Origin of the sequence: Francisella salina (assembly GCF_000219045.1) — a bacterium.
Classification (GTDB): domain Bacteria; phylum Pseudomonadota; class Gammaproteobacteria; order Francisellales; family Francisellaceae; genus Francisella; species Francisella salimarina.
Window position 1 is genome coordinate 115,344 of record NC_015696.1, and the last position, 115,343, is coordinate 230,686.

Here is a 115,343-nt window from a genome sequence, read left to right on the forward strand (position 1 = left end):
AGTTGTTGTTAGTAATTTCCAGTTTGTTGGTGGTGGTAATTCTCAGGGTAGTTCAAACTACCAAAACAACCCTAATCCCAACTTTAATCAACAGCCTAATAATAGTTTTGCTCAAAATAATCAGCAACCAGCACCAAAACAGGATAAAATGCCTGATTTTGCTGAGATTAATTCATCAAACTTTGATGATGATATACCATTTTAATCATATATAGAATCATATTGAAATATAGTGTACTAACTGCCACTACTCACAAGATTGTTATATAATATAGTTACTTCTTATTTTATTCTTCAATTCATTTATGTCATACATATTAGTCTTAAATTGTGGGAGCTCATCAGTTAAATTTGCGCTTATGAATCCCCAAACATCAGAGTCACTTGTTACAGGTCTTGCCGAGAATATCGGAGCTAGTAATTGTAAGATAACTTTTAAAGCTCAGCAGAAAGTTCATAAGCTTATAGAAAATGGTAGGTACAAAGATATTTTTGAGCTTTTAAAAGATTTTTTGGTAGAGAACAATTATTTAGAAAAAATTTCTGCGATTGGTCATAGAGTAGTTCATGGGGGTCAGTATTTTTCAAAATCTGTAATTATAGACAAAGATTCATTACAGAAGATAAAAGATTGTATACCTTTAGCACCTCTACATAATCCAGCGCATATTGAAGGTATCACATTTTGTCAGCAGATTTTTCCGAATCTACCTCAAGTAGCAGTATTTGATACAGCATTTCACCAAACTATGCCTGAGTATGTTGCAGAGTATGCGATACCTAGAGAGCTAACGTGTGAGCATAATATACGTAAATATGGCGCCCATGGAACTTCACATAAATACGTTTCTCAACAAGCTGCAAAAATATTAAATCAAGATGCTGCTAATGTGATAGTTGCTCACTTAGGCAATGGTTGCAGTATTACAGCTGTTGTTAATGGTAAAAGCATCGATACAAGTATGGGGCTTACTCCATTAGATGGGCTTGTCATGGGAACTCGTTCTGGCTGTATAGATCCTAGTGTTTTTGCATATATCTCAGATAATCTTGGCTGGAGTATTGCAGATATCACAAATATGCTAAACAAAAAAAGTGGTCTATTAGGAATCTGTGGTCATAGTGATATGCGAGAGGTTTCTGAGCTTGCTGATAGAGGTGATAAACTAGCTAAGCTAGCTATTGAAATATTTTGTCATAGGATTGCCAAATTTGTTGGTAGCTATATGATCTATTTTAAAGACTTTGATGGTTTGGTTTTCACAGGGGGGATTGGTGAGAATGCCATTAATATTCGCGAAAGTGTAGTTTCTAAGTTAGCGAATATAGGTTTTGAGATAGATGATGCTAAAAATGTGAAATCAGAAACATTTATAAGTACAGGAAATAGTCATAATATAATGGTTATTGCAACTAATGAAGAGCTTATGATAGCTCAAGAAACACAAAGTTTGATATAAGAGTTTGCTATGAAAAAATCAATATTTATCCTTCCTACATCAAAACATACGGGTCTTAGAATTTTGGCAAGTAGTGTGGTATATGCACTACAGCAGAAAGGATTAAAAGTTGGCTCATTTCATCCTATTTACGATATGGGTATGAGCATTGAACAGATAGAATCGTATTTGCTTAATAATCGTGTAAAAGACTATGTTGAAATAGTCATAAGTAAGTTTTATGAGAAGTGTCAAGATTCGGATTTTGCTGTAATATCGGGCCTATTTAGGCAAGGTAATAACTACCATAGATTATATCCAATCAATGCGGTTGTTGATGAGTTGAATATAGAGATTATAAAAGCTCTTGGTTTGGAAGTGATAATAGCTTCATACCATGGTAATAAGCCTATAGATGATATCAATGATGAGCTTGATTATGTTATGCGAAGCCTACCCAAGCAAGTTAACATTATGGGTGCTGTAATTACAAAGTTAAATGCACCTTATGATGATGATGGAAGAGTTAGTTTTAGTTTGACTGAAGAAGATATTACCTATGACAAACAACAGCATGTAAGTATAGAGGAGCTCAAAGAGTTATCAGTATTTAAACAAAAAGGGTTAGCTCTTTTGGGTGTGGTTGAGTGGGATAAAGAAAGAACTTCGCCAAGAGTATTAGACATCAAAAGTATTCTTAAACTGAAGCACATATCAGAAGTTGGCTTAGAGGCTCGAGTTGAAAGGGTAATGATGTGTTCGAGAGGAGTTGATAACTTTATAAGTGATTTGACTCCAAATTCTCTGGTTATAACTGCTGCTGATAGATCTGATATTTTAGTTACAATTTGCTTAGCTGCGAAAAATGGTATGAAAATAACAGGAATTATCTTAACAGCTGAAGAATATCTTAATGATAAAGTCAGGGAGTTATGTGTAGAAACTGCTAAAAAAGCAGGTTTAGCAATTCTGACAACAAAAAATAAAAGTGTAAATACAATTTTAAAACTTGCAAATATAGACCTAATGGGAATACCTATTGATGATAAAGAGCGTATTCAAAAAGTTAAAGAAGTAATATCTTCATCTCTAGATAGAGATGCGATAGTTAATTGTATTACTTCAGATGTCACTGAGCATCAGGTGATGTCGCCTCCAGCATTTAGATATCATCTTTTGAAGATGGCGCGAAAAGCTAAAAAGAGAATCATTTTACCAGAGAGTTATGAGCCAAGAACTTTGCAGGCAGCCAAAAACTGTCATGAACAAGGCTTAGCGGAGTGTGTACTTATCGGTGATAGAGAGAAAATCTTTAAAGTTGCTGAGATGAATGGATTTAGTTTACCTGAGAGTATCGAAGTTGTAACTGTTGTTGATGAAGCTGAAACAAAATACCTAAAAACATTGATGGAGCTTAGAAAGCATAAAGGTTTGTCTGAAAGTATGGCTCGAGATGCTCTAAAAGATCCAATAGTTGTAGCAACACTTATGCTTTATTTGGGTGAAGTTGATGGATTAGTGTCTGGTGCTGAGCATACTACTGCAGCTGTTCTTAGACCAGCATTACAATTGGTGAAAACTAAGCCAAACTCATCATTAGTATCATCGGTGTTTTTTATGTGTATGCCTGATGAAGTTATAGTATTCGGAGATTGCGCTGTTAATCAAGATCCTACAGCAGAGCAGTTAGTTGACATCGCGATACAAAGTGCTGAATCCGCTAAGAAGTTTGGCATTGAGCCTCGTGTTGCGATGATTAGTTATAGTACAGGTTCATCAGGTTCTGGGGTTCAAGTTGAAAAGGTGCGTAAAGCAACAGAGCTGCTTAAACAAAGTGCTCCTGATTTATTGGTGGATGGACCACTTCAGTATGATGCTGCTATGATCGAGAGTGTAGCGAAGAAAAAAGCTCCAAATAGTCCAGTTGCAGGTAAAGCTACTGTACTAATATTCCCTGATTTAAACACAGGTAACACTGTCTATAAAGCAGTCCAACGAAGTGCAAATGTATTAAGTATTGGCCCTGTGCTACAAGGTATAAATAAGCCTGTTAATGATCTATCTAGAGGTGCAACTGTAGATGATATAACTTATACAATTGCGATAACAGCTATTCAAGCAATATAAACCTAGGAGGCAAATATGTCTAACAAGCTTCTAAAAAAAGTGATAGATAAATACTCTTTTTCTGGTGCAAAAAGTTTTGATGTAGTTAATCCTGCTACAAATAAGTCAATTTGTCGTTTAGAAGAGAAATCCTCAGAGTATGTTGAGGATAGTATTCTAGTAGCTAAACATGCGCAAAATATATTTAAAAATACTCCTTCAAGTGAAAAATCGAAGTTATTAGAAAAATGGTTTGATTTGATAATAGAAAATTCTGATGATTTAGCAGAGATTATCACACTAGAGAGCGGTAAGCCTCTGGCTGAAGCAAAAATAGAAGTTCGATATGGAGCTAGCTTTATCAAATGGTATGCAGAAAAGGCAAAAAGAATAGATTCACGTGTTTTTGATCCAAATATTAGTAATTCTGAGGGAAGGGTAGATTATTATCCTGTTGGTGTGGTTGCTGCAATTACACCCTGGAATTTTCCTCTTGCGATGATTACTCGTAAGGCAGCCCCTGCAATAGCTGCTGGATGTAGTGTCATTGTTAAACCTTCTGAGTTAACGCCTCTGACAGCTTTTGCTGCACGCGAACTTTTTGTTGAGGCTGGGGCTGATGAGAATCTTCTGCAGATAGTATGTGGGGATTCAAAGGTCATAGGTTATGAATTTCAGAAGAGTAATTTAGTCAGAAAAATCACTTTCACAGGATCAACAAGAGTTGGCAAACTCCTAATGCAGCAAGCAGCGGATACTGTTAAGAAAGTTTCTCTGGAGCTGGGAGGTAATGCACCATTTATAGTCTTCAAAAGCGCTAATATCGAAAAGGCTATCGAAGGTTTGCTAGCATCGAAAATAAGAAATGCTGGTCAAGTATGTGTAGCTCCAAATCGTGTTTTTGTTCATCAGTCTATAAAAGAAGATTTTATTACTAGATTGAAGTCAGCTGTCCTTGATCTTAGGCAAGGTAATGGGTTAGATGAAGGTATTAAAGTAGGACCTTTGATTAATGCCGCAGCTGTCGATAAAGTACAGTCTCATGTTGATAATGCTTTAGATAACGGAGCAAAGCTAGTTTGTGGTGGTAGGATAAATCCAGAGCTAGGAGGCAACTTTTATGAGCCTACTATTCTAGAAAATATGCAAGATAGTATGGTTATCAGTTGCGAAGAGACCTTCGGACCAGTTATAGCTATTTTTAGTTTTGAGTCTGAAGATGAAGTTATCCAAAGAGCTAATAACACCAAGTATGGTTTAGCAAGCTATTTCTTCAGTAGTGATATGAACCAGATTAGAAGAGTGAGAAATGCTTTAGCTTATGGAATGGTAGGTATAAATTCAGGAGCTATCTCAAACGAGAAAGCACCATTTGGTGGGGTTAAGCAATCAGGTCTTGGTAGAGAAGGGTCTGATGATGGTATTTATGAGTTTTTGGAGGCTAAATATAGCTTACAAAATTTTATCTAATTATTTTATTATCTGTTCTTATTTTCCTAAATATAAGTGTTTTTTTACTGTAAAATGTTGTTCTTGTATTTAGAATCATGTAATTTAGTTTCATAGCGCTGATTTATTTCAACTTGCGAGCGCTTTATAAGTCCTGCTAAAACGAACATTTCTTTTAAGTTTTGTACCCCCATCGTTTTAGTAGGAGACTTTTTGCAAATAATCAAAAAGTTTGTTTATTAACTAAAAACATGGAGATTTCCAAAAATGAAAAAAGAAAATCTACTTGAGAGGCTAGATAAAGGTCCTGTAATCTGTGCAGAAGGTTTCCTATTTGAGATTGAGCGTCGTGGCTATATGTCATCAGGCGAGTTTGTACCTATGGTGTCATTGGAACATCCAGAGGTTTTAGAAAATTTACATAGAGATTTCCAGCATGCTGGATCAGATATAGTAGAAGCTTTTACCTACAATGGTCATCGAGAGAAGCTCAGGGTTATAGGTAAAGAGCATTTGCTTGAGAAGCTAAATAGAGAGGCGCTTAGAATCGCTAAAAAAGTTGCCGATACAACGCCTGAGGGAGTTCAGCCGAATCTATTGGCAGGTAATATCTCTAACTCAAATATTTGGAAGCAAGGTGATCAAGAGTCTCAAAAAGAAGTAACTAGAATGTTTGATGAGATGATTACTTGGGCTACCGAAGAAGGTGCTGATATTCTGATTGGAGAAACATTCTATTATGCAGAGGAAGCTTTTAGAGCTCTAGAGATCATGAAAAAGGCAAACCTCCCAACGGTATTAACTATAGCACCAATGGCTCAAAATACTATGCGTGATGGTTGGAGTATTGTAGATACTTGTAAAGAGTTGGAGCAATTAGGAGCTGATGTTGTTGGTCTAAATTGTTTTAGAGGTCCGCAAACAATGCTTCCTGATCTAAAGAAAATTCGTGAGGCTGTTAAGTGTCATGTCGCAGGGCTTCCTATCCCATATAGAACAACCGATAGTCATCCTACATTTTTTAATTTGCCAGATAATAATGGTTGTGGTTGTCCAGCACCTCATGGAAGAACTTTTCCAACGGCACTAGATCCTTTGTATTGTAATCGCTATGAGATTAGAGATTTCGCCAAAGAAGCTTATGACTTTGGTGCTAACTATTTAGGAGTTTGTTGTGGAGCAAGCCCTATGTTAATTAGAGAAGTTGCAGACGCTGTTGGCTTAACTGTTCCAGGTAGCAAATATAAAGAAAAAATGGAAAACCACTTTATGTATGGTACTAATAAACGTATTGCAAAACATATGCAAGAGTATGGGAGTAAGGCTTAGTTTTATATTAAATCAATTTTTACAAATCAATAACACAATTTAGGACAAATATTAAAGCTGTCCCCTCTTAAACATTCTCATCCATTTATAACTTAATGCAATACCTTCCTGAATATAACATCTATTAGGAATTGATAGTACCTATCAAAAAATGGATATTGCATGTAGTAGATTAAATTTTTATACTGCTTTTCTAATTGAAAAGTGATGTTGACTGTGAAGCTGTACTGATAGATGCGACTGAAATACCAATTGAACGACTCAAAAAAACAAAAAAAATGGTTTAAGGTTTGATTTGATCGCTGGAATTTATAGTTGTGAGCTCTAGATTAGTTAAGTAAGAGGTCTACTACATTCAATTGTTGACTATTAAAAAAATACAGTTAAAACGTAGAACTACTAGAGAAACTATAGTTTTTATTAAATTAAAAGGAAAATAATATGATATCTAAAAAATTACTTTTATCCGCTAGCTTACTTACAACATCAGTATTTTCAACGGGTTCGCTTTTTGCTTTAGATCAAGGAACATCTAAAACAGCTTTTATAACGACATCTTGTCCAGCTCATGATTTGCAATGCTTAGAGAAAGCAAAGGATTATAATATTTCAAGTACTAATTACGGCATGTTGTTTTTAAATGGAAACAATAAAGATGATAACAAGGTAGTTTGTAAATTTGAGAATCTAGATGATAATCTTGCGGAAGAAATGATTGGTGGTGAGCTGAATCCTGCTATGAACCCTATTTCTAGAGATATATATGTAGATGGTGAGCATGAGACTACAGCAAATATTTTAAAAAAGTATCAAAATACTGGCAATTCTGTGGGTTTGGTATTTGGTGGTGATACAGGCAGTACAAGAGTTGTAGATCCTTTTGACCCTGGTATTTGTCAGAATCCTGGTGATTTTGGTTACTTGGTATTAGATACTGTGAAGTATTTAACTGACAGAGGTGTTAAAGTTGATAGAGTCGCTTTTGATATTGAAAGTTCAGCATTTAGAGAAGGAAGATATACAGTAGAAGATTATGAAAAAATTAAAGATGCAATTAGTAGGCTTAAAAAACAGGATAAAAATATAGTTATATCTATAATTTTGCCTCAATATGCTGAAGGAGGTTACTGGGCTAAAGGGTTTAATGCAGAATTAGTAGACTTTATCCAGAGTAATGAAAGTATGATTGATAATATTACATTTATGTTGGGGCAAGGAATGACATGTTTTAATAAGGATTCAAATTGTATAGTTAATCAAATGAATATTAATGCTTTACGCTTCCCAAGTTTTCCAGTAAATAAAGTCACTGCATTATATAACCATAAAAGAACAATACAAGAGAAATTCCTTGACAGTAATGGAAATGTAATACCAGAAGGATCGATAAGACTTATAACTGAGGCTAATAAATTATATTCTAACCATTTTGCAGGTGTTCAATTTTGGGGTATGACAAATGCAAGTACTGCAGCGATAGATTCTAACTTCCTGGAATTATATAGGGTTGTAAATAATGAAACAAATTATGCTAATTAATGGTTAGATAGGCACTGCCAAGTTAACTAACTGTGATGTAGAAGGTTCTATCATTGCTTTAATCCATTTATAGGTTATTAACCTATATTACACATGAATTATAAAATATGTCAGTTTTACATATATCGTCACTGTTCTGGTACAGTGACGATATATTGGAATAACCCCATATCTGTTTGAATATATAGTGAGAAAGTAAACTGTCCCAGGTTTGACGGGGTAGATCATGTTTATTTTACCCGTCTCGCTTGTATCAGAGGGGTATTCAAAAGGTCTTGCTCCCATTATACGAGCAGTATTATTGATATAATAAATTTCTCTAATAATATGTTTTTTACTGTTCAAGAAATAGACGTTGAATATTCGTTTTCTATTGTTAATAAAATTAGAGCCTTTGAATTTAAAACTGTAATACCACCTCTTCATGCAGCAAAGGTTATGGAAACTTTAATTAATAAAGATTTTGAAGCAGATGGTGGTTGTTGGAAAAATGGCTTGGCGTCATGAAATAGAGCATATTGGATATAATGGTGACTTTGTAACAAAACATTTTTCAAATAAATATTTACTAAATTATATTGAGGTCTTAATTTAATAGATAGATCAACATTGTTTTTGGTAAATAGATCTAAATTAAAACTAAATGACCTAGCTTATGAGAGGTGTGGTGCCTTTATAGTTTAATTTTTTCTAACTTCTTCGATTAAGAGTATACAAGTCTTTACGTCTATCTCTTAGATTCTTGACACTACCAAACTGATTCAGCTCACGAAGTAGATTGATATCAACATCTGCAATTAGGATCATCTCAGTATTTGGAGTGGTTTCGGCTTTGATACCTGTAGCTGGGAAAGCAAAGTCACAAGGTGTAAATACCATTGATTGAGCATATTGGATGTCCATATTGTGAACATTAGGCAGGTTACCCACGCTACCTGCTATAGCAACATAACACTCATTTTCAATAGCTCTTGCTTGTGCACAGTTTCTGACTCTTGAGAAACCATTTTGAGTATCTGTCAAAAATGGTACAAAGAGTATATCCATACCATCTTCAGCAAGTATTCTACTTAATTCGGGGAACTCTGAATCATAGCATATCAATATACCGATTTTACCACAATCAGTATCAAACACCTCTAGTTTGTCTCCACCTTGTAGACCCCAAACCATTGCTTCATCTGGTGTTACATGCAATTTTTCATATTTCTCAACAGTACCATCTCTTCGACATAAATAGCCAACGTTGTACAGTCGCTCGTCTTTCATCTCAGGCATGCTTCCTGTGATAATGTTGATATTATAAGTTACAGCAAATTCTGAAAATTTATCAGTAATGGTTTGTGTATGTTTTGCTAATTCTCTGATAGCTTCAGGCTCTGATAAATGGTTGTTTTCAGCCATAAGCGGAGCATTGAAAAATTCAGGGAACAATGCGAAATCAGATCTATAGTTTGATACGGCATTTACAAAGTATTCGGCATGTTGCATCAGCTCATCTAGATTTTTGTAAGATCGCATTTGCCACTGAATTAGTCCAAGGCGTACATCTTTTTTGATTGGAGCTGCTTCTTTTGCCTCCTCTTCATAGTAGATATTTGTCCATTTTAATAGTACTGCATAGTCATTAGACTCTATATCACCTTCCAAATATGATTTAACAACTCTGACAGGTTGAAAATCATTACTCATCTGAAAGCGTAAAACAGGATCGTGTAGCTCTTGTCTTTTTAGTTTGTTGATGTATTGCTGAGGAGTCATCTTATCTGCATACTCATGGTATCCAGGTATTCTGCCCCCAATAATAATGCTTTTTAAGTTTAGTCTCTCGCACAGGTCTTTTCTATAATCGTAAAGCCTACGGCCTAGACGCATACTCCTAAATTCAGGTTTAACAAATAGATCAATGCCATATAGAACATCTCCCTCATCATTATGAGTATTAAAAGTATCATTACCTGTAATTTCTTTATAAGTATGCTTATGACCAAATTTTTTATAGTCAACTATGATCGACAAAGCACAGCCAGCTAGTTGATCATTAACTTTTATGACGACTTGCCCTTCAGGGAACTTCTTTATTAGAGTATCGATTTGGTGGTCTTCCCAATAAGGATTTCTAATATTGTAAACCTCTATCATAGCCTCTTTGAGTTCTTGATAGTCATCGGAGCTTAGGTAGTCAAGTTTGATATTTTCTACGTTTATCATTTTTTAGTTGTTTGAGTTTTAAAAGATAGTTAATACAAAGTATATACTAGTCAGATTATAAAAGTATTAAGCATAATACATTTCAATAAAATTTTTATTTTTCTATTTTCTTGATTAATAGTAGGATTATTAACAGGAGGTGTTATTTTGGATATATATTGATAGATCGAATCATTTGGTAGAATAAAACATTCTATGCGAAAAAATGTAGTAAATGAAATTCTTATGCTAAAAATTGAGAGAGTTTATTCATCTGAAAAAATTATTTCAGCAATTAATGTTGCATGTGATGATTATATTAATTATCGACGTATATGTAATCAAAAGAGCGATGTTCTTCAAGTCTTTAATCGTGGAATGATAATGTCTGATGCTAATGAAAATGCATTGGCAGAGAATATAAAGCGTGAATTATCACATAATCAAAAAGGTCAAGTAAATAGAAGAGAAAAAATCAAATTTATTTTAAAGATTTTCGCTAAGAAGTATCCTGTAATAGCTGAAAGCAATGCGAGAGATAATTTAAAGATAGAGCAGGGAAGCCTTTTTGCATTTATTATATATAATATTTATTACACAGCTTGTGTATATGATCTAAAGACTATAGAACGCCATTATAATGAGTGTTTGTCCGGCGTTAGACCTGGAGAATGTTCTTTTTTGCCTAATGCTTCAGACTTGAAAGATACATCGTATATGGATCCCTTATTTGCTTTTCGAGTATATGCTAGTATTTACAATTATGTCCATGCAACTACTACATTTGAAGAATCTTTACAAGAGAATAAGTCAAATGATGCAGATAAGATAGATATTAATAGTAATAAATTATTAGGAAGTTCTGATCAAAGTAAGATAATAGCTCTTATGTGTTCTTTTATTAATCTAATACCTGGTAATACTGAAAAAATAAAAATATATCTAAATCATGCTCTAGGTCTGGACGAAGATCAGATAAAAGAATATATAGATATTTTTAATTATATTGCTAGTGGTAAATATAGTGAAAATGATTCCAAAAAAAATTTGATACAATTAAGAAATGTTGTTTCATTTGTCAACTTTAATACTTCTATTGCTTTATTACAAGGAGGTATTACGGAATATCAAAAGAAATATGAGAGAAAAGCAAATTCAAATTTATTAAATACAGGTGTAGAAGGACTATCTGGAGTTGTTGTGCAATCTATATGTGATCAGTTAGTGACTCTAGCACAATCTGGAATAAATCTTGGGTTAAGTTATTCTGGCCTTAGTATTATTGCAAAACATAATGTCTTGAAAATAATGGAGACAGGTGTTGTAGACGGCTTGTCAGGAACATTGGTAGATAATATATTAGGTCCTGTTAATCTAGGTTCAGGATATGGTTATCGTAGTGCACATGACGGTAAGAGTTTAGCTGAAGTTGATTATAACGCCTATTTAAAACAGGTGGAACTACAAAATATCCAGTCTTTTTTGAAAAATGCTATTACAACTCCTATCTATGCTATTACATCTAAAGCCACTAGCATTAAATCTAAAGGATATGGTTTAAAAAATCGTCATGGAGTTACAGGTCAACGTAGAGCTTTTTTGTTTGATATTTATTTTAGGAATATTGGAACAGCAGTGTCGAATATCTTTGATGTTTTAGCTTATGGTAGAAAAGATGATAATAAATTTAATTTTGCAGAGAGAGTAATACAAAAAGAGTATGAGAATTTACTCACCACTTTGGATACTTTACCTAATAGAGAAGAGACGAATATCGGAAGTTTATACTTTTGTTTTAAATTACACTATCCATGGCAAATAGGAGGTAATCCTATGGATTTTGATGTTAAAAGTAAAGACTTTAAGGGTAGAGTGTCTAACTGGAGAAAAAGTAAGTTTGGCATTGCATAAGACTTCTAGCTTTATCTTTTTAAAGGAAGGTTTTTTTAGAGTGCTCTTTTTATATCTAAAATCATATATTTTCATAATTATCTAACTTTTTATTTGCATCAACTTAGTCTTCTTTATTATTTCTTGCTATAATATCGTGATTAAATTTTGTCTATTTATTTTTTAAAAACTTTTAAAGGGTTGATTTAAATGAGAACACATTATAGTTCAGATGTTAATGAGAAGTTACAAAATCAAAAAGTAACAATTTGTGGTTGGGTGCATAGACGTCGCGATCATGGTGGAGTTATTTTTCTAGATATTAGAGATAGAACTGGGTTGGTTCAGCTAGTTTTTAATCCTGAAAGCAAGGCTTTTAAAATAGCGGATAGCTTGAGAGGCGAGTTTGTAATTAAAGCTACTGGTACTGTCAATCTACGTCCAGAAGGTCAAGAGAACAAAAATCTTGCTAGTGGTAAAGTAGAAATCATTGGTGAAGACTTAGAGATAGTAAACAAGTCTAAAACAATTCCATTCCAGTTAGATGATTTCCAAGCAACAGGTGAAGATGTCAAACTTAAGTATCGCTATATTGATTTACGCCGACCAGAGATGCAAAACAAACTAATTACACGTTCTAAAGCTATTAGATATGTGCGTAATTTCTTAGACGATAATGGTTTCTTAGATATCGAGACACCATTTTTGACAAAGGCTACACCAGAGGGCGCTAGAGATTATCTTGTACCGAGTCGTAATTTTAATGGTAAGTTTTATGCTCTTCCTCAGTCTCCTCAGTTGTTCAAGCAGCTACTGATGGTTTCTGGATTTGATAGATATTATCAAATTGTTAAGTGTTTTCGCGATGAAGACTTGAGAGCGGATAGACAACCAGAATTTACACAGATAGATATTGAGGCTTCATTTATAGATGAAGCTTTCATTATGTCAACTATGGAAAAAATGATTGCTGGATTATTCAAAGAAACTATTGGTGTTGAGTTTAAGACTCCTTTCCAAGTTATGAGTTTTGCTGATGCTATAGATAAGTATGGCTCAGATAAACCAGATCTTAGAATCCCACTTGAGTTTGTTAATATCAAAGAAGATATGAAGAACGAAGAGTTCAAAGTATTCTCTGGCCCAGCAAATGATCCAGAAGCTCGTGTTATTGCAATGAGAATACCAGGCGGAAACGATAAACTTAGCCGTAAGAAAATTGATGAGTATACTAAGTTTGTTGGTATTTATGGAGCAAGAGGACTTGCTTATATTAAGATTAACTCACTATCTGAAGGTAAAGAGGGATTACAGTCTCCGATCGTGAAAAATATTTCTGAAGAGACACTATTCAATGTAATTGAAAAAACTGGTGCCCAAGTTGGTGATGTATTATTCTTTGGTGCAGCTAAAGCTAAGATTGTTAATGACTCAATGGGTGCTTTGAGAGCTAAAATTGGTGAAGACCTTGGCTTGTTTGATAAAGAGTGGGCACCATTATGGGTTGTTGATTTTCCTATGTTTGAGAAAGATGAGAATCGTTTATATGCTATGCACCATCCATTTACAGCTCCCAAAGTTGAGTCTGTAGAAGAGCTGTCAAATATTAATCCTGAAGACTTAAGCTCAAGAGCATATGATATGGTTATTAATGGTTATGAAGTTGGTGGGGGATCTATCCGTATTCATAAAGAAGATATCCAAGCAAAAGTATTTAGTTTACTAGGTATCGCTGATGAAGAAGCTCGTGAGAAATTTGGCTTTATGCTTGATGCTTTATCGTATGGTACTCCTGTTCATGGAGGTATTGCATTTGGTGTTGATAGGTTGATTATGTTACTTACTAATACTACAAACATTCGTGATGTTATCGCATTCCCTAAAACTCAGACAGCTAGTTGTTTGATGACAGAAGCGCCATCTAATGTTTCTCTTGAGCAATTAAATGAGCTTGGTATAGCTGTTAAGAAAGAAGATAAATAATTTCTAAGCTAATTTTATTTTTCTCAAAGCCAGAATTATTCATTTTTGCTAGTTATCTACTAAGATAAAGTTATTAAGTAATTTAAGGTTCTAAAATATCTTTATTGTCGGTTTTTGTCCAGTGAGCATTTGGTTTGTCTATATATTGAAAGTAATCACTAGTGAAAGCTCCCTGTATACAAGTTTCTCTACTATGTCTAAAAGTAGTATTCTCATTATTCATGATTGCTTCCATCACACCAGGACCTGTTAAATACCAAACACCTAAATCAGATCTGTTAGCTTCGATATTTTTAAGAATAATATCAATATATTCTTTGATTTTTGAGTTATTAGGAGCGGCTGCAAAAAAATAGTTAGTTGCGTAGTACTTTTTAGACTCATCTGTTTCTTTTCTATGCTTAGCTTTTATAAACATTTCGTTATTTTCTTTCAAAAACTTCTCAGGTCTAGCAACAAGACAGCCATCCATATCTATATATAGACCACCATTTTTGTAGATAGCCAATAGCCTCCATAAGTCTGCTTTAGCTGCTCCGACTGTTAGTTTTTTATACGCGCTTAGAGCTTCTGGATGATTTTCGGCAATATATTTATCTGCAGCATCATTATCCATGAATCTATACTCATAGCGTGGAGCCATAAAACGATTAAACAGATAGTTTACATATAGCGGTAGCGTTACCTTATTAGTGAAATTTGTTTGCCAAATAATTCTAGGAACATTTGACTCTTTGTTTGTTTTTATAAGTGGTTTGCTGTAGCTTGGAAGAGTAAATCTTTTTTTTGGGAAGATCTTATGAAAAAGCTTGGATACCAGTTTGACTATATTTCCTATAATTCTGATAAATCTACTGCGTATAATATCGACATTTAGCATAAAAATATAAACTATTGAATGTTATAATCTCATCATTATAGCATCCGAACTTTTTTTATGTTACTTGAAAATCAGAGCATTAAAAATGCCTTAGTAATTTTTAAATCAAAACCTGCAAAGGTTGTAGAGATATTAGATAAAAAAATAGAAATAGAAATTTTAGATAGTAAGAATATAAAATTACCTGCAAAAAATGTTCAAATACTTACAGTTGTAGACCATGATTTCGATTTGGATAAGCTTGAGAGATTAGAAATTCCTGAGTTAGAGTTAACATGGGAATTATTGCAAGAACAGCAACAAACGTCTATTGATGAATTAAGTGAGCTTCTTTTTGAATCCGTAGGAGCTAATCAAGCTTATACTGTATGGCTTTTGGTTTCAGAGGGAGAGTATTTTAGCTTTAATGATGACTTTACTATCAATATTCATACACAAGAGCAAAAAGATCAAGTAGTCAGGAATAAACATGAGAAGCTCAAAAAAGAGCAAGAACTAAATGATTTTATAGAACGTCTAAATAATAAGACTTTTAATGTCGAAGACACAAAGTTCCTTAAAGAGATAGAGGCTTTAGCAACACTTAAAAGTACAAAATGTCGTTTCTTTAAATATTTAAATATGGAAGAGTCTGAGAATAGTGCGTATAAGCTACTCTTGGATATTGGTTATTGGGATGAATTCTTTAACCCTTATCTATATCGATATGGTGTGGAATTAGAAAGTAATACTACTGATTTTAAGTATAATTCTGAGTCAGATAGTCAGCGTGCTGATCTAACACATCTGACTGCCTATGCTATAGATGATGAGGGTAGTAATGATCCTGATGATGCAATTAGTTGGGATGCTCAACAAAATAAAATGTGGGTTCATATCGCTGACCCTTCTTCTAGCATTAGTTTTGGAGATGAAGTAGATCTTGAGGCTAGAGCACGAGGTTCTAACTTATATGTGCCAGAGCATATAATTACGATGTTGCCACCTCAGGCAACACAAAAGTTAGGTTTGGGTCTACAAGAAGTTTCTCCAGCTTTGTCAGTAGGGTTTAGAATTGATGAGTCGGGTGATATTCATGATATTGAGATATGTTTTAGTAATATAAAAGTTACTAGATATTCTTATGAGTTCGTTGAAGAAAATATCTCTAATCTAGAACTCGGAGAAATAGAGATTTATGCTAAATATTTCACTGATAAGCGTTTGGCAAAAGGAGCGGTAGAACTTGATTTTCCTGAGATAAAAATATTATTAGATAATGATAAGAATGTCAAACTAACTGACTTACCACGCTTAAACTCAAGAACATTGGTGCGTGATACTATGCTGATGGCTGGAGTTGCGATTGGACAGTTTTGTAAAGAAAATAATATTTGTGTACCTTTTTCGACACAGCCAGAGCATGATCTTAAACAAGACGATTTAGAGAATATTGACTCAATAGCTGATATGTTTGCAACACGTAAAAAGCTCCAAAGAGGTAAGTACTCTACAGAACCTGATGTTCACGCAGGTATGGGTTTAGATTCTTATGTACAAGTGACAAGCCCTCTAAGAAGATATTTAGATTTACTTGTTCATTATCAATTACGTAATTTCTTAGAAAATAAGCAAATGATTAGTGTTGATGATGTTGATAATATAATTGCTCAAGTAGATATTCCTATTAAGTCAAATAGACAAACGGAGCGTTTTTCTAATTCTCATTGGAAATTAGTCTATCTAATGCAGAATCCTAATTTAGAGTTCCAAGCAGCAGTTATTGAAAAATTAGATAAAGGTCGTTTAATGGTTTCTATCGCAGATTTAGCGATGACTAAAAAACTTGCTGTTAGTGGTAAGTACGATTTAAATGATCAAATAAAATTACAAAATACCTCTGTAAACCTTGTTACACAAGAGGCTTTCTTTAAGGTTATTGAAGAGAATTAACCGAGTTCTAACAATAAATCAACAGTTTTATCCACAGGGTGTGAGAAATAGCTGTAAATAAAAGAGCGATTACTTCTTAAGTTGTTTAGCCCTTGTATATCAATGGTTTTATGCCTGTATCAAATCTTTACTAATTTAGTAAATTAACATTTTTAACAAAAGTTTCATATAGATATGAACAAACTTATCCACAGTTAGTGTTGATATTATTCTTTCACAGCTTGAATTACTTAACGTGTAATGCTTTGAGGATTGTTTAACTTTTTAGATATTAATAAATTTTTCAAATTAATGTATCATTCTAACTAATATTAGAAGAATTAGAATTTTTATGAATTACGAACTTATTGAGTCACCAAAGCAGTCTAAATTTTGCGTTATTTGGTTACATGGTCTGGGTGCAGATGGGCATGATTTTGTTGATGTTATCAATTATTTTGATGTTTCATTAGATGAAATTAAATTTGTTTTTCCTCATGCTGATGTTATGCCTGTAACTATAAACATGGGGATGCAGATGCGTGCTTGGTATGATATCAAGTCACTTGATGCTAATAGTCTAAATAGAGTGGTTGATGTTGAAGGTATAAATAAATCAATTGCAAAAGTTAATGAACTAATAGATAGTCAAATCAATCAAGATATTGCTAGTGAAAATATTATCTTAGCAGGCTTTTCTCAAGGGGGGGTGATCGCGACTTATACAGCTATTACGTCTCAAAGAAAGCTTGGAGGTATTATGGCTTTATCTACATATTTGCCAGCATGGGATGATTTTAAAGATAAGATTACATCTGTAAATAAAGGACTACCTATACTAGTTGGTCATGGTACAGATGATCAGGTATTGCCCGAAGTTCTTGGCCGTGATTTATCAGATAAGCTAAAAGCCAGTGGTTTTGCTAATGAGTATAAACACTATGTGGGTATGCAACACTCTGTATGTATGGAAGAAATAAAAGATATCTCAAACTTTATCGCAAAGACATTTAAAATATGAAACAAATAGTTGTAGCTAGTCGTGAAAGTAAACTAGCATTATGGCAGACAAATTTTGTCAAAGATCGTATCCAAAATGAGCTAAGTATTCCTTGTCAAATAAGCACTATGAAAACGCAGGGCGATATTATTCTGGATAAACCACTTAATAAAATTGGTGGTAAAGCACTGTTCATGAAAGAGCTAGAAATAGCTATGCTTAATGGTAAGGCTGATATTGCTGTTCATTCTCTTAAAGATGTACCTTATCAATTACCAGATGGTTTTTGCTTAGCCAGCTTTATGCCCAGGGAAGACCCTAGAGATGCCTTTGTATCTAATAAATATAGTTCTATAGATGATTTACCGAAAGGTGCAATCGTTGGTACATCAAGTTTACGCCGTAAGGCTCAGCTTTTGAATTATAGAGATGATCTTATAATTAGAGATTTAAGAGGAAATGTTGTAACAAGGCTATCGAAACTTGATGGTGATGAATATGATGCAATTATCCTAGCGAGTGCTGGACTTATTCGTTTAGAGCTTAATGATAGAATAACACAGTATATTCCGGTAGAAATATCTTTACCAGCTGTAGGTCAGGGTATAGTAGTTGTAGAAGCTTTGAGTGAAAATAGTGAGCTTTTAGAAAAATTACAAAATCTAAACTGTAGTGATAGCTTTTGTGTTGCTACTGCTGAAAGAGCATTCAACCAAGAGCTAAAAGGTGGTTGCCATGTTGCAATTGGTGCATATGCAGAGTTACAAGGTAATCAGATAACTCTCACAGCAATGGTTGCAAGTAGTGATGGTAAGAACATCTTAAAAAGAAAACTTATAGGAGAGGATCCTATTAAACTTGGTAAATCACTAGCTCAAGAAATGATAGAGCTAGGAGCATATACAATATTGGAGAAATAAGAAATGGGACTTTTATTAGTATTGGTTGGTATCGGTGGTGGCCTTGGTGCCATGTCAAGATTTGCGTTGACTCAAGCAACAGCAAATATTTCTAAGCAAATTCCTTTGGGTATATTACTATGTAACGTTATTGGTTCTCTAATTATTGGAATGATGGCAGCTTTTTTGATAGAGACTAAGCTCTTTAATGAAGATATTTCGACATACGTTCGATCTCTTTTTGTTACAGGTTTTCTTGGGGGGTTTACTACCTTTTCTAGCTTTAGTTTAGATATCCTCAATTTACTACAACGTGGAGAGGTATTATTAGCTATTGGATATATCCTTGTTAGTGTAATTGTATCTTTAATAGCCGTTATTTTAGGCTTTTATTTTATAATGGGAGTATATAGATGAAAAGGCTAGTATCTTTGGTTTTAGTAACTTTGCTTATCGCTAGTTGTATACCTTTCCTTGGTGGTGATATGGTAGTTCAAGATAATAGATTTGAATCTGATGGCGGTCGATATGGTCTTGAAATGCAACAAGGAATTTCTGTTAAACAGGTATATGCTGCAATCAAAAAGACTATAAAACAGCACCCTAAACAGTTTGAGGTAAAGGGTGATGATTATAGTGAACAAAAATCTACAGTATGGACCTATTCTAATAAATATAAAGAACTTGTTACATTTGAAGCAACCCAAAGAAATGACAGAGTATACTTAGAAGTCAGTATGGGCGAACAAGGTCAGTCTAAGCAGGATATGCAAGCTATATATCATATTCAAGATTTGGTACTAAATAATTTACAACAGACAAAATAGTTAGAGCTATTTTTTCAGTATTTTCCAATATCTTATAGTCATATTTAATCTTATTTTTAATCAGCAATAGTAACTTTTTGTCATATATGTATCAGTAAAACTTATATATTAAATAAGAAATATAAATTTGTTTTTAAATTAATTATGGATTTAAATATGTCAAAATTCATGGCCATTTCAGTATTTTATAAAGTAAAAATGATATAGGGGTAATTATGGAATTTATAAAAAAAGTTTTTGTATCAATACTCATAGTATTTATAGCATCTTGCGCAACTACAGCAGATAATTCAAATACTAAAACAGGAGCTGAGATTGGAGCTGGATCAGGAGCCACAGCTGGTGCTGTAGGAGGTTTAGGAGTAGGTGCTGTTGCTGGAGGGTTGGTAGGTGCAGCTCTAGGATTTGTCTGTACTCTTATGACATTAGGGTTGGGAGTAGTTCCATGTATGTCGATAGGTGTTGGAGGCGGTGTTGCCTTAGGTGCTGGAAGTGGTGCAGTGGTAGGTGGTGCCAGCGGTGCAGTAGTAGGTGGCGCTAGTGGTGCTGGAGTTGGGGCTGTTATGGATCACGATAAGTAGAGACTGGTATGAAAAAGTATTTAGTAATAATTTTGTCAATATTGTTAATAGGATGTTCAAGTAATCCAAAAATTACAGAAGTAGGACCTGGAGTAATCGTTTCTGAGAAGCAGCTATTGACTAAAGAGCAAATAAAAAAACAAGACACTAAGGATGATGTTCTTACAGGTAGCGGTGTTGGCGCTGGGTCTGGCGCCGTTATTGGAGCAGGAACAGGAGGATTGGTAGGTGCGGGCGGTAGCTACATCTACGCATCTACTAAAGATGTAGATAAAATAAAAGGTAAATATCAGTTTGAGGTTTTAGAGGATGGTAAATCTTCACCGATAACATTTGAGCAATTTACTGATTTTGAATATGCTTCCGGAGATAAGGTAGATATTTATCAAAGTGAGTATAAGGATGTAAAGATATACTTTATAAAGCAGTTAGATCAAGATAGCAATGAAGATGCAAAGATAGAAAAAGATTAATTATTTTTCTACTTTAAAAACGGTGCCACAGTATGGACAAGTATTAGTTTTCTTATCTTGAAGGTCAATATAAACTCTTGGGTGTAAATTCCAATTCTCATGATATTTTGTTGGACAAGATACTCTTTCGCCAGGTTTTACTTTTATAATTTTTTGTTCTTTTTTCATTTTTGCAATTTAATAATGCCTATAGTTACCTTGATTCTAGCAAAATATTATCAAATTTATAATACAAAAACAAAGCTAAATAGCATATACTAAAAGCGTTGTTGAAAAAAACCAAAGGGTTTTGACATATGAAAAGATTATATAATTCTAATATGTCAGCAAAGGTTTCTCGCACTAAGTGGGATATTTTAGCGTTATCAATTATACTTTTAGTATTAAGTATATTTGTGTGGTCAACCTCAGGTTTAGGTGGGAATATAGACTATACAAATCAAACAAGTGTTCAACAGTATTCGGAAGTTTCTTTAAACCTTTGGCTTTTGCCCTACTATACAGCAGAAACAGTTATGCGGATGTTTATTGGTTTAGGTATTTCTTTATTGATTACATTTATATTTGGAGCATTAGCAGCAAAAAGTAAAAGAGCAGAGAGTATAATTATTCCTGCTGTAGATATTTTACAGTCTATTCCTATTTTGGGCTTCTTTGCTATTACAGTTACTGGATTTTTAGTTTTATTCCCAAGCTCACTATGGGGAGCTCAATCCGCTGTGATATTTGGGATTATAACAGCTCAAGTATGGAATATGATATTAAGTTTTTATCAGTCTCTTAAAACTGTACCTAAAGAATTGGCTGAAGCGGCTGATATGTATCAGCTTTCGGCATGGCAAAGATTCTGGAAAGTTGAGGTTCCCTTCTCAATGCCAGGACTTGTTTGGAACACTATGATGTCAATGTCAGCTTGTTGGTTTATGATAGTTGCATCAGAGACAATAATTGTTAATTTCAGTGCTTCACAGTCAATACCTATTAACTTACCAGGTATAGGATCATTTATAGATGCAGCGAACAATGCTCAAGATTTTGGAGCAGTTGGTGCAGCAATAGTGATGATGTTAGTCACTATTATCTTGTATGATCAGCTACTCTTTAGACCTCTGGTTGTGTGGTCAGAGAAGTTTGTTTTGGGTGAGAATCAATCAGAAGTCTATAGTAAATCATGGTTTTTGAAGATATTGCAAAAGTCTGCAATAACAAAGCTTTTTTCGAATATGTTTGGAAGTATAACTTCAACTTTGGTAAATATAAGATTTTTTAAGAAAAATTTAAATAAAGTCTATAATCAACCAAGACACAGAAAGCAAGAAAGACAAGAAACATTGCTACAGAAAATATTGTGGACAGTATTTACCTTGATGATAGTTATTGGATTGTTCTACTTTGCTTATCAAGCTGTGTATGGTAACAATTCTGATATTGGTCTATCAGAGACTTTTAAGGTTTTTGGGTATGGTTTACTCACAGGCTTTAGAGTTGTTGTGCTTATTATAATTACATCAATAATCTGGGTGCCGATAGGCGTATGGGTTGGTATGCGACCTAGGATTGCTCAAAAAGTACAGCCTTATGCACAGATGGCTGCAGCATTCCCAGTTAACGTTCTATATGGTATCTTTGGGACTTTAGTGATAACTCTGGGTCTTAACTTTAATATATGGTGTATTTTATTGATGGCTCTTGGGACACAGTGGTACATATTGTTTAATGTGATTGCTGGTGCTTCAGCAATTCCGGACGAGCTAAAACTAGCTGCTAAGAATATGCAACTAAAAGGTTTTATGAAATGGCGTAAGTACTTGTTCCCAGCAGTTATGCCATACTATGTTACAGGCGCAATTACCGCAGCTGGTGGAGCATGGAATGCAAGTATCGTTTGCGAATATATCAACTGGGGGACTGGAGATCAGTCAATAATTCAAGCATCAGGTCTTGGAGATTATATTACTTATTATACAAACCTACAGGGCGATCATACAGCAAATGTATTGCTAGGTGTGATAGTAATGTGTGTATTGGTTGTAGCATCTAATAAACTGTTCTGGCGCAGATTATATAACTATGCAGAAAATCGCTTTAGTATGAATATGTAAGCATAGGAGATTTTTAGAAAATGAGTTCAAAAAAAATTTTTACAGTAGAAAAAGTTAATAAGCAATTTAACATTAAAGGTGGTCATACACTTAAAGTATTAGATAGTATTGATTTTACTTTACATGAAGGTGAGATTGTCGCACTACTTGGTAAATCTGGATCTGGTAAGTCAACATTACTTAGAATTATCGCAGGTTTGTTAAGTCCAAGTTCAGGTGAAGTAATGTATAGAGGTAAAAAAGTCTCCGCACCCGTTCCAGATATTTCTATGGTTTTTCAAAGCTTTGCGCTTATGCCATGGCTTACAGTCTTGCAAAATGTTGAGTTAGGTCTTGAAGCGCGCAATATTCCGGCTAGAGAGCGTAAAAAAAGAGCATTAAAAGCGATTGATATGGTAGGTCTTGATGGATTTGAGAATGCTTATCCGAAAGAGCTCTCTGGTGGTATGAAGCAGCGTGTTGGTTTTGCTAGAGCCCTTGTATTAGAACCAGATGTTTTGTTAATGGATGAGCCTTTTTCTGCCCTTGATATTCTTACTGCTGAGAACCTTAGAGAGGATTTACTTGATCTTTGGGAAAATAATGAAGCGATGAAAGGTATTCTGTATGTTACTCATAGTATTGAAGAAGCAGTTTTAACAGCAAATAGAATTATTATATTTGGTAGTAATCCAGGATTCATACGTGGTGAATTAAAAATAGATATTCCTCATCCAAGAAGCTCTCAAGATCCTGTAGTAGCAGATTTGGTTGATCAGGTTTATCGTATGATGACTACTGCTCAAACTAAAGAGTTGTCTGAGCGTATGAACAAAAAGACTGCTATAACTATTGGGTATCGCCTACCAGATGTGGATATTTCAGAGATGAATGGTCTTTTAGATGAGATGGCTGAGATCAAGGATGTTGAAGCAGTAGATCTACCTCAATTAGCGGATGACTTGCATCTTGATATTGATGATCTATTTCCTATTATCGAGATTTTATCAATTTTGCGATTTGCAGAAGTGTCTGATGGTGATATCAAAATGACTGCGATGGGGCGTAAGTTTATTGATTCAAATATTGATGAAAGAAAGTTTATTTTTGGAAGATTATTCTTAAAGTATATTCCATTAGCTCGTCATGTTGTCAAAGTTTTGAGTGAAAGAGAGAGCCAATCTGCTCCTAGAAGTAGGTTCTTGGCAGAGTTGGACGATTATTATCCAATGGAAATCGCAGAGCGTGTATTTGATACTTTTATTGATTGGGCTCGTTATGCTGAGCTTATCTATTATGATGCAAATACTGGTATTATTTCTTTGGATGACAATGCCGCAGAATATATCAAAAAAATGTAAGAGTAAATTCTTTTTCCAATCAATAATTAATATCTGCCATTAAATATTAATATTTAGCGTCCATTAGAAATAAAGTAATCTATCTCAACTTTTATTCAAAGATTTGATTATGTGAAACTATTTTCTAAATGGATATTTATATTATTTCTTTTTACCACAGTAAAAGTATATGCTGGCGAGTCTGCTGAGCAAGCAAGCCTGTCAAAACAGGAAATGCAAATAATCTCTGATCTTCAAAAGCAAATATCTATACTTAAGCAAGAAATAGGTAAGGTGCAGTCTCAAAATACAGGTGTTAATAATAAGTCACAGTTTAGTACGTATCGCCAGAAAATAGCTAATGAAAATTTCAATCAACTTGGGCTAGATGGAGTAACTCCACAAGATATTGCTTCTAATATAGCAAGCGATGGTAAATCACTAGGTGATAGTACAGGTTCTCAAGGAGTCTTTGTATCAAATGGTAGAATTGATGTCGGTGGGACACCTGCAATTACGACTCAAGGTCAGATAACTTATTTGGGATCATATTCGGGTAACAACAGTATTCCGATAGGAATGATTTCAAGTAATCTTTTTGCATCGACAATATTGGGACAAAGAGATACTTTTGATGATTACTCAGTATTTTTTGGTGGGTACATAGAAGCAGATGCTCAAACATGGTTTGGGAGTCAGATAAGTAGAGCAGGTGGAGCCCCAAATTTTCCAGCTAATGGACAAAATATTTATTTAACTAATTCAAAGTTATATTTTTTATCTAACTTAGGTCATTATGTAACAGCCCAATTTGATTTTGATACAGATGAGACAGGAGGTTTTGGCTTAGGGAATGCATTTGTTATCTTCGGTAATTTAGATACATCACCATTTTTTGTTACTGCTGGTAGAAGTAAGCTTTCGGTAGGGTCTTATGGTGGCGGTGGACCATGGACTAGTGGTATTATCGATGAGTTTTTATCGCCTGATAAGGTTACTAATGTTTCGTTAAACTATAAGAATGATATTATAAACACTAATATAACAGTTTTTGGCTCTGATGATAAAAGAGCCAATTTTTCTGCTGGATTTTTCTATACGGATTCTTGGACTCAAGACTTATCTGTTGGTTTTAATGCTGGATATGTTTTTAATATTGCTGGTGCTGGTAATGATAGTATCTCTCAATTTTTGGATAATATAGGAGAGAGTGAAAAGAATATTGGTGTGTTAAATTTTGATGGTACTTTGGCATATTCAATGCTTGGGGGTATCTGGCAATTACAGGGTGGATGGTCAGCTACAACCAATAAGCAGGATTTCCACCAAAATGGTTCTAGCGTAAATACTGGAGCATGGTATTTAGGTGTGGCTTATGCTCTTACCTTAGGTGGGAGAGATACGAACTTTAACGTTACTTATGGGCAGTCATATAATGCTGAAAATATACCTATGCCAACATCAAATGCATCTCCAACATTTGGTCTTACATCTTCAGGAATTAAGAATCAAATTATTGCCTCTGCACAGAGAGCATACTTTGATGATAATGTTTTATTTGGTCCGGAATATTCATATCAGCGACTATATAATGGAGAGCATATGAATACATTAACGTTGGATTTATCTGTATATATATAGACTAAAAACTATAAAGTGTTTTAGCCTGTCAAGATCATAGTGTGTTTATGATAGAATACTGTTAATGTATGTTTCATTATTTTTATTTTCCAAAGAGATTTATTCGATGTGTACTAAGAATTATTTAATCACAGGCGCTAGCTCAGGTATAGGTAGAACTGTTTTAAAGCAGTTAGTATCGCAAGGCTATACTGTTTACAATATTGATATTGTTACTCCAGAAGAAGTTCTTGAAAAAGAGATATTTATTAAGTTTGATTTGTCTAACTATAAGGATATTGATGTTATTTTGCCAAGCGGTATAGACTTTGATGGGGTATTCTTTAATGCTGGAATTCATCAAAGTGGGTCGATATTTTCTCAGTCTTTGGATGAAATAAATAAGTGTATATCAATTAACTTAATGTCTAGTGTGGTCATTTTGAAATCTTTGGCTGAGAGTATTAAATCAGGAGCGTCTATAGTTTTTAATGGTTCAGATCAGTGCTTTGTTGGTAAAACGAATAATTTCGCGTATGGTTTGACTAAGGGGGCAATTGCTCAGATGACAAAATCATTGGCACTAGATTTAGCACCTAAAAATATAAGAGTAAATACTGTTTGTCCTAGTACTACAGATACTCCACTGTATAGAAAGGCAATAGAAAAACACTCTTTAGTAAGTGGAACTGATTTATCCGATATTGAGAAAAGTGAGGCAAAAGAAATACCTATTAACAGAGTAGCCACTGCAGAAGAGGTTGCTAATGTTGTGATTTTTCTTCTGAGTGACAAAAGTTCATTTATGACTGGATCTTTAGTTCCGGTAGATGGGGGCTATACGGCGAGGTAAACTTTATGCAAAAAATAATAGACTCACACATTCATTTTTGGGATATTGATAATGGTTACAATAGATGGGTCAAGGATACCGATTTGCCTACAAAGGTATTACCGTCTGATTTTAAAATAGATAACTTTGTACATATAGAAGCTCATACTGAAGATATTGATCATTTATGTGAATATAAGTGGTTAGTTGCTAATTTTAGCAACAAAAATATAAAAGTTATTGCATTTGTGGACTTTACACAGAATGTGCAATCATTCGAACAAAAAATAATTGAATTATCCTCTTGTAAAGATATAGTAGGTGTTCGACAAATAATGTCTAAGGATTCTGGTGCTAAATATAGCCCTTTTGATAAAGAAATTCCATCAGACTTGTTTGAAAAATTAGTCATCTTAAAAAAATATAATATGATATTTGAATGTCAGATGTATCCTCAACAGTTTGTTAGTGCTGTGTCAGATATTCTTAGATCAAATGTGACTTGTTGTGTTGAGCATTTTGGGCTACCTATAAAAACAAGAAATGATAACCTTCTGTATTGGAGAGATTTGCTTAGGTATGTTGATAATAATCAAAATCTATATCTAAAGCTGTCAGGAGGAGATCTAAATAATGACGAGGACGATATTAAAGAGATCTTAAATGAGGTAAAAGATTGTGTTGCTACATCAAAACTTTGTTATGGTTCTAATTACCCTGTATCAAATAAAGATAATTATAATAAATGGTTTAATATAGTTTATAGCACATTTGCAGATGCTAAATCACAGCAAGATATATTCTTTAATACCGCTAATAAGTTGTATAGATTTAACCTTTAGTAGAGACTTTTGTTGAAGTATAGATATTTTTGAAGAAGATTAGATATATGCTTGTATAAGCTGTTATAAATATCATATTAATCGTGAAGTTTGACCAATACATAGTCCATAGAACACTTTTGTCTTTTATCATAATTGGGAGCATTACTATATTGTTTATTAGGATAACTATCGCAACACTTATTATAGTTGAGAAGAAGATATTATTTTTTAAGAGTTTCTTATAAATCCAACTAAAAATAGAAACTTCTGCTAGATTTGTCACAAAGGTGCTTAACATTCCTGATAAAAATAACAGTATTGTCGGCTCAGCGATTTGGTGTATAGCGCTTGATCTTATGTGATTATTATCTCCGATTATAGATATATCAGCCAAATGAAAAAATGATGATGAATAAACGCCAAAAGAGTATATGCCATCCATTACCATAGCTAGAATTATTAATTTATAAGTGTTTTTTAGGCCATAAATTATTGAACAAACATCTAACACGACAAAAATTCCCGCATATACCAAAGATGATTGTGTTATTACTAGGTGAATACCTAAAAAATTAATATTTATAGTGTTAAGAAAAAGTGGGTCACATAATATTTTCAATGTGATAAAAAGAGCAGCAGGAGTGATATATTTTATAAATTTATTTGACTCTAAATTATTAAGGTTAGCAACTTCCATAGTAATGATATTTGTGTTAAAACGCTATAAATTGTATATTTTTTGCATAAGAAATACGACAAAAATATTTGGTGTTTATATTTTAGAGTTGGGCATAGTGTGTTATCACATTGATAAAAAAACTAATATGGATATAATGTTTAAAACTATATTATTAAATATTCAATTAAGGCTATATTTTGGATAATAGTTTGGAGCTATTTCTGCATTCATCTAATTATATTTTATTAGCGTCTGGCTTAATATTGTTTTTTGCGATTGTATCTCAGTTTTTATCATGGAGGCTAAAACTTCCTTCAATACTATTTTTGATCCTTAGTGGTATTATTCTAGGACCTTTATCTGAGGTAATATTTCAAGAGGGATTTAAGCTCGTAGATGGTACTATTATTTTTGGTGAAGCATTGTCTCCATTTGTATCAATTTGTGTGGCTATTATTCTATTTGAAGGTAGTTTATCTCTTAACTTTAGTAAAATTAAGAGTGTTAGTAGTGTTGTGATACTTTTGACTACTGTAGGGTTGGGAATTACTGTAATACTTACGGCAATGTTCTGTTATTATGTCATTGGTTTAAATTTAGAATTGTCTATGCTTATAGGCGGTATTACATGCGTAAGTGGGCCAACTGTTGTACCACCACTAATGAGAACTGTTAGACCCAAAAGACATATTGCCAGTATTCTAAAATGGGAATCTATACTTGTAGATCCGATAGGTGCATTAGTAGTTGTTTTCATGTTGGCATGGTTTGTTATTGGTGGTAACTATGCGAGTCAGCCTAATGGAACAAGTATATTTATAGCATATATAATTTTTGTATGTATTTTAGGTATAACTTCAGGTTTTGTTTTTGGTTATCTTATAGGCTTGAGCTTTAGAAGACATTATATTCCTGAGTATCTAAAAAGCTTTTTTGTATTAGCCGTAATAGTGGTAGGTTTTATAATAACTGATGCTATGATGCACGGTGCAGGATTGTTGATGGTAACAGTTGCTGGTCTTGTGATGGCTAATATGAAAGATATAAAAATGTCTGATATTTTGTCATTTAAAGAAAATCTAAGTATTGTTATTATCTCGGTTCTTTTCATTGTATTAGGAGCAGAGATAGACTTTAGTTTATTCAAGGATTATTGGTTAGACTTAATAGAGGTTTTCTTATTTTTGCAGTTTATTTTGCGCCCAATTGTAGTTCTATTATGCTCTATTAAATCTAAAACAACTTTCGCAGAAAGAATTGTCATGGGGATTATATATCCTCGAGGTATTGTAGCGGCATCGGTAGCAGCATTAGTTGCTGTAAGAATTACTAAATCACATCCTGAGCTATATAGTGAAGCAAATACTTTAGTATTTTTTGTCTTTATGATAATTGTTTTTACTGTGGTTTTTCAGAGTATATTTACTCCATATATTTCAAAATTACTTAAGGTTACAGAGCCTGAAGGTAAAGGATTTTTGATAATAGGTGGAAATAGGTTTGCACGTGAATTAGCAGAGGTGTTGGTCAAGAATGATATTGAGGTTGTAATTACTGATTCATCATGGGCAAATGTCCAGAAGTGTCGTCAGCTGGGTTTAAATACTTATTATGGTAGTCCTGTATCAGCTCATGCTGATTGGAGTATTAATTTGGTAGGTATCGGGGCGATGCTAGGATTATCTACAAGCGAGTATGTAAATGCTGTGTCCGCAATGAAGTATAAATATGAGTTCGGGTCAAATAATGTTTTTGTATTAAGAGCATCTCAGAAAGAAAGCTACAAAGGTATAGGATCGATAGAAACCAATCTAGCAAATCTGCTATTTGATGAAGGAGTCGATTTTAATACCTTGATAGATAGGCTAAATCAAGGAGCTTCGATTAGAAGTACAAATATTACTCCTAACTATCCACTAGAGAAGTTCTTTAAAGATAATCCTAATGCTATAGCACTCTTTATTATTGATGATAATGGTCACGCTCAACCATTTGATAAAGATAAAAGACTAAGATTTGATAGCTATAGTTTGGTATCATTAAGGGATGATGTTAATAAGGCTAGAGATCAGTTATGTCTAGATGTATAAGAAGTTTTAATGGTAAAGTACCTAAAATTGATGAGTCTGCTTATGTTGATGAATCAGCAGCTGTAATTGGTGATGTTATTTTAAAAGAGAATGCATCAGTATGGCCACAAGTTAGTGTTAGAGGAGATCTTTTGACAATAACTATTGGAAAGGGGACTAATATTCAAGATTGTAGTACACTACACACTACAGAATATCCAAAAGATTCAGGTCAAGGATATCCACTAACCATTGGAGATGATGTAACAGTAGGTCATGGTGTGATATTGCATGGTTGTGAGATCAAAAATAATTGTCTAATAGGCATGGGATCTATAATTCTTGACGGAGCTGTTGTTGAACCTTGGGTCTTCTTAGGTGCTGGAAGTTTGGTTCCTCCAGGTAAAGTTCTAGAGTCTGGTTATATGTATTTAGGGTCGCCGGTCAAAAAGATTAGGCCAATCAGTGATCATGAAAGACAAATTATTAAAGAAAATGCTGAGCATTATGTTAAAGTCAAAAATAGATATAAAGCAAAAAATTAGATTAGTATTAACTCTGATTTTCGTATTGTTATTAGTATCGTGCACTAGCGTGCAATCTAGTATTGCTCCAATAAATGATAATATGAAATTTGATCAAAAATTGACATCTGAAGAGCTTTTGCAATTAAATAAGTGGCAGGCAAAAGGAGTTATTGGGATTATTTATAATAATCAGGCGGAGTCTGCTAATTATGTATATGCTCAAGATGGTGATAATTTCAGTATTAGCCTGTATGGTCCTTTGGGTATAGGAAGTGTTGAAATAAAAGGAGATGCTGATGAGGTATCGCTTGAAAATAGCAAAGGTCAGAAGATAACGGCTAAAGATGCTAAAACTTTAATGCTGGAGCAATTAGGCTGGTATGTTCCTGTTGATGGACTTAAGTACTGGATCAAAGCTATAGCTATACCAAATATTAAACATAATACAGAGCTAAACTCAAAAGGGTTGCTAAGTAAATTATCTCAAAATGGCTGGGATATTTCTTATCAAAATTATGAGTTAGTTGATTCTAAGTATCCGTTACCGGCTAAAATTAGAATGTCTAGAGAGAATATAACGTCAAAGATTGTTATAAAGTCATGGCAAATATAGAACCCAAAAACTATCAAAGTTATGCAAAAATTAATTTGTTTTTGCATATATTAAATAAGCGAGATGATGGATATCATAATTTACAAAGCTGGTTTACATTTTTGGATCTAAAAGATCATCTTAGCTTTAGGTTTAATAATTATAGTAAGATTGAAATTACAAGTAATATACAAATAGCTTCCCAAGAAGATAATTTGATTTATAAAGCTGTTAAAGAGTTTCAAGAGGCTTATAATATTGAGAATATCGGAGTTGATATTGATATTATCAAAAATATACCAATGGGTGCTGGTCTCGGTGGTGGAAGCTCAAATGCAGCAACCACTTTAATAGCATTACGAGATTATTACTTACCTGAGCTATCAAATGAGGAGATGATACCTTTAGCTAAAAAGCTTGGAGCAGATGTGCCGATATTTCTGTATGGCAGATCAGCATGGGCTGAAGGGATTGGGGATATTTTATACTCTAAGGAATTTGAGCAACAATATGCACTATTAATTAAGCCTAATATTCATATTAGTACCAAAGAGTTTTTTGAAAGTGAGAATTTAGCTAAGACGAAGGATATATTATCAAAAGATCTGAGCTTTGATACTAACACTATGCATAATGCTTTTGAAAATATATTCTTTACAAAGCATCCTGAGTTTAAGCAATATTTGTATAGTATTGATGATGGTTTTAGAATGACAGGAACTGGATCATGCTTTTATCTACTTTCTAATAATATTAATAAACTACAGCAACTTGCAAGAAAATTTGATAAACCTCTTGACAAATGGGTGGTCAAAACATTAAACTATGCCTACTAACTTTCGTTAGTGCTTATGTTGGGCTATCGCCAAGCGGTAAGGCAACGGGTTTTGATCCCGTCATGCGCAGGTTCGAATCCTGCTAGCCCAGCCATAAAAATTCAATATTGTATACTTTAATTGTTCTGGTCAAAAATATCAGTACTATATATTGATCGAATAAATAATATATAAAAATTTTGCAGAGATGGCCTATTAATCGTTATACTATTTGCATAGATAAAATTATTATACGGAATTAATATGTCTACACAGTATCATATCGGAACGCCTGGTAGAAAATGGGGCTCTGAAGAAAAAAAACAATGGTTATCTGAGCAAAGCAAAAAAAGATCGTATCAAGAAGAAGTTGAAAAAAAGATTTTAGCATTATCAAATGATTTTGATATCGATGTCTATGGAGAATTAGATTATTTAGTAGGCAGCTATAAGTTGTATGCACTTAAAACTAAAAACTGGGATGCTAGTAAGCCTTATGTTTTAGTTACAGGTGGAGTGCATGGCTATGAAACAAGTGGTGTACAAGGAGCTATTAGTTTTGCTGCAAATAGAGCTAGAGAGTTTGCAAGTGATTATAATATCTTGATCCTGCCTTGCTTAAGTCCTTGGGGATATGAAACAATTAACCGCTGGAATCCTAATGCTATGGATCCTAATAGATCATTCTATCTGGAGAGTGGTTGTGATGAGTCGGTTCTTGCAATGAAATATATTAACTCATTGAATATTGAACTTCTGATGCATATAGATTTGCATGAGACAACAGATACTGATGATAGTGAATTTAGACCAGCATTAGCAGCTCGTGAGGGTATAACTATAGATAAGTGGGGTATTCCAGATGGATTTTATTTAGTTGCTAATAATAGAAATCCACACTATGATTTCCAGAAATATATAATTGATGCAGTAGCTAAAGTTACTCATATTGCTCCTACTGATCCTAGCATAAATATATTAGGTGATGATATTATCAGAGATGGGATTATGGCTTGTGATTCAGACAAAGAAAAATTATGCATGTCTTTATCAAAAGCTGAGTATACAACTACGACTGAGGTTTATCCAGATAGCCCAAGAACAAATCCTCAAGAATGTATACTTGCTCAAGTAGAGGCGATAGTTGCAGGTTTGAACTTTATTAGCCAGCAAAGATAAAAGGAAAATATAAATGTTAAATGGTTTGATTAATGTAGCGACTTTTTTGATAGATATTGTCTTTGGCATTTATGCTTTTATACTACTGTTTAGATTTTTCTTACAGTGGGTAAAAGCAGATTTTTATAATCCAATTTGTCAGATGATTATGCGTGCGACAAATGCTGCTATATTACCTCTCAGAAAATTTATACCAGGATTTTTGAATCTAGATTGGTCATGTATAGTAGCTGTGTATATTGTTTTTGTGGTGCAGGACTTACTTGTAGGCTTATTAAATGGTATTGGTCTTAGTTTGATGTTTATTTTCTTTAAACCGCTGATTGATATAGTTTTTGCAGTTATTAATATGTATGTATATTTGATAATAATAAGAGCAATATCTAGTTGGTTTGTTCAAGGAGGCTATAATCCAATTATTATGGTTATATATCAAGTTACGGAGCCATTATTATCAAGAGCTAGAAATATAATCAAACCAACTAATTCAGGATTTGATTTTTCTCCAATTATTGTATTAATTGGTCTATTTTGTATTCAGATATTCATACAAAGCATTATTGCACAGTTTTTTCATTACTGATTAATAGCATGTAGAGTCGAGCTAATATCTTTAATAACTATTCTAGTTGAATCACATTCGAGATCACGAGGATAGTTAAGTTCTATAGTTTTTTCTGATGCTATACGTCCTGGATTACTATCGAGAATTATTACTCTATCTGCCATATTTACAGCTTCTTCAATATTGTGTGTAACAAGAACAATGGCTTTTGTCTTAGCCTGACCAGTATGCCATAGACGCATAATGTCATCTCTTAAAGTTTTGGCAGTGACTATATCAAGTGATGAGAAAGGCTCATCAAGAAATAGAATCTCTGGCTCAATCATTAGTGCTCTAGCAAATCCCACGCGTTGTTTCATGCCACCAGAGAGTTCGCTTACATAGGCATCCTCAAAATCATTTAAGCCAATCTTTTTGATAATCTCTAGAGCTTTAGGTTTGCTTTGTGATCTAGGTATACCAAGAGAGTCTGCACCAAAAAGAACATTTTCTAAAACATTTAGCCATGGGGAGGGCAAAGTTTTGAAAAACCATGCCGATGCTTTCTAAAGGACCATCAATAGCCGAACCCTTATAAAAAAGTTTTCCAGAAGTTGGTTTTAATAGTCCGCTTAATATTCTTACAAGACTAGATTTGCCTGCTCCTGATTTGCCAACTATAGCGATTATCTCATTTTCTCTTACTTTTAAAGTTAGATTTTCAATTACTCTTTTTATCTTGCTTATAATCTAGGCAAATATCGTAGCAATTTATTAACGTGTTATTTTTAAATTCAGTCATGTTCATTCTCCTTTTAGATATTTATGGATTAGTTACATTTGTATTTTGTTTCAGCAAGTTTATATAATGGCTTCCAGATAAATATCACACACAAAGCCACTAATGAGCACAATGCAACTACTGCTAGGGCTGCTTCATGAAGTTGGTTATTGCCTGTTGTGGTAGATACCAGTGCACCAATTCCATCTACCTTAATAGTATTTGAGCCCCATATTACCAATTCAGCTGCAATTGCCGAGTTCCAAGCGCCACCTGCAGCACTAATAATTCCGCAGACTATATATGGAAATACAGCAGGTATTGCAAACTTAAACCACCATTTCCAACCTTTTAGATGGAAAGACTTTGTCATTTCTATTATTTCTGTAGGCAGGCTAGAGACACCCGCAATTACATTAAATAGTACATACCAAGAGGTTCCTGTCATTATTAATGGAATACACCAAACATTTAGCGATCCACCACCGCCTAATATAAGTACAGCAACAATCGGGAAAAATATCGGTTGTGGTATTGCTGCGCCTATTTGTATTATTGGTTGAATAGCTTTTGTACGTTTGCTCGACATACCTATCCATATACCTAATGGTGTGCATATAGCGACACTTATCATCATGGAGATAGTCACACGAACAGTTGTCTCTATCATCAGTGGTATCAAATAACTCATATCACCATTTGGGAAGAAGTGCCACAGAGCATTACCTGCCCATACACATGCTGAGATAATTACTATATACCAAGCAGTACAGCTAAGCTTTTTCAATATCTTGATATCTCTAATCGGTGATTTGAGATTAATTTTTTTATTTAAAAAGCTAGCACCATTAATTAACCAAAATACAATAGTGCTGAAAATTGGCTTTATAGTATTTACAAGTTGAGATTTTTTATATGAGCGATAAAGCCAAGGGCTATCTGTAGTTTTATTGTTGATAGATTCGTATTTGAACTTCTCTGACCATTTGACTAAAGGTCTAAAAAGTAGCTGATCAAATAGAGCTATATTAATGATAATGGCCACAAGAGCATATAAGATAGCTGTTATATTTGAGTCAGTTAATGCCAGTACTATATACGAGCCTATACCAGGTAAGCTAACATCGCCTGTGATAGTCGGGATAGCTTCACTAGCTGTGATAGCGAACCAAGCAGCTGATTGAGAAACCATAATATTCCAAAGTAAACCAGGTACCGAATAAGGTAGTTCAATCTTCCAAAATTTTTGCCATGCGTTGAGTTTGAACGCAGTTGCAGCTTCTGTTAGCTCTGCAGGGACTATTCGTATAGTTTGGTATAAGATTAGTGCCATATTCCAAGCTTGAGATGTAAATATCCCAAAGATTGCTGCAGCTTCTAAACCCATAATTGAGTGTGGAAATAGAAAAATAAAAAACGCGGTGGTAAATGTCAAAAATCCTAATAAAGGTGCAGATTCTAGGAAATTTATGATTGGCAAACATACTCTAGCGAAGTGTTTATTCTTAGCGCATGCATATCCAGCTATCAATGCAAAAGCAAATGAAAATATCATACCTATAATCAATCGCATAGTAGTACGCAACATATAGTATGGTAAGTGGCTTGGATCAAGTGATATTGCTGAAACTGATGAAGCATCAATAAATGATTGATGCATATCATTCCAAGCATAATAAGCTAGTGCGCTAACAACTAATATTAAAGCTACTATAATCACATCAGCTTTATTTGGTAGAAATCTCTTTTTTGTTATTGTATAACTTGCGAACATTATTATTCTCCTTAGTAATCGAATCAAGTTATCTTAGAGTTACTAATTTTGTGATTATATGAACTTATAGGGCTTATATATCTTAATGGCTATAAAAGTATTACAAGTCTATTTCTAATTCATTATCTTGAATTAAATAAATAGACTATTTTTAAGTAATTTAGCTTTAGATACAACTATCCCTATACAGACAACCTAAGGATATATTTGGTTAAAAATAGCCCTTGAGCTGATTACACAAAATTAGTTATATGAAGTTAGTTGTGACTAACAACTCGGAGGTTGTAGTGTGTGAGTTATAAACATTTGATGCCTCCTTGTGAGAGGTTGCTACTACAGTAGCGCTTTTTTGCGGAGATTCTAGCGCTATAAATCATGTTTTGCAATATGTTTTAGCAGATTTTATAGTAATTATCTTAGAAAGAGTCGATTAACTTGAGTTTTTTTATAAGAATCATTTTAAGCAGCATCACTATCATGATAAATTCTTATCAGTACTATGATTTTTAATGGTTTTTATTAACAGTAAGAGAGTATATTCTAATTGCTTTTTTATATTCAAAACATAGAATATAACTAGTTAAAAAAATTGTATTTTGGTAGTAAAGAAATATTTTTGTTTATTGATGTATAAGTAAGTTGTTTTTTTGAAGTTTTATCATGACTAAGTTTGGTATTTTTTCAGCTATTAGTTATCGTTGAATTAAGCTAATATAAAAGCAGGAAAAGAGTCGTTTACTTGTTATATGTTATACAAAAAATGTTTACTCATAATGCTTTTGTTTGTAAGTGTTTGCTCTTGCTATTCATATGATAGGATTGAGGATTTTAAATATAACCAAAATATTCTTCTCACTGGTGTTATCAGTAGTATTCCCAGACTAGAAGGTAACGATTATAAGTTTATTTTTCATAGCTATAAATACGGAGATGTCTTACTAAAGGTTAACAGATCATATCGCCATTATTTAGTACCAGCAAATAAGTTAGAGTTAGAAGCAAAAGTATATAAGCCTCATGAGTATGATAATGTAGAAGCTTTTAACTATTCTGAATATTTAGATCATAATGATATCGTTGCCATAGGGCGGATGGTGGATAATACGGATATTATCTACAAAGGTACTGCAAGCTTATACTTGCCCGAAAGGATAAGGTATTACTTATTTAATAAACTAGAAAAAGATTTGCAAGGAAATGAACTTAAACCTTATATTCTAGCATTACTTATTGGCGATAAAGAGTTTAGTCAATCTCAGCAAAATCTATTGATAAGCTCTGGTACATCACATCTAATGGTGATTTCAGGATTACACATAGGACTTTTGGCTTTTATTGCTTTTGTTATTTTTAGAGGCTTATGGTCATTATCACCACGCTTATGTCGCAAGCTGCCAGCACAGTATGTAGGTGTTATTAGCTCTGTCATAGTAGCTTTTATATATAGTTTATTAGCGGGCTTTAGTTTGCCAACACAACGAGCATTGATAATGCTTCTAGTGGTAGCATTATTTTGGCTTTTGGGTAGGCGTATTTCGATAGTTAAATCACTGATTGTTGCTTTAGGCATTATAATGTTGGTTAATTTTGAATCAATATATAGTGTGAGCCTATGGTTGAGTTTTTCAGCTGTTGTGCTCTTGGTTATTATCTCTATAGTGTTACAACAATATAAATCAAAATTAACAAAAACATTACTTGCACAAATTTATCTAGCAATCTTTTTAGTGCCAATTTCAGTTTATTATTTTGGCGGTTTCTCAGTTATTTCGATTTTAGCAAATATCGTTGCAATTCCATTGGTTAGTTTTGTTATAGTGCCATTACTGTTAGTGTGTTTACTACTATCTTATGTTGGATTAAGTTTGTGGATCATTCCTAGCTTAATTATTAAATTATCAATTTATTATTTAAGCTTTTTGACGAGTTATGCTGGCTTTATTGAGTATTGGAGTTATTTTTCATTTTTTAGTCTTATAATTATTATTTTTGGGACTGTTCTAGTTATTTTCCCATTCAGTAATTCAATCAGACTGCTTGGATTAGCTTTATGCTTAGTGTTTTTGCAATCTTCAGAAAATACTTCAGAGAAATATCAATACTTTAGGATACATATTTTTGATACTAAAAATTTAATGATATTAGTTGAAGAAAATGGTAATAGTCTTCTATATATTTCAGCTGAAAACTTAGAGAATGAATATGTGTTGGCAAATATTTTAGGTAACTACGTTAAGCTAGTAGGTATTAAACAAATTAATTATTTAGTAGTGGTTGGTTCAAGTGATAATGATTTGGTTTTTAATTTTATTAAACAAGTAGTCTCTGTTAAACAAGTTGTTACAAATTTACAAACTAACAGAAAACATCAAAGCTGTAGCTATAAAAATAATTTTAACTTAACTGGGGATACAAAAGTAAAGTTTCTTTCTAATGATGAAAGTTGCTTTATAACTATTGGACATGGAAATAAAGAATTCTTAATTGTAGATAACTCAAGTACTAAAGATCACCAACAAATTTACACTTTATACAATAGAATTATTAATCCAAATATAGTGATTAGTCCTTTAATCCTTAGTACTAAATTTTTAAAATCAAATACTGATTACCTAGTATACATATCTGATAAGCCATTGAATAAACAGGCTTATAAAAGTAGTCGGATAAGGATATTTGACACATATAATAATGGAGCTATAACCGTCATGATAGATAGTGATAGTCACTTAATAATAAAGTCTTTACTTAAGCAATATTAGTTAAAAACGATTAATATCTTTTATAGTCTTTCAAAAAAGTTTTTATTAATGATAATATTTAAGCTAACAATCAGTAATTTTTAATAATCTTTGATGATAAATGTTATTAGGTATGCTTACTATGGACTATTCTCGATAGTATGTTTGATGTCTACTGCTATAATTACTTTTATACCAGTATTTATTTTTTCATTAATTAAGCTTTTGGTGCCGATAAAGGGTATAAGGTATTTTTGTACTTCAGCAGTTCAATATTTTGTGAGTGTATGGGTAAGTGTTGTTATTTTTATTGCTCGATTTTTATCACCTACTGAAATTGATGTTGATCAGAATAAAGAGTTGGATAAAAATGGCTCTTATTTAATTATATGCAATCACAAGAGCTGGCTTGATACTTTTATATTAATGATGATTTTTCATAAGAAAATAGCCTTTCCTAAATTCTTTATGAAGTTTCAGGTATTCTTTATACCTGTATTAGGGTTGATTGCATGGGCTTTAGAGTTTCCAGCGATGAGACGCTATAAAAAAGAATATCTCAAGCAGCATCCAGAGAAAAAAGGCGAAGATATTAAAAAAACTGTTGAGTACTGTAAAAAGCTATCCTCTAGACCAACAACTATCGTTAACTTTGTTGAGGGTACTAGATATACCTCACAAAAGGCTGTTAAGAGTAACTATAAGAATTTACTTAATCCAAAAGCTGGAGGTATAGCAGTTATTCTAAAAAGTCTCTCAGATAGGATGGTAGGGGTTCTAAATACGACTATAGTTTATGATAATCCTAAACAGACTTTATGGGATTATATGACTAGAAGAACTAAGCAGATCAAAGTGAAAGTAGACTTAATCCCTATATCTGAAGTACCTATGGGAGATTATTTTAGTAGCGAAGCTGATAAGGAGCACTTCCAGACTTGGTTAAATCAACTTTGGCAAACTAATGATGAATATATTTCTAAGGAGGCAAAGAAAATTACTTGCTAGCTATCAATCCCCATTTTTATTAAATTCTATATGATCACAACTATAAAATACTACGCTAAGTTTACTTCAGTAACTTTTACATGATTGTACTAGTTTTAAGTTATTTTGTTACTATGAATATAGTTAGCTGACTAAAAGAAACGACAGGCAATCTAATAGAGTAGTTTATTTTGAGAAAAGTTTTTAGAAATAAAATTAGTTTAATGTATGAGGAAGCCAGTTAAGCTCAACAAATAAGAATAGTGCTGAATAAATACCCATAAAGATGAAGGGCATATATATTTCGAGTATTCTGATAGGTTTGAAAGATCCTTTTTGTTCAGCAATATGCTCCTCAGTCAACCATACTTTTGAAGGAAGACGCTTCTCAAGAGATGGAACAATACTGTTTTTTATTTGTATATGATGTCTAAAGAATCTTATAATTTTCCACCAAGCATAGCAGAATACTAATCCGGCAAAATAAGGTATAGTAATAAGTATGCCTGATGGTGGGTTCTCAACATTAATGTTATTACTAATTGCCAAAGCAACAGTACCTACAAGAACAAGGTTGAAAACTAAGAAGAATAAATTAATTACAATTCTTCTATAGCTAGTTCTGTCGGTTAGCTCAACATATATTCTATATTGCTCAATTAGCAGTTGATTATACTGCTCGTTAGATAAATTACTTTCATCTTCATTGCTCCATAATTTATCTTGTATATCTTTATGATTAATCTTTTCCATTTTATTCCTTTTTTATCTATAAGCTTAAAAGAATTCAGCAGTCTTAATGCTATTATATTTTGAGATAATTAGCAAATTTTTAGTGCCTGTGCTTACCTATATCTATCTCTAGTGATTATATCAATAATTCTTGACGGTTGTGAAGAGTTAACTTCTCTTTCTAAGGTATAAATATTGTTAAAAGTTTTATTAATTGAATGAGAATTGTTGATGAAATCTTGTCCAGATATATTTGCACTAGTTGAAATAATAGCATCATCAATTTTAGTACAAATATTTGTTATGATATCTGTTGTTACTAAGCGTATAGCAATAGTTGGTTTCCCTCCTGCTAGCCACTGTATGCTTTCTTTGCCTGGCACAATCCATGTCGTGGGCTGCTCCTGTACTGAACATATTTCTTTGATTTGCTGTGCTGATAGCACAGCAGTATCTGTATATTTTAACAAATGCTTGTAGTTATGTGAGATTATTATAAATCCTTTGCTTGAGTCTCTTTTTTTTAAGCTGATAATTTTTGCAACAGCATCTTTGGATATCCTGCAGCTTAGACCATATACCGTATCAGTTGGAATGCTAACAGCCTGGTTATCAGAGATTTTCGATATGATTTCATTCAAATCTTTTGTGAGCATACTATTTTTATCAGATTTATAAATTAGGGATATTTTATTATATTTTATGAATAAAAAAACCCCATAAGCTATAAATAGTTTATGGGGTTTAGTTAGATCTAGATTTTAAAAGATTGAAGAAGTATTACTTCTTATTTAGTTGCTCTTTGATTAAGTCACCAAGAGTTGTAGGAGTCATTTGCTCTACTTTGTAATTAGACTTAGCTCCAGCCGTAGTATCTTCATCAACAGCCTTGATAGAAAGAGCAATACTTCTTTTCTTAGTGTCGATGTTTATGATTCTAGCCTCAACTTCTTGTCCTTCACTTAACTCATCACTAACATTTTTAGTATGCTCAGCAGAAATCTCAGAAATTCTGATGAAACCATCAATGTTATTGTCAGCGTCAAGCATAACTACAGCACCGTTATCTTGTAGTTTAGTAACGTTACCTTTCACTAAAGATCCTTTAGGGTGGATATTTATGAAGTTCTTGAACGGATCTTCAGAAAGTTGCTTCATGCTAAGGGCAATTCTTTCAAGATCAGTGTTTACAGAAACTAATACTGCTTCAACTTCATCACCTTTTTTAAGCTCTTTAATTGCTTTAGCTGGGTTATCCCATGCAACATCGGAGATGTGTACAAGACCGTCGATACCACCTTCTAGTCCGATAAATACACCAAATTCAGTAATTGATCTGATTTTACCAGTTACTTTATCGCCAGGCTTATAGTTTTTCTCAAACTCATTCCAAGGGTTAGCTCTACATTGCTTGATACCTAGAGAAATTCTGTGATTATCAGCATCTAGTTCAAGTACTATAACTTCAACTTCTTGACCGATAGATACAGCTTTATGAGGATTAACGTTTTTGTTAGTCCAATCCATTTCAGATGTGTGAACTAGACCCTCGATACCTTCTTTTAACTTAACAAAACAACCGTAGTCAGTTATGTTAGTTACTGTACCCATAAGCTTAGCACCTACAGGAAGCTCATTAGCGATGTTTAACCAAGGATCTTCACCAAGCTGCTTGATACCTAGAGAAATTCTTTGCTTCTCTTTGTCGAACTTGATTACTTTAACATCGATTTCTTGACCTATAGATAATACATCTGTAGGGTGGCTAATTCTGCTCCAAGAGATATCTGTGATGTGTAGTAGACCATCAACTCCACCAAGATCGATAAATGCACCGAAGTCAGTGATGTTTTTAACGATACCTTGAAGTACGCCACCTTCAGAGATTTTCTCTAACATAGCATCTCTATCACCAGAGTTATTTTCTTCGATTACAGCTTTTCTAGAAACAACGATGTTATTTCTTTTAGTATCGATTTTAACAACTTTTAACTCGATATCCTTGTCTTCTAAATGAGCAACATCTTTGACAGGTCTTGTATCAACTAATGAACCAGGTAAGAATGCTCTTAGACCCTCAACATCCATAGTGTAACCACCACGAACATGATTAGTGATTCTACCAAGAACAGTTTCATTGTTTTCGAAGGCATTTTCAATCCTATCCCATAGCTCGATTTTTTTAGCTTTATCTCTAGATAATCTAGTTTCACCACAGCTATTGTCCAGTGCTTCTAATACAACGTTGATTTTATCACCAGCAGCTACTTCTAGTTCACCGTTGTTATTTTTCAAAGAAGATACAGGGATGAAAGATTCTGATTTAAGACCAGCATCAATCATTGCAAATTCTTTGTCTATGCTTACTACAGTTGCTTCGATGATTTTACCTATTCTCATCTCTGTTTGTTTCAGAGACTGCTCAAATAGTTCTTTGAAATTTTCTGACATTTTTTGATTTCCATTTCCAGTGTGGTTGGTTATACATAGTTTGACAAGTACCCACTGGTTTATATATAAAAAGTACTAGCAAACAATTATGTAATGTATTATCTTATCTAAGAGATGTAAATTCTTCAAGAAGAAAATTCTAAAACTTTATGCCTAATTGTCCAGATGAAAATATTTTCTATATGCGAAAGGCTTATGAGCAAGCACTGTTGGCTTATGATGCCGGTGAAGTTCCTATAGGAGCAGTGCTTGTCAAAGATGATCAGATAGTCGCACAAAATTTTAATAAAACGATAATGATGAACGACCCAACAGCACACGCTGAGATTTTAGTTTTACGTGAGGCTGCTAAAAAACTTCAAAATTATAGATTAGTTAATACAAAATTGTATGTTACTTTAGAGCCATGTATAATGTGCTTGGGTGGTTTAGTTCAGGCTAGAGTATCTGAGTTGATTTATGCTTGTTGTGATACTCGTGTTGGGGCTTTTTCTCATGAAAAGCTGCATCAAAACAAGAATATCAATCATAGCCTTAAAGTAACATCTGGTGTGATGACTGAAGAGTGTAGTACGCTCTTAAGAGATTTTTTTAAACAAAAAAGAAATTAGGTACTTATGCAAAAAGAAAAAATTGTCGTTCTATATGGTGGGGACTCTCCAGAAAGAGAAGTATCTCTGAAATCTGGTAAAGCAGTTTTGGATTCTTTACTAAATCAAGGCTATGATGCGTCTGGCTTAGATGCAAGCTCAAAAGATTTAGTTACTAAACTTATAGAGCTAAATCCTGATAAGTGTTTTATTGCATTGCACGGTGAAGATGGCGAAAATGGTAGGGTAGCAGCATTGCTTGAAATGCTAGGCATTAAGCATACTGGCTCAACTATGAAATCATGTGTCATAACTATGGATAAAATGATCTCGAAAGAAATATGGATGCACCATCGTATGCCTACACCCATGGCAAAGTTCCTTACAGATAAATTAGTGGAATCTGATGAGATTAGTTTTCCTGTTGCAGTTAAACCAAGTAATGGTGGATCTAGTATAGCTACTTTCAAAGTAAAAAATTTTAAAGAGCTTGAGGAGGCATATAAACAAGCTTCAGAGCATGGTGAAGTAATGATTGAGCAATGGGTTACTGGTAAAGAAATAACTGTAGCTATTGTTAATAATGATGTTTACTCATCTGTCTGGATCGAGCCATTGAATGAGTTCTATGACTATGAGTCAAAATATAGCGGTAAGTCAATATATCATGCACCTAGTGGATTATGTGAGCAAAAAGAGCTAGAAGTTCGCCAGTTAGCCAAAAAAGCCTATGACCTATTGGGGTGTAAAGGACATGCTCGAGTCGATTTTATATATGATGATAGAGGAGATTTTTATATTATGGAAATAAACTCATCACCAGGTATGACAGAGAATAGTTTATCTCCAAAGTCAGCGGCAGCTGAGGGGATTGATTTTGATAGCTTTGTTAAATCAATATTAGAACAGGCACAATGCTAAAGATTTTTAAAAAATTTTTTATACTAAGCTTTATTTTCGTAATAATTTTTGGTGCTGTGATTTTTATTGCTAGTAAGACAGATAAAAAAATCTCAAGAGTGGATGTGGTTTCTAATGATGGTTTGGTATACATTTCAAAGCAGGACTTAATTAATAAAATAATAGGTTTAAACGATAAAGAGTGGTTTGATCTTAATATTGACACTGTTGAGAAGTATTTTTATGATATGAAAGGGGTTGACTATACCCTTGTAAAGAAAGTCTGGCCTTCAACTTTAGTTGTATATGTCTATGATCATAAGCCTGTCGCGTATTGGAATAATAACCAAATTCTGCTTGATAATATGGATATTATCACTCCAGTTGTTTTTAATTATGATCAAAATTTACCATACATAGATAGTAATGATGATGCTGGTAAGGACTATATCTATGAGACTCTACAAGAGTTAAATAAGGTAGCTGAAAATAATAATATGCAAATAGTCAAAATATCCTACAGAGGTAATCAGTTTAGTGTCTTACTTACAGATGATATTGAAGTTTTCCTAGGTTCTATAAAATTAAAAAAACGACTAAATCTGTTTTTTAAATCATATAAAGATGTTAAAAACTACAAATCTGTGAAATATTTTGATATGAGATACAGTGATGGTTTTGCAGTAAAGTATAACTAGAAAAAGATTTATTTTATTGGTTTTCTATGATAATAAGCATATAATGTAATGTAAGTGTATGAAAGTAAGAAAATATCTGTCTTAGATTGGGGCTATAATAAATGGGTTTTGGGAATAATAATTTTTGTGCGGTAGATTTGGGATCTCACAAGATAACCGTTGCGATTGGACAACTTGCTGAAAACAACAGTATAAAAATATTAGGTGTAAGCCAAAAGCAGTCAAAGGGCATTAAACAAGGTTCTGTTATTAATCTTGAAATGGCTATAGAAACATTAAATGCAGCCTTAGATGAAGCAAAAAGCATAGCAGGAGTCGATATTAAAGAAGTCACGTTGGGTGTCAGTGCGCCTAGTATTAATGGCTTTAATTCTTATGGTTTAGCAGCTGTCGAAAATGGAGAGGTGAGCTTAGAAGATTTGGCTATGGCTATTAAGACAGCAAAAGCTGTGCCGATGTCTGCTGATACAGAAATGCTTCATGTTCTTCAGAGAGACTACATAGTTGATGGTCAGCCTGGAGTCACTGAACCAATAGGAATGTTTGCAGTAAGACTAGAGTCTAATGTACATATTATTGTTGCGTCATCTAGGATGTTACAGAATGTACGTAAATGCGTTTCAAATTGTGGTTATGCTATAGAAAACTTAGTAGTAGAGCATTTAGCAGCAAGTAGTGCGACTCTTACTGACAATGAGAAAGAAATGGGCGTTTGCCTTGTGAATATTGGTGCTGACTCGACAAGCTTTTCTGTCTTTGCTGATGGCGGTATATGTTATACATCAAGTGTTAAAACTGGTGGTAGTAGTATCTCCTCTGATATATCGAAAGTGTTTAGATTACCTATCGAGGCTGCTGAAAGCTTAAAGCTTCAATTTGGCTATGCAGCAAGTAAATATCTTAAAAATCCGGATGAAAAGATAGATATACCGAATTCATTAGGGAATGCTAAAAAGAGAATATCATTACAAGATTCATCACTTGTAATAGAGGCAAGAGTAGAAGAGATATTTGAGTCTCTATATCGTGAGTTGGATCAGAACCGTTTATTAGAGGTTATTTCTTCAGGTATTGTCTTTACAGGCGGTGGTGCTAAGCTAAAAGGATTAGCAAGACTTGCAGAGGATATGTTTAAGCTTCCTGTAAGGGTTGGTGGTCCTATAGAGGTTTCTGGTGCAAGTGAAGTTGTCCATAATCCATCATACTCCACAGTAGTTGGGTTATTGAAGTATGCTGCAGAAAATAGTGATGTAAGTAATGATCAAAATATTGATGATGATGTTATGGAGATTGATGAAAATACCACTAAGTCGAAGAAGAAAATAATATCATCAGTTAAAGGTTGGTTTTCAAATAATTTTTAAGTTAAGCAATAATGAATCGAAAGTAAAGGAGTAAATATATGTTTGATTTTAATGATTCAATGGTCTCAAATGCCATAATTAAAGTTGTCGGAGTTGGTGGCGGTGGTGGTAACGCTGTTCAGCACATGTGTGAAGATGTTACTGATGTTGAGTTTTTTGCATTAAATACAGATGGTCAAGCATTATCAAAGTCGAAAGTACAAAATGTATTACAAATTGGTACTAATCTTACAAAAGGTCTAGGCGCTGGTGCAAATCCTGAAATTGGTAAAAGAGCAGCAACTGAAGATAGAGCAAAAATTGAGCAACTTCTAGAAGGTGCTGATATGGTTTTCATCACAGCTGGTATGGGTGGTGGAACAGGTACTGGTGGTGCGCCTGTAGTAGCTGAAGTGGCAAAAGAAATGGGTATATTGACTGTAGCAGTAGTTACTAAGCCTTTCCCATTTGAGGGTCCTAGAAGGATGAAAGCTGCTGAGTATGGTATAGATGAATTAACTCAACATGTTGACTCAATTATTACAGTACCAAATGAAAAGCTTTTAAGTGTTCTTGGCAAAGGAGCATCTCTTTTGGATGCATTTAATGCAGCAAATGATGTATTAGGAAATGCTGTTAAAGGTGTTTCTGAACTTATTACTAAGCCAGGTCTTATTAACGTTGACTTCGCTGATGTTAGAGCTGTGATGACTGATATGGGTCTAGCTATGATGGGTATGGGTGAAGCTAATGGTGAGAATAGAGCAAGAGAAGCTGCAGAGGCTGCTATTTCTAGCCCGTTATTAGAAGATATTAATCTTGATGGTGCAAAAGGTGTTATTGTAAACATAACGGCTGGTATGGATATGTCAATTGGTGAGTTTGAAGAAGTTGGTGAAGTAATTAGATCATTCATCTCAGATGAAGCTATTGTGATTGCTGGTACAGTTATCGATCCTGATATGACAGACTCTATGAAAGTGACAGTTGTAGTTACTGGTATTGAAAAAGTTGCTATGAAAAGAGGCTTTGGTGTAGAAAAGACAACTTCTAGTCAACCTCAAAGTTTCTCAAGTAAACCATCACCATCTTTCTCTAGGAATGATGATGTATCTAGCTCTTCTGCTAGTACTCCAAAAACAGAATCTGAAGATGTTAATAAATCAGATATTCCAAGTTTCCTTAGAAGAAGATAATTTTTCTTTATAACTCTAGTAATTTAAATATATTGATATAGCCTTAAAATCTCAGTGATTCTATATCAATATGATTTTTTGATATATATAATTTAATTTATCGATTACAGTAATTATATTTTTGTAGTATATGATAATCTGCAAGGTTGCTACTGTCATTGCTATATTATGTTAGCTAAATTGAAGTGTTAAAATTTAATAATAGAGAGTAAATATGAAGCAAAAAACTATAACAAAAGAATTTTCGGTTACGGGTATCGGTCTGCATTCCGGTATTGATGTTTCTATGGTTGTTAAACCTGCAAATGTCGATACTGGCATAGTATTTCGTAGAGCTGATCTTAGCCCTGTAGTTGATATCAAAGTAACTCCATCTAATATTAAAGAAGCTATAATGTGTACTTTATTAACAAAGGATGGTGATCAGAGCTTATCGGTATCGACTATTGAACATTTAATGTCTGCATTTGCGATGTTTGAGGTTGATAATGTCCTTATTGAAGTTAATGCACCAGAGTTACCAGTGATGGATGGAAGCTCTTATGAGTTTACTCAGCTATTAAAAGAAGCTGGTATCGTTGAGCAAGAATCTAATCGTAAAGGTATAAAGATATTAAAGCCTGTTAGAGTTGAGCATGAAGATAAATTTGCAGAAGTTTTACCTAGTGATAATCTTAAGTATGAGTTTAAGATTGATTGGGATCATCCTGTAATTGCTGCGACAAATGATCATATACTATTTGAGTATAACCTAGATGAGTATATTAAGATGGTTTCAAAGGCTAGAACTTTTGGCTTCTACGAGCAGCTTGCATACTTACACCAAAACAATCTTGCAAAAGGAGCCTCACTTGATAATGCTGTTGGTATTTCAAATGATGGTGTACTTAATGATGGTGGTTTGAGATATGCAGATGAATTTGTAAGACATAAGCTGTTAGATGCAATTGGCGACTTTTATGTTGGTGGTTATATACTAGGACATTTTAATTGCTTTAAATCTGGTCATACCCTTAATAATAAACTCTTACATGCTATTCTTGCTGATAAAGATGCGTGGGAATATATCTAACCCTTATAAGATTTTCTTATTATTGTTATCAATAGTATATATTTAGTCTTATTGATTCATTTTTGTATAATTCCTGAATATTTATAAAAATAAGGAAATACAAAAATATGAAAAAAATAATAGTATTGCTTTCTTTTGTTTGTGCGACTATAGCTTTCGCAGCAGGGGATGGCTTTTTAAGTGGAGATAAGCTTCCTAATGGTTTAGCAATATTGCCACCTCCTCCTGAAACACCTAATGAACCTGCATCAAAAGTACCTGTTCCAGTTTCAAACTTATTACCATCATTTGCAGAAGATCAGAACATATCAAATCAAATTTTTGTAGAGAGTCGTTTTTTTAATGCAAAAGAAATATCTAAAGAGAGATATAGTCAAGCTATTAATGATGCTAATACAGATCCAGATAATTTTATTAACATATTTATAGATGCTTTGCCTTTGGATTCAAATATTTCAGAAGAAAAGAAAGAGCAACTTAAGCAACTGTTAAAGAGCCATTCTGACTTTTTCCAAAAGGTTATTCATGATGGAAAAAACTCTACAACAGAGGCAAAAGACCATTATCAAAGACAGCGTCCATACGTTTATTACAGTAAGAATGTTTGTACTCATTCTGATTCTGATCCTAGTTCTGACCCTGATCCACATCATTCATACCCTTCAGCACATTCAACAAGGGGTATGGTTGTTGCGTATACGATAGCTGATCTTCTACCTAATTATAGGGAGCAAATTTTGGCTAGAGGAGTGGACTATGGAGATAGTAGAGTGATCTGCGGTGCTCATTGGAGAAGTGATGTGCAGGCTGGGAGAGTGATGGGTAATGTTGTATATAGTGCATTGAAACAAAATAGTGACTTTAAAGCTAATTTTGATGCAATAAAACAACAGGTTGATGTTTTGATATAACTTCTTTTAATCAGTTAAAATTATATCTTCATTTTTAATATCTATATTAAGGGCTTCCTTAACAAGTTTGACATTTTCATCATTATGAATTTTTTTAATAGCTCTTTGAGTTTTTATTTCAGCTGGAGACTTGCTATTAGAGTTAGCGTTAATGCTTGGTAGGTTTTTAATATCTAATCTAAAGCTTGGATTATTCAAATATTGGCTAATAGCTGATTGAAGTTTAGCTAAACTTTGAGGGTCAAGCTCAAGAATTTTTTTTGCATCATCATTTAGCTGAATTTCATAAGATTCATCAGACTCGTTAAGTAAGTGGCTATTGTATGCTAATGTTTTAGTGAATCCTTTTAGCTTAATTCTTGTAAGTTGATTAAACCATTTCTTATCTAAAGATTCTTCTTGTACATTCTCCATATATGGTTGTTCAGAAGAGTTGTTTTTACTAGTTGGTATGCTATGCTGCCTTTGTGGCTGTGGCTGTGGCTGTGGCTGTGGCTGTGGCTGTGGCTGTGGCTGTGGCTGTGGCTGTGGCTGTGGCTGTGGCTGTGGCTGTGGCTGTGGCTGTGGCTGTGGCTGTGGCTGTGGCTGTGGCTGTGGCTGTGGCTGTGGCTGCAAAGCATTCTTTAGGGCTTTGATGTCATTTTTAGTCTCTGAAGAGATATTTGAGCTAGTTGTTAATGAGTGGTTACTAGTTAAGTTTTTTTTTTGGAAAGCTATTAGTCTAAGTACAGCCATTGTCACTCCAGTCTCAAAGCTAGGTGCAAGGGAGATATCCTTTTTGGCTGTGATAGTCAGTTGATATAAGAAGTGTGCTTGTTCTACTGATATTTTGCCAAGAACCTTATTGATGATATCAACATCAATATCATTTATGGCATCTAGCGACTGTGTAAAACTATAAATACAGCAAGCAAACCATATCTCAGCGATTCTATCTAGCACTGCATCAGCATTGCTTTCTGTAAGAGTTAAATTTTTTACAGCAGGTAATACCGCACTTGGGTTGTTGTCTATAATGGCTTCGATAATATTATAGACCTCTTCACTATCTATAATCCCAAGCATTTGTTTAATTTGAGCTTGCTTAAGTTCACCACTACAAAAGCTTATAGCTTGGTCAAGTAAACTTAGAGCATCTCTTAGACTACCTTTTGCATGATAAGCAATGTAGTCTAGTGATTGCTCATCTGAGCTTATATTTTCTTTATTAAGAACTACTTTTAGCTGATCCTTGATGTCTGATTGTGAGATATGCTTTAGATGTAGTTGAATACAACGTGAAAGTATTGTGACTGGTATTTTATGATAATCTGTGGTTGCCAATATAAATTTGACATATTCAGGTGGCTCTTCTAATGTTTTTAGTAGTGCGTTAAAGCTCTGTTTGGATAACATGTGAACTTCATCTATAAGATATACTTTATAGCGACCTTGAGATGGCATGTATTGGATATTATCTAGAATCTCTTTTGTCTCTTCGACTCCTGTACGCGATGCAGCATCAATCTCAATCAAATCTATAAAACTATTATTATTAATTGCTAGACAGTTTTCACATTTGTTACATGGCTCTGCTGTAACACCAGTTTTGCAGTTTAGACATTTTGCTAGTAATCTACCAAGTGTTGTTTTACCTACACCACGAGTGCCTGTAAATAAATAGGCATGATGGACTTTTTGTGTTTCTAGAGCATGTACTAGACTATTAAGCGCATGCTGTTGTCCTGCAACTTCTGAGAATGATTGTGGTCTATATTTACGAGCTAATGCTTGATATGACATCTGTAAAATTTTTATTAGAAATCTTATACTAAATGATAGCAGAGTTAGGTTAAAAGAATAAGAGAGTATTTAAATAACTTTGAATACTCTTTGTTTGTAAAATTCAGCACAAAAATATAAAATCTATACACAAATTCTAATCAATAAAAATCAATAAAATGGAATCTATAAATTACAAGGTTGTATTAAAAGATCTAACGGCCCGTATTGAATCTCTACGGGACTATCTTTGACTATGATGTCAAAAAAGAAAAGCTAACAGAAGTCTTGATGGAGCTTGAAGATGGCTCTATATGGGATAATCCTGAATATGCACAAAACCTGGGCAGACAAAAAGTAGATCTTGAGAATGTTGTAAATGGTTGTGAACATATTTATGAAACTCTAGAAACTTTAACAGAGCTACTTGAGCTTGTTGAAGAAGATGAATCTTTGATGCAAGAAATTGCAAAAGATACTCAAGATGTAACTAGCGAGATAGAAAAGTTAGAATTTCGAAGAATGTTCTCTGGAGAGATGGATTCTAATAATGCTTTTTTGGATATTCAATCAGGTTCAGGTGGTACAGAAGCACAGGATTGGGCAGAGATGCTAATGCGTATGTATATGCGTTGGGCAGATAGTCACGGTTTCAAGATCACTGTTGATGATGTATTAGATGGTGATGTTGCAGGTATTAAGGGCTGTACTCTAAAAATAGAAGGTGAATATGCTTATGGCTGGCTGAGAACTGAGACAGGGATTCATCGACTAGTAAGAAAATCGCCATTTGACTCAAATAGCAAACGTCATACATCTTTTGCATCGGTATTTATATCACCTGAAGTTGATGACGATATTGATATTGAGATTAATCCAGCAGATTTGCGAGTTGATACTTATAGGGCCTCAGGAGCAGGAGGTCAGCATGTCAATAAAACTGATTCAGCAGTAAGAATTACGCATGTCCCAACAAATATAGTTGTACAAAGTCAAAGTGATAGATCACAGCATAAAAACCGTGATAGTGCGATGAAGCAATTAAAATCAAAGCTATATGAAATGGAGCTTCAAAAACGAAATGCTGAGAAAAATGCTCTCGAAGATACAAAGGCTGATATTGGCTGGGGAAGTCAGATTCGTTCTTACGTTTTAGACCAGTCTCGAATCAAAGATTTAAGAACGGGTGTTGAGAATACAAATACACAAGCAGTTTTAGATGGTGATTTAGATAAGTTTATTGAGGCTAGCCTAAAAAGTGGGTTATAATAAATAGTTTGATAAATAAAGTTTCGCTACTTACTACATAGGTTGTAGCGACATGTTTTTTCATCGCAGAGATATATACAAAACCGTAGAGAATGTAATAAGGTTTAAAATGAGTAGTAAATTAAAAGATTTAATAAAAAATTCGATTAAAGAGTATTTGGATGCTAATGATATTACAGTTAAAGATGCTGTAAGAGGTAAGCTTAGAGAGCAAGTTAGCAAATCTCTAGAAGGCATTAGTGAGATAAATGAAAGCGTAAAAGAGAAGATATCTGTACTTGTTAAAAAACATGTAACAGATATGCAAGAAAGTTCGCAAATGGGGCTTAGGAAAGAAAAGCTTCAAACACTAGCAGATCAAAATAACGGTATCAGTCATCCAAATGGTTTTAGAAGAAATGTAGTTGCTCATGATTTACAGAATCAATATGCACATTACTCAAAACAAGAGCTAGAAGAGTTAGAAAATAAAAAAACTTACAATGTAACAGGAAGAGTTGTACTTCGTCGTGTGATGGGTAAGGCTTCTTTTATTACGTTACAGGATTATTCAGGTAGAATACAGATTTATCTTAAAAAAAGTGATTTACCAGAAGGGCAGTACAATACTTTCAAAAACCTATGTGATCTAGGTGATATTGTGGGCATTACAGGTACTATGTTTAAGACAAATACTGGCGAACTTTCTGTTGAGGCAAATCATTTTGAAATCCTAACAAAAGCAATTAGACCATTACCTGATAAATTCCACGGTTTAGCAGATCAAGAGATGAGATATCGTCAAAGATATGTTGACTTAATCACAAATGAAAAAGCTCGAGAAGTTTTTAAAGTTCGTTCAAAAGTCGTCAGCTTTATCCGTAATTATTTTGATAATATGGATTTTATGGAAGTAGAGACTCCTATGATGCATGTTTTACAAGGCGGTGCAGCAGCTAAGCCATTTAAAACACATCATAACGCTTTGGATATGCCATTATACTTACGTATAGCTCCGGAACTTTATCTAAAAAGATTAGTTGTTGGTGGCTTTGAGAGAGTATATGAGATAAACCGCAACTTCAGGAATGAGGGTGTTTCTTCTCGTCATAATCCAGAATTTACAATGCTAGAGTTCTATATGGCGTATGCTGATTATAATGATCTTATGGATCTAACCGAAGATATGTTGTCTAAACTTGTACAAGAGGTTATAGGCAGTGAAATACTTGAGTATGGTGAGTGTAAGATTAACTTTGGTGGTAAGTATGAGCGTATTTCAATGGTTGATTCAATTGTTAAATATAATGATGATATTACTAAAGAAGATTTAGCAACATTTGAATCTGCAAAAGTTGTTGCTGAGAAGTTGAAGATAAAAGTAGAAGCCTATCATGAGCTTGGTCACCTAATAAATGAAATATTCGAAGAAACAGTTGAGCATCAACTAATTCAACCTACATTTATCACAGATTATCCAGCTGTAGTTTCACCTTTAGCACGTAGACAAGATGGTAATCCTGAGTTTACAGATAGATTTGAGTTCTTTGTTGGTGCGCGTGAGATTGCCAATGGCTTCTCCGAGCTAAATGATGCAGAAGATCAGGCGGAACGTTTCAGAAAGCAGGTTGAAGCAGCAGCATCTGGTGATGATGAAGCAATGCCTTATGACAAAGATTATATCCAAGCATTAGAATACGGTATGCCTCCTACAGCTGGTCAAGGTATAGGTATTGATAGATTAGTAATGTATCTAACGAATTCGCAATCTATCAGAGATGTAATATTGTTCCCACATATGAAGCCTGAGTAAAAAGTGTCGAAAAAAAGCTTATTAAAATCTTTATTTGAAAATATCTATAATCCAGATATTAATCCCGAAAATTTTATTCAAAAATTTGTACGTTTAGATTATAAACAAGTTGTTGATGGTCATAAGATTGATTATGAGGGCTTTATTGAGCACATCAAAAAACAACGTGAAGTTGTTGAAAGTGTTAGATTTGAGTTTGTTCATCTAGTAGAAGAGGGTGATATGGTAGCCTCTTTACATAGAGTATATGCTAATATCAAGCTGGATAATCGTAAACTAATAGCTGAAGTTCATGCTTTCTTTAAATTTGATGAAAATATGTTAGTTTCTTGTGATGAGCGTACTAGAATTATCCAAGGCAAGCCTGAAGATGAAGATCTAGGACGTAGGAAATAAAATATTTAGGTGAGAAAAACTAGTTAGTGGTCATCATCATAACTAGCTTTGTGAGATTTACCTTCTATAAATGAAGTAAATGCGATTAGTAGTGCAGATATTACAAACACTAAGTGGATAGCTGCTGACCATGCTAAATCTCTATCAGATGAATGAGATACTTCTAGAAACTTCTTCAAAAGAGATATTGAAGAAATACCTATAATAGAGCCAGCAATCTTTAATTTAACTGCATTTGGAGATAGCTTTTTAATCCAAACAGGTTGACCACCACCTTTTTTATCAAGGTTCATTTTACTTACGAAGTTTTCATAGCCACTTATTACTACAATTACTACAAGATTTGCTACTAGCACAACGTCACATAGTGTCAAAGCTAGTATAATAAGTTGATCTTCATCAATGGTACTATAAGCAGTAAATAAATGGTGAAGTTCATGATATATTTCGTAGATAAAGCCAAATAAAACTAGTGACAAAAGCAAATAGATTGGCGCTTGAAGCCAGCGAATTCCAAATATGAACATTTCTATTACTGATAGTATTTTATTAATGAATTTACTCATGAATCAAATCCTTATTTGTAGATTTTAAATTAATTAATCTGTAGTAAAGATATATGAGTTAAAAAATAAAAGCAACCAGCTATTATCAGATAATTTGATAAGAGATATAAGTAAAGGTTATATGAAGTATAAGAGTTTACCTGTTTCTATGATGAAACTTTTTCTAATAATCTTACAATATGCCCGTGGCTATTAGCTCTAGCATCATCAAGAGGAGTTTTGCCCCATCTGTCCTTAATAGTAGGGTTTGCTCCTTTGCGGATGAGGTACTTGACAACATCTTCATGACCTTCAGCAGCAGCCAAGTGAAGAGCTGTTCTTTTATCATAATCTCCTTTGCTAATATCAACTCCTAATGCGACAGCTCTTTTTATTTCTGATAGATCTCCATTACTGGCAGCCCAGATTAGTTCAAGAGTTAGGTTTGACTCTATAGTTACTCTACTCTCAATAGGATTAATTTTGTCACAATGAGTGATATGATCATAGTTGTGGAAACTAAATTTTTCTACTAATCTTTTGCTAAACTCTACACCCCTAACAGAGTTGTGATTATTGTCCAAGCGCGGGGAAAATATTGCAAAACCACCAACATTTGGTATGGCTATGACTAATGCACCTGATACGCCTGATTTTGCTGGCAATCCAACAGAAAATGCGTATTCACCTGAGAAGTCATACATTCCACAAGAGTACATCATAGATAAACAGTTGCGAACTGTTGTCGGAGAAAAGATCTTTTTGTGAGTAAAAGGACATATACCACCATTAGCAATTGATCCCATGATTTTAGCCATTTTTTTTGCATTGATCTGAATCGAGCATGTTTGAAAGTAGAAATCTAACGATGTATGTATATTAGTACCTTCTGGAAATGCTCCAACCTCTTTCATAAAGTGAGCTAGGGCATAGTTCCTATCGGCAGTTTCTTTTTCAGAATGATATACCGCATTATCAAAACCAATAGATTCACCACCTGCTAAATTTTTCCAAACATTTGTTATGTATTCAAATCTATCCGCTAAATTCCATTCGGGTTTAATCAGTGAGCAGGTCATAATTGCGCCGGAGTTTATCATTGGGTTATGAGGTAAATCATACTTATTCAATGCGATTGCGTTAAACGTAATACCACTCGGTTCCCTGCCTACATGTTTGTGAACCTTATCCTCGCCATTTTCTTCTGTTGCAATACAGTATGTAATAGCTTTTGCAGTAGATTGTACACAATATGGATGTAAGAAATCGCCCAAAGTAATCATTTGGCCATCAACACTACAAAAGGCAACTGCAAAAAGCTCAGAATCCACTCGCGCTAATTGGGGGATGTAGTCTGCATTTTTGCCAGATACATTCTTTTTGGTTTCTTCATAGATTTCTTTAATCTCTTTTTGGAAATCCTTAAAGTTAGGTATCATAAAGCCTTTATTGACAGATTTTTCAATGATACTACTACTCTCTAAGGTCATTTCCTTGAATTTGTTAAAGTCAATCTTATCTATGACCGTTAACCCATCTAGTTCAGCTCTCAGCTTTTTGGTGCGTGGATCATCACTAGCTATACCAGCATCATCTAAAATGGCTAATACATCAGTTTTTGTCAAAAAACCATCTTTATCACTAATAGCATTAAAGATATTTGCATAGTAGTTTTCATTAGTAGCTCCAGCTCTAATCATTTTTGTTTTCATTTAGATATGTTTTAAAGATTGTATGGATTTTATTTTACATAAAAAAAGAGAGATTTAATATATAGAAACGCTTAGGCTAGTTAATAGCAGCGTTTGCTAAAGCTATAGCAACTACATATGGATCAGAGTTTGCACCAGGCCTTCTATCTTCAAGGTAGCCATAGCCCTTAAGAGCAACAGGTCTAGGGATTCTAATAGAACAGCCTCTGTCAGCATCTCCGACACTAAAAGTACTCATATCGGATGTTTCTAATTCGCCTGTTAACCTTTCGTGAAGATTGTGTCCATAGTTTAGTATGTCTATTTTATGATTTTTTTCTAATGAAGCGCATATTTTCTTAATCGCTTCTCTACCTGTTTCTGGATCTCTTGTTTTACTTGTAGAGAAATTTGTATGAAGACCTGCACCATTCCAGTCACCTTTGATAGGCTTATTATCAAATGAAATATCTATACCATACTCTTCACCAAGTCTTTCTAAAAGCCATCTTGCTAAATGTGTATGATCAGATATGTTAAGTATTCCGGCATCTTCGCCTTCGACACCTCTGTAACCAATTTGGAACTCCCACTGTCCAGGCATAACTTCAGCATTGATACCATAAAATAGTATTCCAGCATCTAAGCAAGCTTGCATATGAGCTTCTACTAAATCACGACCATAGGCTTTGCTATTACCAGCACTACAGTAATACGGTCCCTGAGGTCCAGGGAAGCCATTAGCAGGCCAACCTAATGGACGACCATTCTTGAACATTGTATACTCTTGCTCAAAACCTGCCCACATATCTTGACAGTCTGTACTAGCCAGTAAATTTCTTAGCTTAGCTCTATTATTAGTGGCATGTGGAGTCTCTCCATCTGGATTATAAACTTCGCACATAACAAGGTATCCACATTCTCTCAGTGGATCGATTACAAAGTTAACGGGCTTTAAAATACAGTCCGAATTATCACCAGTAGCTTGATTTGTAGAGGAACCATCAAAACTCCACTCAGGGAAATCGTCAGCTGTCTCAAAATCTTTAAATGGTAAAACTCTTCCTTTAGACCTAAGACCAGGTACAGGATCTGAACCATCAATCCATATATATTCAGCGGTCACTACTTTCATATCTTTAACATATTCCTTAACATTGATTGATTAATCCTGATTAATAATATCAACTGTCTAAAAAAAGTAAATAATACTTATAGCTTAACAATAAAAAAAACTCAAAACTGAACTAGAAAATTTCAAAAATTATTTCATTGAGTTTAAGTCGGATATTACCTTTTTTTGCGCCTTTGATGTATAGGTCAACTTCTAGGCATTTTTCAAAACCTGTAGATATTTTGTCGATACTAACTCTATTAGCTAAACTGATGTAGAATTTCTGCTTTGAGGACCAAATATTATTATCCTTGAATATCTTTTGATGATATGTCGGTTGAGTGTTTTTAAGTTGAGAGATTATTCTAAGCTCTCTTTTGATAGCCCATAGTATTAAGGGAGGTTTATCATTTTCAGCTAAAATGCTATTTAGAATTTTTAGGGCTTTAGTTTTTTGTTGGGATAAAATAGCCTCAGATAAATCAAATATATCGAAACTAGCATGTTCATGTATAAATGGGCGAATTGTATTTTCATCAAAGTTTTGGACTTCTTGACGAGACAATAGTTTGATGATTTGTTTAGAGGCAATTAGATTACCTTCTGTTTTTTGGACTAGTAGTTGAATAGCAGCTTTTGTAAGAGTTAGCCCCAGTTGTTTAGCTTCATAGTCTATTATGTTTATAGCATTATCTATGTTGGGTTGAAAAATACGTATGTGTACAGCTCGATGCTCCAAGCTCTGGAACCATTTAGCTGAGATGTTTTGTTTTTTCATGCCATTGAAAACCAATAGATAAATATTATCATCTTCATTTGATAGTTTATCAACTAAAGCCTGTTGGAGCTTTTTTTGAGGAGGTTTATCAAAGCTAAATTGAATAAGCCTATCCATAGCAAACAAGCTTAAACTATCAACTTCACCATACAAGACATCTAAGTTTTGCTCATTTAAATCATGATATGAAATTTCATAACTCTTTGCTTTAAACTGATCTGTTATTTTTTCTATAATATTATGCTTTTGTAAAGGTTCATCACCTGTGATTATAAAAAGCTTATATTCTGTTAAATCGTTTTTTTTGAGTAGATCAAAATAACTTAGTTGCATAATATTAAAAAAGTTTAATTATAGTTAAATATCATGATTAGTTTACTATACTGGGTAATGGATAAAAAATTAAAAGTGAATAATATGAGAAAAATGTTATCAATAGCTGTGGTTTTGCTTGCAGTGTTATTAACTGGCTGTGTAACAAAACCTGATAATATTAAGCCTGTGGAGAACTTTCAGGCAGATAAATATTTAGGTAAATGGTATGAGATAGCTAGATTCGATAATAATTTTGAAAAGGGTATGACAGAAGTATACGCTGAGTATAGCCTAAACCCAGATGGTTCGATAAAAGTGGTAAATAGTGGAGTTACACCGTCAACTGGTAAGAGAAGTTATGCAACAGGTATCGCTAAATTTGTAGATGAAGATGATAAGGGATATCTTAAAGTATCTTTCTTTAGACCATTTTATGGAGCTTATGTAGTATTCAAGCTTGACGATGATTATAAGTATGCTTACGTTGCAGGTGCTAATAAAAATTATTTATGGCTATTATCAAGAACTAAAACTGTGCCACAAAGTGTCAAAAATGATTTTGTTAAAAAAGCTAAGGCACTAGGTTTTGATACTAATAATTTAGTGTGGGTGAAACAATAGTTGTTTCTTAGAAAAATAGTCTTGTAATCTTTTATTTCTTCATTTTTAATCACCGCCAAAAAAGCTAGAATATAATTACGTGTACCCAAGTTAGTTGAAAATGAGAAGTTTAGCAAATTTTGATAAATTTGATTTTGGTTGGTTAGTTGTCAGTATTGGTATGGCAGTAGGTGCCGGTATTGTATTGGTGCCTGTGAGTGTTGGGGTTGTAGGTTTTGTAGTTTTTGTTGTCTCAATACTAATAGCTTATCCTGGTATTTATCTATTTCAAAAGCTATACATAGAGACTTTGTTTGCTACAAAGCAACCAAAAACATATAAGGACACTGTAGCTGAATTATTAGGTAGTAAATGGGCAGTTTTTTTAGGAGCTGTATATTTATTGATGATGTTAACATGGACTATTATATATGCTGAAGTTGTTGCAAAATCATTAGCAGCATATTTGTATATGTTTGATATTAGTTCAAACCCACACCTGGAACAAAATGCACTATATAGTGCTTTACTGATGATTGTACTGATATTCACTGGAATGAAAAGTCAGAAATTATTTGTACGAGTATCAACTTTTTTGGTGTTTATATTAATTGTAGCGATTATCTTGGTGTCTATATCTTTGGTTCCACTGTGGTCACTTAAGAATGTTGTCGAAATGCCAACAGATACTGGCGAGTTCGTTGCTAAGAGTATTATTATGTTACCATTTTCTTTGACATCGATATTATTTATTCAATCTCTAAGCCCTATGGTAATTGGCTATCGCAAGTATTATGGTAATAAAGATAAGGATTTTGTTTTATCTAAAACTTTAAAAACTATGACTTTAGCATTTGTGATCTTGGTTATTATTATTGGTTTTTATGTTTTATCATTTTCGCTAGTTATTCCTAGAGCTGATGCATTAGAGGCAACACAAAATAATCAATCAGCATTTATACTTTTAGAGAAACAGCACATATCAAATATGCTGATATATACATGTGGAATTATTATTAGCTTATGTGCTATTTTGACATCTTTTTTGAGTGTGCTAGCAGGTATGGAGGAGTCTCTAAAAGGCTTGCTGAGAAATAGTGCTATCAAATTAGGGCTAAAAGAGGACTCAAAGGGTATTTTTAGTCTAAATACGCTTGTGATAGGAATAATTTTTTTAATGACATGGCTTTCAATAGTTTTTGATGCTCCTGTATATAAATTAGTACCTCTGTCTGGACCTGTCTTTGGTATATTGGGTTGCTTGGTGCCTGCGTATATTGTTTTTAAAATACCTAGTCTTGAGAAATATCGAACTAAAAGTATCTATTTTGTTATTTTTGTTGGAATAATATTAGTAATATCGCCATTGTTAACATCAGCATTATCTTAAAAATAGTGACTATACAATTAGAAGATTTAAATAAGATATATGTTTTTAAAAGATTAATGTCTAAAATGTCTCATACCTGTGAAGACCATAGTGATACCTGCTTTGTTAGCAGCATCAATAACTTCCTGGTCATTCTTTGAACCACCTGGTTGGATTACAGCAGTTGCGCCAGCTTTGATACATTCCTCTAAACCATCAGCAAATGGAAAAAAGGCATCTGAAGCCACAGCAGAACCTTTAGCACCTTCATGAGCTTGTGCCTTTTCTGCTCCAATTCTAGCAGAGTCAACACGAGACATTTGTCCAGCACCAATACCAACTGTCTGAGTATCTCTAGCATAGACGATAGCATTAGATTTGACATATTTAACAGCTTTCCAAGCAAACATCATGTCAGCCCACTCTTTGTCAGTTGGAGCTCTGTCAGTTACAACTCTGCAATCAGTAATGTCAACACCACCGTTGTCATAAGATTGAGATAAAATCCCACCATGAATATTTTTGCTAATCATACGCGATGATTTTGTATCAAAAGCTTTGCCAGTCTCTAGAACTCTAAGGTTCTTTTTAGCAGCTAAGATATCAAGTGCTTCTTGAGTATAGCTTGGAGCAATTATTACTTCTAGGAACATCTTGCCTAGAGATTCTGCAAATTTTTTATTAACCTCGCAGTTAAATGCAACAATACCACCAAAAGCTGAAATTGGATCACAAGCTAGGGCTTTTGTCCAAGCTTCAAAAGCATTTTTACCAGATGCGATACCACAAGGGTTTGCATGTTTGATAATCGCACATGAAGGCTCTGAGTATTCACAAACCATTTCAAAAGCACCATCAGCATCATTTAGATTGTTGTATGATAGCTCTTTACCTTGTAGTTGTTTAGCATTTGTAATGCTGACACAATCAGTATCAGTAGAGTACACAGCTGCTTTCTGATGAGGATTTTCACCATATCTTAGAACTTGCTTTAGAGTACCTACTGAGAATAGTTTTTCTGGGTATTCTTCATCTAACTCTTTGCTGAACCAGTTTGCAATATGACTATCATACTCAGCAGTATGAGCAAATGCTTCTTTAGCAAAACTACGTCTAGTAGCTAGAGTTGTTTGGCCACCATTATTTGCCATTTCTTTTGCAACTATTTCATACTGATTAGGATTTGTTACGATAGTTGTGTGCTTATGATTTTTTGCACACGAACGCACCATTGATGGGCCACCTATATCGATATTTTCGATACAAGTGTCAAAGTCAGCGCCTGATTTAACAGTATTAACAAAAGGGTATAGATTAACTACAACCATGTCAATTTGACCAATATTGTTGTCTGTCATTGCTCGTAGGTGCTCAGAGTTATCTCTATCTGCTAAAATACCACCGTGAACTAGTGGGTGCAGAGTCTTTACGCGACCATTCATAATTTCTGGGAACTGAGTGTGATCAGATACATCCTTTACATTTAAACCAGCTTCTTTAAGGGTTTTTGATGTTCCACCTGTTGAAAGTATTTCAACATTATGTTTGCTTAACTCTTTGGCAAATTCAACAATACCCGTTTTATCAGATACAGATATTAGAACCCTTTTTATTTTTGACATGATTTTTCCTTGTTATTGGCGTGTTAAAGCTTAAAATTAAAATCTTATTATAACAATTTTAATCACAAAATCTCAGTCAAAACGCTTTTGTTTATCAGATATTTTACTAGTAAAATACTCACTAATATATTAGTATATTTAGTATCAAAACTTTAATCTTTAGATATTCAATTTAATATGTCAAATATTGTAATCGTTGGTGCACAGTGGGGCGATGAAGGCAAAGGTAAGATTGCCGATACATTAGCCGAAAAATCAGATCTAGTTGTTCGCTATCAAGGAGGTAATAATGCTGGGCATACTCTGGTCGTAAATGGTAAAAAAACATTCCTTCATTTAATTCCTTCAGGTGTTTTGCATAAGCACACAAAATGTGTAATAGGTCATGGTGTAGTTGTTGATCCAATAGCTCTAGATGCAGAAATTACACGTTTACAAGATACTGGTATTGAGATATCTGCAGATAATCTATTTGTCTCAGAATCCTGTACGGTTATTACTTCATATCACAAGCTTTTAGATGCTGTTAGAGAAAGTAGTACTACTGAGAAAATAGGCACAACTGGTAAAGGTATTGGACCTGCGTATGAGGACAAAGTATCACGTAAAGGTATCAAATTTAAACATTTATTTGACAAAGATGTTTTAAGATCAAGATTAGCACTTTCATTGTCAGAGAAAGAGACATTATTTAGGGATCTTTATAAAGTTGAGTATCCATCTTTAGAAGAAGAGTTTGATAGATTGTATACATTAGGTCAAAAGCTTCAACAGTATTCAGCTGATACTTTCTCAATAATTGATCAAGCGATTGCTGCAGGTAAAAATGTTGTATATGAAGGTGCGCAAGGAGTACTTTTAGATATCGATTATGGTACATACCCATTTGTAACATCTTCAAGCACATCTGTAGCTGGTGTGTATTCAGGTGCAACAACTGCAGGACATAGTCTTGATCATGTAATAGGTATCACAAAAGCTTATACTACTAGAGTTGGTGAGGGTCCTTTCCCTACTGAGTTATTTGATGATGTGGGTAGCTTTATTCAGAAGAAAGGTGGTGAGATAGGTGTAACTACGGGTAGAACACGTAGATGCGGTTGGCTAGACTTACCATTACTTAAATACTCGGCTAAATGTTCAAATCTTACCTCTATAGCTTTGACAAAAGTAGATGTGCTTTCAGACTTAGACACTCTAAAAATATGTATAGGTTATAAGTATGAAGGCAAAGAAATATTCTGTGCTTATCCAGGCATAGATCTATATAAAGTCGATCCTATATTGGTAGATATGGAACCGTTCTCTCTTGATGAAGTTGTGACGAAAGAAAATATGCCAACTGCTCTTAAAACATATTTAAGAACTATAGAAAATCATATTGGTATTCCAATATCTTCATTGGCTTATGGCCCATCTAGAGAACAGATTTTATTCTTTGAAGATTATTTCAAAAAGGGTTAATTATGAGTTTTGCTAAAGATAATACAGAAGTATATATTAATGCCCAACAGCTAGAAACTGAGATTACAAAGCTAGCTGATAAAATAAATAAAGATTACGCAGGTCAAGAGATTGTATTGATTTGTGTATTGAAGGGCTCGTTTATGTTTTTTGCGGATCTAACTAGGAAGCTAGAAGTTGATCTTAGAACTCACTTTGTGACGGCTTCATCTTATGGTTCTGGTACAGTTAGTTCGGGTAAGGTAATCTCCACTATTGGCTCTTTGAAAAAAGAGTATATCCAAGGTAAAAATGTAATTATAGTCGAAGATATTGTTGATACTGGACATACTTACCATAAGCTTATGGATGGTATAAATGAGCTAGAGCCAAAGAGCTTGAAATTTGCAACTTTACTCTTCAAACCAGCTAGGCTAGAAAGAGAAGTAAACCTAGATTATATATGCTTTGAAATTGAGGATAAGTTTATAGTTGGTTATGGATTAGACTATAATGATAGATATCGCCAGTTGCCATACATTGGTATCATGAAAGATACTAAGTAAGAGGATGACATTATTTCTTGAATACTAAAACTTTATCGGAAGATTAATATTAGTTACTGTATTCTTGTTTTTTGTGATGATGGTGACAGCTAGTTACAAGTGTTGTCATAATTATTAGCATAATAGGGATTAATAGTAGCTTTTTCATATGTATTCTCCTCTTAATTCTTGATAAGTACATAATGTATAATCTTTAATTAAAATTAATTTTAAAGACCATAAAATGATAATAGTTAATTATCTATAGATATATAAGTTATTTATAATAAGATGACTCTTTCAAGATTTTGAATTGTAGTTAGAATTTGCTTAGATGATTATTTAAAAATACCCACTAACAAAAGTCTCTCTCAAGAAATCTTCAGCAAGCTTCCAGGCTCTTTTATTTGATAGTTTGTTAAATACTGTACCAAACTCCAGATCATTAGCATTAGGATTTGTAAAGGCATGATACGTATTACCAAAAGTATGTAATTGCCATTCAGCCTTGCGCATATCCATCTCTTGCTGGAATTTATTGACTTGTTCAGGTGATACCATAGGGTCATTATAGCCGTGTAGTACCAATATCTTTGTATCTATGTTTTGTTCTTTGACGATGTTGGATTCTAGTAATCCATGGAAACTAACAGCTGCTTTTAACTCAAAGTTCGATCTAGCCATATCTAGGACACATCGACCACCAAAGCAGAAACCTATTGCAGAAATACTTGATTTATCAACACGAGGCATTTTTCTAACAACATTAAATGCTGATCTAAGCCTAGTCATCAGTGCATATTTATCTTCTAATAGATTATTCATAAGAGCAGCATTTTCTTCTTTAGAGCTACCTACTTTGCCCTCACCATAGATATCTATAACAAAGCCTAGGTAGCCTCTTTTAGCCATCGCTATAGCTTTCTCACAAGCAAAGTTGTCTCTACCTGCCCATGTTGGAGCAACTAATACTGCCGGTAAGTGCGCGCCTCTATCAGGGTATGCACAGAAACCTTTCAATAAAACACCGTCTCCACGGTACTCAACTTCTTTTGTTATTATCATTTTTTATATTAAATATACTAAAACTAGCATAATTATAATGGTAAATAAGGCTTTGGTATAGTCACAATTTGACAGTTTAGTAAAAATTAATAGAATTTGTTTTTTATGATACTTATCAGATATAAGATACAGATAATAGTAGTGATAAAAAAGCTAATAGGAACATCGATATAATAAGCGGCAATAATTCCAGACCAAACGGTCAAGATGGATATCACTGTACTAAGAGCTATAGGTTTATAAAATCCATCAACCCATTGAGTAGCAATCGCAGCAGGACCTATAAGTAGTGAAAATACTAACAATATACCAACAATCTGGCAAGCCATAGATACAGTGATTGCTATGCATATAAATAATAATATAGACAAAAACTTATTTGAGATTCTCTTTGATTCTGCAAATACGGGGTCAATAGATGATATGAATAACGGTCTAGCAATCGCAGCTAGAAGAGCTATGGTGAATATAGCTAAGGCAAGCAATATATAAATCTGCTCTAAAGTTACAGTCAAAATATTACCGACAAGTATAGACATTACAGAACCTGAGTAGCCACTTTGATATAAAAATAGGAAATATGTACCAAGCCCCAAAAAGAAAGTTAAAACTATACCTATTGCAATATCGTTCTTTTTGATTTTGTCGCCAAAAGCACCCATGAGAAGACCTGCAATTAGATTTATAGTGAGCTGTCCAGTCATGGCAGATAAATTTAGAAGAACAGCTCCGGATGCTCCTGTAAGGCTAATATGCCCTAGTGCATGAGATGCAAATGATAATCTTCTAATAATTACAAAAAAACTAATAATCCCGCAAATAAGAGCAATTATAGTACCTGCTATAAAAGCATAAATCATAAAAGTATAGTTAAACACAGATATCCTCCTGTAGACATGGTAATTCATTGCAGTAATGGCATTGTCCGTCTTTAAAATGAATAAATGCATCTAGCTGAGAGCTAATCTCTTTCATGTCATGAGAGATTAGTAGTAGTGTGATATTTTCTTGTTTATGAATTGCTCTCAAACAACTTAGGAATCTTTGCTTTGCATCTGGATCAAGATCAGATAAAGGCTCATCTAATAGTAATACTTTGGGGTTGTTTATAAGTGCTTGAACTAAATATATACGTTTTTTTTGACCACCAGAAAGATTTTTAAATGGCTTGTGAATATAATCTTGAGTTTGTGTCAAGGTAATTAAGTAGTCTAGTTTTTCTCTGAAATTTTTATTAAATACAGGTAGCCCCCATGAACTAGGCTTGTGGCTATATTTTACGAGCGTGTAACCCGATGTTTTTTCTTCAAAGTTTATTTCTCTCTCTTGTGGTATGTAGCTTATAGTATTGATATCAACTTTCTTTTCATTAATAGTTATAGACCCCGAGAAGCTTGGTATCTTGCCTAATAGTGTTTTAAAAAAGGTTGATTTACCAACACCGTTTTTACCTACTATACCTACCCAAGCATTCGTTGGGATTTCAAGATTAAGAGGTTGTGTGATTGGTTTATCGTAGCCAATCACTAAGTTTGAACATCTGATCATTTTATTGGTTTGCTTTATCTAGAGCTTCAGCAGTTTTTTGCAGTGTTTTTACCATCCATGTAATAGCATCTTCATTTGTAGGCATTGTTTCTGTAATACCAACTACTGGTATATCGTTTTCTTCTGCTAGTTCTAACATTTTATTAGTGACATTATCAGTAACTTGCTTATTATAGAAAAGAACTTTAACTTCTTTATTTAAGAATAAGTTTTGATAATCAACCATCATAGTAGGACTCGGTTCAGATTCATTCATTATTACCCACTGGAATGCCAAACCCTTCATATCTAAGTTTAAAGCATCTGACATATAGCCAAACAGAGGCTCTGTAGCTGTTATAGGTGTGCCTGCACTAGATTTCTTAATTTGGCCAACCAGGTTATATACTTGTTGGTACTTATGATTAAAATTAACTAGGTTTTTTTCAAATAAGTTACTATCAATACTATCTTCTTCAGAGAATGTTTCCTTTAGTTTTTTTGCTAGAGCAGGGAATGTATCGGGATCATACCAAAGGTGTGGATTAATACCAAATTTTGGAGTCTCTGGATAGTTTAGGAGATCTTGTACCTTAATGATTTTGGCATGTTTATTGCTTTGAATAATAGGTGTGATCCAAGAGTCGTAATCAGCACCGTTGTAAATAATTACATCAGCTGATGCTAAGAGTTTAGCGTTCTTAACTGATGATATAAAAGTATGCGGATCCCCATCAGCATTATTTATGATATTAGTAACTTTGACATTACTACCACCTATAAGTTGAGCTATACTTCCATACTGGTTTTCAGCTGCAACGACAGTTATATCGTGAGATCCTTTAGTAGTTTGGGGTTTAGTGGAATCTTTTGTTAGAAAGTTGACTGCTACAAAAGCTATAATGACTATCGCTACAGCCACAGCAATTACTAATTTTTTCATATCATAATACAAGTTCAAAATTTTATAACAAATAATAGATTAAAAAAAAGTTAGAGTAAAGCAGTATATATTTTAGTTATTTGAATCTTTGATAAACAAAGCGATTATAAATGAAAGAATCATTAATATTGGAATAATAATTAATGTTGTTTGGAATGCGTATAATGATTCATGTGATTGTTTTAGATGAGTTATTAATGCTCCAGTGGTTGGTTGCAAAACCCCTCCACTTAATGGTAAGAACATATTAACTACTGCTAATCCCGTTGCAATCTGCGTTGCAGAAACTGTATTTCTCAACGCAGAATAGTTTAGAACATGAACAGCTTGGACAGCACCAAAAAGAATACATAAAACTACAGCTATAGGAAAGCTTGTATTAAAAAACAGTAAATATGTAACAATAAAGAACCCAAAAATAGGTGTAATCAATAAGAATTTCTTCTCACCATCAAATATTGATGCAACAGTACCCCATATAGGGCTAGATATAGCTACACCAATAAAAATTAATGAAGTGCAGTAACCAGCGTTGACTTCAGAAAAACCTGTTAGCTGTAGATATTTTATACCCCATAAGTCTGCGAAAAGAACAGTTGTTCCATAGATAGTGAAGCAGTACAGGCCGTTAAACCAAATTTGTTTATTTTTAAATACAGTAATAATATCCTTTAAATTATCTTTCTTATGTTCATTTTGTTTATTATGCTTAGAGTAGTCAGGATGTACCTGTATTATAAATATGCTAACAAGCAACAAAATTATAGAAATTATAAATAGTAAAGCCATGATTTGTGAAATACTGAAGTGGCTAGCTAAGAATACTAGAGGAGCAGCTGAAAGCGTTGCACCTATATATAGTACAAATTGCGTTAAACCTGTAAATGCAGGAAATAATCTATTTGGTAACCAAATTGCGATTGCTTTTATAGCGCACAATATAGCAAAGCCTCCACCAAATCCAGCTAATATTCTATAAGCCAGAAGCATTGACTCATTATGGGCAATACTTGCGACCAACATTGCTAGAGAAAATATGGCCGAACTTGCTATCATTACTCTCTTGATGCCAAATCTATCTACGAGTATGCCAGCAGGTATCTGTGATATTATATAACTCCAATAAAATGATGAGCTAAACATTGCAGTCGCTGCGAGGCTAAGGCTATAAGGTTCTTTTGTGAAGTCATCAAGTAGAGCGCCTGTCGATGATCTTACAAAATACTCAAGAGCATAAAAAAATGCACATGCAAACCAGATGCTTAATCCCAGTGTGGTAACTTTTTTCTTATACATTAGGTTAGGTTCCTCTAAGTCAAAAAAACTATTTAGTGTTCACAGGAAATGTAAATACTAATCAATAATGATGAAAAAAAATATACTAAACTATAAGTGTTACGAAAGCAAATTTTACTTATTTTTAATATTGTCTTTTAGTTTTTTGCAGGAACAATTCTGGTGTTATTACCAGACATATATATAGTTACTTCATCGCCAATATTTAAATCATGTTTATCTTCTTGTAATATGGCAAGTGTTTCACCATTACTTAACTGTATTGTAAATTGATAGCCTTTTGAAGAGGTTATGGCATCTTCTGTTGCTCCTCCAGCAATACCACCAACTATAGCTCCACCGATAGAGCCAGCAATACTGGTAAGCATTCCTGCTCCTGCGCCCGCAAAAGCACCACCAAAAGCACCACCAAGTCCTCCAATTTGGGCACCTATATTACTGTTACCTTTAATTTTGACTTGTTGAATATCTATGATTTTACCTTGCTTTACTTGGGATACTTGGCCTACTGAGTTAGCAGAATAGCTTGGCTGAGATGTGCTACAGCTGTTTAGTAGTAAAAGTGATAAAAATATTAAAGTATAAAAAATATTTCTCATCTAATATTCTCCTAACAAGAAAGTTTATTGGCAATATCCGCGACTCTTTTACCTAATGTTTTACAAATTTTAATCTCATCATCTGACATATTTTTGTTTGGTGAAAAAGTATTTAGATGAGATGCACCATACGGTGTACCACCTGTACGTGTATGCTCTAGAGCTTGTTCGCTATATGGTACACCAACAATTAGGCAACCATGATGTATAAAAGGGATCATCATTGATAGTAGAGTGCTCTCATGCCCTGAATGCATCCCAGAGGCAGCTGTGAAAAAACCAACAGGCTTGCCAATCAGACTACCCTTAAACCATATATCACTATGAATTTCTAAAAAGTATTTCAAAGGTGATGCCATATTGCCAAAATAAGCTGGGCTTCCAACAATTAAACCATCGCAGTTTGCAAGATCTTCTTTTGTAGCATATAGATCGCCATTATCTGGAATTTTAGAATCAACCTGTTCAGTTTTTGCTGAGATATTTGGTACCGTACGAACTATGGCGGTAGCACCTGTGACTTCTACACCTAGGGCTATGGTATGAGCCATTTTCTTTGTACTTCCACCTTGGCTGTAGTATAGTATTAGTATGTTTTTCATTGTTTTTTTTCTATGTTTGATATCAAGTTATACAAAAAATATTTGTCAATATTTAAAAACTATTGGATCTGGGTCTTCAAAGAATATCTTCGTAAAGACTGTCCAACAGTAGCTGCAGCTATAACCCTTACAAGCTTGTTTGCTATCGTACCAGCTTTCTTCATTATAATAAATATTTTGAATGCTTTTAATGCATTTAGCTCTCTTTCTGAGAATTTGCAGAATTTTCTTTTCCAAAATATGCTTCCTGAGACTGCAGCGACAGTTCAGCAGTACATCACAAGTATTTCTGATAAGATGACCTCTTTGCCAATTACATCCGTTATAGTTTTATTGGTTGTTATTTTTCTAATGATTAAAAGGTTGGAAATTACTTTAAATAAAGTTTTTTATGTTAATAAACAGCGACCTCTTGTTCAAAGCTTGTTAGTGTATTGGGCTTTGATGACAATGGGGCCTATACTTATTGGTTTTGTATTTATTTCTAGTACGTATCTTATTTCTATGGCTTGGTTTGTAAAAGATATTGGTATCGAGCAATATCTTTTAAACGGATTATCTTTGATTTTTTTAATAGCAGGTTTCTTTGTTTTTTATAAAATATTACCTAATACAAGGATTAGCTCAAAAACGGCGTTAATTGTAGCATTTTTTGTAGCTATAGTTTTTTCTATTGCAAAGAAGATTTTTGCACTATACATGTTTTATGTGCCTACTTACTCAGTAATTTATGGTTCATTATCTTTGATACCTATTTTTATACTTTGGGTTTATGTGGCTTGGCAGATTACACTTTTAGGTGCTGTGATGATCAAAGCTATACAGTATATGGAGGTGACATTAGATTTTAAGAAAGAAGTAAAAAGAGATGATTTAAGTATAAGTGTTTGTATGCTTAAAGAGCTACATGTGGCTCAAAGAGAATTGAGAAATGGGATTAGTATTGATCAGATGTATCAAAAGATGGCGGTTGCTGATTACGATAAAGTTAAGAAAATCTTATATGACTTAGAAACCGCCGGAGTTATTAGGATAACTGCTCAAGATATTTGTTATTTAAATTGTGATGTATTTAGTACAGACTTGTATGAGATATATTTGGCGTGTAATCCAACGATTAATTTCAAAACGAGCTCTATAAGAAAAATTAATGTAATAAAGTCTGACTTATATAAAGATCTTGATATAAAATTATACGAGTGTTTTTAGAGATATAGGAATTATATAATGATATTTGAGACTCTTGATTATTCAGCATTGATTATAAATGTATTGTATACAATATACTTAGCAAGACTTAAAGTATGGTCTTGGTCATTGGGTATAGTAGGTGCGATACTTTTGTTATTTTTGTTTGCGATGAAGGGGACCTACTCATTAGTACTGTTGCAGTTCGTTTATGTGATATTCTTCAGCTATGGTTGGTATAAGTGGTATACACAAGGTATAGATGGTGAGCATAAGACTGTTAAATGGATGAAGAGAGCTGATTATTTTCGTTATATTGTGTATCTAGCAATACTATGTATTTTTAGTATTGTATTTAACTATATCACTAGTTCAGCAGATATATTTTCAACAGGTATTCTGACAGGTATTACATTTACAGCAATTATTATGACTATAGAGAAGTTTATGGAAAATTGGATTGTATGGATTGTTTCTGATTTGTATTTCGTTGTAGTCATGTATCAACAAGAACTGTATGGTCAAGTGCTACAAAACTTTATATTTTTCATTACAGCTGTTTATGGCTTTTATTATTGGTATAAAAATACAAAAACTACAGAAGTTAGATAATGATTGTTAAGGTTGCTCTAGCAGTACCTCCAAGTTACTTGCTTGATTACTCTATTAAAGATGCTAATGTCGAGCTATTTAGCAGAGTTTTGGTACAGGTGGGTAAGCGTCAACTTATAGGCTTTGTTGTAGCTAAAGATATAAAGATTGATTATGAGCTTACAAGAGTAAAACCTATTCTAAAGATTATAGATCAACCTATTAGCGATGCTGTACAAAGACTTATTTTTTGGTTATCGCAGTATTATTGTTGTGATTTATATAATGCTATACGTTTGGCTTTACCAAATGATTTTTTGAAAATCGAGAAAGTTTCTCCTCAGAAAGATACCTATGTATATTTAGATCAAATAGAGCTACAGCAACATAAACTGACTTCAAAGCAACAAGATGTTCTAAAAATTTTTGCTAATAATGAAGCGCTTCGTTTTGAGGATCTAAAAGAATTAGCCTCTAGCTATGTTATTAATAAACTTCTTGATAAAAACATCCTCAAAAAAACTTATAAGTTAAGACAGTCTAATAATACTATAGAATCAGACTTACCTAAGTTGCTTAATCCAGAACAGCAATATGCTTTTGAGCAAATTACATCACAATCGGGTTTCAAGGTATCTTTACTTTATGGAGTAACTGGAAGTGGCAAAACAGAGGTTTATTTACATGTGATTCAGAGGTTTTTGTCAAAGTCTCAACAAGTTCTTGTCTTAGTGCCAGAAATAAATCTTACACCACAGACAATCAAAAGATTTGAGAAGAGGTTTATAGATAAGAATGTTGTTGCACTACATTCTAAACTAAGTGATAAAACTAGGTTAACTAACTGGTTAAAAATAAAAAATGGCGAAGCTGATATTGTAATTGCTACTCGAAGTGGAGTCTTAGCTGACTTTAAGAATTTTGGGATTATCATCGTTGATGAAGAACATGATAGTTCATATAAGCAACAAACAACAACTATTCGTTATAATGCTCGTGATGTTGCTATATTTCGAGCTAGTCAGCTTGATATACCAGTAGTTCTGGGTAGTGCTACACCATCTATTCAAAGTTATTATAATTATGTGGCTGATAAATATGATTTACTCAAGCTTAATAAAAGGGCGCTAAACTCACACCAGAATACGATTGAGCTATTAGATCTAAAATCAAGTATTGTTGATAATGGTATTAGTAATACTCTTTTTTCATTGATTGAGCAGAATATCAACGATCATCAGCAGTCATTAGTATTTATCAACAAATTAGGTTTTGCTAAGGCTTTGGTCTGTAAGAGTTGCGGAGAGGCTGTGGAGTGTAAGAGATGTGATAAACCATATACATTACATACACATCCATATCAGTACTTAGAATGTCATTTTTGTGGTTCTCGTAAGCCAATAGTTACAGCTTGTCCAAGTTGTAATGCTGAAGAGCTTTTTGCTTATGGTAGTGGTACTGAAAAAGTTCAGTCAAGAATAGAGGCGAGATTTCCATATAATAAGGTGGTGCGCTTTGATAGATCAAATATCAAAACTATGAATGACCTACATAGCATTAATCAAATGATAAATGATAAACAAGTTGATGTTATAGTTGGTACTCAGATGATAGCAAAAGGGCATCATTTCGAGAATATTACCTTAGCGGGATTAATTAATATTGATGCTGGTTTATATAGTACTGATTTTCATGCAATAGAGCGAACTGCGCAAATGATAGTTCAAGTCTCTGGAAGAGCTGGAAGAGCAGATAAACCTGGAAGGGTAATACTTCAGACATATCAGCCTGATAATAAACTTTTACAGTTATTGGTAAATAGTGACTATCTTGAGTTTCTGGATTATCTTCTAGAGCAAAGAAAGTACGCGAGTTATCCACCTTATAGCTATCAAGCACAAATCATAGCTGAATCAAAAGATGAGAATAAAGTCTTAAATATGTTGGAGCAAATATATTCAAGCTTGAAAGATAGCTCTGGTGTGCAAGTATCTAAGCCATTACCAGCTCTTCATCTGAAAAAAAATAATGTATATCGTTATAGTATACTTTTAACTTCGAACTCACGTAGTCAGATAAATTTAATAATTAAATGGGTTGCTAATAGTCAAATAATGTCAAGTTTAAAAAATTCAGTTAAGATGTGTTTTGATATTGACCCAATAGAGCTAGGTTGATTTAGCCAACTTCTATTTTTCTGAATTTAAATATTGATGAAAAATTTTAGGGTTATCTTTTATCCAGTCATTAAATTTACTCGCAAGACTTTTTCCTATTGGTGTGTTATTAAACATAAAAGCCTTATATGAAATACTATCATCAACTTTAACTGGTACTTGGCAAATGCTTCGATTTATAGAGTGCTGATACGCAATTTCGGGCGAATCAGTAAACATTATATCTGGATATATACCATCTATGCCATCGGTGATAGATTTAACTGCAAGCTTATTATCAGCGATAATTAATAATTGAGCATTTTTGATTTTCTGTAAGGCAAATTTTTCATTTGTTCCACCTCTATTTTCTATGATTAGAGTATTTGGATTGTCTATATCTGCAAAGCTCTTGAACTTAGATAAGTTTTTGCAGCTAGTCATAGCAGCCTTACTAAAAGAGCCTAATGGAGTAGAGAATATGAATTTTGCTTGACGAGTAGGAGTTATTGTCATACCTCCTACAAAGACATCAAATTTATTGTCTTTTAGATCACCTTCAGCAGTTGCCCAAGTGGTCTTAACAAATTTAATATCTTCATTATTTGCTTCAGCAAAAGTTTTTATGAGATCGATATCTTTCCCAGAGAATTTATTATCGTTTTTGTTATAAGTTGAAAAAGGAGCATAATCTCCAGTTGTTCCAACAATAATATCTGCATAACAATTAGATGTTATAACAAGAAATAAGGTGATAGTCAGAGATATTATTTTTTTCATTTTTTAAAACAAATAAAATTTGAATGAAAAAATTTTATATCAAAGAGAAGAAATAAAATAGAAGAAAATAGCAGATAGAAAATTAGTCTTCTTTTTTGTCGATTCTGCTAGCTACAAAACAACCAGCACCAACAGCTACAAATGCAGATGTAATCCATAATAAATAAAACATACTAGTCTCCTCTTAGTATAACTCGTGAGAGTTTGCTTTAACTTCTTCAGCAGATACTCTACGACCATTTGCCCACATTTTCTTATACACAAAGAATGTATAAGAGAAGATGATTGGAAGTATAATAACAGCTGCACATAATATACCTATTAGAGAAGTTTGGCTACTACTTGCGTTAAATACTGTCAAGCTATATTGGAAATTACCTACATTAGATACCATAATGAATGGGAATAATGCAAAGCCAACAGTTAATACAGCACCTAGTAGAGAGGCCATACTAGCTATGAAAGCAGCACCATCTTTATCTTTGTTGTTGAACTTGATAACAAGTAATGCACCAACAAAAGCTAGAATAGGAGCAAACCACATCCAAATAGTTTTAGCTTGCGTGAAGTTATAATACCAAGAATGGTCATTAGTAATAACTCCAGCACTGAATGGATGTTGTAATGCTTCTGATGCGTATGTACAACTTGCACCAGTAGAGTACTGATATCCAGGTATTAGAGCAATCCAAATAGCTGCGATTACAAATAAGACTAAGTAAATAGTCGCTGTAACATTTGTAATTTTTCTGAATCTATCTCTTAAAACGCCATCTGTTCTAAGCTTAGCATAAGCTGAACCATGCATTAGTGACATATTTAGAGCAAATATACCAAACAATAATGCAAATGGAGTTAGTAAGTGTATCAAAGTAACCCACATAGATTGATACTGGCCGTTAGTAACAGCACCATATATTAATCTTGAAGTATCATCATAAGAGATAGGAAAACCTAAATATAAGTTACCAACAGCTACACCCATGACAACTATAGGAATAACACTTCCTAACAAAAGCATCCAGTCCCAGAAGTTTTTCCATGTAGGGTTATCTATTTTCTTTCTATACTCAAAAGCAGGAGGTCTTAAGAAAAGTCCCCATAACACTAGTAAGATAGCAATATATAAACCTGAGAAGCTAGTAGCATAAACTTGTGGCCAAATAGCAAATATAGCACCACCAGCTGTGATAAACCAAACTTGGCTACCGTCCCAAGTAGGGCCAACTGTATTTATGATAGCTCTTTTTTCGTAGTCATCTTTACCAACAAATTTGGCAAGAATACCTACACCAAAGTCAAAACCAACAGTAGCAGCTACTAAGAATATTAGAACTCCTACAACTAGCCAAGAGATAATTTGTAAAACATCTAATAACATTTATCTCTCCTTATTTATCATTTTTGTTTTGTTCAAAATGGTATTTACCAGTGCCTAACGAACTAGGTCCTAGTCTTGCATACTTGAACATTAAGAAAATTAGTACAGCAAATAAGCTTAAGTCTATTAGACAGAAGATTGCCATAGATGTACCTACATCAGCAGCCGTAAGAGCTGAAGAACTTATACTAGTAGGAAGCTCTCCATATACTGTCCAAGGCTGACGACCATGTTCTGTTACGAACCAGCCAGCAGAGCAAGCAATAAATGGTAATGGGATTGACCATAGCATTACTCTTAATACAAGTCTGCTAAATTTAGAGCTACCTAAAGAGTTTTTAGCAAGTAGGATTAAGCCAACAAACATTAGAGCAAACAATAATAGGCCAATTCCAACCATTATTCTGAATGCCCAGAATATGCTAACAACTTCAGGAACCATATTAGTAGCAGTTGCTTTTACTAATTCAGGATCGTTAGCAACTTTTGCTATCGTATCTGAATCAGCTTTGCCGTACTTCTCTTGAGCTACTTGTACAAGTAACTTACCGAAGCCCATATATCTTTGGTATTCAGGGTTGTTGTAGTTAACATAGCTAGCATCAGGAGTATCACCTTCATGACCAGTTTCTCTCCACTTAAGAAGATCTGCATACGCTAAACCACCATCTCTAATCATAACTACCGCAGCAGGTACTTTTTCGTACTTAGCAGGGTTAGCAGCAGCTACTTCTGGAGATACATCAGCAGTTTCACCTGTTGTGATATCTCTATAGTATGCAAGGCTAGGGTCTCTAGTGCCATTAGCATCTGCTTTTCCATAGAGGATAGCTTTGATACCTGGGACTTCTACATCTGTAGAGTGAGTAGCGATTAGGCCAAGTACAGCAGGAATCTCTACTGCATAATGGTTTTCTTGGTCAGCATTGCTTGGGATAGCTACAGCATTGAAAGCAGCAGGAGCTTTAGAAGTATCCCATTCAGCTTCTATCGAAGCCATTTTTAATGGTTGTACTTTAAATGCATCTACACCGTTTGCATCACCGAAGAACATCGCCATAGTACATGCAACGATACCGAAACCTAAGCCAACACCCAAAGATCTTTTAGCAAAACCGCTATCACGATTTTTTAGTAGATAGAAAGCACTAATACCGATTACAAAAGTCGCACCAGTTGTGTATCCAGCTGTTATCACGTGACCAAAGTTTGTTTGTGCTGTTTCATTTAGGAATACTTGAAGTAAGCTTACAGTTTCCATTCTCATTGTAGATGCAACGAACTCAGAACCAACAGGATGTTGCATATAACCGTTAGCAACCAATATTAGTAACGCAGAGAAGCTTGAACCTATTGCTAAGCAGAATGTAGACAGTAAGTGTTGTTTCTTTGATAACTTATCCCAGCCGAAGAAGAATAAACCAGCAAAAGTAGACTCAAGCATAAATGCTGCCAAGCCTTCAATAGCCAGAGGTGTACCAAAAATATCACCTACTGATTGAGAGTAGTATGACCAGTTAGTACCGAATTCAAACTCCATAGTTAGACCAGTAATAATCCCTAGAGCGAAGTTAATTCCGAGTAATTTACCCCAAAACTTCACCATATCTTTATATACTTGCTTACCTGTTCTTACGTACATTAGTTCCATTGTGAATAAAATCCACGTTAGCCCTAACGTTAGAGGAACAAATAAGAAGTGAAATGATGCTGTTAAACCAAACTGCAATCTTGCTAAGTCAACAGACATGAGCGTTGGTAACATGTTGCCTCTCCTTATAGTTCTAGTATTTTAGTGTTATTTCCTTTTTGTAAAAGAATTGGAAAGAAAAAATCTTATAATTTGATAATTTAGAGGTCTTTTCTTGCCTTATAATTATACACTCCAAATTTTAACATATTAATAGCCTAAATCAAAAATTAAATTCGAGTGAAGATATTGAAAATAAAGGCTTTGAGTATACTAAAATGGTATAGTATCTGGTTTGAGTTTAGATACCTAATGCAGGTGAAATTAAGCTATATATTAGCTTTTGAGAAGTTATTTATTTAAAACGGAGGGGTTGAATTTATATTGCTACAAGCTGCATATTTAAAAATCTTATTTGTTATATTTAAATTTCTTATGTATAAAATGCATTTAATTTAAAGATTAAAGATCTATTTTTAGACTTTTTGCTAGTGCTTTGAGTTTTTTCATAGTTTCTGGAAGCTTCCTGATGGCTATCCATTGTTTTGCTAATTCAGTATCTTTATAGGCAGGGTATCCCATATGACTCTCACCAGCAGGTACATCCCACATCACACCAGCCTTACCGCCTATTCGAGCTCCGCTACCTATTTTGGTATGATCTTTGATGCCGGCGTTACCTGCTATTACTACACCATCTCCTACTGTTACAGAGCCACTGATACCTGCTTGTCCGCATATCATACAACCTTTACCAATAATGACATTGTGACCTATCTGAACTAGGTTATCGATTTTTGTATAATCACCAATTATTGTTGAGCCGTATTTAGCATTGTCAATACATGTGTTAGAACCAATATCTACAAAACTGCCAATCACAACATTACCTATATGAGGAATTCTAACTATACTTCTACCATCTTCTGAAGGTCTGTAGCCAAATCCATCTGTACCTATAGAGCAGTTTGAGTACAGTCTACAGAAGTGTCCTATAACTGTTCTATCTCGAATTGTAACACTAGGCCATATAATGCAGTTAGTACCAATTTTTGTATCGTTATAAATACATACATTGGCGTAGATTATTGTATTATCACCAATTTTAACATTTTTACCAATGTATGCTCCTGGGCCAATTGAGACATTTTTACCAATTTTTGCTGATGGGTCTATAACAGCTTTTTCATGAATGCCATTTTGTTCAGGATATGGTACAGAGAATAGTTCTAGTACCTTAGCCATGGCTAAGTCTGCGTTATTCACTACCAATATTGGCTTATCATTAATTTTTGCTAACTCAGTGCTAATCTTATCGCTGACAATAGCAGCAGCAGCCTTTGAGTTTTCCCAAAGCTTAATATGCTCGTGTTGATCTATTAAAGTCAAATCATTTTCTTTTGCGGATTCCGCATAATTAAGTCCTGAAATAATAACTTCAGTAGACGGGTTATTGATTATTCTTGCTTTTAGAATATCGGAAATTTGTTTGAGAGTGTGTTGCAACATCTTCCCCTAAAGTACACTTGTACTACAAAGATAGCATACTTCAACGTATTTTGATATCAGCTAAAGTTGCATTAGTCACCAACACCAAAATCAGTATTGCTGACAAGTATCTCAAATTGTGGATCATTAAATAGCTCTTTATATTCATCTAAAAACCATTTTTTCAACTCTTCATCTGCTTTTATTGATGTTGTATTGTTTACATATAGATTCAAAGTCGTGTGATTAAAGTGTTTTTTAGCTATTTCAATATCTTTTTTTATTATTTCTTTTGTTTGACCTTTGACACCAATCAAGAGACAAACTGAGTCAAATAGCTCACTTAGCTGTTGGGGTGATGTATGAAAGAATCCTTTATTTAAAATTTTTTCTCTAAACTGATTATCAAAGCTTTCTAAACCAGTTTTGATAAAGATATTAGTATCAAATAGATCTTTTATTTTGTGTAGATGGTCTTTGTACATCCAGTGCGCTTCGACAAATAGTAGTTTGATATCTTTTTCTTGGACTATTTCTTTAATACGATTTTTAGTTGCTTGAGGAAGTTCAAATACATTGCCTGAATTTATTATTTCAAGGACACCAAACTCTCCACTAACATTGTTTAAAATATCAAAATTAATAGAGTTGATTTCGTCGATATTTTTTGAGTTATCTAGTATATAGTCACAAAAAGTACATTTTCCATAAGCACAAGGGCGACTTTTTAGCAGTACGATTTCTCTTTTGTAGCGATGGACATCTGTGATTTTGCTATAACGATCCATTATTTGATGTACTCCTGTGCTTGTATTAAGGCTAGCTCATCAGTGTTTAATTCGTGTGTAACCCTGAAGATGCCGTCCAAACATCTAGTAACCAAACTTAGAGCTTCATCTAATGTTTTACCCTTTAAAAGATAACTTAAAAACATCGCTGCAGTAATATCACCTGAGCCACTTACTTTAGGTTGAACTTTATATTTTGCAGATTCCATATAAGAAAAGTTATTGTTCTGGTAAATTGCAATACCAGTTTTATTTTTATCAAAAGACACACTTGTAACGATTATGATTTGTTTTTCATTTTTGGTTTTTACAATTAGACTTTGGCATGCTTTGACTATATCTTCATGTTTTCTTATCTCGACACCGCTTAGTACACTTAGCTCAAATATATTTGGTGTAATTATGTCAGCTAATGGTAATAAATATTTTAAGAATATTTCTGGGTGATCGTTTGATGCAAAAATATGTCCTGTTTCATCTTCATCATATTTATCACCAAAGACAGGGTCACAGCAGTATAGGCTAGCTTGTTTTTTTTCTTTTAGTAATGTGACTGTATTTGCAATAACTTTAGCAACATCGACGTTGCCGATATATCCAGATAAGATAGCATCCTGTTTTGCTAAGAAGTTGTTAGTAATCAAGCCTTCTATAACATTTTGAATATCTTCAGCACTAAAAAAAGAACCTTTAAAAAAGTCGTATTGAGTGTGGTTTGAGAGCTGGACTGTATATATTGGAGAGACTTCTATACCAAGACGCTGCATAGGGAATACGGCAGCTTTATTACCGGCATAGCCATAGGCTACATGAGATTGAATAGATAATACTTTTGGGGTACTTACACTCATTATTTATAATCCTAGATTACTCTTTATGTTTGTTAGTAAATTAACAGATGCTTCTTTATTGCCAAACTTACCTATTCGGATAAGTAAATTAACAGTATTGTCGTTACCTTTGAGTAGTTTTATATCAAAATTAACCGTGTGGTCCTTGTCAAAAAAACTGCCGTTGATAGTGTACGTGCCGGTGATGTTCGCGGTGTCATCATTGATGTTGCTAGTTACTATTTTATTACTACCGTTATTTAGAGCCAAAAGTGTTGCATTGTATACACTTTGCAGGCTAGTGTTATCAATTTTAGCAGAAAAAGTACCATTCACAAATCTTGCAATAGATTCGCCTGCTGAGTTCAGATTGCTAGTTAAATCAGATGTGTTCGAGCAGCTAACTAGTGTTAAACTTACTAGCATTGATACTGCCCACATTTTAAGAAATTTCATAAGAATTTTGTCGATTTTAGTTAATAAACTAAAGTTTATAACACTGTTTAATCTTTGTAAATTAGTTATATCGAGCCTAGACTCTTGAAAAACTAGTAACAACCCATATACTCTACAAAAGAAGATAAGAGGTTTTGGAGAGACTGTGTCTGTATATAATCAGTTTGAGGAATTACTAGAGTTCTTAAACAATCGTGTTGTTGGTCAAGAAAATTTAAATAAGCGTTTATTGATAGCATTGCTAGCTGGAGGACACTTACTTGTAGAGGGAGCTCCTGGGTTAGCTAAGACAACTGCGATCAAAACATTGTCTGAAAGTATAGATTGCTCTTATCATAGAGTGCAGTTTACGCCGGATCTTTTACCGGCAGATTTGACAGGGACAGAGATATACATACCTCAGCAACAGAGCTTTGAGTTTCAGTCAGGGCCATTATTTCATAACCTATTGCTTGCTGATGAGATAAATAGGGCGCCTGCAAAGGTTCAGTCAGCATTGCTTGAAGCTATGGGAGAGAAGCAGATTACGGTTGGTAAGAAGACTTATCCTTTGTCTAATCTTTTTATGGTGATGGCTACACAAAATCCAATTGAACAAGAAGGTACTTATCCACTTCCTGAAGCACAGTTAGATAGATTTATGCTTTTTGTGAAGATTGAGTATCCGGATCCAAAAACGGAAGCAAAGATTCTGGCAATAAGCAGAGGTGAGGCATTAGGGCATAAATTACGCTACCCAAATATTTCTCAAGAAGCAATTTTTGCAGCACAAAAAGAAGTTTTGAATGTTCAGATGTCAGCAGCTCTTGAGCAATATATTATTGAATTGATTCTAGCTACTAGAGATCCATCAAAATATAGTCCAAGTATCAAAAAATGGATTGCCTTTGGTGCAAGTCCTAGAGGAACAATAGCGCTAGATAGAGCGGCTCGAGCACATGCTTGGCTATCTGGTAATGATTATGTATCTCCTGGAGATGTCCATGCAGTTATATATGAAGTGTTACGTCACAGAATATTGCTAACATTTGAAGCAGATGTTGATGGTATCACAAGTGATGATGTGATTGCTGAATTGCTAAAGGCTGTGCCAATCCCATAGAGTATACCTTCAATGAAAAGTTATAAAGGCATTAAGGCTGATATCCAAGAGCTTTTGAATCATCGCTATCAGGCAAAGTCACTAAAATTATTTGCTAATCAGAAAGTTAATACGACTAATGCTGGTACGAATATTTCTAATGCTAAAGGTCGTGGTATGGACTTTGATGAGGTTAGACATTATCAAGCAGGCGATGATATTAGATTGATGCACTGGTCACTTACGGCAAGACTTGGTAAGCCATACACTAAAGTTTATCATGAAGAGCGTGAACGTAGTCTGTATTTTATTGTTGATCAAAATAGTACAATGAATTTTGGTACAAGGGAGTGCTTTAAGTGTGTTAAGGCTGCCAATACACTAGCATTGTTGGGATTTGGAGCATTAGAGGCGCATGATAAGGTTGGAGGCATTATTTTTGATGATCAAGGCTATAACTTCTACCCTGCAAAACAAGATAAATCAGCCTTGATTAAAATGTTTAATCTTATAACGACTGATCACAAAGATTATCAGATTAAATCTCAAAAGAAATTAGCAGATGTTATAAAGTTTCTTTATGCTAAAGTTCGTAGTAATAGTGTGATAATTATTATTAGTGATTTTAGTAGTTTTGATGAGCAAGCAAAACAGTATCTTAAATTATTGAGAGCTAAAAATGAGGTTATAAATATATTTAGTTATGATCCTATAGAAAAGGAGTTACCTGCTTTAGATACATATTATTTTAGTGATGGTGAGCATCGTATAGTATTAGATGCTGCGAGTAAGAAACAAAGAAGTGTTTATAAAAACCTTTATCAAGAAAGATACACTGCGATAAAGGATTTTTCACGTAAGAATAAAACAGGGTTTATTGAGATAGCAACGAATGATGATCTGGTTAAAGCAATAAACTATGGGATAGCTAATTATGCAAACTAATGATCTTTTGGCTCAATTAAAAGATATTTATTTGCCTGCAAGGGTCTCTCAATGGTGGCCTTTGGCTTATGGTTGGTGGTTACTTTTAGGTTTGATTGTACTAGCTTTTATTATCTTCTTGATCATTCTACATTTTAGGAAAAAGAGAAATAGTTACAAGGATTCTATTGTTAATGATTTTAGAAGGACAATAGAAGAGACTCAACAAAATAAACCTAAAGAAGCTTTGCAGAATATCTCGGTATATCTAAAAAGAGTAGCATTACAAAAATTTCCAAACCAAGAAATCAAAACTCTACATGGCGAGCAATGGCTTGAGTTTCTTGACTCTAAAATGAAAAAGCAAAATTTTAAAAATACCAAAGCTAATATGTTGGCAAATAGTTATAGAGCTGTCGAATTAGATAGACAAACGCTAAATGAAATTTTGACTGTGGCAGAGCAGTGGCTAAGGAGAGTATTGTGATTAATATAGAATATCCTTGGTTTTTGGCTTTGATTATTTTACCTGTTATTAGCTATTGGATATTTCCAAGGGTAAAACATGATAAGCAGCTAGCACTAAAAACACCTTTTTTTGATCAGTTAGAATCTCAGTTGAGAGGTAATAAAAATGGAGACTTTACCAAAGCGAATTATCTTAAATATATTCTAAGTACTATTTGGATATTATTGATTATTTCAGGTTCTGGTATTCAGTGGTTAGGCAAACCAGTTAGCTTGCCGCAAAGTGGTAGGGATCTAATGATGGCTATTGACCTGTCTGGTAGTATGGCTATCCAAGATATGCAGAAATCTAATGGTAAAATGGAGTCAAGATTTGATCTTGTAATGCGTGTTGCTAATGAGTTTTTAGATACTCGTCAAGGAGATAGAGTAGGTTTGATACTTTTTGGTACTTGGGCATATTTACAAACGCCATTGACTTTTGATATTCCAACTGTCAAAAAAATGCTTGATGATGCAAGTATTGCCTTACCAGGTCCACAAACTGCTATAGGCGATGCTATAGGTTTGGCAGTTAAGAAGCTCAAAAGATATCCAGGTGACTCTAAAGCTCTTGTTTTGCTAACAGATGGTGAAAATAACTCCGGAGCGCTACAACCTTTGCAGGCAGCAGAACTTGCAAAACAGTATCACATAAAGATATACACCATAGGTTTGGGTGGTGGACAGATGATGGTTAAGACTACTTTTGGTGAAAGATTAGTTAATACATCAGAGGATCTTGATACAGAAGTATTACAAAAAATTGCCACAATGACCGGAGGGAAGTTTTTTAGAGCTCAAAATAGTACTGATTTGAAACAAGTATATGAATCGATAGATCAGCTAGAGCCGATAGAGTCAGACAAAACAGTAGTTAGACCAGTTACATATCTATATCCTTGGAGTCTTGGTTTTGCATTGTTGTTAAGTTTTGTGATGGCTATAGTATGGTTGAAGCGTAGGAGAGGATATTAGTATGGATTTTCATTTTCTGCGTCCGTGGTGGCTGTTAGCATTAGTGCCTATTGTAGTTTTTGTTATTTTACTTTTTAGAAGTTCTTCACAAGCAAATAGTTGGGCTAAGTATTGTGATATTCATTTATTGGAGCATATAGTTGTAGGTAAGCAGTCAAAAACTAAAAAGTCATTAGTACCATTTCTGTTTTTATGCTTGTGGATTGTATCTGTGCTAGCATTAGCAGGTCCTACATGGAAGTATAAAGATGTGCCTGTATATCAAGAAAATGTTTCGAGAGTTATTGCTTTAGATGTTTCACAGTCTATGGACACTACAGATGTTTCTCCAACTAGGCTTGAGAGAGCTAAATATAAGACTTTGGATATTTTGCGTAGAATAAAAGAAGGTCAGGTTGGGATGATAGTATTCTCAAGTGAGCCATTTGTTGTTTCGCCATTAACATCTGATGCGAATACTGTTGAGAACCTTGTCCCTGTTATTAATTCAGATATTGTTCCTGTGCAGGGTAATAATATCTATAAAGCTATAGAAAAATCTGCTCAGTTAATTACTCAAGCAAGTGCAAAAAAAGGTCAGATAATTTTGATAACAGATTCAGCACCATCAGCTGATGCTATCGCCAAAGCAAAACAGTTAGCAGAGCAGGGTATAGATACTGATGTATATGCAATAGGAACTCCAAAAGGCGGTATTGCTAAAGATGATAAGGGTAATTATATAAAAGATGATGGAGGCAATATCCAGTATTTTGGTATAGATATGAATCAACTTGAAGCATTAGCAAAAGCTGGATCTGGAAAATTAGTGACTTTAACTGCTAATAATACTGATATTAAGAAGTTACTATCAGATACACAAGGCAATGGTAAAAAGAAATCAGATAAAAAGTCGGCAAATATTTTTTGGCAGGATGAGGGAATTTATTTTATTTGGTTACTGGTAGCTATGAGTTTACTATTTTTTAGAAGAGGTATTTTGGAGAGAATATGTCGCTAAGAAAATTAATATTTATCTTGTCACTATTACCATGTTTTTGTTTTGCGAATAAGTGGAATGATTTATGGCAAACAAGAGATCAACAAGGCATGAGCTATTATGATAGTGGTAATGCAAAAAAAGCGGCTGAAGCTTTTGAAAATAGTAATTGGAAAGGTTCTTCATACTATAAAGCTGGAGACTACCAAAATGCATATCAAGAGTTTAAAAAAGATGATTCAGCTAAAGGGTTGTATAATCAGGGTAATGCCTTAACGCACATTGGCGAATATAAAAAAGCTATAGACGCATATACAAAAGCTATACAAAAAAGACCAGATTTTGCAGATGCAAAAAATAATTTAGAAGTAGCAAAAGAGCTAGATAAACAAAAGGATAATCAGCAGAAGTCTCAAGACAACAAAGACAACAAAGACAACAAAGACAACAAAGACAACAAAGACAACAAAGACAACAAAGACAACAAAGACAACAAAGACAACAAAGACAACAAAGACAACAAAGACAACAAAGACAACAAAGACAACAAAGACAACAAAGACAACAAAGACAATAAAGACAATAAAGACAATAAAGACAATAAAGACAATAAAGACAATAAAGACAATAAAGACAATAAAGACAATAAAGACAATAAAGACAATAAAGACAATAAAGACAATAAAGACAATAAAGACAATAAAGACAATAAAGATAATAAAGATAATCCTGAGCAGTCAGCCGCAGAAGATCAGCGCCAACAAGAACTAAATGATAAAGAGGCGAATAAGCTATTAGCTGCGATAGACAGTAATCCTGGAGGACTTCTTAAAAATAAATTTGCACGTGACTACCAGAGGATGATAGGAGATAAGCGTGAGAACTAAATTATTAAAATTAGTAAGTATACTTTTGCTGTTAATCGCTGGATTGAATATTAGTTATGCTAATGTCACAGCTAGTGTCGAGAATACTCATCTTGAGTATGGAGAAACTTTTGAGCTAATACTCCACCTAGATGATTTTGACACTCAGCCTGACCTAGATGTTTTAGATAAAGATTTTACAGTTTATAACACTAGTACCAGCAGTAAGACTACTGTTATAAATGGTAAATCAAGTTCACAATTTGAGATGATTGTTACTCTTATGCCAAATAGATCAGGTAATTTGACAATACCATCAATTAAAGTCGGTAACGAGTCCACTAAGCCAATCTCTATAAAAGTAGATAAAAAACTCTCAAGTGAAGAGGCAAGTAACTATCAAGATATATTTGCCATAGGCACATTAGCCACAAACGAAACTTATGTTAATGTGCCTGTGTTGTATACTTTGAAGTTGTATTATTCGACACCTATTTTGAGTCTGGATCCTAGAAATTTTGATATAAAAAACTCTGAAATAAAACAAACCAATCACAGAAGAACTTATCAAAAGCGTATTAATGGCAAAATGTATGATGTTGTTGAAGAAAGTTTTTTGATAATCCCACATAGAACCGGAACTATTGCTATTCCACCTATCGCAATGCAAGCAACTATTCCGAATAGATTTGGGCAACTAGGAACTAGGGTTAAGAGCTTCTCCACGGATGCCAAATTTTTAAGAATTAAACCAATTCCCCAAAAAATAGCGATTAAGGACTGGTTCCCTGCTTCAGATGTTAAGCTTAGTGACAACTGGTCAGCAGGGGATACCATAAAAGAGGGAGAACTACTAACTAGGACTGTAACTATTAAGGCAAAAGGCGTTTTAAGTGAAGATATTCCAAAATTAGAATTTAAATCTTCTGATGCTTTTAATGTTTACCCTGAGAAACCGGTACTAGAGGATGTCGAGCAAGGTGGTCAGTTAATAAGTACAGCGACTTATAAGATTGGCTATATGCCTATTAAGCAAGGTAAAACAACAGTTCCTGCTGTTACATTGAAATGGTTTGATATTGATAATAGCAAGTCACAACTTGCGACAATAGCTGCAAAAACATTTGATGTCAAAAAAGGCACTATACCTAGTACAAGTTTTAATGTAGGTAGTCAAACAGCACCACAAGTTATTAAAAAGGTTATTGAAGATACTTTTTGGCGAAATGTGGCTATAGGGATTTTTGTATTATGGCTGATTACATTTATGCTACTCATAAAGTGTAAACTAACTCGAAAAGCTAAAAATATAACTGAAGAAAAGTTTGTTACAGATGATAAAAATCCTGCAAGCATAAAAGATATTAAAAAAGCATGTGCTAATAAAGATAATATACAGCTTCAAAAAGCAATTATTGGTTGGGCTAATACAAAAAATGATAAGCAACTCTTTTCATTATTAGAGGTTGCTGAGATATTCCCACAATTAAAAGAGCAATTAAAGTCTTTAAATGCGAGCATATATGCCGGAAAAAGTTTTAGCAATTACCAAGAACTGTTAAGTTTGATTAAAAGTACAACAAAAAATACTAAATCTAAATCTGATACACTAATTAAAGGTTTGTATGAATAGGTAGGGATCATGAAAAAATTTTTATTAAGTATATTTATATTTTTGACTTTTGCTGTTTCAGCGAATTCACAAACTGTTCTTATAACTGGTTTTACTCCTTTTGGTGGAGAAAAGATAAATCCATCTTGGCAAGCAGTTAAACAGCTTCAAGACTCTATTGATGGAGCTAAGGTTATTAAAAGACAAATTCCAGTTACATTCAAAGGCTCTGTTAATGAGTTAGATAAGTTAATCAAAGAATATAATCCTGATGTGATTATTGCAATTGGCGAAGCTGGAGGACGAGCAGCAATCTCTATCGAAAGAGTAGCAATAAATGTCGATGATGCTAGGATTGCGGATAATGATGGCTATCAGCCTAAGAATGTCAAAATATCAACAAATGGTGATAATGCTTATTTCTCTAAGTTACCAATTTATCAAATCCAAGATGCAATACAAGCGCAGGGTATTCCAGCATATATATCTAATAGTGCAGGAACATATGTTTGTAATCATGTAATGTATCATTTACTAGAGACATATCCTAATAAGATAGTTGGATTTATACATGTGCCATATGCACCACAGCAAGTTGTAAATAAAGCTGATATACCTAGTATGAGCACTAATGATGCTACTAAAGCATTAAAGATTGCTATACAAGAGTCATTGATTAAGCAGGGTAGTTAACATGATAAAAGATTGGAAATATTATTTAGGATTATTGTTATTTATCTTATCATTTGTGCCTTATGTTGTAGTTTTTTGCATAATGCCTTTTTTGGGGTTATCTACATCTAGCTATTTGGCTATTTCATCAATTTTGCTTGTTAGTGCGGAGGGAATTTTTCTAATATCAGTTATGCTATTAGGTAAAGTAATAATTGATACGATAAAATCAGCGATTAAGACAATATTTAAATCAGCTTTTACAACACAGAAGCCGATTAGTCGTAAAAGGCATAGCATTGGTTTAGTGATGTTCTTTGCTAGTTTGGTATACCCAACATTATTGCTTGAGATGATACTAATTTTTGACAAAATTAACCAAGTTGGTCAGCTAAATATGATGCTTGTCTTGTTTAGTGGCGATATTATTTTTGTGGCTAGTTTTTTTGTCTTAGGTGGTGACTTTATCAATAAGTTAAAATCAGTATTTAGGTACACTAATTAAGCATAACTGAGGGTATAAGAAGATATGTTTCATAGATTTAAGTTAATAGTTTGTTTAACTCTAGTACTATTGCCTTTTAGTCTTTATGCAAAAGATAAAAAGTTAGATTATTCTAATTTTCTCGGGACTTGGGCTAATGTGGATAAAAACACTCAATCCATAGTTAAGTTTGAAATAACTGCCGATGCTAAAGGTAACCCTTTGATTAGTCTAAAGGGAAATTGTTCACCAACATTTTGTGATATTGGGCCGTATAAACTAGTGCTATATGGAGATAGTGTAGCATCTAAAAAAGCGGTATCTGCTATTGCTAATTATGATATTGATTGGTCGAAAGGATATTATGTGCTAAGACTAGAATCAGCTGATAAAGTGGAGCTTTCTTCGTATAATAGTTATGATGATTTTAGGACTAATAGCTATACTTCAGGGGTCTTTGTAAAGTCAGACTCAGTAGATAAATAGTATCTAGCCATTTGTCTATAGATTCTATTTGTATTATTATGGTTGTGTATTTTGGTAGATAGCTAAATTGTAATTTTTGGAGTGGTAATATTTGTGATGAAAGTAGAGTTTAGAGTTTTACAAACGCCAGATATTAACCAAATGCTAGAAGTGTTGATTGATACAGTTATCAAAGAATATGATGAATGCAAAACAATAGCGATTCTTGCTCCTACAGGTATTGCAAAACAGCTTGATGATGATTTATGGCAAGATGGTCAAGATTCTTTTATACCGCATCATTGTGCTATAGCTGCTAGAGAATATAACCAATATAAAAATATTCCGATTCTTATTACAGATAATTTATTTATCACTTCAGGTTATGATGTTTTGATTAATATCATGGAAGTAGCAGTTGATCCTCAACGAGTTAAAATCAAAGAGTTAAAAGAGTTTGTTTATCAGGAAGATAGAGCTTTGCAGGCTTCGCGTAAGAAGTATGTTTACTATAAGAACTCAAATTTAGAAATAACTACTACCAAAGATAGTTAGTGTTGCTATTGGACATAGCTAGCTTATTGATGGTAAACCTTGGTATTATTTAACTAGTGACTAATAGTACTTTCTAAAGAACTTTGTTAAAATTATCAGCATTAATTTTTTCTATAAACTTATATATTTAGGCATTATAAATGACTCAAGAAATGAATAAAAACTATAATCCAAAAGAAATAGAGCAGTCTAATTATCAAAATTGGGAAGCTTCAGGTAAGTTTGCATGTGGTAATACTGACTCAAAAGATACTTATACAATCATGCTACCTCCACCAAATGTAACAGGTACACTGCATATGGGACATGGCTTCCAGATGTCATTGATGGATATTTTGATCCGTTATAACCGTATGTCAGGCAAAGATACATTTTGGCAACCAGGTACTGATCATGCTGGTATTGCTACACAAATGGTTGTAGAGAGACAGCTAAATGCTCAAGATATTTCAAGACATGACTTAGGTCGTGAGAATTTTGTAAGTAAGGTTTGGGAATGGAAAGAGCTATCAGGTGGCACTATTACATCACAGATGCGTAGAATAGGAGCTTCTCCAGATTGGGATCGTGAGAGATTTACAATGGATGATGGTTTATCTGATGCTGTTAAAAAATGCTTTATCAAATTATACGAAGATGGCTTAGCATATCGTGGCGAGAGATTAGTAAACTGGGACCCTAAATTAAAGACAGCAGTTTCAGACTTGGAAGTTGCCCAAGTAGATAAGCAGGGCTCACTTTGGCATTTCGTATATCCGGTAGCTGATAGTGATGAGAAGATCATAATCGCAACAACTCGTCCAGAGACAATGCTCGGTGATATGGCAGTTGCAGTCCATCCAGAAGATGAAAGATACACTCATTTAGTTGGTAAGATGATAAATCTACCACTTACAGATAGACAGATTCCAATTATCGCTGATGATTATGTCGAAAAAGACTTTGGAACAGGTTGTGTCAAGATCACTCCAGCTCATGATTTTAATGACTATGAAATGGGCAAAAGACATGATTTGCCAATGCTAAATATTCTAACTGATGATGCGACATTAAATACAAATGTACCATCAAAATATCAAGGTTTAGATAGATTTGAAGCGCGTAAGCAAATAGTTGCTGATATGGAGGCTTTGGGTCTTTTAGATAAGATAGAACCACATGCGCTAAAAGTGCCAACTGGAGATAGAACAGGAGAAATTCTTGAGCCATATCTAACTAAACAATGGTTTGTCAAAGCTGATGTGCTAGCAAAACCTGCTATAGAAGCAGTTGAAAAGGGCGATGTAAGATTTGTACCAGATAATTGGAAAAATACTTATTTTGCGTGGATGAGAGATATTCAAGATTGGTGTGTATCACGTCAACTATGGTGGGGTCATAGAATCCCAGCTTGGTATGATGAAGTAGGTAATGCTTATGTAGGTGAAAGTGAGGTTGATGTTAGAGCTAAATATAATTTGGCGGATGATGTGACTATCAAGCAAGATGAAGATGTATTTGATACTTGGTTCTCATCGGCATTATGGCCATTTAGTACATTAGGTTGGCCTGAGCAAACTCCAGAGTTGGCAAAATACTATCCAACAAGCGTACTTGTAACTGGTTTTGATATTATCTTCTTCTGGGTAGCTAGAATGATGATGTTTGGCATGTATTTTATGAATGATGTGCCATTTAGAGATATCTATATCACAGGACTTATTCGCGATAGCGAAGGGCAGAAAATGTCAAAATCTAAAGGTAATGTATTGGATCCTGTAGATTTGATAGATGGTATTTCACTAGATGAGCTTCTGAAAAAGAGAACTACTGGTCTAATGCAACCACAAATGAAAGCTAAAATTGAAAAGGCAACTAAAAAAGAATTCCCTGAAGGTATCAGCGCTTATGGTGCTGATGCCGTCAGATTTACTTATGCTGCATTGGCATCTACATCGCGTGATATCAGTTTTGATACTGCGAGAGTCGAGGGTTATCGTAACTTCTGTAATAAGTTATGGAATGCTTCAAGATTTGTGATGATGAACCTTGATGATTATAAAGTTTGTGATAACTATGAGTTAGGTGTGGCTGATAAGTGGATTTGGAGTGTGTTAAACACTGCTACTGCTGATGTACATAGACATCTTGCTAACTATCGTTTTGATTTAGTAGCAAACACTATTTATGATCTTGTATGGAATAACTACTGTGACTGGTATGTTGAGTTCGCAAAAGTTGCTCTAAAAGATGATTCACTATCTGAGCAACAAAAAAATGGTGTTAAATATACTCTTACTAAAGTTTTAGAAAATATCCTTGCTTTAGCGCATCCGCTTATACCATTTATTACAGAGAGTATTTATCAGCAGTTAAAAGCACATTTAAATGATGCTAAAGATACAATTATGGATGTATCTTATCCTGTAGCTACTCAAGATTTAGAAGCTCCAGAAGCTGAAAAAGCTATCGTATGGTTACAAAATGTTGTTACAACTCTACGTAATATGCGTAGTGAAGTCGGTATCAAGCCATCTTTAAAGATTTCTCTAGTAGTCAAAGATGTTGCTGCTAAGGACAGAGAATACTTAGCTCAAACAGAAGGCTTTATCAAAGCGTTAGCTAGAATAAATAATATTGAGTTTAATGATAATCCGCCAACATCTTTATCACAGATTATCGAAGGGCTTGAGTTAAATATCCCATTAGCAGGTTTGGTTGATATCGAAGCTGAAAAAGCAAGATTAGATAAAGAGCTAGATAAGCTAAAAGACGAAGTTGATAGAGTACAGAAGAAGCTTTCTAATGAAAGATTTGTCTCAAATGCTCCAGAGGCAGTTGTTGCTGCAGAGCAAGAAAAGTTAGCTAAGTATCAAGAGCTTTATGCTAAGACTTTAGAGAAGAAGCAAGCATTAGTATAGCTACTTATAGATCACCTTATTTCTACAATTTTCTGGATAAAATTAATTTATATAGAATTCTGATTAGCATTTATATTAGCTGCTAGAGATTTTTTGATTATAGTTTTCAGAAGCTTCTTATGTTTATGATTAGGATTCTTTCTTAGGCAGTCTAACGCATATTGTTGCAATATAACCAAAGGTAGAGTTATATCATCTCTCATTTTGATAGATCTTTCTTTGACAGGATTTGCATGCAAGAAGTTCTCATCTTTTTCAGTTACAGCTAAGAGATATTTTTTAGCTAATTGATGCTCATCGAACAATTGTTGCCAAAAGGCACTGTATTTAGGATCTTTACTTATATGCTTTGTAATATTGAAATTTGTTTGAGCAATACTTTGTAGAGCATTATCAAATATTCCTTTGATTATAAGTGAGCGTTTATATATTTTTTGTAGTGCGGTTAGATTGTTGTTATCTTTTGTCACTACGGTACTTATAGCTGTTCCTAAGCCATAAAATGCTAAGATACTCTGTCTCATTTGAGTCCAAGCAGCACCATAAGGTATAGCTCGAAGGTCATCTAGTTTAAATTTATCGCTAGAGTTTCTTTTAGCGGGGCGAGATCCGACATTCATTTCACTAATATATTTCAAAGGAGTGATTTCGGTAATATAGTCAATAAATTGCGGATGATTTTTTAGATTTATGTAGGTGTCGAAAGAAAGTTTTCCTAGCTCATTTATAAGAGAAGTCTCTGTAGGATTAAGTCTATGTGCATTGTGTAAGTTTAGTTTGCCATATAAGCCAGATGTCAAAATTTGCTCAAGATTATATTGAGCGCTATTGGTATTACCAAATTTTGAAGAGATACTTTGTCCTTGGATAGTTATCTGTACATCATGATTTGAGACAACATTAGATAGTCCTTTATAGAATAGAAACATATCTCCACCTCCACGTGAAGGAGGGCCACCACGACCATCAAAAAATATTGGTTTGATACCTTTTGAGCTAAGATATTTGCTTAGAGCTCTCTTAGCCTCAAGGATAGACCAGTTAGCCATGAAATAACCACCATCTTTGGTACCATCAGAGAACCCAAGCATAATAGTTTGAGTATTTTGCCATGCTTTGAGATTGTCTGTGTAGAGCTGTATTTTGAGTAGTTCATCAATGATTTTTGTCGAATTCTTGAGATCTTCCATAGTCTCAAATAAAGGCACTACTTCAATTTTTATTTTATTATTAGTATCGATATCTTTGTTGAAGAGTTTAAATATTGTCAAAACCTCTAAGATACTTACAGTAGAGTCAGCATTACTTATGATATATCTTTGAATGGCATCGTAACCACTATGTTGCTGAATATATTGTATAACTTCAATAGTCTCTAGAAGTTCTCTAGCTAGATCGCTATTGACCTCTAGTTCTTTAAAAGATTTTTGTTCAGCGAGTTCGACAAGGTGTTTGACTTTCTCGGAGTCACTGAGTGCTTGATAGTCAAGGTTATAGTTCTCACTAAAAAGTTCATTAAAAAACTGATTATGTATTTTGGCATTTTGACGAATATCCAATTTAGCAAAATGAAAGCCAAAAATTTTGACTTTTAGGATAAGATTATCGAGTTTATCAACAAATAAGGAGTTATATTCACTATCTACGACATTTTTTACTTTGACTAAATCATCCAAGAATGTTTGTGAGTTGGAATATTTATTAGTTTTTAGTCTTTTGCGTATTTTTGTAAGCTCTTCATGGACATTTTCAAAAGTAAGTTTTTTGATTAATCTCTTTAAATCTTTGTTGTAGCTATTTAATATACTTGTTCTTAAGTGTTTAGAAACTTTTTTGGTAACATTTGCTGTCACAAAAGGGTTACCATCACGATCTCCACCTGGCCAAAATCCAATTTCAATATTAGTGCTATCGTTAGTTAGTTTATGTTGAATTTTTGGAATCACATTATAAAAAATATTATTTAAATACCATATTATCGAAACAGCCTCATCTTCAGGTGTTGGTTTAGTTTTATTGCTGAATTTAGTTTTTCCCATTTGTAGGAAAATATCCTGAATTTTATTTATATCATTGTCGATAATCGCCTTTTTTAGATCATGGATAATCGGTAGTACTAATTTTGCATAAAATTGCGTAGGATGAGCTGTGAGTACAAGTCTTGTTTTATACTCTTGTAAGGCTCTACTTAGAGCATTTTGCTTATCGTGTCGTTCGACTCTTCTAGCTAGCCTTGTGATGCTATACTCACCATTTAAATCATGTGTTTTGGCATAAGCAGCTTCTTCAAGAGCATCTATCAAGACTGTTTGTCGTTCAATATAGCGTATGAATTTGACAAAGATTTGAAGCTTTTGCTCTTCTGACATTTCAGGATATAGATTTTCAATAGTCTCTATTGGGTCTTTAGCATTTTCAATGAGATCTTTACAGATATTCGCAAATGTAGCTAGCATTGCATTTGCATTGTGCTCTTTATCAAGAGGAGTGCTCAAAAAAAGGCCATTTAACATCTTATACTTAAGCTCAACTTCAGATTTATAGCTCTCTACTAGTTCATTTTGGATCGAATAAAATGACATTGGCAACTCCTCAAATTTATAAAAACATATAAATAAACATTTAAAACTATTTGGTGTGCAGAGTATATATTTATACGCTTATTTTGATAATTTTCTATAATTATTACTTTAGTTTTGTGTTAATGAATAAGAGCTTATTAAATAACTGTCTTGAAACCATCAAATTTCTAGTTTAATCTTAAAACAATTTTATTTGCATGATATTTTAAATTGGGAATTTGTAGGTATGAAAAAATCTTTTGTATTGCTTGACTATATTTTGAAAAACTTGTTTACAGCAATATTTTGGTTTGTTGCTGGTCTTTTTGTTGGTTATTTAGCAGTAAGCTTTGCAGCATCAGAACATGTTTATAGTGTTCTAAAGTCTTATGGTTTTGTTTGGATGTCAATATATGGGGCTATTAAGATTTCGGGAGTGCTTAGTATTGTTTTTGCTATTATTTTTGCTGTATTTGATGAAAATAAAAAGTTTTTGATAATACCGATGATAGTTACTGTCTCTGTTTTATATTTTATTCAATATTTTTTGACTCATTTCATATTTCACTGTCTAGCATAAGATTATGTTGAATCAACTTGCTGAAAATATCTGGGTTGTAGATGGTGGAGCCGTTCCTTTTTTTGGTCTTCCGTATACGACAAGAATGACGATTATAAGGCTTGAGAATAATGATTTATTTATTCACTCACCAATTAAGCCAAATAATGAGCTAATGCAAGAAGTATCAAAGCTTGGTAATATTAATTATCTAATCTCCCCAAATAAAATTCATCATCTATTTTTACAAGATTGGTTAGAGCTTTATCCTAATGCCGAGGTATATGCTTCACCAGGTCTTAGAGAAAAAAGAAAAGATATTAATTTTACTACTGATCTAAAAGATCTTCCTGAAGCTCAATGGCAGAATGAAATTGATCAGCTAATATTTAAAGGTAGTAAGGTAATGCAAGAGGTTGTGTTCTTTCACAAGCCATCTAAAACTTTGATACTTACAGATCTTATAGAGAATTTTGGTGAGAACTACTTTACAGGATTTAAAGGCTTGATAGCTAAGTTATCAGGTATAGTTGCCCCAAATGGTAAAACTCCTATAGATTGGCGAATGTCATTCTTTTTTGGTAAAAAACAGGCTCGAGAGTGTTTTGAGAGAATCTTGGCTTGGCAACCTGAGAGAATAATTGTTGCTCATGGTAAAAATATTGAAACAAATGCTGTAGACTTTCTTAAAAAATCATTTAAATGGTTAGGGAAGTAAATTAATGATCCATGCAGCAGCTTTTGTCGCTATCAAAGATAATAAAATTCTTTTGACTAGAACTAGAGATAATACTATCTGGTATCAAGCAGGTGGTAAAATTGAGCAAAATGAAACACCTATCCAAACTATTGTAAGAGAGCTAAAAGAAGAGTTAAGTCTGGAGCTTACAACAGATGATATGCGTTACCTGGGGAACATAACCACGGATAATCATGATAGAACCACAACGGTATCTTTAGAGTGTTTTACAGCCGATATTAATCAAGAAATTAAGCCGTGTGCTGAAATTTCGGCAATCAAATGGTTTGACTTTGATGATACTGAATTCGTCGCACCAGCTGTATTAGAGGTTATTGTGAAATACAAAAGTGGTGAATGGCAAGTATAGGTATTCTAGGTACTCTTTTAGACTTTAAATCATAATTTTTTCAAATACGTATTTAAATGATTAAATAAACTCATAAGCTAGTATAAACTTGTTTCAAATTGCAAATGAATTATCAAAAAATATGCAAAGAAAAGAGTTACTAAATGCGGTTAAGAGAATAGTTGTAAAAGTTGGGACTAGTACTCTAACTCATCAAACAGGTCTACTAAATATTTATCGAATAGAAAAGCTAATTAGACAGTTATCAGACCTACATAATCAAGGCTATGAAGTAATACTTGTAACATCAGGAGCTGTTGGTGCGGGTATGGGTAAGTTAGGGCTGCAACAAAAGCCAAAAACTCTACCAGAGAAGCAAGCTGTAGCAGCAGTAGGGCAAGTGGCTTTGACTCATTTATATCAAAAGCTTTTCTCTGAATATGGTAAGAATATTGCTCAGTTGCTTCTGACAAAAGATGATGTTGCTAATAGAGAAAGATACCTAAATGCACGAAATGCTTTTTCAGCTTTATTGGCAAAAGGAGTTATCCCAATCGTTAATGAAAATGATGCGGTAGTAGTTGATGAGATTAAGGTTGGTGATAATGATACTTTATCGGCATTAGTTGCAAATTTAATAGATGCTGATTTATTGATTATTCTCTCGGATATTGATGGTCTGTATACAGCAAATCCACGTATAGATAGCTCAGCAAAACTTTTAAATATTATCCCAGAAATTTCAGATGATATTCGAGCTATGGCTGGTGACGTGGGTTCTAAATTTGGTACAGGAGGTATGGCTACTAAGATTAAGGCAGCTGAGATTGCTGTGGCTGGTGGTGTTAATATGGTTATTGCCAGTGGAGAAGATCCTAAAATTCTTTTGGAGATAATATTGGGAGATGATATCGGGACATTATTTGCAAAAAATAATAAAAAAGAAATTACAGCTAAAAAGCATTGGATAACTTATAGTAGCCATAAGCGAGGACAAATTATAATTGATAAAGGAGCTGTTACAGCCCTAAAACAAAACAAGAGTCTTTTACCATGTGGAATTATTTCTATAAATGGAGATTTTCAAAAGGGTGCTACGGTTGTTGTTTGTAGTGAAGATACTCAAGAAATAGCCACTGGACTGGTTAATTATTCATCACAAGATTTGGCAAAAATCAAAGGACATAAAAGTTATAATATTGCTAATATTTTAGGGCATTGTGACTATAATGAAGTTGTCCATGTTGATAATATGTTTTTAAAGGAGAGTTAGATGAGCTTGTCTATCGTAGAAATGGGTAAAAATGCTAAGCAAGCTGCAAAAGAGTTAGCTCAAGCAAATACAGAGTTTAAGAATAATGTGTTACATCAGTTAGAAAAATCATTGTTAGACAATGCTGAGCATATTTTGCAACAGAATCAAAAAGATCTAGATAATGCTAAAAAAAATAATTTATCAAAAGCATTTATTGATAGATTAACACTAACTCCAGCACGAATAGAATCTATGGCTCAAGGGGTTAGGCAAATTGCTGATTTTGCAGATCCTATAGGCAAGGTTGAGAAAGGTTTTAAGCACCCTAAAGGAATGACAATCTCTCAAGTTAGAGTGCCACTAGGTGTAATCGCAATGATTTTTGAATCACGCCCAAATGTAACTATAGATGCTGGAGCATTAGCATTAAAATCAGGTAATGCTATTATCCTTAGAGGAGGTTCTGATGCTTTACATACAAATATAGCTTTGAAAAATATTTTCCAAGAGGTATGTGAAAAGCATGGGTTATCAAAAAATATAGTACAGTTAGTCGAGGATATCACCAGAGAGCGTGTAACAGAGTTAGTAACACTAGATAAATATATTGATGTGATAGTTCCAAGAGGTGGCAAAAGTCTTAAAAAGGCTATCCAACAGCAGGCTACTGTTCCAATGATAGAAACAGGGGCGGGGATTTGTCACACTTATATTGATGAGTTTGCAGATTTAGATAAAGCTATAAAGATAGTTATAAATGCAAAAACCCAGCGCCCTGGAGTTTGCAATGCCTTAGAAACTCTTTTAGTTCATCAAAATATAGCGGAGAAATTCTTACCTAAGTTAGAAATAGAGCTTGCTAAATACAACGTTGAACTAAGAGCCAATAATGAGAGTTTAAAATATCTAGAAAATGCTACACTAGCGACTACAGAAGATTGGGATACTGAATATTTAGATTTAGTACTTTCTATCAAAACAGTGGCAAATATTAATGAAGCTATAGAGCATATTAATACCCATGGTAGTATGCATTCAGAGTGTATAGTACTGAAAATTATACAAATACAGAGATTTTCTTAAATGAAGTAGATGCTGCAGCTGTATATGCTAATGCTTCAACTAGATTTACAGATGGTTCTGAATTTGGTTTTGGCGGCGAGATTGGTATTAGTACGCAGAAGCTTCATGCTAGAGGACCAATGGGTATCAATGAACTTACAACTCTAAAATATATTATTAGAGGAAATGGGCAGGTTAGGGGATAGTCTTATTTTACTAGTATAGATTTATCTACATTATTGATATCTGTGAAACCACAAAATGCCATAGTTTTATCCATTTCTTGATGGAAAATTTCAAGTACTCTGTAAGCACCTTGTTCGCCATAAGCACCAAGACCGTAAACCATTGGTCTACCAATTAGTCCAGCTTTAGCTCCGAGAGCTTTTGCTTTGAGTAAATCTTGACCGCTACGAATACCACTATCAATTAGAACTTCAAGCTTTGGATCTACAGCATCAACTATCTCTTCAAGCATAGATATGCTAGAAGGCGCTCCATCTAATTGGCGACCGCCATGATTTGAGACTACTATTGCATCAGCACCAGTATTTTGCGCCATAACAGCATCTTGTGTACCCATAATCCCCTTGATAATCATTGGACCATTCCATTGTTTTTGTACCCACTCGACATCATGCCAATTTAGGCTTAAATCAAATTGTTCATTTGTCCATTTACCAAGAGATGCAAAACCACCTTTATTTTCAGCGTGATTTGCAATATTACCAAAGGTTCTATTTTTGGTTTTTAACATATTCAAGCACCAGTATGTTCTAGTACTTAGGTTAATTAGATTTTTAAGAGTAGGTTTTGGAGGTACTGTTAAGCCATTTTTTATATCGGCATGGCGGTTACCTAGCATTTGTAGGTCAGCAGTTAGTACTAGGGCACTACAACCAGCATGCTTTGCACTTGCTATAAGATTTGCCATAAACTTTCTATCTTTCATCATATACAACTGAAACCAAAAAGGTTTGGTTGTATGCTTAGCTACTTCTTCTGTAGAGCAGATAGACATTGTCGATAGTGTAAAAGGAATACCAAATTCTTCAGCTGCTTTGGCAGCATGAATCTCGCCATCTGCATGCTGCATTCCAAGTAGACCAACTGGAGCAAATGCTAAAGGCATACTGTATTCTTGACCAAGAATTTTGGTTTTTAATGATCGATGTTGGATATCAGTTAGTACTTTTTGCCTAAAAAAGTATTTATCAAAATCTTTTTGATTATGCTCTAGAGTTTTTTGTTGCCATGAGCCTGATTCACAGTAATCAACAAACATTTTAGGAACTCTACGATGATAAATTTTACGCATATCATCAAGAGATGTGATTTTTAGTAGATTTTTTTTCATAAAAGCTTTCTCAACTATAATGATATTTTTATCAAAACCGTAGTGTTAATGTAATAAGCTAAATTTCTGTAAATATTTTATCTTCAGGTAGTCTAGATTTTGGTAATTTAGCATTAAAATCTTCTTCTGAAGCATAACCAACAGTTACAACCACGGATGTTTTATAACCTTTTTCTCTTAGATTAAATTCTTCGTCTATTATATTAGCTTCGATACCTTCCATTGGCGTAGCATCTATTTTCAGTGCGGATAATCCTAATAGAATATTACCAAGGGCAATATAAAGCTGCTTTTCTGTCCAAATCTGTAATTCTTGTGGTTTGTCTTTGTATGCTAGAGCAAATTTTTTGCGTACATCTCTTTGCATATTTTCAAAATCTGAAGTAGGAAATCTACCATCTTTACGCTCTTGATCAAGAAGTAGCTGTAGATATTTGTCATCGATATCAGTTTTTAGGCAAAATACTATAGCCAAAGCACAGTCTTTAATATTTGTTACATTTTTTGGGTGTATATTTTCAGCAGCTTTTGAAATTTTGGCTTTTGCCTTATCAGATGTTGCTAGGATAAAATGCCATGGCTGTGAGTTTACACTTGACGGTGTGAATCTTAGCAAGTCTTTTATTTGTTGGACTTGTTCAGAGTTTAACTTTTTTGTTGGATCATAAGCTTTTGTAGTGTAGCGAGTTTTGGCATATTCGACGATATTCATAATTAAAAAGTAAAATTTTATCAAAAGATTAACTCAGTATATTTGATTCAAAAATATACAACAATGTTTTTTGAGTTATAGACTCATCTTAAAGTTATTTAGCAATTAACCCTTACAGGACATTTCCAATTAAAATTTTCTGGTAACTTCGCTATTATTTTTGGGAAATCTTTTTTTAGAAATATTATTAGTGAAATTGATTTTAAAGTTTTTATATACATTAGTAACATAAATATTGAGATCATAGTTTCATAGAAATATCTCATTATTTTTATACTGCCTTTTATTTCAAAGTTTAGATAGATGATTTTATCAAAGACTATTAACACTAAAAATGCTAATAGTGTTAAAAGTATAAACGTAATGAAACTAGTTATTACTTTCCTTAGGATTTTTAAACTTGGAGTAATATAAAAAGTATTGTTTTTATTATCAAAAATAACGGCTTTTAGTTTGTTTAATTTTTTTATTTCTTGAAAAGAAAGATACTCAGTAAGTTTATTTAGTAAGTAAATATCTCTAAATCTCGGTGGAGCTATTGCAAATTCACGCTTGAGAAAGTTTTTATGATCTATCTTAAATTGTAAATACAAAGCTGCTCTAGCGATAGGGTCTGTAGTAGAGTTTATTTTCTCTATTATTTCAGCCATATCTTTTATCTTATGATGACTAAAGACACTTACTTTCTCAATTTCACCAAATAAAAATTAAATGCATAATAGAGTATTGCTACAGGGATAACTAATAGTAACTTGTAGTTAGGATCAATCAAAAATTCAAATAATTCCATGGTAACTGATATCCATAATTAGCTTATAAGCAATATTTAATATTCTTTAGTTACTAAATTCAATAGTGATCTATTATGCTATTTGTTAAGTTTGTTTTTAGTGTTATTGATGTTATCTTAGATTTATCAAGATGTTCACTGTGGGTGATGGCTTTGTATAGAATAGAAACTGATAGTATGGGGGAAGTCAAAGTTGATGACAGATATTATTGGGGTGCTCAAACTCAGCGATCTATAGAGCATTTCTCTATAGGTAAGGATTTGATGCCTATAGAAGTTATCAAGGCTTTAGCCATTATCAAAAAAGCAGCGGCAATTACCAATAATGAGCTAGGTATTTTGCCTAAAAATAAGCGAGATATCATTGTTACAGTTTCTGATGATATAATTTCCGGCCAGCTTGATAATCATTTTCCACTACATGTTTGGATGACCGGCAGTGGTACGCAATCAAATATGAATGTCAATGAGGTTATTTCAAACAGAGCGATTGAGCTACTAGGTGGCAAAAAGGGTAGTAAATCTCCTATTCATCCAAATGATGATGTCAACATGTCACAATCATCAAATGATGCCTTTCCAAGTGCGACGTATATTGCTACTGCTTTTGAGATAAATAAACAATTATTACCAGCTCTCGAATACATGTGTGATGCTCTAAAAAGAAAGAGCAACGACTGGCAAGCTATCGCTAAGATTGGCAGAACTCATATGCAAGATGCTGTGCCACTAACTCTCGGACAGGAGTTTTCAGGCTATGCGGCGCTACTTGAGAAAAATATTCAAAGAATCAAAGAATCTTTAAAAGGTGTATATGAGATAGCTCTCGGTGGAACAGCTGTTGGTACTGGCTTAAATGCACCTAATGGTTTTGCTGAAATTGTAGCAAAACGTATTGCTTCTATTACTGGGTTACCATTTGTTACAGCCATAAATAAATTCGAGGTGCAAGGTTCACATGACGCTTTAGTTGCGATTATGGGTCAGCTCAAAACTTTAGCAAATTCACTATTTAAGATTGCTAATGACATTCGCCTATTAAGCTGTGGCCCTAGAGCAGGGTTTCATGAGTTGTTAATTCCTGAGAATGAGCCTGGATCATCAATTATGCCAGGAAAGGTTAATCCTACACAATGTGAAGCTATGGCAATGGTTGCTGCTCAAGTAATGGGTTATGATGTTGCTGTTGGTATCGGCGGTTCTGCAGGATATCTTGAAATGAATGTCTATAAGCCCTTGATTATTTTTAATATTATTCAATCGATTAAGATTATTTCAGAAAGTTGTGTGAACTTTACAAAATATCTTTTGGAAGGTATGACGCCAAATCATGACAAAATAGATTTTTATCTCAAAAACTCATTGATGCTTGTTACAGCTCTTAGTCCAGTGATAGGCTATGATAAAGCTTCTAAAATGGCGCATTATGCAGATAGTAACAACTTATCGTTAGCTGAGGCAAATAATGCTCTTGGTTTTTTGTCTGAAGAGGAGTTTAGTCGAGCCGTTGATCCATACAAAATGACAAAAGGTGGTATTATATAATGGATAACTATTTCCAAAAACAGCATCCTAATTCGATCTGCTAACTCTTGCAAGAAACCTATTTCTAGTTTAATCTTTAAGCAATTTTATATTCAAGGTACTTATTATATGATCACAACAAGATTTGCACCAAGCCCAACAGGTTTTTTACATGTTGGTGGGGTGCGTACAGCACTTTTCAGTTGGCTTTATGCTAAGAATAAAAAAGGTAATTTTATTTTAAGAATTGAAGATACTGATTTAGAAAGGTCTACTCAGGAAGCAGTGGATGCAATTTTAGATGGTATGAGCTGGCTTGGGTTAGAAAATGATGGCGAAATTTACTATCAGACAAAGCGTTTTGATAGATATCATGAAGTTATTAAGCAATTGATAATAGAAGGTAAGGCATATTATTGTAATTGTTCTAAAGAAAGGCTAGAAGAGCTAAGAGAGTACCAACAAGCAAATAATCTTAAAACTGGTTATGATGGTAAATGTCGTGATACAAACTATGTGCCAAAAGAGGGCGATAGTTTTGTAGTTAGATTCAAAAATCCTACTGACGGAGTTGTAAGCTGGGATGATGCTGTAAAGGGTAGGATTTCAATTGCTAATCAAGAGCTTGATGACATGATTATCCAAAGAGCAGATGGTTCACCTACTTATAATTTTTGTGTGGTTGTTGATGATATGGATATGGGTATTACACATATTATTCGTGGAGATGATCATGTTAATAATACTCCTAAACAAATCAACATATATAAAGCCTTAAATGCTCATGTTCCGGTATTTGCACATGTTCCAATGATTCTTGGTCCAGATGGAGCAAAGTTGTCTAAACGACATGGTGCGGTCAATGTTATGCAGTACCGTGAAGATGGTTATTTACCTCAGGCTATACTTAATTATTTAGTTAGACTTGGGTGGTCGCATGGGGATCAAGAGGTTTTTTCTATAGATGAGATGATAGCATCCTTTAATTTGGAGCGCATCAGCGCATCGCCATCACGTTTTGATTTTGAGAAACTTAAGTGGTTAAACAAACACTATATTAAAGAATCTAACTTTGAAGATATCAGAGATGAAGTTGAATATCATTTTGTCAAAGCTGGTTTAGATATCACTAACGGCCCTAAGCTTCAAGATCTAGTAGCTGTTATGGCAGAAAAAGTTGACACTCTAGTAGAGCTTACAGAAAAATCAAGCTACTTTTATAGTGATGATATTACCTATGATGAAAAAGCTGTTAAAAAGCATATCAAAGCAGCAACGGGGGCAATATTTATTCAACTTCTAGAGAATTTTGAATCATTAACGCAAGAGCAATGGCAAGATCCAGATACTTTGCATAACGTAGTTGCATCAACAGCAGAGCAGTGTGAAGTTGGTATGGGTAAAGTTGGTATGCCATTACGTATTGCTATTACAGGATCGGGGCAATCACCTGATATTGGTATTACTCTTAAGCTTTTGGGTAAAGAAAAAGTATTGTCCAGACTGCAAAAAGCAATCAAAGAACTTTGTGAACTATAATCCTATATTTTTACCTTCTTCATTTTTTATAAAATCTAAAAGTTAATATCTAGCTATCTGTATACAAAACATTTAGTATTTAAGTTTAATACTTAACTTTTGGTTTTGTTTTGACTTATTCAATTATTGCTAAAAAAGATAAACAGTATGGCGTAGGAGCTATTACAGCATCTGTTGCTGTAGGAGGCTTTGTTCATCACGCTTTACCAAATCAGATAGTTTCAGCTACACAGGGGTATTATACCAACCATCTTTACCACTATTGGGCAAAAGAGTTACTAAAAGACCAAAATTCAACACAAGTTCTTAAAGAAGTTATTAAAAAAGATCTTAATTCGAATTATCGCCAATTTATTCTCATGGATAAGCAGGGTAATACAGCTGGTTGGACAGGTGAGTTTAACGATTCATTCTGTGGACATATCCTTAAGAAGAATTTAGCTGTTGCAGGGAATCGTCTAGCTGGTAAGCAGGTTTTAGATAATATGATTTCTGCGTATGAGAACTCTAAGAGTGATGATTTTGTTGAACAAATTATAGATTCGCTAGAGGCAGGGTTGTTAGCTGGAGGAGATAAACAAGGAGCTGTTTCAATGGCTATAAGGGTTGTTAGTGAAGACCTTCCACCTTGTGACCTAAGGGTCGATTATTCTGAAAATGGAGTTATAACCGATATTCGAAAACTATATTCATATTATACTGCAAACAGTTATCAAGAGTTTATAAAATCAATACCAACTATAAATAATCCACATAAAGCTGGATAAAAGACATTTTTTTAATAAGAAAAACTATAAGAGAGATAAATATGAAAATTAATTATGATATTGCAGAGTTAAAAAAGTACTTTGATACAGCAGCAACATTTAGCTCATCACAAAAAGGAGTTACTAGATTATTTTGTAGTAAAGAGCATAAGCAAATTATCCCTGTTATAGATGGCTGGATGCAAGAAGCAGGTTTAGAAACGCACTTAGATGCTTTGGGAAATGTTGTTGGCAGAAAGCAAGGTAAGAAAACCTCTAAAACCTTAATTATAGGCTCTCATCAAGATAGTGTTATTGAAGGTGGAAAATATGATGGAATATTAGGTGTGCTTTTACCATTATATGTACTGAAAAAAATGCACGATGCGGGTATTGAGCTTGATTATAGCATTGAGCTTATAGCTTTTGGTGATGAAGAGGGTATTCGTTTTCCAGAGACTTTATTGGGGAGTAAGGCTCTAAATGGAGACGTATCTCTAGATGCCTTAATAAAAGCGACTGATAAAGATGGTATATCAATTTATGATGCTCTTAAATCAATCGGAGCCAATCCAGATGAAATTGCTAAATGTAAAAGAAATAAAGATGATGTTCTTGGGTTCTTTGAAGCACATATTGAGCAAGGTCCAGTTCTTGAACAAAAAGGGCTTCCAGTTGGCGTGGTAACTGCTATCACAGGTATACAAAGGTATGCTGTAAATATTCAAGGTAAGGCAAACCATGCTGGTACAACTCCTATGAATATGAGACAAGATGCTTTGGTTGCTGCAGCAGAGATTATTCGTTTCGTCGATAAACTATTCAAATCAACAGAAGATTTAGTTGGTGTTGTTGGTGAGCTAAATGTATCTCCTAATGCTGTTAATGTGATTCCTGATCATGTTGATATGACGATTGAAATACGCTCTCCACATAGTAGTTTGAGAAAAGAAGCAATGGAAAAAATTGCTGAATTCTTTAAAAGTGTTGAGCAAGAATATAGTGTGAAAATTTCTTATACTAAAAATTATGAGATGGAAGGACCTTTTTGTGATAAAAAAATGCAAGATCAACTTCTTGATGCTATAAAAGAAGAGAGTGAAGCTCCTTTTTCATTGTTTAGTGGTGCTGGTCATGATGGTTTAGCTATGATTAATCTTACTCCTATCTCAATGTTATTCTTGCGTTGTAAAGATGGTTTAAGCCATCATTTTGAAGAAGAGATAGATTATAATGATGCTGTTATAGCTGCTAAGGTTATACAGAGATTCTTGCAAAAATTTGATTACTCATAGGAAGTAATACTATGAGTGATAAAGCTAGATTGGAGTCAAAGTGGTATCACAAAATTAGTGACCCAATGGTTATAATATTTATTGTTATAATCCTGGCTTCGATTTTGACATATATTATTCCAGCAGGCGAATTTACAAAAGATGTAGCTAGTGGAGTTACTACAGTTGGTACTAAGTTTTTTCATCGTTTACCTAATCATGGTATTAGTTTATTTGGTGTGTTTGAAGCAATTCCAAAAGGGCTAGAATCAGCTTCGGAATATTTGTTTATAGTATTTATTGCTGGAGGTTTATTTCACCTTCTTGATAAATCACAAGCATTAGAGCATGCCATAGGAACCGCAGTTAAGCATATAGGTTTTAAGAGAAAGACATTGCTAATCTTTTTGGCTACTTATATCTATGGTATTTTTGGAATAGCTGTTGGTTATGAGAATAATATCGCACTAGTGCCTGTAGCTTTGATAATATCAGCAGCTCTTGGTCTTTCAAGAGTTGTTGGTGTATGTATTGCTGTTGGTGGTATAGGCATGGGTTTTGCCCTGTCTCCTATAAATCCATATACTATTGGGGTTGCGCAAAAAATAGCTGATTTACCATTATTTTCAGGAGCTGGTTTACGAACTATTATGGTTTTTGTAGCTTTGACTATATTGGGTTTTTATATAGCAAAATTCATAGCTCCTAAAGAAGAGTGTCAAGAAGGGAAAGCGCTTTTATCTAAAAATATTGAAGATTATCATATGAGCCTAAGAGATATTTTGATCATACTGGTTTTTGCTTTAGGAATACTTGTTATAGCTGTTTGTTCAATCCTTTCAGGTATAACAAAATCTGATGGGCGATCAGTCTTAGGTATGCCTTGGTATATTAATCAGATTGCTGCGATATTTTTAATTATATCTATGTTTGTTGCAGTTATTTGTAAATACAACCCTAATCAGTATGTAAAGTTTATGATGGAGGGAGCGTCGAGAGTTACTCCTGGAGCTTTAGTTATTGGTCTGGCTGCAGCTATTCAGGTGATTCTTAAAGAGGGTCAAATAATAGATTCTATTATTTATTACCTAGGTGATATGCTTAGTTATATTCCAGCTTCTGTTTCCGCTATTTTGATGACATTAGTTCAAAGTGTTATAAATTTCTTTATCCCTGGTGGGTCTGGACAGGCTCTGGCTACTATGCCTATCCTAATTCCTGTCGCTGATATGGTAGAAATGAAAAGACAGCTTATGATATTAGCATTCCAAGTTGGAGATGGCTTTACTTATATGATATCTCCAACAGCAGGAGGGACTTTGGCAATGTTAGCTTTAGCTAGGGTATCGTATGTGAAGTGGTTAAGAGCGATTATACCTTTTATTATTTTTATGTACTTCGTATCTTGGATTTTTATATTAATAGCTCACTATATTAATTGGTCATAGCATAAAAAAAGCAAAAATTTTTAAAAACTGCTTGACTAGAGTCTAAAAGTCATTATAATACACATCATATCGCTGAAGACAGTGATTAAAAGTCTTAAGTCCCGTTCGTCTAGAGGCCTAGGACACCGCCCTTTCACGGCGGCAACAGGGGTTCGAATCCCCTACGGGATGCCAAATTTAAAAAGCCACCTTGAGTGGCTTTTTTTATGCCATTAAAGAGTACTCTCTATCCGTTTTTATAGAAGTTTTATTGAGTTGGTTGAGGAGCTATCTCTGTTTGTGTGGGTAGAGCAGTAGTATATGGCTCCATACTTTTAGTTATTAGACTGTTTGGCGATACTCTGCAGTGTTTGCCAATAGTTATATCACCTAAGATTTTAGCACCAGCTCCAATTATTACTTCATCTTCAACTGTTGGGTGACGTTTTGTGTATCTCAGCTTTGGATTTCCAGATGAACCAAGGGTTACGCCATGATATAGTGATACATAATTTCCAACTATTGCTGTTTCACCAATTACAATACCCATACCATGATCAATGAAACAGTATGAGCCGATAGTTGCCCCAGGATGTATTTCGATTCCTGTTAGAAATCTAGATATATGAGACAGGAGTCTGCCCAAAAATTTTAATTTACAACGCCATAGTAGATTTGCGGGTCTATGAAGCAATATTGCATGTAACCCAGGATAAGCAAATATTGTCTCAAGAATGCTTGGAGCAGCAGGGTCTTGATCTCGATAGTATTGTATTAGTTTAATCATGGTGCCTCTAAGCGTTGTTGTGGTTTTATTATACTATTATAAAATCGATGTTTTAGCCATCTAAATAGGGTAGAATATCAATTGTTATTTGTATAGAGTATCAAAAGGTTGTGCTATGAATATATGTGACAATTTCAGTGAAACTATTGGTAAAACTCCATTGCTTAGGTTACATAAAATTGAGAGATTGTTTGACTTAAAAGCCAAGTTGATTGCTAAGTTAGAGTTTTTTAATCCGCTCTCATCTGTAAAGGATAGGGTAGCTCTGAATCTTATCGAAAGTGCTGAAAAGGTTGGCGATATAAAGCCTGGTGCTACAACTTTGATAGAGCCAACGTCAGGCAATACCGGGATTGGACTGGCATTTATTGCTGCTGCAAAAGGTTATGATATAATTATTACTATGCCAGAGACTGTATCGGTTGAAAGACGAAAATTAATACAACACTTTGGAGCTAAGCTTATCTTAACTCCTGCGGCAGAGGGTATGACTGGAGCAATTGCCAAAGCCAATGACTTGTCAAAAGAATTAAAAGATAGTGTTATACTGGGTCAGTTTACTAATCCAGCTAACCCAGAAGCACACAGGGCTTCAACAGCCTTGGAAATCTGGCAAGATACTGATGGTGAGATTGATATTTTGGTTGCAGGTGTAGGCACGGGTGGTACCATTACAGGTGTTGCCGAAGTTCTCAAGCATAAGAAATCTAGTTTTAAGGCAGTGGCTGTGGAACCTACATCTAGTCCTGTTTTATCCGGTGGTAAATCTGGTCCGCATAAAATTCAAGGTATAGGTGCTGGATTTGTTCCAGAGATTCTAAATACATCTGTGATCGATGATATTGTTACAGTTAGTGATGGGGATGCTTTAGAGTATGCTCGTTTAGTGGCGCGTGAAGAGGGTGTGCCTGCTGGTATCTCATCAGGTGCAGCATTGAAAGCGGCAATTGAAATAGCACAACGTATAGAGAATGAGAATAAATTGATAGTAGTTATCTTTGCGTCTAGTGCCGAGAGATACCTATCGACAGCTTTATTTACCGAAGATTAGATAGAGGTTTTTTCATATACGGCAAATGTAAAGTCAAACTCGTTTTTATCGTCTTTTTTGAATTGTTTATGGCCTATGCGTTGGTATTTAGATTTATCCCACTTAGGGAAGAAAGCATCAAGATCGCTCATTTCTGTGTCGACTTCAGTTATATATAGTCTATCGGCATATTGCAAAAATTCCTTATAAATCTGAGCACCACCAATTACAAAAATCTCATAATGAGGTTTTGATTGCGCGAAGTTTAGAATTTCTTGAACACTGTTAATTATTAAACATTTGTCCTGCTTGTAGTCTTTATCTCTAGTTAGGATGATATTTTTACGGTTAGGGAGTGGGCGGCCAATTGATTCAAAGGTTTTTCTTCCCATTACTATATAATTATCCTCAGTTATCTTTTTAAAGTTTTTAAGATCTTCAGAAAGTTTCCAAGCTAATGTATTCTCTTTGCCTATCCCAAGGTTTTTATCATAAGCTACTATTAGTGAAATCATTTTGATGTTGGGTTTTTACAATTATTTTGCAATATTTTAGCATTTTAAATAAATATAAAATACCTTTTGTAATTTATAAATTAAGTGTGATAAAATTTTACGGCTTATATATTATAAGCAGAATGTTTAATTAATAAATCATGTATCTTTTAACCAAAAGTTATGTCAAAGGGTGTCGGTTTCGATATTTGGCGTGACTAAGATACTAGATATAACCCAAATAAGGAAAATCAAAATGTCTTTAATGAAAGAAATGTTATCTGCTGGTGTTCACTTTGGACACAAAAAAGCTTTCTGGAACCCTCAAATGAAAGAATACATCTTCGGTATTAACCATGGTGTACATATTATTAACCTTGAGAAAACAGTTCCTCTTTTCCAAGATGCAGTTAACTTTGTTGGTAAAACTGTAGCTAATGGCGGTAAGGTTCTTTTTGTTGGTACAAAAAGACAAGCACAAGATATCATAGAAGCAGAAGCTAAAAGATGTGGTATGCCATTTGTGAGTCATAGATGGCTAGGTGGTATGTTGACTAACTATAAGACTGTTAGACAATCTATCAAAAGACTTGCTCAGTTAGAAAAGATGAAAGAAGATGGTACTTTAGATTCATTAACTAAGAAAGAAATGCTTCAAAATATCAGAACTATCGAGAAGCTAGAAAAAGTTCTTGGTGGGATCAAAGAGATGGGTGGCTTACCTGATGCTATCGTTGTTATTGATAGTAACAAAGAGCATATCGCTATTCAAGAAGCTCAAAAATTAGGTATCAAAGTTGTATCTATCGTAGATACCAACTCAAACCCTGAAGGTATTGATTACATCATCCCTGGTAATGATGATGCTGTTAAATCAATATCTTTCTATATGGCAAAATTTGCAGATGCTGTTATCGATGCACAAGGTTTAGATAGAGCAGTAGAAGCAAAAGCTGAAGAAACTACAGAAGCATAAGAAACAAACAAGGATAAAACAATGTCAAATATTTCTGCTAAATTAGTGAAAGAACTTAGAGAAAGAACTGGTGCTGGTATGATGGAGTGTAAAAAAGCTCTAGTTGCTGCTGCTGGTGATATTGAAAAAGCTGCTGAAGAAATGAGAATTTCTGGACAGGCGAAAGCTGATAAGAAGGCTTCTCGTGTGGCGGCTGAAGGTGTTATCGAAGTTTATGCTGCTGATGGTAGAGCTGTTCTACTTGAAATCAACTCAGAGACAGATTTTGTTGCTAGAGATGATACTTTCAAAGCATTTGCTCAAAACGCTGTGAAAGCTGCTCATGCTGCAAAAGCTACAACTATCGAAGAGGTTTTAGCTGCTAAAACTGAGTCTGGTGAAACTGTTGAAGAGGCTCGTAAATCTTTAATTGCTAAGATTGGTGAGAATATTCAGGTTCGTAGAGTTAAAACTATCGAAGCTGGTAATTTAGGTGCTTATATTCATGGCGGTAGAATCGGTGTTGTTGCTGCTTTAGAGGGTGGTGACGATGAGCTTGCTAAAGATATCGCTATGCATGTTGCAGCTGCTAATCCTCAGTATGTTAATCCAAGCGATGTTCCTGCAGATGTTGTAGAGAAAGAGCAAGCTATTCAAGTAGAGATTGCTATGCAGTCTGGTAAACCTAAAGAAATCGCTGAAAAGATGGTTGTGGGTCGTATGAAGAAGTTTACTGGTGAAGTTAGCTTAACTGGTCAAGATTTCGTGAAAGATCCTAGCATCAAAGTTGAAAAGCTTGTTAAAGACAAGGGTGCTAAAGTTGTTAGCTTTATCCGTCTAGATGTTGGTGAAGGTATCGAGAAGAAAGAAGAAGACTTCGCAGCAGAGGTGATGAGCCAAATCAAAGGTTAATATATGTCTAATGATTCGTTAGAATGTTCTCAAAATGCTCCAAAGCTTAAGAGGGTCCTTCTTAAGTTAAGTGGAGAATCTTTATCGGCAGATCAAAGTTTTGGTATAAATGTTGAATCTGCTGCCCCTATCATAAATCAAATCAAAACTCTTATTAACGCAGGTATTGAGCTAGCGATAGTTGTTGGTGGTGGTAATATCCTGCGTGGTGGCAGAGCTAATTTTGGTAATAAAATCAGAAGAGCTACCGCTGATTCTATGGGTATGATTGCTACCATGATCAACGCTTTAGCTTTGCGTGATATGCTTATTAGCGAAGGTGTCGATGCCGAAGCTTTTTCAGCAAAAGGTGTAGATGGTTTGTTAAAGGTGGCTAGTGCACATGAATTCAATCAGGAGCTTGCGAAGGGTAAGGTATTGATATTTGCTGGTGGTACTGGTAACCCATTTGTGACTACAGATACTACGGCTAGTTTGAGAGCGGTCGAGGTTGGTGCAGATGCTTTGTTGAAAGCCACAACTGTTGATGGTGTGTATGATAAGGATCCTAATAAGCATTCAGATGCTAAGCGCTTTGAAAAAGTAACTTTCTCAGAGGTCGTTAGTAAAGAGTTGAATGTTATGGATTTGGGTGCATTTACTCAATGCAGGGATTTTGGTATTCCAATATATGTTTTTGATTTGACTCAGCCAAATGCTTTGATTGATGCTGTTGCTGATTCAAAACATGGTACGTGGGTTACTTTAGACTAATTGATTTTTAAAAAGGATTGTTTTTATGATAAACGAAATTCTAAAAGATGCTGAAAGCAGAATGACTAAGTCTTTAGAGGTTTTAGCCGATGATTTGGCTA

109 protein-coding genes, 2 tRNA genes and 1 pseudogene (2 of these 112 cut by a window edge) are annotated in these 115,343 nt (G+C 33.9%); 76 read left to right on the top strand and 36 right to left on the bottom strand.

Annotated elements, in window-relative coordinates; all coding sequences use genetic code 11:
- The 7 genes from F7308_RS00555 to F7308_RS00585 form a co-directional block, all read left to right on the top strand.
- Window positions 1-205: the 3' end of a single-stranded DNA-binding protein gene (locus F7308_RS00555; protein WP_013921903.1), read on the top strand. It extends 284 nt beyond the left edge of the window; 205 of the gene's 489 nt are visible here — the last part of the coding sequence; its start codon lies beyond the left edge, outside the window; it ends in the stop codon at window positions 203-205.
- 100 nt (window positions 206-305) lie between these two features.
- Complete coding sequence (locus F7308_RS00560; protein ID WP_041263570.1) at window positions 306-1,460, top strand: acetate/propionate family kinase; 1,155 nt, start codon at window positions 306-308, stop codon at window positions 1,458-1,460.
- Between the two features lie 9 nt (window positions 1,461-1,469).
- Window positions 1,470-3,566, top strand: a complete 2,097-nt coding sequence (gene pta, locus F7308_RS00565) for a phosphate acetyltransferase (protein WP_013921905.1) — start codon at window positions 1,470-1,472, stop codon at window positions 3,564-3,566.
- Between the two features lie 15 nt (window positions 3,567-3,581).
- Window positions 3,582-5,015, top strand: a complete 1,434-nt coding sequence (locus F7308_RS00570) for an NAD-dependent succinate-semialdehyde dehydrogenase (protein ID WP_013921906.1) — start codon at window positions 3,582-3,584, stop codon at window positions 5,013-5,015.
- Between the two features lie 246 nt (window positions 5,016-5,261).
- Window positions 5,262-6,323, top strand: a complete 1,062-nt coding sequence (locus tag F7308_RS00575; protein ID WP_013921907.1) for a homocysteine S-methyltransferase family protein — start codon at window positions 5,262-5,264, stop codon at window positions 6,321-6,323.
- 441 nt (window positions 6,324-6,764) lie between these two features.
- Window positions 6,765-7,862, top strand: a complete 1,098-nt coding sequence (locus F7308_RS00580; protein ID WP_013921908.1) for a hypothetical protein — start codon at window positions 6,765-6,767, stop codon at window positions 7,860-7,862.
- Between the two features lie 327 nt (window positions 7,863-8,189).
- Complete coding sequence (locus F7308_RS00585) at window positions 8,190-8,369, top strand: hypothetical protein (protein ID WP_013921909.1); 180 nt, start codon at window positions 8,190-8,192, stop codon at window positions 8,367-8,369.
- Between the two features lie 183 nt (window positions 8,370-8,552).
- On the opposite strand, the gene F7308_RS00590 is transcribed toward F7308_RS00585, so the two are convergent.
- Window positions 8,553-10,073: a carbon-nitrogen hydrolase family protein gene (locus F7308_RS00590; protein WP_013921911.1), complete on the bottom strand. Its 1,521-nt coding sequence runs from the start codon at window positions 10,071-10,073 to the stop codon at window positions 8,553-8,555.
- 195 nt (window positions 10,074-10,268) lie between these two features.
- Between F7308_RS00590 and F7308_RS00595 the strand changes: the two genes are divergently transcribed.
- Both F7308_RS00595 and aspS read left to right on the top strand, forming a co-directional pair.
- Window positions 10,269-11,963 carry a hypothetical protein gene (locus F7308_RS00595; RefSeq protein WP_041263571.1) on the top strand — a complete coding sequence of 565 codons (1,695 nt, stop codon included), beginning with the start codon at window positions 10,269-10,271 and terminating at the stop codon, window positions 11,961-11,963.
- Window positions 11,964-12,152: 189 nt separating this feature from the next.
- The gene (gene aspS, locus F7308_RS00600) at window positions 12,153-13,925 is read left to right on the top strand and encodes an aspartate--tRNA ligase (protein WP_013921913.1); all 1,773 of its coding nucleotides are present in this window, start codon (window positions 12,153-12,155) and stop codon (window positions 13,923-13,925) included.
- Window positions 13,926-14,007: 82 nt separating this feature from the next.
- On the opposite strand, the gene F7308_RS00605 is transcribed toward aspS, so the two are convergent.
- Window positions 14,008-14,805: a glycosyltransferase family 32 protein gene (locus F7308_RS00605; RefSeq protein WP_041263572.1), complete on the bottom strand. Its 798-nt coding sequence runs from the start codon at window positions 14,803-14,805 to the stop codon at window positions 14,008-14,010.
- Window positions 14,806-14,862: 57 nt separating this feature from the next.
- On the opposite strand from F7308_RS00605, the gene F7308_RS00610 reads away from it, so the two are divergent.
- The 7 genes from F7308_RS00610 (at window position 14,863) to F7308_RS00640 (ending at window position 20,496) form a co-directional block, all read left to right on the top strand.
- The gene (locus F7308_RS00610) at window positions 14,863-16,737 is read left to right on the top strand and encodes a ribonuclease catalytic domain-containing protein (RefSeq protein WP_013921915.1); all 1,875 of its coding nucleotides are present in this window, start codon (window positions 14,863-14,865) and stop codon (window positions 16,735-16,737) included.
- A gap of 331 nt (window positions 16,738-17,068) precedes the next feature.
- Window positions 17,069-17,737 carry an alpha/beta hydrolase gene (locus F7308_RS00615; RefSeq protein ID WP_013921916.1) on the top strand — a complete coding sequence of 223 codons (669 nt, stop codon included), beginning with the start codon at window positions 17,069-17,071 and terminating at the stop codon, window positions 17,735-17,737.
- On the top strand, window positions 17,734-18,636 hold the full coding sequence (gene hemC / locus F7308_RS00620) for a hydroxymethylbilane synthase (protein WP_013921917.1): 903 nt from the start codon (window positions 17,734-17,736) through the stop codon (window positions 18,634-18,636). Before F7308_RS00615 ends, hemC begins: the two co-directional genes overlap by 4 nt.
- A 3-nt stretch (window positions 18,637-18,639) precedes the next feature.
- Window positions 18,640-19,032: a fluoride efflux transporter CrcB gene (gene crcB / locus F7308_RS00625; protein WP_013921918.1), complete on the top strand. Its 393-nt coding sequence runs from the start codon at window positions 18,640-18,642 to the stop codon at window positions 19,030-19,032.
- On the top strand, window positions 19,029-19,442 hold the full coding sequence (locus F7308_RS00630; protein WP_013921919.1) for a hypothetical protein: 414 nt from the start codon (window positions 19,029-19,031) through the stop codon (window positions 19,440-19,442). Before crcB ends, F7308_RS00630 begins: the two co-directional genes overlap by 4 nt.
- Before the next feature lie 215 nt (window positions 19,443-19,657).
- Window positions 19,658-20,023: a hypothetical protein gene (locus F7308_RS00635; protein ID WP_013921920.1), complete on the top strand. Its 366-nt coding sequence runs from the start codon at window positions 19,658-19,660 to the stop codon at window positions 20,021-20,023.
- Window positions 20,024-20,031: 8 nt separating this feature from the next.
- On the top strand, window positions 20,032-20,496 hold the full coding sequence (locus F7308_RS00640; RefSeq protein WP_013921921.1) for a hypothetical protein: 465 nt from the start codon (window positions 20,032-20,034) through the stop codon (window positions 20,494-20,496).
- Here the strand turns inward: F7308_RS00640 and F7308_RS09965 are convergent, their stop codons facing one another.
- Window positions 20,497-20,664 (bottom strand): zinc-finger domain-containing protein, encoded by a 168-nt coding sequence (locus F7308_RS09965; protein ID WP_013921922.1) that lies wholly within the window; start codon window positions 20,662-20,664, stop codon window positions 20,497-20,499.
- Window positions 20,665-20,792: 128 nt separating this feature from the next.
- Between F7308_RS09965 and F7308_RS00645 the strand changes: the two genes are divergently transcribed.
- The 5 genes from F7308_RS00645 (at window position 20,793) to F7308_RS00665 (ending at window position 27,211) form a co-directional block, all read left to right on the top strand.
- A complete protein-coding gene (locus tag F7308_RS00645) occupies window positions 20,793-22,598 on the top strand; it encodes an ABC transporter permease (RefSeq protein ID WP_013921923.1) in 1,806 nt (601 codons plus the stop codon).
- 20 nt (window positions 22,599-22,618) lie between these two features.
- Window positions 22,619-23,938, top strand: a complete 1,320-nt coding sequence (locus F7308_RS00650; RefSeq protein WP_013921924.1) for an ABC transporter ATP-binding protein — start codon at window positions 22,619-22,621, stop codon at window positions 23,936-23,938.
- 111 nt (window positions 23,939-24,049) lie between these two features.
- Entirely contained in the window at window positions 24,050-25,558 is a 1,509-nt protein-coding gene (locus tag F7308_RS00655) for a DUF3573 domain-containing protein (RefSeq protein WP_013921925.1), read from the top strand.
- 106 nt (window positions 25,559-25,664) lie between these two features.
- The gene (locus F7308_RS00660; RefSeq protein WP_013921926.1) at window positions 25,665-26,390 is read left to right on the top strand and encodes an SDR family NAD(P)-dependent oxidoreductase; all 726 of its coding nucleotides are present in this window, start codon (window positions 25,665-25,667) and stop codon (window positions 26,388-26,390) included.
- A 5-nt stretch (window positions 26,391-26,395) separates the two neighbouring features.
- Window positions 26,396-27,211: an amidohydrolase family protein gene (locus tag F7308_RS00665; RefSeq protein ID WP_013921927.1), complete on the top strand. Its 816-nt coding sequence runs from the start codon at window positions 26,396-26,398 to the stop codon at window positions 27,209-27,211.
- On the opposite strand, the gene F7308_RS00670 is transcribed toward F7308_RS00665, so the two are convergent.
- Window positions 27,201-27,890 carry a VUT family protein gene (locus F7308_RS00670; protein ID WP_013921928.1) on the bottom strand — a complete coding sequence of 230 codons (690 nt, stop codon included), beginning with the start codon at window positions 27,888-27,890 and terminating at the stop codon, window positions 27,201-27,203. The genes F7308_RS00665 and F7308_RS00670 overlap by 11 nt on opposite strands.
- 179 nt (window positions 27,891-28,069) lie before the next feature.
- On the opposite strand from F7308_RS00670, the gene F7308_RS00675 reads away from it, so the two are divergent.
- From F7308_RS00675 to F7308_RS00705, 7 genes are all read left to right on the top strand, one after another.
- The gene (locus tag F7308_RS00675) at window positions 28,070-29,962 is read left to right on the top strand and encodes a cation:proton antiporter (protein ID WP_013921929.1); all 1,893 of its coding nucleotides are present in this window, start codon (window positions 28,070-28,072) and stop codon (window positions 29,960-29,962) included.
- Window positions 29,947-30,486: a gamma carbonic anhydrase family protein gene (locus tag F7308_RS00680; RefSeq protein ID WP_013921930.1), complete on the top strand. Its 540-nt coding sequence runs from the start codon at window positions 29,947-29,949 to the stop codon at window positions 30,484-30,486. The genes F7308_RS00675 and F7308_RS00680 overlap by 16 nt, the downstream gene beginning before the upstream one ends.
- The gene (lolB, locus tag F7308_RS00685; protein WP_408610307.1) at window positions 30,449-31,081 is read left to right on the top strand and encodes a lipoprotein insertase outer membrane protein LolB; all 633 of its coding nucleotides are present in this window, start codon (window positions 30,449-30,451) and stop codon (window positions 31,079-31,081) included. The genes F7308_RS00680 and lolB overlap by 38 nt, the downstream gene beginning before the upstream one ends.
- Complete coding sequence (gene ispE, locus F7308_RS00690) at window positions 31,069-31,896, top strand: 4-(cytidine 5'-diphospho)-2-C-methyl-D-erythritol kinase (RefSeq protein WP_013921932.1); 828 nt, start codon at window positions 31,069-31,071, stop codon at window positions 31,894-31,896. The genes lolB and ispE overlap by 13 nt, the downstream gene beginning before the upstream one ends.
- Window positions 31,897-31,915: 19 nt before the next feature.
- A tRNA-Gln gene (locus F7308_RS00695) sits at window positions 31,916-31,990 on the top strand.
- A 149-nt stretch (window positions 31,991-32,139) separates the two neighbouring features.
- Window positions 32,140-33,054 (top strand): M14 family metallopeptidase, encoded by a 915-nt coding sequence (locus tag F7308_RS00700; RefSeq protein WP_013921933.1) that lies wholly within the window; start codon window positions 32,140-32,142, stop codon window positions 33,052-33,054.
- 13 nt (window positions 33,055-33,067) lie between these two features.
- Window positions 33,068-33,637, top strand: coding sequence for a YggT family protein (locus tag F7308_RS00705; RefSeq protein ID WP_013921934.1), 570 nt, complete (start codon window positions 33,068-33,070; stop codon window positions 33,635-33,637).
- On the opposite strand, the pseudogene F7308_RS00710 reads toward F7308_RS00705, so the two are convergent.
- Window positions 33,631-34,400: pseudogene (locus F7308_RS00710) on the bottom strand (ABC transporter ATP-binding protein). The gene F7308_RS00705 and the pseudogene F7308_RS00710 sit on opposite strands and share 7 nt — an antisense overlap.
- A gap of 28 nt (window positions 34,401-34,428) precedes the next feature.
- Entirely contained in the window at window positions 34,429-36,153 is a 1,725-nt protein-coding gene (locus F7308_RS00715) for an ABC transporter permease subunit (RefSeq protein WP_013921936.1), read from the bottom strand.
- 746 nt (window positions 36,154-36,899) lie between these two features.
- Between F7308_RS00715 and F7308_RS00720 the strand changes: the two genes are divergently transcribed.
- Window positions 36,900-38,915 (top strand): ComEC/Rec2 family competence protein, encoded by a 2,016-nt coding sequence (locus F7308_RS00720; protein ID WP_013921937.1) that lies wholly within the window; start codon window positions 36,900-36,902, stop codon window positions 38,913-38,915.
- 93 nt (window positions 38,916-39,008) lie between these two features.
- Window positions 39,009-39,902 (top strand): acyltransferase, encoded by an 894-nt coding sequence (locus F7308_RS00725; RefSeq protein WP_041263573.1) that lies wholly within the window; start codon window positions 39,009-39,011, stop codon window positions 39,900-39,902.
- A 195-nt stretch (window positions 39,903-40,097) separates the two neighbouring features.
- Here F7308_RS00725 and F7308_RS00730 read toward each other — a convergent pair whose 3' ends face one another.
- The 3 genes from F7308_RS00730 to rpsA form a co-directional block, all read right to left on the bottom strand.
- Complete coding sequence (locus tag F7308_RS00730; protein WP_013921939.1) at window positions 40,098-40,634, bottom strand: intracellular proliferation membrane protein RipA; 537 nt, start codon at window positions 40,632-40,634, stop codon at window positions 40,098-40,100.
- A 92-nt stretch (window positions 40,635-40,726) separates the two neighbouring features.
- Window positions 40,727-41,269, bottom strand: coding sequence for an L-threonylcarbamoyladenylate synthase (locus tag F7308_RS00735; protein WP_013921940.1), 543 nt, complete (start codon window positions 41,267-41,269; stop codon window positions 40,727-40,729).
- 124 nt (window positions 41,270-41,393) lie between these two features.
- Window positions 41,394-43,064 (bottom strand): 30S ribosomal protein S1, encoded by a 1,671-nt coding sequence (gene rpsA, locus F7308_RS00740; protein ID WP_013921941.1) that lies wholly within the window; start codon window positions 43,062-43,064, stop codon window positions 41,394-41,396.
- A 149-nt stretch (window positions 43,065-43,213) separates the two neighbouring features.
- Here rpsA and tadA point away from each other — a divergent pair, with 149 nt between their 5' ends.
- From tadA to F7308_RS09880, 7 genes are all read left to right on the top strand, one after another.
- Window positions 43,214-43,675 (top strand): tRNA adenosine(34) deaminase TadA, encoded by a 462-nt coding sequence (gene tadA, locus F7308_RS00745; protein ID WP_013921942.1) that lies wholly within the window; start codon window positions 43,214-43,216, stop codon window positions 43,673-43,675.
- 6 nt (window positions 43,676-43,681) lie between these two features.
- Window positions 43,682-44,575 carry a D-alanine--D-alanine ligase gene (locus F7308_RS00750; RefSeq protein WP_013921943.1) on the top strand — a complete coding sequence of 298 codons (894 nt, stop codon included), beginning with the start codon at window positions 43,682-43,684 and terminating at the stop codon, window positions 44,573-44,575.
- Window positions 44,569-45,252, top strand: coding sequence for a cell division protein FtsQ/DivIB (locus F7308_RS00755; protein ID WP_013921944.1), 684 nt, complete (start codon window positions 44,569-44,571; stop codon window positions 45,250-45,252). The genes F7308_RS00750 and F7308_RS00755 overlap by 7 nt, the downstream gene beginning before the upstream one ends.
- Window positions 45,253-45,353: 101 nt before the next feature.
- The gene (gene ftsA / locus F7308_RS00760) at window positions 45,354-46,616 is read left to right on the top strand and encodes a cell division protein FtsA (RefSeq protein WP_013921945.1); all 1,263 of its coding nucleotides are present in this window, start codon (window positions 45,354-45,356) and stop codon (window positions 46,614-46,616) included.
- A gap of 38 nt (window positions 46,617-46,654) precedes the next feature.
- On the top strand, window positions 46,655-47,791 hold the full coding sequence (gene ftsZ, locus F7308_RS00765) for a cell division protein FtsZ (protein WP_013921946.1): 1,137 nt from the start codon (window positions 46,655-46,657) through the stop codon (window positions 47,789-47,791).
- Window positions 47,792-48,005: 214 nt separating this feature from the next.
- A complete protein-coding gene (lpxC, locus tag F7308_RS00770) occupies window positions 48,006-48,863 on the top strand; it encodes a UDP-3-O-acyl-N-acetylglucosamine deacetylase (protein WP_013921947.1) in 858 nt (285 codons plus the stop codon).
- 107 nt (window positions 48,864-48,970) lie between these two features.
- Window positions 48,971-49,774 carry a phosphatase PAP2 family protein gene (locus F7308_RS09880; protein WP_013921948.1) on the top strand — a complete coding sequence of 268 codons (804 nt, stop codon included), beginning with the start codon at window positions 48,971-48,973 and terminating at the stop codon, window positions 49,772-49,774.
- Between the two features lie 6 nt (window positions 49,775-49,780).
- On the opposite strand, the gene dnaX is transcribed toward F7308_RS09880, so the two are convergent.
- Window positions 49,781-51,556: a DNA polymerase III subunit gamma/tau gene (gene dnaX / locus F7308_RS00780; protein ID WP_013921949.1), complete on the bottom strand. Its 1,776-nt coding sequence runs from the start codon at window positions 51,554-51,556 to the stop codon at window positions 49,781-49,783.
- A 158-nt stretch (window positions 51,557-51,714) separates the two neighbouring features.
- On the opposite strand from dnaX, the gene prfB reads away from it, so the two are divergent.
- From prfB to F7308_RS10240, 3 genes are all read left to right on the top strand, one after another.
- Window positions 51,715-52,804 (top strand): peptide chain release factor 2 gene (gene prfB / locus F7308_RS00785; protein WP_198006049.1). Its coding sequence is split into 2 segments (ribosomal slippage): window positions 51,715-51,786 and window positions 51,788-52,804, totalling 1,089 coding nucleotides; the frame shifts between segments, so codons are not numbered across the junction.
- A 109-nt stretch (window positions 52,805-52,913) separates the two neighbouring features.
- Complete coding sequence (gene lysS, locus F7308_RS00790; protein WP_013921951.1) at window positions 52,914-54,596, top strand: lysine--tRNA ligase; 1,683 nt, start codon at window positions 52,914-52,916, stop codon at window positions 54,594-54,596.
- A gap of 3 nt (window positions 54,597-54,599) precedes the next feature.
- A complete protein-coding gene (locus F7308_RS10240) occupies window positions 54,600-54,992 on the top strand; it encodes a nuclear transport factor 2 family protein (protein ID WP_013921952.1) in 393 nt (130 codons plus the stop codon).
- 23 nt (window positions 54,993-55,015) lie between these two features.
- Here the strand turns inward: F7308_RS10240 and F7308_RS00800 are convergent, their stop codons facing one another.
- The 4 genes from F7308_RS00800 to holA form a co-directional block, all read right to left on the bottom strand.
- Entirely contained in the window at window positions 55,016-55,558 is a 543-nt protein-coding gene (locus tag F7308_RS00800; RefSeq protein WP_013921953.1) for a TIGR00645 family protein, read from the bottom strand.
- A gap of 146 nt (window positions 55,559-55,704) precedes the next feature.
- Entirely contained in the window at window positions 55,705-57,249 is a 1,545-nt protein-coding gene (glsA, locus tag F7308_RS00805) for a glutaminase A (RefSeq protein ID WP_013921954.1), read from the bottom strand.
- Window positions 57,250-57,325: 76 nt separating this feature from the next.
- Window positions 57,326-58,363: a glutamine synthetase beta-grasp domain-containing protein gene (locus F7308_RS00810; RefSeq protein WP_013921955.1), complete on the bottom strand. Its 1,038-nt coding sequence runs from the start codon at window positions 58,361-58,363 to the stop codon at window positions 57,326-57,328.
- Window positions 58,364-58,475: 112 nt separating this feature from the next.
- Window positions 58,476-59,453 carry a DNA polymerase III subunit delta gene (holA, locus tag F7308_RS00815; RefSeq protein ID WP_013921956.1) on the bottom strand — a complete coding sequence of 326 codons (978 nt, stop codon included), beginning with the start codon at window positions 59,451-59,453 and terminating at the stop codon, window positions 58,476-58,478.
- An 84-nt stretch (window positions 59,454-59,537) separates the two neighbouring features.
- Between holA and F7308_RS00820 the strand changes: the two genes are divergently transcribed.
- Window positions 59,538-60,056 (top strand): lipocalin family protein, encoded by a 519-nt coding sequence (locus tag F7308_RS00820; RefSeq protein ID WP_013921957.1) that lies wholly within the window; start codon window positions 59,538-59,540, stop codon window positions 60,054-60,056.
- Between the two features lie 100 nt (window positions 60,057-60,156).
- Window positions 60,157-61,425, top strand: coding sequence for an aromatic amino acid transport family protein (locus F7308_RS00825; protein WP_013921958.1), 1,269 nt, complete (start codon window positions 60,157-60,159; stop codon window positions 61,423-61,425).
- Window positions 61,426-61,478: 53 nt separating this feature from the next.
- On the opposite strand, the gene purH is transcribed toward F7308_RS00825, so the two are convergent.
- On the bottom strand, window positions 61,479-63,026 hold the full coding sequence (gene purH, locus F7308_RS00830) for a bifunctional phosphoribosylaminoimidazolecarboxamide formyltransferase/IMP cyclohydrolase (protein ID WP_013921959.1): 1,548 nt from the start codon (window positions 63,024-63,026) through the stop codon (window positions 61,479-61,481).
- A gap of 177 nt (window positions 63,027-63,203) precedes the next feature.
- Between purH and F7308_RS00835 the strand changes: the two genes are divergently transcribed.
- Window positions 63,204-64,490, top strand: coding sequence for an adenylosuccinate synthase (locus F7308_RS00835; protein ID WP_013921960.1), 1,287 nt, complete (start codon window positions 63,204-63,206; stop codon window positions 64,488-64,490).
- Window positions 64,491-64,492: 2 nt separating this feature from the next.
- Window positions 64,493-65,035, top strand: a complete 543-nt coding sequence (gene hpt, locus F7308_RS00840; RefSeq protein WP_013921961.1) for a hypoxanthine phosphoribosyltransferase — start codon at window positions 64,493-64,495, stop codon at window positions 65,033-65,035.
- A gap of 321 nt (window positions 65,036-65,356) precedes the next feature.
- Here the strand turns inward: hpt and F7308_RS00845 are convergent, their stop codons facing one another.
- From F7308_RS00845 to wrbA, 7 genes are all read right to left on the bottom strand, one after another.
- Window positions 65,357-66,079, bottom strand: a complete 723-nt coding sequence (locus F7308_RS00845) for a dienelactone hydrolase family protein (RefSeq protein ID WP_013921962.1) — start codon at window positions 66,077-66,079, stop codon at window positions 65,357-65,359.
- An 86-nt stretch (window positions 66,080-66,165) separates the two neighbouring features.
- Window positions 66,166-67,029, bottom strand: coding sequence for a metal ABC transporter permease (locus F7308_RS00850; RefSeq protein WP_041263574.1), 864 nt, complete (start codon window positions 67,027-67,029; stop codon window positions 66,166-66,168).
- A complete protein-coding gene (locus F7308_RS00855; RefSeq protein ID WP_013921964.1) occupies window positions 66,950-67,627 on the bottom strand; it encodes a metal ABC transporter ATP-binding protein in 678 nt (225 codons plus the stop codon). The genes F7308_RS00850 and F7308_RS00855 overlap by 80 nt, the downstream gene beginning before the upstream one ends.
- Before the next feature lies 1 nt (window position 67,628).
- Window positions 67,629-68,549, bottom strand: a complete 921-nt coding sequence (locus F7308_RS00860) for a metal ABC transporter solute-binding protein, Zn/Mn family (RefSeq protein ID WP_013921965.1) — start codon at window positions 68,547-68,549, stop codon at window positions 67,629-67,631.
- 72 nt (window positions 68,550-68,621) lie between these two features.
- Window positions 68,622-69,845 carry an MFS transporter gene (locus F7308_RS00865; RefSeq protein WP_013921966.1) on the bottom strand — a complete coding sequence of 408 codons (1,224 nt, stop codon included), beginning with the start codon at window positions 69,843-69,845 and terminating at the stop codon, window positions 68,622-68,624.
- Between the two features lie 137 nt (window positions 69,846-69,982).
- Window positions 69,983-70,444 carry a hypothetical protein gene (locus F7308_RS00870; protein WP_013921967.1) on the bottom strand — a complete coding sequence of 154 codons (462 nt, stop codon included), beginning with the start codon at window positions 70,442-70,444 and terminating at the stop codon, window positions 69,983-69,985.
- Between the two features lie 11 nt (window positions 70,445-70,455).
- On the bottom strand, window positions 70,456-71,046 hold the full coding sequence (gene wrbA, locus F7308_RS00875) for an NAD(P)H:quinone oxidoreductase (RefSeq protein ID WP_013921968.1): 591 nt from the start codon (window positions 71,044-71,046) through the stop codon (window positions 70,456-70,458).
- Between the two features lie 12 nt (window positions 71,047-71,058).
- Between wrbA and F7308_RS00880 the strand changes: the two genes are divergently transcribed.
- Genes F7308_RS00880 through priA form a run of 3 tightly spaced genes read left to right on the top strand, consistent with a single transcriptional unit; the run spans window position 71,059 to window position 75,002 of the window.
- Window positions 71,059-72,255 carry a YhjD/YihY/BrkB family envelope integrity protein gene (locus F7308_RS00880; RefSeq protein WP_013921969.1) on the top strand — a complete coding sequence of 399 codons (1,197 nt, stop codon included), beginning with the start codon at window positions 71,059-71,061 and terminating at the stop codon, window positions 72,253-72,255.
- A gap of 18 nt (window positions 72,256-72,273) precedes the next feature.
- Window positions 72,274-72,846, top strand: a complete 573-nt coding sequence (gene pnuC, locus F7308_RS00885; RefSeq protein ID WP_013921970.1) for a nicotinamide riboside transporter PnuC — start codon at window positions 72,274-72,276, stop codon at window positions 72,844-72,846.
- Window positions 72,846-75,002, top strand: coding sequence for a replication restart helicase PriA (priA, locus tag F7308_RS00890; RefSeq protein WP_013921971.1), 2,157 nt, complete (start codon window positions 72,846-72,848; stop codon window positions 75,000-75,002). The genes pnuC and priA overlap by 1 nt, the downstream gene beginning before the upstream one ends.
- Window positions 75,003-75,014: 12 nt before the next feature.
- On the opposite strand, the gene F7308_RS00895 is transcribed toward priA, so the two are convergent.
- The 8 genes from F7308_RS00895 to F7308_RS00925 all read right to left on the bottom strand — a co-directional run bounded on the left by F7308_RS00895 (window position 75,015) and on the right by F7308_RS00925 (window position 82,394).
- On the bottom strand, window positions 75,015-75,761 hold the full coding sequence (locus F7308_RS00895; RefSeq protein WP_013921972.1) for a transporter substrate-binding domain-containing protein: 747 nt from the start codon (window positions 75,759-75,761) through the stop codon (window positions 75,015-75,017).
- Between the two features lie 82 nt (window positions 75,762-75,843).
- A complete protein-coding gene (locus F7308_RS09970; protein ID WP_030003323.1) occupies window positions 75,844-75,933 on the bottom strand; it encodes a hypothetical protein in 90 nt (29 codons plus the stop codon).
- 12 nt (window positions 75,934-75,945) lie between these two features.
- Window positions 75,946-77,142: a cytochrome d ubiquinol oxidase subunit II gene (gene cydB, locus F7308_RS00900; protein WP_013921973.1), complete on the bottom strand. Its 1,197-nt coding sequence runs from the start codon at window positions 77,140-77,142 to the stop codon at window positions 75,946-75,948.
- A 10-nt stretch (window positions 77,143-77,152) separates the two neighbouring features.
- A complete protein-coding gene (locus F7308_RS00905) occupies window positions 77,153-78,907 on the bottom strand; it encodes a cytochrome ubiquinol oxidase subunit I (protein ID WP_013921974.1) in 1,755 nt (584 codons plus the stop codon).
- 387 nt (window positions 78,908-79,294) lie between these two features.
- Window positions 79,295-80,338, bottom strand: a complete 1,044-nt coding sequence (gene lpxD, locus F7308_RS00910; RefSeq protein WP_041263867.1) for a UDP-3-O-(3-hydroxymyristoyl)glucosamine N-acyltransferase — start codon at window positions 80,336-80,338, stop codon at window positions 79,295-79,297.
- Window positions 80,339-80,412: 74 nt separating this feature from the next.
- Complete coding sequence (locus F7308_RS00915; protein ID WP_013921976.1) at window positions 80,413-81,108, bottom strand: radical SAM protein; 696 nt, start codon at window positions 81,106-81,108, stop codon at window positions 80,413-80,415.
- Entirely contained in the window at window positions 81,108-81,959 is an 852-nt protein-coding gene (pdxY, locus tag F7308_RS00920; RefSeq protein WP_013921977.1) for a pyridoxal kinase, read from the bottom strand. The genes F7308_RS00915 and pdxY overlap by 1 nt, the downstream gene beginning before the upstream one ends.
- 3 nt (window positions 81,960-81,962) lie before the next feature.
- A complete protein-coding gene (locus F7308_RS00925) occupies window positions 81,963-82,394 on the bottom strand; it encodes a DUF3568 family protein (RefSeq protein ID WP_041263869.1) in 432 nt (143 codons plus the stop codon).
- Window positions 82,395-82,539: 145 nt separating this feature from the next.
- Between F7308_RS00925 and F7308_RS00930 the strand changes: the two genes are divergently transcribed.
- From F7308_RS00930 to F7308_RS00985, 12 genes are all read left to right on the top strand, one after another.
- Window positions 82,540-83,496, top strand: coding sequence for an AAA family ATPase (locus F7308_RS00930; RefSeq protein ID WP_013921980.1), 957 nt, complete (start codon window positions 82,540-82,542; stop codon window positions 83,494-83,496).
- A 12-nt stretch (window positions 83,497-83,508) separates the two neighbouring features.
- Window positions 83,509-84,420 carry a DUF58 domain-containing protein gene (locus tag F7308_RS00935; protein WP_013921981.1) on the top strand — a complete coding sequence of 304 codons (912 nt, stop codon included), beginning with the start codon at window positions 83,509-83,511 and terminating at the stop codon, window positions 84,418-84,420.
- Window positions 84,410-84,886 carry a DUF4381 domain-containing protein gene (locus tag F7308_RS00940; protein WP_013921982.1) on the top strand — a complete coding sequence of 159 codons (477 nt, stop codon included), beginning with the start codon at window positions 84,410-84,412 and terminating at the stop codon, window positions 84,884-84,886. Before F7308_RS00935 ends, F7308_RS00940 begins: the two co-directional genes overlap by 11 nt.
- Complete coding sequence (locus tag F7308_RS00945; RefSeq protein ID WP_013921983.1) at window positions 84,883-85,884, top strand: vWA domain-containing protein; 1,002 nt, start codon at window positions 84,883-84,885, stop codon at window positions 85,882-85,884. Before F7308_RS00940 ends, F7308_RS00945 begins: the two co-directional genes overlap by 4 nt.
- 1 nt (window position 85,885) lies before the next feature.
- Window positions 85,886-86,884: a vWA domain-containing protein gene (locus F7308_RS00950; RefSeq protein ID WP_013921984.1), complete on the top strand. Its 999-nt coding sequence runs from the start codon at window positions 85,886-85,888 to the stop codon at window positions 86,882-86,884.
- Window positions 86,875-87,750 (top strand): tetratricopeptide repeat protein, encoded by an 876-nt coding sequence (locus tag F7308_RS00955; protein WP_013921985.1) that lies wholly within the window; start codon window positions 86,875-86,877, stop codon window positions 87,748-87,750. Before F7308_RS00950 ends, F7308_RS00955 begins: the two co-directional genes overlap by 10 nt.
- Complete coding sequence (locus tag F7308_RS00960; protein ID WP_013921986.1) at window positions 87,740-89,362, top strand: BatD family protein; 1,623 nt, start codon at window positions 87,740-87,742, stop codon at window positions 89,360-89,362. The genes F7308_RS00955 and F7308_RS00960 overlap by 11 nt, the downstream gene beginning before the upstream one ends.
- Window positions 89,363-89,371: 9 nt before the next feature.
- Window positions 89,372-90,034: a pyroglutamyl-peptidase I gene (gene pcp / locus F7308_RS00965; protein WP_013921987.1), complete on the top strand. Its 663-nt coding sequence runs from the start codon at window positions 89,372-89,374 to the stop codon at window positions 90,032-90,034.
- Between the two features lies 1 nt (window position 90,035).
- Window positions 90,036-90,518, top strand: a complete 483-nt coding sequence (locus tag F7308_RS00970; protein ID WP_013921988.1) for a transporter suffix domain-containing protein — start codon at window positions 90,036-90,038, stop codon at window positions 90,516-90,518.
- Between the two features lie 24 nt (window positions 90,519-90,542).
- Window positions 90,543-90,983, top strand: coding sequence for a hypothetical protein (locus tag F7308_RS00975; protein WP_013921989.1), 441 nt, complete (start codon window positions 90,543-90,545; stop codon window positions 90,981-90,983).
- A gap of 96 nt (window positions 90,984-91,079) precedes the next feature.
- The gene (locus F7308_RS00980; protein WP_012280060.1) at window positions 91,080-91,517 is read left to right on the top strand and encodes a DNA polymerase III subunit chi; all 438 of its coding nucleotides are present in this window, start codon (window positions 91,080-91,082) and stop codon (window positions 91,515-91,517) included.
- 140 nt (window positions 91,518-91,657) lie between these two features.
- Entirely contained in the window at window positions 91,658-94,417 is a 2,760-nt protein-coding gene (locus tag F7308_RS00985; protein ID WP_013921990.1) for a valine--tRNA ligase, read from the top strand.
- Window positions 94,418-94,464: 47 nt separating this feature from the next.
- Here the strand turns inward: F7308_RS00985 and F7308_RS00990 are convergent, their stop codons facing one another.
- Window positions 94,465-96,999 (bottom strand): phosphoenolpyruvate carboxylase, encoded by a 2,535-nt coding sequence (locus F7308_RS00990; protein WP_013921991.1) that lies wholly within the window; start codon window positions 96,997-96,999, stop codon window positions 94,465-94,467.
- A gap of 226 nt (window positions 97,000-97,225) precedes the next feature.
- Here F7308_RS00990 and F7308_RS00995 point away from each other — a divergent pair, with 226 nt between their 5' ends.
- The 6 genes from F7308_RS00995 to F7308_RS10510 all read left to right on the top strand — a co-directional run bounded on the left by F7308_RS00995 (window position 97,226) and on the right by F7308_RS10510 (window position 101,148).
- On the top strand, window positions 97,226-97,558 hold the full coding sequence (locus tag F7308_RS00995; protein ID WP_013921992.1) for a hypothetical protein: 333 nt from the start codon (window positions 97,226-97,228) through the stop codon (window positions 97,556-97,558).
- A gap of 4 nt (window positions 97,559-97,562) precedes the next feature.
- Window positions 97,563-98,255: a DUF4336 domain-containing protein gene (locus tag F7308_RS01000; protein ID WP_013921993.1), complete on the top strand. Its 693-nt coding sequence runs from the start codon at window positions 97,563-97,565 to the stop codon at window positions 98,253-98,255.
- Between the two features lie 4 nt (window positions 98,256-98,259).
- Entirely contained in the window at window positions 98,260-98,646 is a 387-nt protein-coding gene (locus F7308_RS01005; RefSeq protein ID WP_013921994.1) for an NUDIX hydrolase, read from the top strand.
- Window positions 98,647-98,767: 121 nt separating this feature from the next.
- On the top strand, window positions 98,768-99,898 hold the full coding sequence (proB, locus tag F7308_RS01010; RefSeq protein ID WP_041263871.1) for a glutamate 5-kinase: 1,131 nt from the start codon (window positions 98,768-98,770) through the stop codon (window positions 99,896-99,898).
- Window positions 99,899-100,963: a glutamate-5-semialdehyde dehydrogenase gene (locus F7308_RS01015; protein ID WP_013921996.1), complete on the top strand. Its 1,065-nt coding sequence runs from the start codon at window positions 99,899-99,901 to the stop codon at window positions 100,961-100,963.
- Window positions 100,921-101,148: a hypothetical protein gene (locus tag F7308_RS10510; protein ID WP_041263575.1), complete on the top strand. Its 228-nt coding sequence runs from the start codon at window positions 100,921-100,923 to the stop codon at window positions 101,146-101,148. The genes F7308_RS01015 and F7308_RS10510 overlap by 43 nt, the downstream gene beginning before the upstream one ends.
- Before the next feature lie 2 nt (window positions 101,149-101,150).
- Here the strand turns inward: F7308_RS10510 and F7308_RS01025 are convergent, their stop codons facing one another.
- The 3 genes from F7308_RS01025 to F7308_RS01035 form a co-directional block, all read right to left on the bottom strand.
- Entirely contained in the window at window positions 101,151-102,299 is a 1,149-nt protein-coding gene (locus F7308_RS01025; protein WP_013921997.1) for an alpha-hydroxy acid oxidase, read from the bottom strand.
- A 58-nt stretch (window positions 102,300-102,357) separates the two neighbouring features.
- Window positions 102,358-103,011 carry an oxygen-insensitive NAD(P)H nitroreductase gene (gene nfsB, locus F7308_RS01030; RefSeq protein ID WP_013921998.1) on the bottom strand — a complete coding sequence of 218 codons (654 nt, stop codon included), beginning with the start codon at window positions 103,009-103,011 and terminating at the stop codon, window positions 102,358-102,360.
- Window positions 103,012-103,109: 98 nt separating this feature from the next.
- Window positions 103,110-103,661 carry a hypothetical protein gene (locus F7308_RS01035; RefSeq protein WP_013921999.1) on the bottom strand — a complete coding sequence of 184 codons (552 nt, stop codon included), beginning with the start codon at window positions 103,659-103,661 and terminating at the stop codon, window positions 103,110-103,112.
- Between the two features lie 293 nt (window positions 103,662-103,954).
- Here F7308_RS01035 and fumC point away from each other — a divergent pair, with 293 nt between their 5' ends.
- The 6 genes from fumC to F7308_RS01065 all read left to right on the top strand — a co-directional run bounded on the left by fumC (window position 103,955) and on the right by F7308_RS01065 (window position 110,506).
- Window positions 103,955-105,346: a class II fumarate hydratase gene (gene fumC / locus F7308_RS01040; protein ID WP_041263873.1), complete on the top strand. Its 1,392-nt coding sequence runs from the start codon at window positions 103,955-103,957 to the stop codon at window positions 105,344-105,346.
- 108 nt (window positions 105,347-105,454) lie between these two features.
- Window positions 105,455-106,864, top strand: a complete 1,410-nt coding sequence (gene gltX / locus F7308_RS01045) for a glutamate--tRNA ligase (RefSeq protein ID WP_013922001.1) — start codon at window positions 105,455-105,457, stop codon at window positions 106,862-106,864.
- Between the two features lie 110 nt (window positions 106,865-106,974).
- Window positions 106,975-107,631: a DUF1028 domain-containing protein gene (locus tag F7308_RS01050; protein WP_013922002.1), complete on the top strand. Its 657-nt coding sequence runs from the start codon at window positions 106,975-106,977 to the stop codon at window positions 107,629-107,631.
- Window positions 107,632-107,672: 41 nt separating this feature from the next.
- A complete protein-coding gene (locus F7308_RS01055; protein ID WP_013922003.1) occupies window positions 107,673-108,905 on the top strand; it encodes a M20 family metallo-hydrolase in 1,233 nt (410 codons plus the stop codon).
- Window positions 108,906-108,916: 11 nt separating this feature from the next.
- Complete coding sequence (locus F7308_RS01060; protein ID WP_013922004.1) at window positions 108,917-110,332, top strand: YfcC family protein; 1,416 nt, start codon at window positions 108,917-108,919, stop codon at window positions 110,330-110,332.
- A gap of 98 nt (window positions 110,333-110,430) precedes the next feature.
- Window positions 110,431-110,506, top strand: a tRNA-Glu gene (locus F7308_RS01065).
- Between the two features lie 73 nt (window positions 110,507-110,579).
- Here F7308_RS01065 and epsC read toward each other — a convergent pair.
- A complete protein-coding gene (gene epsC / locus F7308_RS01070; RefSeq protein ID WP_013922005.1) occupies window positions 110,580-111,098 on the bottom strand; it encodes a serine O-acetyltransferase EpsC in 519 nt (172 codons plus the stop codon).
- A 115-nt stretch (window positions 111,099-111,213) separates the two neighbouring features.
- Between epsC and cysK the strand changes: the two genes are divergently transcribed.
- Entirely contained in the window at window positions 111,214-112,149 is a 936-nt protein-coding gene (cysK, locus tag F7308_RS01075) for a cysteine synthase A (RefSeq protein ID WP_013922006.1), read from the top strand.
- On the opposite strand, the gene F7308_RS01080 is transcribed toward cysK, so the two are convergent.
- The gene (locus tag F7308_RS01080; RefSeq protein ID WP_013922007.1) at window positions 112,146-112,643 is read right to left on the bottom strand and encodes a dihydrofolate reductase; all 498 of its coding nucleotides are present in this window, start codon (window positions 112,641-112,643) and stop codon (window positions 112,146-112,148) included. The genes cysK and F7308_RS01080 overlap by 4 nt on opposite strands.
- Before the next feature lie 235 nt (window positions 112,644-112,878).
- On the opposite strand from F7308_RS01080, the gene rpsB reads away from it, so the two are divergent.
- The 4 genes in view from rpsB to frr are tightly spaced (at most 25 nt apart) and all read left to right on the top strand, a layout consistent with a single transcriptional unit that may run on beyond the window.
- Complete coding sequence (rpsB, locus tag F7308_RS01085; RefSeq protein ID WP_013922008.1) at window positions 112,879-113,598, top strand: 30S ribosomal protein S2; 720 nt, start codon at window positions 112,879-112,881, stop codon at window positions 113,596-113,598.
- Window positions 113,599-113,619: 21 nt separating this feature from the next.
- Window positions 113,620-114,489: a translation elongation factor Ts gene (tsf, locus tag F7308_RS01090; RefSeq protein ID WP_013922009.1), complete on the top strand. Its 870-nt coding sequence runs from the start codon at window positions 113,620-113,622 to the stop codon at window positions 114,487-114,489.
- Between the two features lie 3 nt (window positions 114,490-114,492).
- The gene (gene pyrH, locus F7308_RS01095) at window positions 114,493-115,242 is read left to right on the top strand and encodes a UMP kinase (RefSeq protein ID WP_013922010.1); all 750 of its coding nucleotides are present in this window, start codon (window positions 114,493-114,495) and stop codon (window positions 115,240-115,242) included.
- Between the two features lie 25 nt (window positions 115,243-115,267).
- A protein-coding gene (gene frr / locus F7308_RS01100; protein WP_013922011.1) for a ribosome recycling factor crosses the window boundary here: on the top strand, window positions 115,268-115,343 show its 5' end (the start). The gene runs 482 nt beyond the window's last position; the window shows 76 of its 558 coding nt (coding positions 1-76); the start codon lies at window positions 115,268-115,270; the stop codon falls past the right edge of the window.

Coding starts and splice junctions, on each gene's coding strand:
- ispE (WP_013921932.1), top strand. CDS start 31,069: ATGGCAAATATAGAACCCAAAAACTATCAAAGTTATGCAAAAATTAAT.
- F7308_RS00665 (WP_013921927.1), top strand. CDS start 26,396: ATGCAAAAAATAATAGACTCACACATTCATTTTTGGGATATTGATAAT.
- F7308_RS00750 (WP_013921943.1), top strand. CDS start 43,682: ATGCAAAAAGAAAAAATTGTCGTTCTATATGGTGGGGACTCTCCAGAA.
- F7308_RS00855 (WP_013921964.1), bottom strand. CDS start 67,627: ATGATCAGATGTTCAAACTTAGTGATTGGCTACGATAAACCAATCACA.
- F7308_RS00640 (WP_013921921.1), top strand. CDS start 20,032: ATGAAAAAGTATTTAGTAATAATTTTGTCAATATTGTTAATAGGATGT.
- F7308_RS00570 (WP_013921906.1), top strand. CDS start 3,582: ATGTCTAACAAGCTTCTAAAAAAAGTGATAGATAAATACTCTTTTTCT.
- pta (WP_013921905.1), top strand. CDS start 1,470: ATGAAAAAATCAATATTTATCCTTCCTACATCAAAACATACGGGTCTT.
- F7308_RS09965 (WP_013921922.1), bottom strand. CDS start 20,664: ATGAAAAAAGAACAAAAAATTATAAAAGTAAAACCTGGCGAAAGAGTA.
- F7308_RS00870 (WP_013921967.1), bottom strand. CDS start 70,444: ATGAGAAATATTTTTTATACTTTAATATTTTTATCACTTTTACTACTA.
- cydB (WP_013921973.1), bottom strand. CDS start 77,142: ATGTTATTAGATGTTTTACAAATTATCTCTTGGCTAGTTGTAGGAGTT.
- crcB (WP_013921918.1), top strand. CDS start 18,640: ATGGGACTTTTATTAGTATTGGTTGGTATCGGTGGTGGCCTTGGTGCC.
- F7308_RS00975 (WP_013921989.1), top strand. CDS start 90,543: ATGTTTCATAGATTTAAGTTAATAGTTTGTTTAACTCTAGTACTATTG.
- F7308_RS00730 (WP_013921939.1), bottom strand. CDS start 40,634: ATGGAAAAGATTAATCATAAAGATATACAAGATAAATTATGGAGCAAT.
- F7308_RS00610 (WP_013921915.1), top strand. CDS start 14,863: ATGTTACTTGAAAATCAGAGCATTAAAAATGCCTTAGTAATTTTTAAA.
- F7308_RS00715 (WP_013921936.1), bottom strand. CDS start 36,153: ATGTTCGCAAGTTATACAATAACAAAAAAGAGATTTCTACCAAATAAA.
- priA (WP_013921971.1), top strand. CDS start 72,846: ATGATTGTTAAGGTTGCTCTAGCAGTACCTCCAAGTTACTTGCTTGAT.
- F7308_RS00720 (WP_013921937.1), top strand. CDS start 36,900: ATGTTATACAAAAAATGTTTACTCATAATGCTTTTGTTTGTAAGTGTT.
- wrbA (WP_013921968.1), bottom strand. CDS start 71,046: ATGAAAAACATACTAATACTATACTACAGCCAAGGTGGAAGTACAAAG.
- F7308_RS00595 (WP_041263571.1), top strand. CDS start 10,269: ATGCGAAAAAATGTAGTAAATGAAATTCTTATGCTAAAAATTGAGAGA.
- pnuC (WP_013921970.1), top strand. CDS start 72,274: ATGATATTTGAGACTCTTGATTATTCAGCATTGATTATAAATGTATTG.
- F7308_RS00700 (WP_013921933.1), top strand. CDS start 32,140: ATGTCTACACAGTATCATATCGGAACGCCTGGTAGAAAATGGGGCTCT.
- F7308_RS00850 (WP_041263574.1), bottom strand. CDS start 67,029: ATGCATTTATTCATTTTAAAGACGGACAATGCCATTACTGCAATGAAT.
- F7308_RS00980 (WP_012280060.1), top strand. CDS start 91,080: ATGAAAGTAGAGTTTAGAGTTTTACAAACGCCAGATATTAACCAAATG.
- F7308_RS00995 (WP_013921992.1), top strand. CDS start 97,226: ATGAAAAAATCTTTTGTATTGCTTGACTATATTTTGAAAAACTTGTTT.
- F7308_RS00670 (WP_013921928.1), bottom strand. CDS start 27,890: ATGGAAGTTGCTAACCTTAATAATTTAGAGTCAAATAAATTTATAAAA.
- F7308_RS00940 (WP_013921982.1), top strand. CDS start 84,410: ATGCAAACTAATGATCTTTTGGCTCAATTAAAAGATATTTATTTGCCT.
- F7308_RS00800 (WP_013921953.1), bottom strand. CDS start 55,558: ATGAGTAAATTCATTAATAAAATACTATCAGTAATAGAAATGTTCATA.
- nfsB (WP_013921998.1), bottom strand. CDS start 103,011: ATGAATATCGTCGAATATGCCAAAACTCGCTACACTACAAAAGCTTAT.
- tsf (WP_013922009.1), top strand. CDS start 113,620: ATGTCAAATATTTCTGCTAAATTAGTGAAAGAACTTAGAGAAAGAACT.
- gltX (WP_013922001.1), top strand. CDS start 105,455: ATGATCACAACAAGATTTGCACCAAGCCCAACAGGTTTTTTACATGTT.
- F7308_RS00725 (WP_041263573.1), top strand. CDS start 39,009: ATGATAAATGTTATTAGGTATGCTTACTATGGACTATTCTCGATAGTA.
- F7308_RS00955 (WP_013921985.1), top strand. CDS start 86,875: ATGTCGCTAAGAAAATTAATATTTATCTTGTCACTATTACCATGTTTT.
- F7308_RS00915 (WP_013921976.1), bottom strand. CDS start 81,108: ATGGATCGTTATAGCAAAATCACAGATGTCCATCGCTACAAAAGAGAA.
- F7308_RS01015 (WP_013921996.1), top strand. CDS start 99,899: ATGAGCTTGTCTATCGTAGAAATGGGTAAAAATGCTAAGCAAGCTGCA.
- F7308_RS00585 (WP_013921909.1), top strand. CDS start 8,190: ATGTTTTTTACTGTTCAAGAAATAGACGTTGAATATTCGTTTTCTATT.
- F7308_RS00590 (WP_013921911.1), bottom strand. CDS start 10,073: ATGATAAACGTAGAAAATATCAAACTTGACTACCTAAGCTCCGATGAC.
- F7308_RS00895 (WP_013921972.1), bottom strand. CDS start 75,761: ATGAAAAAAATAATATCTCTGACTATCACCTTATTTCTTGTTATAACA.
- F7308_RS00985 (WP_013921990.1), top strand. CDS start 91,658: ATGACTCAAGAAATGAATAAAAACTATAATCCAAAAGAAATAGAGCAG.
- cysK (WP_013922006.1), top strand. CDS start 111,214: ATGAATATATGTGACAATTTCAGTGAAACTATTGGTAAAACTCCATTG.
- F7308_RS00705 (WP_013921934.1), top strand. CDS start 33,068: ATGTTAAATGGTTTGATTAATGTAGCGACTTTTTTGATAGATATTGTC.
- F7308_RS01000 (WP_013921993.1), top strand. CDS start 97,563: ATGTTGAATCAACTTGCTGAAAATATCTGGGTTGTAGATGGTGGAGCC.
- aspS (WP_013921913.1), top strand. CDS start 12,153: ATGAGAACACATTATAGTTCAGATGTTAATGAGAAGTTACAAAATCAA.
- F7308_RS00605 (WP_041263572.1), bottom strand. CDS start 14,805: ATGCTAAATGTCGATATTATACGCAGTAGATTTATCAGAATTATAGGA.
- F7308_RS00990 (WP_013921991.1), bottom strand. CDS start 96,999: ATGTCATTTTATTCGATCCAAAATGAACTAGTAGAGAGCTATAAATCT.
- F7308_RS09970 (WP_030003323.1), bottom strand. CDS start 75,933: ATGTTTTATTTATTATGGATTACATCTGCATTTGTAGCTGTTGGTGCT.
- rpsA (WP_013921941.1), bottom strand. CDS start 43,064: ATGTCAGAAAATTTCAAAGAACTATTTGAGCAGTCTCTGAAACAAACA.
- F7308_RS01005 (WP_013921994.1), top strand. CDS start 98,260: ATGATCCATGCAGCAGCTTTTGTCGCTATCAAAGATAATAAAATTCTT.
- F7308_RS00905 (WP_013921974.1), bottom strand. CDS start 78,907: ATGTTACCAACGCTCATGTCTGTTGACTTAGCAAGATTGCAGTTTGGT.
- pyrH (WP_013922010.1), top strand. CDS start 114,493: ATGTCTAATGATTCGTTAGAATGTTCTCAAAATGCTCCAAAGCTTAAG.
- tadA (WP_013921942.1), top strand. CDS start 43,214: ATGCCTAATTGTCCAGATGAAAATATTTTCTATATGCGAAAGGCTTAT.
- proB (WP_041263871.1), top strand. CDS start 98,768: ATGCAAAGAAAAGAGTTACTAAATGCGGTTAAGAGAATAGTTGTAAAA.
- F7308_RS00650 (WP_013921924.1), top strand. CDS start 22,619: ATGAGTTCAAAAAAAATTTTTACAGTAGAAAAAGTTAATAAGCAATTT.
- hpt (WP_013921961.1), top strand. CDS start 64,493: ATGAGTTTTGCTAAAGATAATACAGAAGTATATATTAATGCCCAACAG.
- F7308_RS00860 (WP_013921965.1), bottom strand. CDS start 68,549: ATGAAAAAATTAGTAATTGCTGTGGCTGTAGCGATAGTCATTATAGCT.
- F7308_RS00575 (WP_013921907.1), top strand. CDS start 5,262: ATGAAAAAAGAAAATCTACTTGAGAGGCTAGATAAAGGTCCTGTAATC.
- rpsB (WP_013922008.1), top strand. CDS start 112,879: ATGTCTTTAATGAAAGAAATGTTATCTGCTGGTGTTCACTTTGGACAC.
- F7308_RS00835 (WP_013921960.1), top strand. CDS start 63,204: ATGTCAAATATTGTAATCGTTGGTGCACAGTGGGGCGATGAAGGCAAA.
- epsC (WP_013922005.1), bottom strand. CDS start 111,098: ATGATTAAACTAATACAATACTATCGAGATCAAGACCCTGCTGCTCCA.
- pcp (WP_013921987.1), top strand. CDS start 89,372: ATGAAAAAATTTTTATTAAGTATATTTATATTTTTGACTTTTGCTGTT.
- F7308_RS01025 (WP_013921997.1), bottom strand. CDS start 102,299: ATGAAAAAAAATCTACTAAAAATCACATCTCTTGATGATATGCGTAAA.
- ftsZ (WP_013921946.1), top strand. CDS start 46,655: ATGTTTGATTTTAATGATTCAATGGTCTCAAATGCCATAATTAAAGTT.
- F7308_RS00755 (WP_013921944.1), top strand. CDS start 44,569: ATGCTAAAGATTTTTAAAAAATTTTTTATACTAAGCTTTATTTTCGTA.
- F7308_RS00880 (WP_013921969.1), top strand. CDS start 71,059: ATGTTTGATATCAAGTTATACAAAAAATATTTGTCAATATTTAAAAAC.
- F7308_RS00580 (WP_013921908.1), top strand. CDS start 6,765: ATGATATCTAAAAAATTACTTTTATCCGCTAGCTTACTTACAACATCA.
- F7308_RS01060 (WP_013922004.1), top strand. CDS start 108,917: ATGAGTGATAAAGCTAGATTGGAGTCAAAGTGGTATCACAAAATTAGT.
- F7308_RS00630 (WP_013921919.1), top strand. CDS start 19,029: ATGAAAAGGCTAGTATCTTTGGTTTTAGTAACTTTGCTTATCGCTAGT.
- F7308_RS00845 (WP_013921962.1), bottom strand. CDS start 66,079: ATGATAATAACAAAAGAAGTTGAGTACCGTGGAGACGGTGTTTTATTG.
- F7308_RS00635 (WP_013921920.1), top strand. CDS start 19,658: ATGGAATTTATAAAAAAAGTTTTTGTATCAATACTCATAGTATTTATA.
- F7308_RS00820 (WP_013921957.1), top strand. CDS start 59,538: ATGAGAAAAATGTTATCAATAGCTGTGGTTTTGCTTGCAGTGTTATTA.
- F7308_RS00935 (WP_013921981.1), top strand. CDS start 83,509: ATGAAAAGTTATAAAGGCATTAAGGCTGATATCCAAGAGCTTTTGAAT.
- F7308_RS00925 (WP_041263869.1), bottom strand. CDS start 82,394: ATGAAATTTCTTAAAATGTGGGCAGTATCAATGCTAGTAAGTTTAACA.
- F7308_RS00645 (WP_013921923.1), top strand. CDS start 20,793: ATGAAAAGATTATATAATTCTAATATGTCAGCAAAGGTTTCTCGCACT.
- F7308_RS00865 (WP_013921966.1), bottom strand. CDS start 69,845: ATGTATAAGAAAAAAGTTACCACACTGGGATTAAGCATCTGGTTTGCA.
- F7308_RS00970 (WP_013921988.1), top strand. CDS start 90,036: ATGATAAAAGATTGGAAATATTATTTAGGATTATTGTTATTTATCTTA.
- lpxC (WP_013921947.1), top strand. CDS start 48,006: ATGAAGCAAAAAACTATAACAAAAGAATTTTCGGTTACGGGTATCGGT.
- F7308_RS09880 (WP_013921948.1), top strand. CDS start 48,971: ATGAAAAAAATAATAGTATTGCTTTCTTTTGTTTGTGCGACTATAGCT.
- F7308_RS00810 (WP_013921955.1), bottom strand. CDS start 58,363: ATGAAAGTAGTGACCGCTGAATATATATGGATTGATGGTTCAGATCCT.
- purH (WP_013921959.1), bottom strand. CDS start 63,026: ATGTCAAAAATAAAAAGGGTTCTAATATCTGTATCTGATAAAACGGGT.
- ftsA (WP_013921945.1), top strand. CDS start 45,354: ATGGGTTTTGGGAATAATAATTTTTGTGCGGTAGATTTGGGATCTCAC.
- F7308_RS01080 (WP_013922007.1), bottom strand. CDS start 112,643: ATGATTTCACTAATAGTAGCTTATGATAAAAACCTTGGGATAGGCAAA.
- holA (WP_013921956.1), bottom strand. CDS start 59,453: ATGCAACTAAGTTATTTTGATCTACTCAAAAAAAACGATTTAACAGAA.
- F7308_RS01035 (WP_013921999.1), bottom strand. CDS start 103,661: ATGGCTGAAATAATAGAGAAAATAAACTCTACTACAGACCCTATCGCT.
- lysS (WP_013921951.1), top strand. CDS start 52,914: ATGAGTAGTAAATTAAAAGATTTAATAAAAAATTCGATTAAAGAGTAT.
- F7308_RS01055 (WP_013922003.1), top strand. CDS start 107,673: ATGAAAATTAATTATGATATTGCAGAGTTAAAAAAGTACTTTGATACA.
- F7308_RS00735 (WP_013921940.1), bottom strand. CDS start 41,269: ATGCTCACAAAAGATTTGAATGAAATCATATCGAAAATCTCTGATAAC.
- F7308_RS00825 (WP_013921958.1), top strand. CDS start 60,157: ATGAGAAGTTTAGCAAATTTTGATAAATTTGATTTTGGTTGGTTAGTT.
- F7308_RS00560 (WP_041263570.1), top strand. CDS start 306: ATGTCATACATATTAGTCTTAAATTGTGGGAGCTCATCAGTTAAATTT.
- F7308_RS00950 (WP_013921984.1), top strand. CDS start 85,886: ATGGATTTTCATTTTCTGCGTCCGTGGTGGCTGTTAGCATTAGTGCCT.
- F7308_RS00615 (WP_013921916.1), top strand. CDS start 17,069: ATGAATTACGAACTTATTGAGTCACCAAAGCAGTCTAAATTTTGCGTT.
- F7308_RS00680 (WP_013921930.1), top strand. CDS start 29,947: ATGTCTAGATGTATAAGAAGTTTTAATGGTAAAGTACCTAAAATTGAT.
- dnaX (WP_013921949.1), bottom strand. CDS start 51,556: ATGTCATATCAAGCATTAGCTCGTAAATATAGACCACAATCATTCTCA.
- pdxY (WP_013921977.1), bottom strand. CDS start 81,959: ATGAGTGTAAGTACCCCAAAAGTATTATCTATTCAATCTCATGTAGCC.
- glsA (WP_013921954.1), bottom strand. CDS start 57,249: ATGAAAACAAAAATGATTAGAGCTGGAGCTACTAATGAAAACTACTAT.
- hemC (WP_013921917.1), top strand. CDS start 17,734: ATGAAACAAATAGTTGTAGCTAGTCGTGAAAGTAAACTAGCATTATGG.
- F7308_RS00660 (WP_013921926.1), top strand. CDS start 25,665: ATGTGTACTAAGAATTATTTAATCACAGGCGCTAGCTCAGGTATAGGT.
- lolB (WP_408610307.1), top strand. CDS start 30,449: ATGTTAAAGTCAAAAATAGATATAAAGCAAAAAATTAGATTAGTATTA.